Origin of the sequence: Cellulosimicrobium sp. Marseille-Q4280, assembly GCF_943181405.1 — a bacterium.
In the GTDB taxonomy this organism is placed as follows: domain Bacteria; phylum Actinomycetota; class Actinomycetes; order Actinomycetales; family Cellulomonadaceae; genus Cellulosimicrobium.
In genome coordinates this window covers 104692-214262 of sequence record NZ_CALPBY010000009.1, presented here as the reverse complement: position 1 = coordinate 214262, position 109571 = coordinate 104692, and the positions used below count along the sequence as shown (strand labels likewise).

Here is a 109571-nt window from a genome sequence, read left to right as displayed (position 1 = left end):
CGACGAGCTCGCGGCCGAGGACACCGAGATCGCCGAGTACGTCCAGCAGCTCGAGGAGGCCAAGGACACGGCCGAGCTCCCCGAGGCGAGCGGCGAGGCGATCGCGCGCGAGTTCGAGCGCTACCTGCGGCGGCGCGACCCGGGCAGCTCCGGCGAGCGGGGCAAGGGCCCCACCGTCTAGGACCGCCGCCGGCTACCGAGCGGTCAGAGCCGCACGCCCAGCAGGGCGTTGACCGCCCGGGCGACGACGCCGGGCGCGCCCTCGTCGTCCGCCGTCGTGTCGCGGCCGGGTCGCAGCGACTCCGCGGCCCACGCGTCGACCGCGGCGAGCGCGGCGGGGGCGTCGAGGTCGGTGGCGAGCGCGGCCCGCACGGCGTCGAGCATGGCCGTCGCGTCGGGGCCGCCGTTCCCGGAGACGGCGTCGCGCCAGGTCTCGAGCCGCGCGGCGGCGGCCGGCAGGTCGTCGTCGGTCCACTCCCACTCGGTGCGGTAGTGGTGGGCCAGGAGCGCGAGGCGGATCGCCATCGGGTCGACGCCGGTCGCGCGCAGGTTCGACACGAGCACGAGGTTGCCGAGCGACTTGCTCATCTTCTGGCCCTCGTACGCGACCAGCCCGGCGTGCACGTGCACGCGCGGCGCGGCGCCGTCGGAGAGCACGCGGTCGTGCGACGACGACATCTCGTGGTGCGGGAACAGGAGGTCCGCCCCGCCGCCCTGGACGTCGAACGGCAGCCCCAGCCCGTCGCGTCCGATGACCGAGCACTCGATGTGCCAGCCCGGGCGGCCGGTGCCGAGCACGCCACCGTCCCACGCCGGCTCGCCCGGTCGCTCGCGCCGCCACAGCAGCGGGTCGAGCGGGTCCTTCTTGCCGTCCCGGTCGGGGTCTCCCCCGCGCTCGGCGAAGAGCCGCTCCATCATGTCGCGCCCGAGGCGCGAGACGGAGCCGAACGCCGTGTCGGCCGACAGGTCGGCGTAGACGTCCCCGAGGCCGGCGTCGGTCCCTCCCGCGCCGGGCTCGACCGGGACGCGGTACGCCGTCCCCTCCGCGAGCATCGCGGAGACCGCCTCGACGACGGCGGGGATCTTCTCGACCGCGCCGTCCCAGACGTCGGGCGGCACGACGCCGAGCGCGGTCATGTCCTCGGCGAAGAGCGCGATCTGCTGCGTCGCGAGCGCGCGCCAGTCGACGCCCGTGGCCGCGGCGCGCTCGAGCAGCGGGTCGTCCACGTCCGTGACGTTCGACGCGTACGTGACCTGGTACCCGGCGTCGCGCCAGGCGCGCACGAGGAGGTCGAACGCGACGTAGGTGTTCGCGTGGCCGATGTGCGTCGCGTCGTACGGCGTGATGCCGCACGCGTAGAGCGTCGCGGTGTCGCCCTGGGCGGCGACGACGAGCTCGCCGGTGGTCGAGTCGTGCACCCGGACGGGGCGGCCACGGCCGGGGAGCTCGGGGATCTGCGGGGCGGGCCAGCTGTGCACGCGACCACCATAACGGCCCGGTCGCACGCCACGCGCCGGTGTCCCGCACGGGCGCGGGCCCAGGTGGCGCGCGACAATGCGGACGTGACGAACCCCACGCCCCCCGGCCCGCACGCGACGGGTGGAGAGGGGGCCGCGCCGCGGCCGATCGCCGCATGGCACGTCGACGCGGGCGGCGGCGAGGCCCGCCCGCTCGACCCCGCCTCCGTCGACCCGGTCGCGGACCTGCTGCGCGGGCACGCCGCCGCGGGGGCGGAGGACCGGGCGACGTGGGTGCGCCTGGCGGATGTCGAGACCCTGCACGACGCCGCGGCGGGGCTCGCCCCCGACGCGGGCGCGGTCGCGGGCAGCCCGAGGCCGGACGACCTGCGCGCGCGGCACCCGCTCGCCCTGGTCAAGCGCGTCGCGGACGACTGGCTCCTCATCATGACTCCGACGGCCTGGTACACGCCCCACGACCGCCAGGTGCACACGGGCGCGTTCGCGACGCTCGTGGGGCCCGGCGTCGTGCTCACGGCCGAGGACGGTGGAGCCGGGACGCACGACGCGATGCTCGAGCGCCTGCGCGGTCCGGGCGCGCCCCGCGGCGGGGCGGTCCGGCGCGTCACGGCGGCGGCCGTCACGGCCGTCGTCTCCGCGGCGTCGGCCGTCGAGCTCGAGCTCGGCGACGCGGTGGCGAGCACCGAACGCCTCGTCTTCGAGCAGCGGCGCGCCGACCCGGTCCAGCGCATCTACGACCTCAAGCGCGAGATCACCGAGGCGCGGCGTGCGCTGCTGCCCGTCACCGCCGAGCTGCCCGAGCTCCTCGACCCGGACGTGCCGGACCACCTCGGGGTGGACCGGCGCGTGCTCGAACGTCTGGTGTCCACCGTCGAGCGCATCGACCGGCACCTCGACGCCCACGACGACCTGCTCTCGGACATGCTGCAGGTCCACATGTCGCAGGTCTCGGTCCGGCAGAACGAGGACATGCGCAAGATCTCCGCGTGGGCGGCGATCCTCGTCTACCCGACGATCGTCGCGGGCGTGTACGGGATGAACTTCGCCCACATGCCCGAGCTGGCGTGGACGCTCGGCTACCCGATGGCCCTCGCGCTCATGGCGGTCGGGTGCGTCGTGCTCTACCGGGTCTTCCGGCGCGCGGGCTGGCTCTGAACCGCCGTCCCGCGGACGGTGGTCAGGGCGTCGGGGCCGTGGTGCCGCCGGGCTCGAGCACGCCCGTGAGCAGGAGCAGCACGAGGAGCGCGGCGAGCACGAGGCGGTAGACGACGAACGGCGTGTAGCTGAACGTCGACACGATCTTGAGGAACGCGATGATGACGAAGTAGCCCACGACGAACGCGACGAGCGTGGCGATGAGCGTCGCCCCGGCGCCCGGGGCGCCCGGCACGGGCTCCCCCGCGGACTTGACGAGCTGGTAGAAGCCGGAGCCGAGCACCGCGGGGATCGCCAGGAGGAACGAGTAGCGGGCCGCCGCCTCGCGCGTGAAGCCCATGAGGAGCCCGGCCGTGATCGTCCCGCCCGAGCGCGAGACGCCCGGCACGAGCGCGAGCGCCTGCGCGAACCCGAACGCGACCGCCTGCCCCGGCGTCAGCTCGCGCAGCGCGCGACGCTTGGCGCCGACGCGGTCCGCCCAGCCGAGCAGGAGCGCGAACACGGCGAGCATGAGGGCCGTCAGGTAGAGGTTGCGGAACGTGTTCTCGATGGCGTCCTGGAACAGCAGGCCGAGCACCACGATGGGGACCGAGCCCAGGGCGATGTACCAGGCCATGAGGGCGTCGTGGTCCCCGCGGCCCATGCGGGAACGCCAGTCCGTGCCGTGGTCGCCGCGCAGCGACCGCCACCAGGCGACGCAGATGCGCGCGATGTCCCGGCGGAAGTAGAGCAGGACGGCGGTCTCGGTCCCGATCTGGGTGATGGCCGTGAAGGCCGCACCCGGGTCCTGGGACCCGATGAGCTCCCCGACGATGCGCAGGTGGGCGCTCGAGGAGATCGGGAGGAACTCGGTCAGGCCCTGGACGAGGCCGAGGAGGACGGCTTCCCACGCGTTCACGAGCGGCCACGATACCGGCCGCAGGGTGCCGCGCGGACCACCGGGTGAACCTGTCCGTGTCCGCGTCCGACGGCGCGCGCCCGACCCGCGCGAGCGTGTGCGCGCCGGTACCCTCGGCTCCCATGGAACTCCGCCAGCTCGGCCGCACCGGCCTGCGCGTGTCCGTCCTCGGCCTCGGGACGATGACGTGGGCCCGCGACACCGACGAGCTCGACGCCGGCGAGCAGCTGCGCGACTTCGTGGACGCCGGCGGGACGCTCGTCGACACCGCGGCGTCGTACGCGGACGGCGACGCCGAGACCCTGCTCGGGTCCCTGCTGGGGAACAAGGTGTCCCGCCGGGACGTCCTGCTGTGCACCAAGGCGGGCGTGCGGCACACCCCGACGGGACCGGTCGTGGACGCGTCGCGCGGCGCGCTCCTCGACTCGCTCGACGACTCGCTCGGCAGGCTGGGCACCGACCACGTCGACCTGTTCCTCGTCCACGCCCCCGACGCCGGCACGCCGTTCACGGAGACGCTCTCCGCGCTGCGCCACGCGGTGACGTCGGGCCGCGCGCGGTACGTGGGGCTCTCCAACCATCCCGGGTGGGCGACGGCGCAGGCCGCGGCGCTCCTCGGTGGGACCGACGACGTGGGGCTCGCGGCGGTCGAGGTCGAGTACTCGCTCCTGCAGCGCGGTGCCGAGCGCGAGGTCGTGCCCGCCGCCGACGCCCTGGGACTCGGCCTGCTCGCGTGGTCACCGCTCGGCCGCGGGGTGCTCACGGGCAAGTACCGCCGGTCGTTGCCCGCCGACTCCCGCGGCGCGTCGCCGCACCTCTCGGCCTTCGTCGAGCCCTACCTCGACAACGGGTCCTCGGGCGTGGTCGAGGCCGTCGTGACCGCTGCCGAGGGCCTCGGGCGAGCGCCGCTCGACGTCGCCCTGTCCTGGCTGCTGGGTCGGCCCACCGTGGCGAGCGCCGTCGTCGGGGCCCGCACGCCCGCACAGCTGCGCGCGTCGCTCGACGCGACGGACCTCGTCCTGCCGCGCGCCGTGTGCGCGGCGCTCGACGACGTGAGCGAGATCGAGGTCGGCTACCCCGAGCGGTGGTGACCGCGGGTCAGCGCGCCCCGTCCGTCTCGAGCTCGCCCGCGAGCTCGTCGTCGTCGATCGTGTCGAGCGCGTCGTCCTCGTCGTCGTCCGCGTCCTCGTCGTCGTCCGCGTCCTCGTCGTCGTCCGCGTCCTCGTCGTCGTCCTCGTCGTCCTCCTCGGCGAGGTAGAACGGCGTCGCCTCCCCGTGCACCTGCCCGAGCGCCTCGTCGTAGACCTCGAAGGCGTCCGCGAGCACGTAGTAGGCGTCGTCCACGGACGGGTCGTCGTCTCCCCGACGGGCGGCGACGGCGTTGAAGTGGGCCTCGAGCGCGGCGATGAACCGGTCGAGCGCGGCACGCGGGTCAGCGGTCATACCCTGACGGTAGCCCTGAGCGGGGCACAATGGCACTCGAAAGACGCCGGTGGCCGACCACGTCCGGCCGCCGACGGACCAGCGGAACGAGGACGGTGACACGTGGAGAGCAGGTCGACGTCACGCCGGCGGCCCGAGAGGGTCGCGCAGGGTGGGCAGTACGAGTACCGCGTCCTGACGATCGACCGCTCGACGAGCCGGTCCGACGCGACCAGGCTGCTGACGGACGAGGCCGAGTACGGCCGGTGGGAGCTGGCCCGCACGCGCCTGTACGTCGGGGGCGAGCGCCGCGTGTGGCTGCGGCGCAAGATCATCCGGGTGCGCTCGACGCTGTGACACGGGTCCCGTGGGACGCGTGAGCGACCTGTTCACCAAGTCCCGGGCCGACGCGCCGGAGGGCTTCTTCGCGTGCGAGGCCGCCGGGCTCGCGTGGCTGCGCGTGCCGGGCGGCCCGCGCGTCGTCGAGGTCCGCGGCGTCGGCCGCACGCACCTCGACCTCGAGCGGTTGCAGCCCGCCCGCCCGACGCCGTCGGCCGCCCGCGCCCTCGGGCGACGCCTCGCCGTCGTGCACGACGCCGGCGCGCCCGCCTGGGGCGCACCGCCCGCCGGGTGGGACGGGGACGGGTTCTTCGGTCCGCTCGACGACTCGCTGCCCCTGCCGACGGGCGCCTGGGCGGACTGGCCGTCGTTCTACGCCGAGGCCCGCCTCGCGCCCGTCGCGGAGCAGGGTCGTGAGCGCGGTGCCCTGGAGCCCGACGACGCGGCGCTCCTAGGGCGCCTGGCCGAACGTCTCCCGGACCTCGCCCGGCCCGCGCTCGACGACTCCCCCGCGCGCCTGCACGGCGACCTGTGGTCGGGCAACGTCCTGTGGGCCGCGCCGGTGACGTCCGGGTCCGGCGAGGCCGCCCCCGCCGTGGAGGCGGTGCTCATCGACCCCGCGGCCTACGGCGGGCACCGCGAGGCCGACCTCGCGATGCTCGCGCTGTTCGGCGCACCGCACCTCGACGAGATCGTCGCGGGCTACCAGGAGGTGCACCCGTTGGCCCGGGGCTGGCGGCACCGGGTCGCGCTGCACCAGGTGTACCCGGTCGCGGTGCACGCGGTGCTGTTCGGCGGGGGCTACCGCACGCAGCTGCGCTCGACGGTCGCGGCGCTCCTCGACGACCGCTGACGGCCGGCCGGGAGCACGTCGTCGGTCTCAGCAGGTGCGCAGGAGACGGTCGAGCACGCGGACCCCGAACCGCAGCGAGTCGACGGGCACGCGCTCGTCGACGCCGTGGAACATCCCCGAGAAGTCGAGGTCGCCGGGCAGGCGCAGCGGGGCGAACCCGTACCCCGTGATGCCGAGCCGCGCGAGCGACTTGTTGTCCGTCCCGCCCGAGAGCGTGTACGGCAGGACGGTCGCCTCGGGGTCCTCGGCGACGAGCGCGTCGACCATCGAGTCGACGAGGTCTCCCGTGAACGGCACCTCGAGCGCGATGTCCCGGTGGATCGCCTCGATCCGCACGTGCTCGCCCGCGAGCTCGCGGAGACGCTCGAAGCCGTCCTCCTCGTGCCCGGGGAGCAGTCGCGCGTCGATCGTGGCCTCGGCCCGCCCCGGGATGACGTTGGCCTTGTACCCGGCGGCGAGCTGGGTGGGGTTCGACGTGTGGCGCACGGTCGCCCCGACGAAGCGCGAGGCCGGCCCGAGCGCCGCGACCAGCGCGTCGATGCTGCGCGGGTCCTCGGCGTCGTAGCGCAGGCCGGTGAGGTCGGCGACTCCCCGCAGGAGCGCGTCGACCGTCGGCGTGAGCGTGTACGGCCAGTGGTGGGTACCGATGCGCGCGACGGCCTCGGCAAGACGCGTCACCGCGTTGTCGTGGTTGACCTGCGAGCCGTGACCGGCGCGGCCGTCGGCGACGAGCCGCAGCCACGCGATGCCCTTCTCCGCGGTCTGGAGCAGGTAGGCGCGCCGGCCGCCGACCTCGACGGAGAAGCCGCCCACCTCGCTGATCGCCTCGGTCGCCCCCTCGAAGAGCTCGGGGCGGTGGTCGACGGCGTAGCGCGCCCCGTAGGTCCCGCCCGCCTCCTCGTCGGCGAAGAAGGCGACGACCACGTCGCGCGCGGGCTTGCGCCCCTCACGCACCATCTGGCGCACGACCGCGAGGATCATCGCGTCCATGTCCTTCATGTCGACGGCGCCGCGTCCCCACAGCAGCCCGTCGCGCTCCTCCCCGGCGAAGGGGTCGACGGACCAGTCGGACGCCTGCGCGGGCACGACGTCGAGGTGCCCGTGCAGCACGAGCGCGGGACGGGTCGGGTCCGCGCCCTCGAGCCGCACGACGACGCTCGCGCGCCCCGGCGCGGACTCGAACAGCTCGGGCTCGAGGCCCACCTCGTGCAGCAGGGCCATGACGTGCTCGGCCGCGGCGCGCTCACCGGGTCCCGACCCGTCGCCGAAGTTGGACGTGTCGATGCGCAGCAGGTCCTGGCAGATGCCCACCACCTCGTCCTGCGCGGTCGGGACGGGCACGGCGGAGGACTCGGGGCGAACGCTCGTCATGCGCCCCACGCTACCCGGGCACGACGGCGGCACGTCGCACCGCCGTCGGCCGCTCGCCGGGCGGACCCGGCCGGAGCGAGGCCGCGAGGTAGTACCCCGGTGGGACGACGTCGTACCCCGGTCGCGCGAGGTAGTACCGCTGTCGTGACAGCGGTACTACCTCGCGGAACCGGGGTACTACCTCGCGGTTCCTGGTCTTCGGGCGTGCGGGCGGCGCGTCAGGCGTCGAGGCCGCGGCGGGCGAGCAGCGGCGCGATGTCCGCGTCGCGACCGCGCAGCTCGCGGAAGGACTGCAGCGGGTCCTGCGAGCCACCGCGCGCGAGGAGCGCGCGACGGAACCGCTCGCCGTTCTCGCGCGTCAGGCCGCCGTTCTCGCGGTACCACTCGACCGTGTCGGCGTCGAGCACCTCCGACCAGATGTACGAGTAGTACCCGGCCGAGTACCCGCCGCCGAACACGTGGTTGTAGTACGTGGTGCGGTACCGCGACGGGACCGGCGCGAACGCCACGCCCGCGCCGTCGAGCGCGGCGGCCTCGAAGGGCAGCACGTCCTCCACCGACGTCGGCACGGCGTCGGCCGAGAGCTGGTGCCAGGCCTGGTCGAGCAGCGCCGCCGCAAGGTACTCGGTCGTGCCGAAGCCCTCGTTGAACTGGCGCGACGCGAGCATCGTGTCGACCCACTCCGCCGGCATGGGCTCCCCGGTCTCGTGGTGCACGGCGTAGGCGCGCAGGATCTCCGGCTCCCAGGCCCACATCTCGTTGACCTGCGAGGGGTACTCGACGAAGTCGCGCGGCACGTCGGTGCCCGACTGCGACGGGAACCGCACGTCGGAGAAGAGCCCGTGCAGCGCGTGCCCGAACTCGTGGAACAGCGTGATGACCTCGTCCCACACGAGCAGCGTCGGCTGTCCGGCCGGCGGCTTGACGATGTTGAGGTTGTTCACGACGACCGGCTTCTGGTCGAGCAGGTGGTTCTGGTCGACGAGGTTGTTCATCCAGGCGCCGCCGCGCTTCGACTCGCGCGTGTACCAGTCGGCGAGGAACAGGCCCATCCCCTCGCCCGGCTGGCCCGGGGTCTCGGCGTCGAACACCTCGAACACGCGCACGTCCGGGTGGTACCCGACGAGGTCCGCGCGCTCGGTGAACGAGATCCCGAACAGCCGGTTCGCGGCACGGAAGACGCCGTCGTGCACGACGCGCTCGAGCTCGAGGTACGGGCGCAGGAGCGCGTCGTCGAGCGCGTAGCGGTCCTTGCGCACGCGCTCGGCGTAGAAGGACCAGTCCGAGGCCCGCAGGCTCGCGCCGGCGTGGTCCGCCTGCAGGGCCGCCTCCAGGTCCGCGGCCTCGCGGCGCGCGTTCGCGACGGCGGCCGGCGCGAGCCGGGACAGCATCGCGTTCACGGCGTCGGTCGTCTTCGCCGTCGCGTCCTCGGCGACGTACGCGGCGTGGTGCTCGTAACCGAGGAGGCGCGCGCGCTCGGCGCGCAGGCGCACGGTCTCGAGGACGATCTCGCGCGTGTCGTGGTCGTCGCCCGTCGCGCCGCGGCCCTCGGACGCGCGCTGCACGCGCTCGCGCACGTCGCGGTCCGTGAGGGACGCGAGCACGCCCTGCTGGGTCGGGAGCTGCATCTCGAGCAGCCACGCGCCCTCGTGACCGCGCGCCGCGGCGGCCTCGGCCGCACCGGCGACCGCGTCGTCCGCGAGGCCGACGAGCTCGGCACGGTCCGTCACGAGCACGCTCGCCGCGTTGGCCCCGGCGAGGAGCTTGCGCCCGAACGCCGCCTCGAGGCTCGTCAGACGGCCGTTGATCTCGCGCAGGCGCTCCTGCTCCGCCGCGTCGAGCTCGACGCCCGAACGGCGGAAGTCGGTGAGCAGCGTGTGCAGCAGCCACGCGGCGTCGGGCTCCAGCGTCTCGTCGCCGGCGTCGACGGCATCCTGGAGCGCCCGCGCCCGCGCGTACAGGCGCGCGTCCATGTAGATCGCGTCGTGGTGGGCCGCGTACTCGGGTGCGAGCTCCTCCTCGATGTCCTCCAGCCCCGGCGTCGCGTCGGCGCTGAGCTGGTTGTAGAACGCGTGCGCGACCCGTGACAGGCTGCGGCCGGAGCGCTCGAGAGCCTCGAGCGTGTTGGCCACCGAGGGAGCCTCCGGGTCGGTGGCGATCGCCTCGACGGCGGCACGCTGCGCAGCCATCGCCGCGCGCAGCGCGGGCACGTAGTGCTCCTCGCGCACCGCGGTGTAGTCGGGCAGCTCGTACGGCAGCCGCGACGGGGCGGCGAACGGGTTGGCGGGATCGAGGTCGAGGTCTGCGCCGGTGGGCGCGAGCGGATGGGACGTCATGGCCCCCATCCTCGCCCCGCGGCGCCGCCCGGGTGAAACGGAATCCACCCGGGCGGCGCGACGGACCTCAGGAGGTCGTCGCGAGGCGGGGTGCGGCGTCGGGCCACGGCTCGACCGGCTCGCGCGGGTCGTCCGGCAGGAGCGTCGCCACCCACGCGTCGCGGCGGACGCCCCGCTGCAGGGAGTGACCGCGCACGGTCCCCTCGACACGGAAGCCGAGCCGCCACGCGAGGCGACGCGACGGCCAGTTCCCGACGTACGCCTCCCAGGACAGGCGCGCGAGGCCGAGCCCCTCCGGGTCGAACGCCCAGTCGACGACGAGGCGACCGGCGGCCGTCGCGAGACCGCGGCCGCGGCCGGCGGGCGACATCCAGTAGCCGAGCTCGGCGGAGCGCTGCCCGTCCGGGCCGTCGTCGAGGCCCAGCCCGAACATCCCGAGCAACGGTCCGGCGCCCTCCGGCCCGGGCACGCCCGACGGCCCGACCGACTCGCGCACCGCCCAGGTGAAGACGCTCCCGCGCTCCCAGCCCGGTGCCACGTAGCCCTGCACGAAGCCCAGCGCGTCGTCGCGCGTGTACGGCGACGGGACGACGGTCCAGGCGGCGACGTCGGGGTCCTGGCACGCGACGGTGATCGCGTCGACGTCGTCGAGGGTCGGGGAGGCGAGGTGGACGACGCCGTCGTCCAGGGCGAAGGGCTGCACGGGACCCAACCTGTCACGACCCGCCGCGAGGGCGCACGTCCTTTCGGACGGGTTCGGCGACGCGCCGGACCGGCGAGACCCGCGCTCAGCCCGCGAGCACCTCGACGAGGGGCGACCACCCGAGACCGTGCGCCGCCGCGACGGCCTCGTTGAGCAGCACGCCGCGGTGCGTCGACGCGCCGGACGCCAGGAGCGGGTCGTCGCGGAGGGCGTCGAGCCCTCCGTCCGCGAGCGCCGCGAGGTACGGCAGCGTCGCGCTCGTCAGCGCCTGCGTGCTCGTGACCGGGACGGCGCCGGGCATGTTGGCGACGCAGTAGAAGGTCGTGCCGTGGACGGCGAACGTCGGGTCGTCGTGGGTCGTGGGGTGCGAGCCCTCGAAGCACCCGCCCTGGTCGACGGCGATGTCGACGAGCACCGCTCCGGGGCGCATGCGGGCGACGAGGTCGTCGCTCACGAGCCGCGGAGCGCGGGCTCCGGCGACGAGGACGGCCCCGACCACGAGGTCGGCCTCGAGCACCGCCCGCTCGACGGCGTACAGGCTCGACGCGACCGTCCGCACGTGACCGGAGAACTCGACGTCGAGGCCGCGCAGCACGGGCAGCGACAGGTCGAGGACGGTCACCTCGGCGCGCAACCCGACCGCGACCTGCGCCGCGTTGCGCCCCGCCGTTCCACCCCCCAGGACGACGACCCGCCCCGGCGGCGTCCCGGGCACGCCGCCCAGCAGGACGCCGCGGCCGCCGGCCGGGCGCTGCAGGAGCCATGCGCCCACCTGGGTCGCCATGCGCCCCGCGACCTCGCTCATCGGTGCGAGCAGGGGCAGGCTCCCGTCCGGGGCCTGCGCGGTCTCGTACGCGACGGACGTCGTCCCGGCGTCGAGCAGCGCACGCGTGCCCGCGGCGTCGGCGGCGAGGTGCAGGTAGGCGAACAGCAGCAGGTCCTCGCGCAGGTGGCCGTACTCGCTCGCGACCGGCTCCTTGACCTTGCACACGAGCTCGGCCTCGCCCCACACCTCCTCGGCGGTGGCGACGACGCGCGCGCCCGCGCGCTCGAACTCCTCGTCGGGCAGGTGGGAGCCGGCGCCGGCCCCGGACTGGACGAGCACGTCGTGCCCGGCCCGCACGAGGTGGTGGGCGCCGGCGGGGGTGAGCGCGACGCGGTCCTCGTGGTTCTTGACCTCGGTGGGTATCCCGATCCTCATGGTCCAGTGTCGTCGCGCGTCGCCCCGGCGCGCACGACGACCGCTCTGCGCCGCAGCGCGCGGCGAGGGTTCCGCAGGTCCGGCCCGTCGGCTACGGTCGGGCCATGCCCACGTGGACGGACCCCGGCGAGGTGGAGTTCGACGCCGTCCTCGTCGACTCCGGCACCGCGTCGGGCGTGTTCGTCGAGGTGCCCGTCGACACCACGGACCTGTTCGGCACGCGCGGGCGCGTGCCCGTGCGGGTCGAGGTCGACGACGTCGCCTACCACGCGTCCCTCGTCGCCTACGGCGGTCCTCACCTGCTCGCCGTCCTCCGGGCGATCCGGGACCGGCTCGGCAAGGGCGTGGGCGACCAGGTCCACGTCACCCTCCGCCTCGCGGCGGGGGTCTCCGCCGTCCCGCGCTGACGATGGGCCCGGGCCACAGCACGGGGAGCGGCGGGGCACGGCCCCTCCGGGGACTCAGCCGGCGTCGCGTGTCGGCGACGTCGGCGACGGCCCCTCCGAGAGGGCGATCTCCTTGGCCGTGGGGATCTCGTCCTCCATCGGCGGGTCCTTGTGCCGCAGCTTCGAGAACACCGCCCAGGCGACGGCGACGAGCGGCACGGACACCACGGCACCGAGGATCCCGGCCAGCAACGTCCCGCCGGTGACGGCGAGCGCGACGACCACGGGGTGCAGCGAGACCTGGGCGCCCATGATGAGCGGCTGCAGGATGTGGCCCTCGAACTGCCCGATGAGGGCGATCCCGACCGTGACGATGAGCGCCGTGACGAAGCCGTCCGCGGCGAGCGCCACGACCGCGGCGATGATCATGGCGAGCGGCGCCCCGATGATCGGGATGAAGGCACCGATGAACACGAGCACCGCGAGCGGCGCGGCGAGCGGGACGCCGAGGATCGCGAGGAGGATGAAGGCGAGGGCGCCGTCGGCGAGCGCGATGAGCACGGTGCCGCGCGCGTAGCCCGAGAACGTGTACCAGCCCGCTCCCCCGGCGATCTTCCAGCTCTCGCGCGAGCGCGCCGGGAGCTGGTTGAGGAACCACGTCCACAGGTCCTTGCCCCGTGCGAGGAAGAACACGGTGCAGAAGATGGCGAGGGCGATCGCGGCGAACGCCTCGAACACCGACCCGGCACTCGCGGCCGCCTGGCTCGCGATGTCGCCGCCGTGCTCGGTGAGCCACTGCCGCCCGTTCTCGATCCACTCGTTGACGTCGTCGCCCGTGATCGAGACCGGGAGCGGACCGTTCTCCAGGAAGTCGAGGATCTGGTCGATGCCGTCGCTGAACTCGCCCGCGAGCTCCTCCCACTGCCCCGCGACCGACGTGATGATGTACGTCAGCAGACCCGCGAAGAAGAGCAGCGCGGAGAGGATCGCGAGAGCGGTCGCGAGCCCGCGCGGCATGATCCGCGCGTAGAAGTCCGTCACGGGCCGCAGCACCGACGTGATGACGAGCGCCAGGAAGACCGCGACGAACACGAGCTGGACCTGTGCCGTCGCGTAGAAGATCAGGGCGACCGCGGCCACGACCATGAGCAGCCGCCAGGACCAGCCCGCCGTCGTCCGCAGCCACGCGGGCACCGTCTCGTCGTACCCGACGACCGACGGGTTCCGGCGTGCACCCGCCACCTTGCGCGCCTCGCGCGACGCCCCGGCGAGGTGCTTGACCGACGCCGCCGAGCGCTCCGAGCCGGAACCGGGACGTGGCGTGGGCGTGGGCCCGCTCACGGGCCGCTGCTCGTCCGTCACGCCTGGTCCTGTCCGGAGGTCGCCGTCATCCGCCCAGTGTGCCCCAGGTCGTCCCCCGACGCCGGGTACGGCACACCGGTCCGGAGCAGGCGCCCGCGCACCGCCGTCGCGCTCTCCCGGTGCAGGTCGGCGGGCGGACGCGATGCGGGTCGGCGGGCGGACGCGATGCGGGATCCACCCGCCAGCCGTGCTATGTTTTTCCCCGCACCGGAACGGCGGGAACGCCGGGAAGGTCCACTCGTCCGGGTGGCGGAATGGCAGACGCGCTAGCTTGAGGTGCTAGTGCCCTTTATCGGGCGTGGGGGTTCAAGTCCCCCTCCGGACACTTCTGGGCATGCCCTCTGACCTGGGAAAACACCCTGGTCGGAGGGGAAGCCCCCTCCCAATGGGCGCACCAGGGGCGCACCGCCGGGGGTTTCCGGCGGGGGCCCGACCCCGAGGAACCAGCACATGGCATACATCTCCGAGCGCTCGCGCTCGTCCGACGGATCCACCGCCTTTCGAGTTCGCTGGCGGCTGGGCGGATCGCGCGACGGCGCGATGCAGTCCGAGACCTTCACGTCCCGCGCACGAGCCGAGTCCTTCATGGAGGACGTCGAGCGCGCAGGCGAATACTGGCCGCGCGGCTGGGTCAAGGGCGAGGGCTACATCGACTCGATCATCGACGGCCGCACCTTCGCGTCGGTTGCCGAGGAGTTCTTCGCCGAGCAGCAGCGGCGGATCAACCTCGGCCGCGTCAAGGCGTACTCCGTGCACCGGTACCAGCGCAACTACGCGCTGCACCTGGAGCCCGCGTTCGGGAAGTTGCCCTTCGCAGACATCGTGCCCGAGGACATCTCCGACTGGATCGACGCCGAGCTCGATGTCCCGTGGACGCCGAAGTCGATCAAGAACTGGCACGGCCTGCTGTCGTCGATCATGAAGTTCGGGCAGATCAAGCTAGGCCTTCGCCACGACAACCCGTGCCAGCTGACGGAGCTCCCCAGCACGGACGCTCGCGAGGCGCGCCAGATCCGGTTCTTCCAGCACGGGGAGTGGGCCCTGCTGCGATCGTGCCTCAAGACCGACGTTCTCCCTCTAGCGGACCTGCTGCTCGCGACGGGCATGCGCTGGGGCGAGGTCTCGGCGCTGCGAGTTGGCGACCTCTCGGTGCGCGAGGACGACGGGCAGGAGTCTGTGGTCATCCACATCGTGCGCGCCTGGTCGACGCGGGCGCCGGACGACCGGACGCCGATCCGCCATCGCGAGGGCGAGAGCGCACGCTGGGTCCTCGGGCCGCCGAAGTCGCGGCGCTCGAGGTACGTCGTCGTCACCGGCGACCAGGCATCCCGACTGCTGTCCATCGTCGAGGGGCGAGGCGCCTCGGAGTATGTGTTCGTCACCGCGCGAGGGAACCCTTGGCGCTACACCGAGTTCCACAGCGACCGGTGGCTACCCGCCCGCCGGGAGGCCGAGCGCCGCGGCCTAACCAAGAAGGCGACGCCGCACATGCTGCGGCACACCGCGGTTGTGTGGACGCTCGCCGCCGGCGTCCGCATCGAGGTCGTCTCCGAGATGCTCGGCCATGCCAGCATCCAGATCACCTACGACATCTACGGCGGCCTGATCGACCTGCACGACCCCGTCATGGCTCAGGCGATGGCTACGGCGATGACGTCGGTACGGCAGGCGATTGTGCCCGCGCCAACTCGCGCCGAGGTCGACGCGCGGCCGGTCCGCCCCGGTCCGCGGGGAGCGCGGCGCCTCCGCACCGCCTGAGCACGACGAACGGCGTCCGCCCCGGGGCTCGGGTGCGGACGCCGTTCGTCGTCGGTGAGGATCTACAGCTTCGAGCGGGGGCGCCCGCCCGTGTGCCGCCGCCCGCTCGAAGGAGGGCGCACGATCGGCTCGGACGCGCCCAGCTCGTCCTGCCGCTCCTGCGGCGAGAGGACCTCCTGCTCCCCCGCCGCGACAATCGCAGCAAGGTGGTGAGCGGCGAAGCGCACGTGCTTGCCCAGGCGGGTGAACGGAACCTTTCGGCCGGACACCTGCTTGCGCAGGGAACCCTCGGGGATGTTCAGCGCCTCGGCCGCCTCGGGGATCGTGAGCAGAGGGCCGGACGCGAATGCGCCGGCGCCGACCGGCGCGGGCGATGACGTCGGGTGCGACGTCTTCGACGATCGGGAAGGGCGAGCCGATCCGCGGCGCGTAGAGGTGGTGGTGCTCATGAACTGTATATGTGCGGCATTGCGACTCGCCCGAGTGCGGGTGCACAAGCCGGACATCTCACCACAGTGGCACGTCGCGTGGCCGCGACGGCACCGCGGCGCCGTTCGCCGCCCGCTGCACCCCCGGAGTCGACAACGGCACCGGGGGTGCAGTCGTCTGCGGCAGCGCCGACTCGGGCTCGTCGCCCCAGCCGGCCGGCAGCACGAACTCGGCCGGCGCCTGGGCGGCCGAGGCCAGGCCCATCTCCCCCACGCGCGTCGTCGCGGGGTCGTAGAGCTCGCCGACACGCACCTCGGCGCCCGGCGGGAAGTACCGGCGCCGGCGCCGCTCGAGGGAGCGGATCTTGGACTTGGGCAGCAGCTTGGCGCCCTTGGACGTGTTGTGGTGCGCGCACGAGGCGACGCCGTTGAGCAGGCTGGTCGCCCCGCCCTTGGCGTGCGGGTGCAGGTGGTCGGCGTGCTCGGACGCGCTGCGGCAGCGCTGCCAGCCCCACCCGGTGTACTCGCACTGCCCGCCGGCGCGGGCGTGGATCACCCGGCGCTGCTCCACGGAGTACATGCGCTGCGGGTCCTTCTCCCCCGTCCAGCGGCCCGTGCCCCCGCCCAGGCGCTGCGCGAGCGCCCCGAGTGCGATCAGCGCCGCAACGGCGACCATCCACTGCCGCAGCGCGCCGACCGGACCGACCGGGTCCTGCAGGCCGCCACCGGCGGCGATCACACCTACCAGAGCCAGCCCCAGGCCGACCCCTACACCAACGAATCGCATCGAACCCCTCCTCGGTGTACGAACATGCGCCGGAACGGCGACAGGCCCCCACCCCCGAAGGGGTGAGGGCCTGCCTCAGGAGGGAGCCGGGCTCAGAACTCCTCGCCACCGCCCGCGGACTCCGCGGCCGGGGCCGCAGCCGGGGCCGACGCGGCGGGCGCCGACGCCGCCGGGGCGGACGCGGCCGCCTGGCCGCCACCGTTGCCGCCGCCGTTGCCGCCACCCTGCTTGCGGGTGACCTTCGCCGACGCGTAGCGCAGCGACGGGCCGATCTCGTCGACCTGCATCTCGACGACGGTGCGGTTCTCACCGTCCTTCTCGTACGAGCGCTGGACCAGGCGGCCCTGGACGATGACGCGCATGCCCTTCGTGAGCGACTCGGCGACGTTCTCCGCGGCCTCGCGCCAGATCGAGCCGCGCAGGAACAGCGTGTCGCCGTCCTTCCACTCGTTCGTCTGCCGGTCGAAGGTGCGCGGGGTGGAGGCGACCGTGAAGTTCGCGACCGCCGCGCCGGAGGGCGTGAACCGCAGCTCCGGGTCGCCGGTCAGGTTCCCGATCACCGTGATCTGGGTGTCACCAGCCATGTGTACTTCCTCCTACTGCTCGTCCGGTTCAGATCCGGCTCTACCTGTGACCTGTGCGGCAGGTCGACCGGCGGGGAAGCCCCCGCAACCTTCATATGTGCGGCACTTCGCGATTACGCGAGCCCGACCACCGACAGGTACCAGTTCGCGATCACGGGGCCCGCCAGCACGCCCACGAGCGCGCCCGCGACCATCCACGGACCGAACGGCACCTCCGTCTTGCGCCTCAGGCGCCCGCGCAGCGCGAGCACCGCCGAGCCGATCGCGCCCAGCAGGAACGCGCAGAACGCGCCCACCGCCAGCGCCGGCCAGCCGACGAACGCCATCACCGCGCCGAGCGGGGCGGCGAGCTTGACGTCGCCGAACCCCATCCCGGCCGGGTAGGCCATCGCGGCGGCGAAGTAGAACGCGAACAGCGCGACCGCGCCGATCCCCGCCCGAGCAAGCGCCCACCAGTCCCCCGTGACCGCCGTGCCGGCTACCATCGCCACCGCCAGCACGATCGACCACGGCAGCATCACGCGGTCGGGCAGCAGGTGAGTCTGCAGGTCGATCAGCGACAGGACCAGCCCGCCGACAACCATCACCAGCACGACGGCCAGCGCAGCCCACCCGGCGGTCGGGAGCAGCACGGCGCCCGCCACGACGAACGCGGCGGCACCGACGAGCTCGACGACCAGGTGCCGCACCCCGAACCGCGCGCCGCAGTCGCGGCAGCGTCCGCGCAGCACCAGCCACGACAGCACCGGGACGTTGTCCCACGGACGGACCTTGTGCCCGCACGCCTCGCACGCGGACGCCCCGGTCACCGAGGACTGCCCGCGCGGGATCCGCACGGCGGCCAGGTTGGCGTACGAGGCGAGGATCGCCCCGGCGCCGGCCAGCCAGACCAGCACGAGCCAGGTGGGCAGGGCGATCACTGCTGGCCCGCGCTCCGGGCGAGGAACTCCGCGGCGACCTCGGCCGTGACGGCGGCCGTGACGGTGTCGTCCAGGCGGCCGGTGACGGACGGGTGGTCGGGGTCCAGCCAGATCTCCTGGTCGACCAGCAGTCGCTGGACGGGCAGGCCGATCGCGACGGCGAACGTCGCGGTGAGCGAGAGCATCTGCGGGATGTCGTCGTCGAAGGCGACCATCGCGATCCGCTCGGCGCCGGCGGCCTTGACGGCCTCGATCGCGTGGCGGACCGAGTCGGCCGGCGGGGTGCTGCCGTTGGTCGGGTTCATCTCGACGACGGCGAGCGGGTGCTTGTCGGCGACGTCCTCCTCGCCGGTGTAGCTGACCACGACGACGCAGCCGTCGGGGCGTCCGCTGCAGCGCAGCAGGATGTGGTTGAGCAGGTCGGTTGCCGCGGTGCGTGCGGTGGCCAGCTCGGAGCTGACGGTCATGGTGGTTCTCCAGCAGGTTCGTGGTGGTTCGGGGGCTTCCTGCTTGGCTTGCAGGTTCTGATCTACCTATGTGCGGCACACGGCTAGGGCCGTTCGTGTGAATCTGATGCCCCGGACGGGGTCAGGACCGCGTCGAAGCGGGCACGCATCACGTCCAGGTCCGGACCGGCGCCGTAGCGCTCCGGGCAGGGTGACCCGTCGGCGTGCGTCCGGTCCCAGTGCGAGCGTCGCTTGGGGGTGCGCAGCTCGGCCCCGCAGGTGCACGGGATCGCCCCGGACGCCAGCACGAGGTTCTCGAACGTGACCATGCGGGCCCGCTCGGTCGCGGCGGCCTGGCGGGCACGGTCGGCGGCGGCGTTCGCGGACGCCAGCTGCTTGCGCAGCGCCACGATCGTCGCGGCCGGGTCGCCGTCGTCCTCGGCGCGGATGCGGGCCTCGGCCCGGGCGGCGCGGCGGAACGTCTCGACGAACATCTCCGGCGGGACCGGCTGCGGGTCGCGGCGCGCGGCCTTGCGGACCTCGCGCACGCGCCCGTGCTCGCCGACCTCGAGCAGGCCGACGCCCGCGCCCAGGTCGTCCTCGGGCCGGACCAGGGCGGCGGGCGCAGCGAAGTAGAGCCGGTGGGCGTACCGCCCGATCTGGTCCATCTTCTCGGGGCGGGCGAGCTCGGCCCGCAGGTCGGCGCGCGAGACCTTCACCTCGACCAGGATCCGCTCGTGGCCGCGCCGGCCGTTCCAGGCGCGCACCAGGAACAGGTCTGCGCGGCGGCTGGCGGCGTACCCGGGGGCGTCGGTCAGTTCGTCCAGCGCTGCCCACTCCGGCGACACGGTGTCGTGCTCGGCGCCGAAGTGGGCCCGCACCGCGGTGAGGACCTGCCCGGAGGTGACCTTCTCGCTCATGCGTCACCGACCAGGACCCAGCAGTCCTGCTCGTTGGCGTGCGCCAGGTCGCGGGCGGCGTTGGTCGCCGCGGCGGTGACCTTGCCGACCGAGACGATCACGGCGTCCGACCCGCGCCCGTACAGCCACGTGCTGCCCGGCCCGGCGACGTCGGCCCACGGGGTGTCGTGGACGGCGTCGCCGAGGGTGTTCAGCACCATCTCGGGCAGCCGCTCGGTGTACGTCGCCAGCGCCAGGTCCGGCGCGGGCAGCGCGAGCAGCGCCATCGGGGCGTGCTCGACCCGCTCGTCCGGGACCGCGAGGTCGTCGGCCTGGACCGAGAACCTGTTCACGACCGGGTCGACGACCGGCACCTGCCACATGTCGCGGAAGGTGAGCTCGCGGCGGTAGACGATCTCGACCTCGCCGGACTCGTCCTCGACCTCGATCTCGCGCAGGCGCACCGACCCGGAGATCGCCACGACCTGCCCGACGGCCGGCTCGAACGTCAGCCGCTGGCGGTCGTCGTCCCACATGACGCCGTCGATCGAGCCCTGCGTGCCCTCCAGCGTGATGCGCCCCATGCGGCCCTTGGAGTACGCCTTCTCGGAGTACCCGGCCAGGACGCCCAGCAGCAGCACCTGGGCGCGCTCGGGCGCCTCGTGGACCGTGGACACCGGGCGGGCGTACTTGCCGTTCGGCGTGGTGTACGCGCGCAGCTGGTCGCCCAGCAGGGACAGCGGGTGCTGGCCGGTGATGACGCCGATCGCCTGGCGCTGGCGGCCCGAACGCTCCAGCAGGCCCCACTCGACGTCGGGCACCGCGGTGTCGGGGTGCTCGCGCACCGCGCGGGTGATCATCATCTGCCCGCGCCGGGGCCCGAAGGCGTCCAGCGCGCCGGAGGCGATGAGGGACTCCACGACGTTCACCGGCAGCATCGCGCCGGTCTCCGTGGGCTCCTCGACCTCGGTCTCGGCGTCCGGCTCGAGGTCGTCCGGTGCGTCCTCGTCGGTCTCGCCTGCCGCGCCCTTGGGGACGGCGCGCACGCGCCCGAGCAGGTCGGCCAGGGACGTGAACGGGCCGTTCGCGTCGCGCTCGGCGACGATCGCGGCGGCGTTGGCGCCCACGCCGCGCACCTCGGACAGGCCCAGGCGCACGTTGGTCTCCTCCGGCTGGGTGTCCACGCCCGAGAGGTTGACGTCCGGGGGCAGCAGCTCGATGCCCTCGCCGCGCATCGACAGGATCGCCGCGCCGCGCTTGTCCGCGTCCTTCTTGGTGGTCGCGAGGATCGCCGCGGCGAACTCCGCCCCCCAGTTCGCCTTGAGCCAGGACGTCTCGAACGCGATCTGCCCGTACGCGGTGGAGTGAGCCTTGTTGAACTGGTACTTGCCCGCCTCCTTGATCGCGTCCCACAGCAGGGTCGCGGTCCGCTCGGCGAACGCGATCTTGGTGACGTTCCCGGCCTCGTCGCGGATCTCCTTGCCGGCGCCGACGAACCAGAGCTTGCCGATCCGCTCGATCTCGTCGGCCTTCTTCTTGGAGATGGCCTTGCGCAGGCGGTTCTTCTCCGCGGGTCCGAACCCGGCCACGACCTCGCCCAGACGCATCGACTGCTCCTGGAACACCGGCACGGCCATCGACTCGTCGAGCACCGTGGCGATCGCGGCCTGCTCAGCCGGGTCGTTGGTGAAGATCGAGTAGTCGACCGGCTCGGTGCCGCGCTTGCGGGCGGCCCAGCGCCTGTCCATGTGCTGCCCGAGCGGGCCCGGGCGGTACAGCGCGACGATGGAGGACAGGTCGTCCAGGCAGTCGGGGCCGGCGTCCATCGCCAGGGCGGTCATCCCCTCGGACTCCATCTGGAACACGCCCGGCGTCTTGCCGGCGCGCAGCAGCGCCCAGGCGGCCTGCGCGCGCAGGTCGCCGTTGTCCGGGTCGACGTCGTCGGGCTCGACGAGCTCGCCGGTGCGCCGCTGGATGAAATCGACCGTGTAGGAGATGACGTCGAGGTTGCGCAGCCCGAGCACGTCGAGCTTGAGCAGACCGTAGTCGCCCACGTCCTCGCCGTCCCACTCGGTGATCATGGGGGCGTTGGCGGGTGCGTTCGCGGAGCGGTTCACGCGCAGCGGCACCAGGTCGAACATCGGCTCGTCGGCGATCAGCACGCCGCACGGGTGCACGCCGGGCGTCTTGATGACGTCCTCGAACACCCGGGCCAGGTCCAGGATCGCCGCAGCCTTGTCACCCTCGCGGGTCACCAGGGTGCGGAAGTCGGCGCCCGCGGCCAGGTCGGGGCTCTCCACCTGGGCGATGGAGAACGGCTTGCCGCCCTCGACGGGCACGAGCTTGGACAGCTTCTCGCCCAGCGGGGTCATCTCGAGCACGCGCGCGGCGTCCTTGATCGCGGCGCGGGTGCGCGCGACGCCGAACGTGCCGATCTGGGCGACGCGCTCGGAGCCCCAGCGGCGGGCCAGGTAGACCAGCACCTCGGGGCGCCGGCCCTGCTCGAAGTCCACGTCGATGTCGGGCATGCCGGAACGCTCGGGGTCCAGGAACCGCTCGAACAGCAGGCCGTTCTTGATGGGGTCCGGGCCGACGATACGCAGCGCCCACGAGCACAGCGAGCCTGCCGCAGAGCCACGCCCCGGGCCGACACGGATGGGCTTCTTCTGCCCCTCGCGGCCGCGCGGGTTCGCCTTGGTCGGCAGGCCGCGGGTGGAGCGGCACCACTCGATGACGTCGCGCACGATGAGGAAGTAGTCGGCGAAGCCCAGGTCGCGGATGACCGTGTACTCCCAGCCGGTGCGCTTGTTCACCTCGGCGGAGAGCTTCTCGCCCGGCGCGATGCCGTACCGCTCGCGCAGCCCCTGGGAGACCAGGTGGCGGAAGTAGGCGTTGGACATGGCGCGCTTGTCGGAGTGGTCGACGCCGGCGGGCCGGAAGTCCGGGTGCAGCGAGGCGACGTCGTAGACGGGCAGGCGCATGCCGGTGGCCCCGAACACGTCCTCGCTCACGCGCTCGGCGATGTCGACCGTCGTGTCGCAGGCGGCCTGCCACCAGTCGGCGCCGTCGAACAGCGCGCGCATCTCGGCCTCGGTGCGCAGGTGGTGCCCGTGCCCGTGGAACTTGAAGCGCTTCTCCGAGGACAGGACCTTCTTGGTGCCGACGGCCAGCCACGCCTCGTGCGCCTTGTCGTGGTCGCAGGAGGTGTAGTGCGAGTCGTTGGTCGCCACCAGCGGCAGGTCGAACTCGGCGGCCAGGTCGCGCAGGCCGCCGATGATCTTGCGCTGGTCGGGGATGGCGTGGTCCATCACCTCGACGTAGACGTTCTCGGGGCCGAAGATCCGCACCAGGTTCGTCAGGTAGGACCGGGCGGCCTCGACGTCCTCGCGCACGAGCGCGCCGGCCACCCCGCCGCCGAGGCAGCCGGTCAGCACGACGATGCCCTCGTGGTACTTCTCGAGCAGGTCGAAGTCCATGAGCGGCTGCGGCTTGGCGAGCCCGCCACCGCCCGGGGAGTAGGTCTGCTGGGCGGAGTTGTGCAGCCGCACGAGGTTCTTCCAGCCCTGCTCGGAGACCGCGAGCAGAGTCAGGTGCTCGTAGATCTTCTTCTTCTTGCGCTTCTCCCCCAGCGCGCCGACGGTGCCCTTGTCCTCGTCGATCGCGTCGCCGGACTCGTCGTCGGCGTCGACCCACATGATCTGGGGGTCGAACCGCGAGCCGATGGCCATGTAGACCTCGCACCCGGGGATCGGGGTGATACCGGCGGCCTTGGCGAACTTGCGCAGCTTCCACAGGCCACCGAGGGTGCCGTGGTCGGTCGCGGCGAAGGCGATGTTGCCGTCGGCTGCTGCCGCCTTGACGAGGTCGGCCATGCGGCCCATGCCGTCGAGGGGGCTGTACTCGGTGTGGGTGTGCAGGTGCACGAACCCGCGCGTGGAGGTCTGGACCATGTCGTGGATATGTGCGGCAGGCACCGGTCAGTGGCCGGCGGTGGCGAACAGGGCCTCGGGAGCCTTGAATCCGATGGGCCAGCGGGTGGTGACGTCCCAGTCGATGCCGGACATCTGCGTGTCGTCGTCGAACCGGGCACCGAGCAGGTCCGCCCCGCGAAAGTTCGCGCCGGTCAGGTCCGCGCCCTCGAAGTTGGCCAGGCGCAGGTCGGCGTCGGCGAAGTTGGCGCCGGTGAGCTCGGCCTTCTCGAATGAGGAGCCGTACAGGTCGGCGTGGGCGAAGTCGGCGCCGGGGATGTCGAGCTCGGACAGGTCGGCGTGGGGCAGCTGGATGCACAGCAGGGACCGGCCGTGGCGGGCGCGTCCGCGCACGTAGGCGCGCACGTGGGCGTTCGTGGTGGGAACGGGGTAGCCGGTGATGTCGACGGCGGCTCGCACGTCCTGCGGGTCGGGCAGCAGCGCCTGGGCGTGGGCGGGGCCGACGACGGTCAGGTGGGGAACGGCGGTGTGCATGGCGTGGTCCTTGCTGTGATGGGAGGGGTGGGTGGTGCGGGGAAGGTCAGGCGGCGGCCGCGGTCAGCGGCGTGAGCCCGGCGGGCAGGGTGAGCTTGGCCAGGGCGCGCAGGTGGGTCTGCGGCAGGGAGTCCTCGATCGGACGTCCGAACAGGCGGGCGGCGGACGCGGCGATCGCCAGGGCGTCGGCCTCGTCGTTGCCGGCGACCGTCACGCCCCAGTAGCGGCGGATGACGCTGGCGAGCACCTCGTCCTTGCCGGCGTTGCCCTTGCCGGTGGCGTAGATCATGCGCTGGGACGGGGTGACCTCCAGGACGGGCAGGCCGTGCCCGTGCAGGCTGTCGACGACCAGCCACCACAGGCCGGAGCGGTCGTGGGTCCCGGCGCCGGAGGAGGCGAACGAGGGCCCCTCGACAGCGACCAGGTCCGCGCCGACGGCGTGGGCCACGATCCGGTCGGCCAGGTCGCGCAGCCGGGCACGGCGGGCGGCCAGGCTGTCGTCGCGCGAGCCCTTGGACTTCTCGCGCGTGACGGTGGCGACCAAGTCGTGGTCGATGCGGCACACGCCGGTGGACGTCATGGACAGGTCCAGGCCGACGACGAAGGGGGTGGTGGTCACGGGGTGGGGTCTCCTCAGGCGCGGGCGTAGAGCGCGGCGCGCTCGGCGTCGATCAGCTCGACGAAGCAGTGGTAGGTGCCGTGGTAGTAGTCCGTCTGGGACTCGCTCTCGGTCTGGTCGTAGGCCTTGGCGATCGCCTCGATGCGGTCGCGGACCTCGCGGGCGTACGCGGTGTTGCGGCGCCCGTAGGACAGGTCGAGGTCCGACTTGGGCTGGTACAGGTCCTCGTCGCTGAGGCCGGACACAGCCAGTCGCATGGCCTGGCCCATCGAATACTTGTCGGAGCGGACCGAGATCCTCATGTCGGGCGGCAGGTACCCGGCCTTCTGCGCGGCCTTGAGGTCGGCGCGCACGTCCTTGGCGATCTGCGCCACGTCGCGGAAGCCGTCGTACTTCGACCCGGTGCGGTGCTGGTAGACGACCGGACCGCCGGTCGGGGACTCGGCGAACTCGGCGCCCGGGGGCTGGTACCCGGCCGCGCGCCAGGCGCGCTCACGCTCGCCGATCGCGTCGAGCTGGCCCGCCAGGCGCTCCAGTTCGGCGTCGTCTCCGCAGTGCACCGCCTGCAGCATCGGGTGGTAGAAGTCGTCGCGGAACACCTCCTCGGGCACCTCGGGGGCGGACGCCAGCACCTCGGCCTCGCGGGCGTAGTACGCCTCGGCGTTGCCGGTGCCGGACCACAGGGCCATGAGCTCGCGGGCCGCGTCGGCTGTCGCCGCGCCGGTACCCTGGGGTGCCTGCGGTGCGCTCGCGCCCAGGTCGACGTCAGCCTCCTGACGCGCCTTGGTCACGAACTGCCCGCCGGTGGTCACCCCTGCTGCCTGCCGCGGGTGTGCGCTGTCGAAGGTCGCCATGCCCGGTAGATGTGCGGCGACTTCCCGGCTTCGAACTTCGGCGCATGTTGATCAGTTGCACAGGGGTCACCGCCATCGAGGAGCCGCCACCCATGACCACCCAGTACCCGCGCTACAAGTTCCTGCTCAACCCGGGCGAGCAGCTGCAGACCGCAGCGCCGGCGTTCAGCATCGCCGAGGCGGTCGACGGTGACCTGCAGGTCATGTCGGGGGCGCTGGACACCTACGCCGTCCTCGAGGGCCGCCGCCTGGCGTTCCTGACCGCCACCGGTCTCGTCGAGGACGAGGTGATCGCCTCGCCGCTGCTGACCATGCCGTTCCCGATCTGCGGCGACCTCGGCCCGGCGCCGCTGGCCGGGCAGTACGACACCCGGCGCCGGTTCCCGCACGTGTCCGCCGAGGCGCTGCGCAACCCGCTGTTCTGGCTGCCGCCGTCGCTGTACGAGCGTCAGGTGCGCCCGGAGCCGACGGGGGCGGACAACGACCCCTGGGCCGCCCCGGACCCGCGCAGCACCGACCCGCTCGCCCCGGCGCAGTTCGAGCTGGACGAGGACAGCGGCCTGTGGGTCGAGACCGACGACGCCTGGGCTCTGCGTGTGGCGCTCGTGCTGACCGAGTCCGGCCTGTACCACCCGGGTGCCGCCGTCCGCGACGAGCAGGGCAACCTGGTGCTCGACTCCGCCGGCATGCCGATCCTGGACCCGGGCGACGAGAACGCCGGGACCTGGCTCGACGTGCTCGCGATGGTCGACCTGGACCCGGCCGACGTCGCGGACGCCGAGCGGATCGCCGCGTGGCTGGACGGGGCGTTCGACCCCGACCTGGACACCATCGACCTCGAGCCGCTGCTGGCCACCTCCGACCCGAGCTGGGCGCTGGACGTCGTGCACGCCATGTGGGAGCTGAACTGGCGCACCGCGTGGGGCCGCATCGGGTCGGACATGACCGACGAGTGGTCCTGGCTCGCGCTGCTGGGCGACCTGGTCGCCGGGCAGGGCGACCTGTCCGACCCCGACAAGGCGAACGACCTGGCGCGGCTCGCGGCGATGACGGTGGCCGACATGGCCGACGAGCTGCCCGACGACGGCGAGATGGACTACCTCACCGGCGTGATGGCCAAGGTGCTCACCGGCACCCAGCCGGACGCCGAGGAGTCCGCGCGGATGAGCGCGGCGCTGACCCCGGCGTGGGGCGGTGACCTGCCGCGCGCCCTGGCGGCGCTGGCGACCACCGAGACGAGCCGGCTGCTGCGCCACGCCCGCGCGGCGTTCGAGGCGGGGTACGACACGATCGAGGCTGAGCTGGCCGAGACGACGCTGGACCCGGCCGAGGACATGGCCTACGTCCTGCAGGTCGAGCAGATCGCCCGCGTGAAGTCCCGCCAGGCCGACGAGCAGGTGACCCAGCTCGCGCAGGCGCTGCCGGCCGGCGCCTCGCACGAGGCGGTGTACGCGATGATCGGCGACCTGCTGGTCGGTCCGTTCTCGGACGCCCGCACGCTGGTGATGGTGGCCGCGACGACCTACCGGCCGGCGGTCGACTTCTACGACGAGCAGATCCCCGCGGCCTGATCGCCCAGCACGAAGCCCCCGTCACGCTCTGCGCGTGGCGGGGGCTTCGTCGTGGCGCGGTGCAGGACCTGCCTCGCGGCTCAGGCAGCCGCGGTGGCGAGCTCCTCGGCGCCTGCGTCCGCGGCGGACGTCTCCTTGGCCTCCTGCGGGTGCTCGGCGCGCCAGACCTCGACGAACGCCTTGATGCTGTCGGGCGAGTACCCGCCCCAGTGCGTGATCGAGCCGTCCGGGGCGGTCACCACGACGACCGGGGCGGCCAGGTGCCCGAGCGACATCGCGTAGTCGCGGGCGCTGGGGTCGGTGGTGATGTCGACGACGTCGTACTGGACGCCGAACTTCGCCTTCGCCTTGTCCAGGGCGCGGTACGTCGCGTTGCACTGGACGCAGTTCGGCTTGGTGTAGACGGTCAAGGTGGTCGTGCTGGCAGTCATCGGTGTTCCTTCTCGGCGGCTCGGGTGATGGTGAAGGGGTAGATGTGCGGGGGCCCGGGTCCGCCGTGAAGGTGCTGGTCGTGGCAGGTCAGGCGCTCACCTCCGCGCCGGCGAGCTCGTCGGCCAGGGCGGCCGCGGCGCGCTTCTCGTGCTCGGGCCCGGTGATGTCGAACTCGGCGTCGCGGCGCGTGAGCTGGGCCAGGCGTGTCGCGCCGGAGCGCAGCGCGTCGGGTGCGGTGCGCGACACCACGCGCACGTCGCCGGCGATCTCCAGGTAGCTCAGGGCTCGCTGGGCGGACGCGCGGGCCGGGTGGCCGGTGGTGGGCTTGCGCTCCAGGGCGGCGCGGGCGAGCTCGACGGCGGCCCGGGACTCGCAGGAGATCACCACGGTGCCCAGGTGGCGCCGGTGGGCGCGCACGGCCATCGCGATGGCGCGCACCAGCGCGGCGGTCTGGTCGGAGGTGTCGGCGATCTGGGTCTCGTACAGGCCGTCGGCGCGGGTCCAGGCGATGCCGGCGCCGCGGTGGTGGGCGCGCAGGGAGGCGGCCACGGCCAGCTGGACGGTGCCGGTCTCGTCCGGGGAGATGACCTCGCGGTGCAGGCGCTCGGCGATGTCGGAGGCGGCGGCCACGACGGGGTCGGTGCCGGACACCTCGGAGGCGGGCAGGATCATGACGCCCTCGATCGGCTCGCCCTCGCGCAGCCGGGCGCGCAGGGACGGGTTCGGCACGGCCAGCTCGGTGACCTTGTGCGTCGACGGGGCGGCCAGGCGTGCCAGCCACGGGCGGACCTGGTCCATGATCGCCGGCAGCGCGGCGACGAAGGCGGACGCCGGCGCGTCTGACCCGCCGGTCTCGGCGAGCTCGACGTGCCCGTGCATGGGCTCGGGGTCGGCGTCGCACACCGCGGCCCACACCACGATCCGCTTGGACAGGGTGCGCAGGGACAGCGCAGCTCTGGGCGGGGCGATGATGGTCGGCGGCGGCTGTGCGTGGGTGCGCCGGCTCATGGCCAGCGGGGTGATGGTTGCGGTCATGAGGAACCTATGTGCGGCGTCGGCGATGCCTCGTCGAGGTGCAGGTCAGGGCCGTGGCCTCAGGCGGCCGTCGCGGGCTGGGCGCGCACCCAGGTCGCCTCGGCGCCGGGCACGAGCTCGTGCGGCTCGGGCAGGACGAGGTTGTCGGACACGACGGCGTGCTCGGTGGCGATCCGGGCCCGGTTGGCGGTGTTGGCGATGCGGTAGGCCAGCACGCGCCGGCGGGGGTACAGGTCGGCGGCGACGGTGGGCTCGTCGTCGTAGGTGAGCATCCACCGGGCCGGGCTGGCGTTGAGCGCGTCGGCCAGGCGCTGGTGGTCGGCGGCGGTCATGCCGTTGGCGTACAGCCGGTTGCCCTCGCGCAGGTAGGGCGGGTCGACGAACACCAGGACCTCGTCCTCGATGCCGGAGTCGGCCAGGTCGGCGATGGCGATGACGGCGTCGCCCTGGGTGAAGCGGATGCGGTTGCTGAGGTAGCCGACGTGGCGGATCCGCATCGCGAGGGCGGGGGCGTTCCAGCGGGACGCGAGCGTCCAGGGGCCGTCCTGGTTCTTGCCGCCGATGGGCCCGACGCGGTCGTTGACCATGCCCGAGCGCGAGCACCGGTTGAGCACGAGGGCGGCGAAGGCGGTGTCGGCGTCGGCCGTCCCGGGGACCCCTGCGCGCCCGACCCGCTCGCGGGCCCAGGCCCACAGGTCCAGGTCGGGGGCGGTCTGCTCGACGCGGGTCGCGAGCGTCTCGGGGTCGCTCAGCATGGTCCGCCACAGGGCGGCCAGGGCGGGGTTCTTCTCGGTCAGCCAGATCTCCCCGACGGCGTCGTCGTTGAGCATGCTCAGGCCCGCGCCGGCGCCGCCGGCGAACGGCTCCAGCCACACCTCGACCTCCATGTCCGAGATCTGCTGGGCGAACATGTGCTCGAGGTAGGGCGCCATGCGGGCCTTGCCGCCCGGGTAGCGCAGCGGGGAGACGTACCGGCGCGCGCTCACAGGTGCGCCTCGCGGACCGGGTCGAGGTAGAGGCCAGTCGCGCGACGCGGCGAGGGCACCTGCGGGCTCTGGGCGGGCGGCTCGACGAGGAACTGGACGCGCTCGGGGGTCGGCTCGATGAGGAGCAGGTCCAACACGATGGACGCTTCCTGCTCGGCCTCCTCGGGCGTCTGGCCCCGCTCTGCGCGGATGATCGCGGCGAGCAGCCCCGGGCCGCCCGCCGCCGGGAAGCGCTGGGCTGCGGACGGCCCGCTCATCGGCGGGTCGGGGTCGCCAGCACGGCGGCTGCGTCGGTCACGCTCATGGCGCGCGAGAAGGCTGTGGTCAGCCAGACGAGCAGGCGCGGCACCTGGTCGGGCTGCAGGACGATGTTCGAGCGGTGGCGGCCGTTGACGTCGCTGGTCGCGGAGACGACCAGACGTTCGCCGTTGGGGCGCGTGAAGCGCACCGCACTGCCGGAGTCCTGGTGGCGCACCGTGAACTCGAAGTGCGGCTCGATCGCCATGTAGCCGACGGCGTCGAGCAGGCTGTTCGCGGGCAGGACGGCGAGCACGCTCTGCTCGCCGACGTCGTCGACGGTCAGGACGGTGATGTCCTCGCCCATCGCGTACAGGTGCAGGCCGGCGAGGTTGGTGCCGTCGGTGGCGTCGAGCTCGAGGCGGGCTGTTCCGGGGTTAGGCGTCAGGGCGAAGATCGTCATGCCGTGCTGATGTGCGGCAGACGCACAGGATCGAGCCGGTCGGCTGCGCGCCTGCCGCGAGGTCACACGATGGGGTCGGCCACGGCGCGGCCGGCGTCGCTCAGGCGCCAGCGGCGGCGCCCGGAGGCGTCGTCGTAGGTCTCGGCCAGGCCCTTGAGCACGAGGTTGTCGAGCGTGCGGGCGGCGTTGGTCGCCGAGTCGTGCCCGAGCATGGAGGCCACCTTGCCGGCGCGCGGGCCGCCCATCGTCCAGTGGTTCAGGACGTGCAGGGTGCGGCGCTGCGCGGGAGTGATGGGGATGGCGGGTGCGGTGGCGTCGGTGGTCATGCCCTGCTGATGTGCGGCAGCGCGGCCCGGTGTGCGGGGTCCTAGGGCACGGGGAGGTCGGGTCGCCCGTTCATCGCCCTCAGGATCGCGGCGAGGGCCTCGTCCGTCTCCAGTGCGGCGTCAACGCGCACATGCGCACCCACGGGCGGTCCCATCTGCGCGAGCGCGACGAACCTGTCCCAGCTGGCGAGGGTGGCGGCGTCGCGGGCGGCTCCCCGCTCGGTGATCCGGTCGTGCAGCAGGCGGAACGGGCCGTCCAGCCACACGACGTGCACCTGCGCGTCGAGGCGGTCCAGGCGATCGCGCCACCCGGGTCTGGCGCGGCCCGAGTACGGGGCGACCAGCACGACCGGACAGCCCGCGGAGACGATCTCCCCAGCGAGGTCCTCCCCTGCCTGGTACGCCGCCGCCGACAGCGCCTTGCCCACGTCGCTGTCGAGGTCTGCCGGATCGTGGCCGGTCTGCTCGAGAGCGACCGCCGCCAGCGGTGCGTAGAAGGTGTCCCGGTCGACCAGCGCTGCCCCGAGCTGGCGCGCCAGAGCGCGGCCGAGGGTGGACTTTCCCGTGCCGGGTGCCCCGACGATCACGACCAGCTCCGGTGAGGCGGCTGCTGTCGCGGGCGCCGCGGCCGGCGTTGCCCGGGAGGCCGTGGTGGGCTCGCTGATGGGGTGCCTCGGTTTCTGGGTCTCGGGTGGGGTTCGCCGCTGATGTGCGCGGCGGTCGTTCAGGCAGGCCCCAGCCCCCGGGTCAGGGCGATCTCGGCGATGGCACCCGAGCGCGGCGCCGGGTCGGCGATGTGGCTCGTCGAGGCCACGAGGCGGGCGACCTGGGCGTCGGTGGCGGTGATGTCCAGGCTCGCCAGGGTGCGGCGCACGAGGTCGGTGGGCGTGGACTGCGGCGCGACGACGCCGGGTGCCGACAGGGGCAGCTGCGGCGAGGTGAGGGTGCCGTTCCACGACTCGATGAGGGACGTGGCGAAGTCGAGCAGCGTGTACTGCTCCTCGTTCGCGCCGAAGCAGAACGTGAGCATGTGCCCGGGCCGGTTCAGGTGCGGCGGGGCGGCGTGGTTCCACGCCGTCAGCGCGGGGCGCTTGGAGGTCATGAGCTGGCCTCGGGCGACGTCGCGGGCGAACCAGACGACGAACTCGATCGCGAGCCAGGCGTCGCGGGTGGGGCGCCGGTCCTCGTCGACGTCGAGCTTGAACGCGACCGTCCAGTCGCCGTCGTAGTCGACGGACGCGTCGGCGCTCAGGCCGGCGAAGGTCAGGGCGTGGGAGATCTCGGCCGGGCCGATGCCGGGCTGGGCGGTGTCGGTGCTCATGGCCTACCGATGTGCGGCATCGCCGTCGCCGTAGCGCGCCCGGATCTGCTCGCGGGCCCAGTCCGGCAGCTCGTGCTCGTGGCCGTAGGAGTGGGCGACGGGCTCGACGCCGGCCATGCGCACGAGGGTGGCGATGTCGGCGTGGAACTGGGCGGACTCGGGGTCGACGAGCCAGTCGCCGTCCTCGCTCGTCAGCAGCGCGAGCCGCTGCGCTGAGGCGACCTGCTCGGGCGTCGGGTCGCTCACGCGATCGCCTCGGCGACGGCGGAGACGACCTCGCGTCCGACCGGCGGGCACACGGCGTTGCCCAGCCCCTTGGTGACGTCGGCGACGCTGAGCGCCGGGTCCCAGGTGTAGGTGTCGGGGAACCCCATCCCGCGGGCGAGCTCGCGCGAGGTCAGCGCCCGGTAGCGGTCACCGTCGACGAGGTTCCAGTGCTGGGAGGCCGTCGTGATGGTGCGGATCGGCTCGTGCAGCCCGACCCCGGGGTGCCCGGTGACGTGCTGGGTCAAGAACCGTGCGCCGTGCCGCGCCCGGCCGCGCTCGATGCGGGCACGCACGGACGGCGTCGCGGCCGCGACCGGACGCCACAGCGCGTCGCTGGTGCGGCGGTGCAGGTGCTGACCGAAGGCGGGCTCGACGGCGTCGTGGCGCAGCGGACGGACCTTGACGCCGGGGCGGGTGGCGATGACGAACAGGCGCTTGCGGCGCTGGGCGACCCCGACCCGCGAGGCGTGCACGATGCGCGGGTCGACCTGGTAGCCGAGGCGCTCCAGACCCTCCTTCCACCACGGGTACAGCCGCCAGCTCAAGAACGACGGGACGTTCTCGACGATGATCGCGTCCGGCTCGGTGACGTCGGCGCAGTCGATGACGGCGAACGCGGTCCCTCGCATCGCGTCGTGGAAGGCACGCCGCTTGGGCTGGGAGGCCGAGCTGTGGCCCTGGCATGCCGGGGCGCTCAGCTGGATCCGGAACGGCGGCAGCGTCGACCAGTCGACCTGGCGCAGGTCCTGGCAGGCGTGCACGGTGGCGGGGTGGTTGCGGGCGTGGGTGTCCACGGCGGTGCGCCAGTGGTTGCCCGCCCACACCACGGGCACCCCGGCCTGCTCGGAGCCGAGGGTCAGGCCGCCGAACCCGGCGAACAAGTCGATCGCGGCCAGCGTCATGATGCGGCCCGCGCGGGGGTCGGCAGGTCGAGGTTCATGCATGACCGATGTGCGGCACGCGCCGGGCGTGGGTGCCGCTATGCGCTGGGCGGGTCCTGCTCTGCCTCGCGACGGAACACGGCCTCGCCGGCGTCTGCGTCGTGCCGGTCGAACCGCCAGTGCCGCCCGTAGTCGTTGCGGACGCACAGCTCGAAGAACCCGGCGTCGCGGTCGGGGTCGAACGGCTCGCCGGTGAGCGCGCTGCGCCCGCTGACGTTGACGCGCAGCTCGTCGGGGTTGGTGGTCTGCCTGGCGGTCAGGGCCATCGGTCGCTCCTCGGGTGTGGCCGCGTGCTGGTCGGGTCGTGCTCGGGCGCGGGAACGCTCACGCCACGCCGTAGTCGGCGAAGCGGATGCCGGTGGCGGCCTCGAGCGCGGCGCGCAGGTCTGCGGGCAGGTCCGACACGTGCCCGACCCGGGCGTTGTACGCGTCGTTGGGGTCGGTGTCGGTGCCGCGCGGGGCGGTGAAGGTGCCGGTCTGCTGGACGTTCCAGTGGTTCGTCCCGACCACGTGGACGCGGCACGAGGCGTGGCCGTCGTGCTCGGTGGCGGTGACCGTGGCGTGGGTCAGGATCAGCGGAGAGTCGCCCCGCAGCAGGCTCAGGTCGGGGAAGCCGCCCAGCTCGACCCGCGCGGCGACCTCGATGGTCTCGGTGCGGCGGACGAGGTTCGCGGTCGGGCCGCTCACGGCGTCTCCTGCAGCACGGGTGTCAGGTCGACATCGGCCGCCGCGGCGATGGCGGAGAGCAGGTCGGCCGGCAGGTCACGCAGGTGCCCCCGCAGCGGGCTGTGGTCGCGCTCGTCGCGGTGGGCCTGCGGCGCGTTCCAGGTGCCGGTCTGGATGATCTGGCCGGGGCCGGTGACCTCGAGCGTGAGGGTGGCGTCGGTGAGGGTGAGCCCCTCGGCCTGCGTGCGCAGGGTGGCGGCGAAGGGCACGAGGTCGTGGATCACCCCGGGCAGCGGCAGCGGGTCGCAGCTGTCGAGGTCGATGCTGGTCGTGGTGACCTTGACGACGCGCGAGTCGGTGCGGGTCGCGGCCGGTGCGGTGAAGTCCATGCCTGCTGATGTGCGGCACCCGGCGGGGCTGGCGGCCGGGTGCCGCACTGGGCGATCAGCAGTAGGCGCGCACGAGCTCCAGCGGCCCGTCGGGCGCCGTTCGGGCCAGCCCGGCGCCGTCGACCGGCAGGAGGCGCTTGCGGGTCGCCTGGCGGCCGTACAGCGATCGGATGGCGCCGTAGCGGAACCCCAGCGCCCCGGCCCAGCCGCGCGCGGCGTGCTGGGACCCGTGGATCCCGGTGTCGTCGACGAGCCAGGTGCCGCCGGCCGTGGCTGCCGACGCGATGGCGGTGAGCGCCTCGACGTCGCCGTTCAGCCCGTGCCAGGTGTCCGCCACCGGCACGTCGGCGACCACGAGCACGCCGAGGTCGCTGCGCGACGCCTGCTCCAGCAGGTCGGGCAGCTCGTCCGGGGTGTGCAGGGTCGCGCCGCGGAAGGTGCGGGACAGCGGCTCGTCAGCGCGGGCGGTGACCAGGTGCACGGTGCGCCCGGCGGCCGCGGCCTGGTCAGCGAGCAGGCGCATGACGCTCGCGGGCCGGTTGTACGTGCCGCCGGTGAGCAGCCCTCGGGTCAGGTCGAAGCGCGCGGGCTGGCCGCCGGCGTTCGCGGCGAGCACGACCCCTGCCTCGTGGTCGCCCGGGACGGCGTCCGGATCGGCCGCGGGCGGCGGGCCGGTGACCGTGGCCCAGCTGCCGAGTCCTTCGCGCCAGAACGTCACGCCCTCGTCGGTCTGCAGCTGGGAGACGTCGGTGCGCCACGACATGTCGCCGCCGGTGCGCTCGGCGATCGCGACCAGGTGGACGCCGACGGCGCGCCCGGTGCGGGCGATGCGGTTCAGGCTCACCTCCAGGGCGGGCACGGCCGCGGCGTGGTCGACGTCGATCATCAGGAACCGGTCGGGCACGCGGACCGGCGCGGGCAGGTCGGCGTGCCCGGTGACGTCGTGCTGGCGCAGCAGCGCGTACCGGCGATCGAGCTCGGCCAGGGCGTCGGCGACCACGATCTGCGTCTCGTCGTGGGTGCTCGCGGTCGCCAGCGCCGCCTCGGACCCGGACTCGGGGTCCAGGGACGCTTCGCCGTGCCATCCGGCGTCCTGCAGCCGGTCGATCAGGTCCTGCGCGGCCGCGTACCGGTTCGGGCCGGTCACCAGGACGTGCGAGGTCTGGTGCCCGCCGAGCGTCGCGGTGCCGGCGTCGGTGGTCGCGATGGGCACGACGGTGCGCTGCAGCCCGGCCGGCGCGGCCAGGCGCGCGGGCGGGGACGGCTTGCGCGCCGGGTCCGGGTCGCGGACGGCGGCGATGTCGGCGCCCGCGCGGTTGCGCACCGACAGGCGCAGGTCGCCGGACTCGATGCGGCGCAGGTTGGTGGTGAAGTCCTCGTCGGTGCGCCACCCGGCGCCGAGCACGCGGTCGTCCGCGGCGCGGATCGCGCGGGCGCGGTCGATGACGGTGTAGAAGTCGTCGCCGGTGAGGTTGTGCGGGGAGGACAGGGCGACGTAGCGGCCCGAGGAGGACACGGCCCGCACGAGCCACCAGCGCCCGGAGTCGGTGAACTGGACCCGCTCCCCCGCCGCCAGGGCGCGCACCTGCATCTGCAGGGGCTGCAGCGCGAACCTCGTGCGGACGGAGCCGTCGTGCAGCACGCCGACGCGCTCGTGCCACGGCTGACCGAAGCGCGCGTCGATCGTGCGCGAGGCCCACCCCAGCCACGGGTGCAGTCGCGGGTCGTCGCGCTCCAGGTCGACGACGCCGGCCAGCACGACGGTGCGCCCCGAGCTGTCGTAGGTGTCCACGACCCGGGCCAGGGCGGCGCGGGCGCGCCAGGTGTCGGTGCGCCGGGCGCCGGAGGCCACCTGGGCGCGCTCGCGCTCGTCGAGTGCGTGCAGCACCGATGCGATGTCGTCGACCACGACCAGCGGGCCGGTGGCGTCGGCGAAGGCGCGCTCCAGGAGGTCGGCCATCTCGGCCGGGAACCGGTGGGTCAGGGTGCTCCAGGTGCACAGCTCACCGGCCAGGCCGCCGACCTCGGTGTCGCCGCAGATGCGGTAGACGGTCCGCCCCTGCTCGAGGGCGGCGTCGATGACCCGGCGCACGAGCGTCGTCTTGCCGACGCCGGCGATGCCGGTCACGGCCCAGGTGCGCCCGCCGGTCAGGTGGACCGCCTTGAGGTCGCCGGTGTGCCCGAGCAGGACGTCCAGCGGCCCGGGCGCGGTCGCCTGGTGGGCGGCGACCGCCGCGGAGATGCCCTCGTCCTGCTCGCTCAGCCACCAGGTGCCGTCGGCGAGCTGGCCGAACCCGGCCGCCCGGCCGGTGCGCCGCAGGTCGAGCAGCGACATGCCGGTCGCGGCGACGAGGTCGCTCGTGCTGGCGCCGGGGTGCAGGGCCAGGTGCACGACCGCGGGGTGGTGCTCGTGCTCGCGCAGCGCGGCGGTGTAGGTGGTGCCGCGGGAGGCGGCGAGGGCGCGGACGGCGGCCTTGCGGCGGGCGTTGCGGGTCATGACGTGTTCTTCCCGGCGCTCCTCCCGCACTGGCGCGCCTGGGTCGCGGCACGAAGGATCTGCTGGGCGTGATCCGAAGGGACCTTGGCTCGTGGTGCTCGCGGGCCGTGCGGGGGCCGTGCGAACGAGCGGGTGGCGACGCCTGCTGCCACCGATCACGCTACGTGCGGGGCCGGTGGCAGCAGGTCAGGAGTGCGCCGACGCGCCGGTCAGCCACCCATCCGGGCGGTGCGGAACTCGTGGACGGAGGCCGCCTCGACGCGGCGCTGGCCGCCCGCGCTGACGCTCGCCACGCGCAGGTGCCCCGCGCGCAGCATCCGGTCGACGGTGGCGCGCGAGACGTCGAGCTCGGCCGCGGCCTGGGCGATGGTCATGGGCTTGGGGCCCATGCCGATCGCGTCGCGCAGGTAGCGCATCTCGGCGATGGACTCGCGGATGTCGCCGGTCGCGGTGTGCGCGAGCTTCTTGGTCATCGGCTTGATGTCGCACCACCACTGCGCCGGCCCGGCCCAGGACGAGACGTCGAGCATCCGGTAGTGCGCGTGCTGGTACAGGCTCGGCACGTTCGCCTCGAGGTAGTTCAGGTCCAGGCGAACGGAGTTGCCGGCCACACGCGCCGTGCGCGCCTCGGGCGCGAACCGCTGCAGGTGCTCGGTGAGCAGCTTGTCGACCTGGTCCAGCGGCGTGCTCTGCTTCGGGTCGGCGATCCGGTCCCACAGGCCGGTGTTGGCGTGCATCTGCTGCACGAACCCCGAGGCGCGCTGGCGCAGATCGGCTGCCTCCTCGGGGCTGTACGCCACGACGAAGCTCAGGCCCTCACCGTCGAGGACGTTCAGGTCGAGGTCGGTCACGTGCATGGCGATCTCGAGCAGGCGTCCGCGCTCGGCGTGGGCCTCCACGATCGGCTTGCCGGGGAAGTCGGGGCCGACCCAGGGGTTCAGGTCGGTGGTCTCCACGTCGACCCAGGCGAGGGCGACTTCGGGATAGTCGGTGGTGGTCATGGTCTACCTATGTGCGGCAAGATGGCGCGCCATTGTGGCAGGTCAAGGCCCGGGCGCGACAGACGCCCGCCGGATGAAATTCCGGCGGGCGTCGTGCGAGTTGGTGCGGCCACACCGGAGGGATCAGGTCCAGCTCCACGCGCGACCGCGTGCTGAGTAGATGTGCGGCAGGCCACCGTCGTACCCCCTTGATTCACTTTACTCCCGAACGTCTCAGATTGGCGCGTTGCCGCACATCTCTCCTCCGAGCCAGCCGATGGGGCTGGCACCCGAACAGGAGAACCACCGTGTCGCAGCGCAAGACCACCACCCGCCGCCTCGTCGCCATCACCCTGACCACGACCATCACCGTCGGCGCAGCGGCCACCGGCGCCATCGCGCTCGACCGGCACAACATCGCCCAGGTCGCCCTGCAGGCCGAGGCCACGTCCATCCGCGCCGAGGCCTACAACGGGTGGCTCGGCCGCGAGATCGCCCGCCGCGACGCCATCGAGATCACCGAGGCGCGCAAGGCCGCCACTGCCGGTGCCGCCGCGGCCCAGGCTGTGCTCGATGCCTCCCCCAACGCCGACGAGACGCTGCGCACCGCCCTGGCCACCGCGATCACCGCCGCCACCCAGGCCGCCACCCAGGACGGCGAGGACCTCGACGTCGTCGCCATCCGCGCCGCCGGCACCGCCGCGACAGACGCCGCCCCGGCCGTCACCGAGTCTCAGGCCGCGTGGCAGGCCGCCGAGGACGCCCGCATCGAGGCCGAGCGGATCGCCGCCGAGAAGGCAGCCGCCGAGGCCGCGGCACGCAAGGCCGCCCAGCGCGCCAACCAGTCCGAGCGCACCGCCGCGGTCGTCGAGCAGGTCGCCCCGTCCGGCGTCGCCTGGTCCACCCGGATCGTGAACTCCGGCGGCCAGGGCGCGGTCGACGCCTGCGCCGGCGGCGTGACCCGCTGGTCGTCGAACATCGAGGGCAAGGCGTACCTGCCGATCCACGAGCACTGCGGCGGCTCGCCGATCCTGTCGCTCGGCATGGGCCAGATGGTCGCGATCTCCGGCGGCGGCCTCGACGGCGTCTACCAGGTCGTCGACTCGCGCAACGTCGCCAAGGGCGACTCCGTCACCGCGGCCTACGGCATCGGCGGGTCGGTCCTGCTGCAGACCTGCTACGTGAACTCCAACCTCATGCGGATCGTCGGCGTGGTCAAGGTCGGCTGACCCCACCCCGCGAACGACGAAGCCCCCGGCCCTGGTGAGGGTCCGGGGGCTTCGTCGTTGCTCAGCCGGTCAGGCTCAGCCGATCAGCATGCTCAGACGCTGCGCCTGGTAGGCCGCCTCGCCGTTGCGGTTCATGCGCTTGCGCGCGAGCACCAGCCCGCCGCCGAGCGCCACCGCCGCCAGCGCGGCCGCGCCGACGTACTTCGTGGTCTCGTCGACACCGGTCATCTCGAGCTCGGTGCGGCCGTTGGTCGCCTGGACCTCGGTCGCGTCCTGCCCGGCGCCCGGCGTCGCGGCCGGGTCCTCGCCGTCGACCGGGGCGGCCGGCGCCTCGGAGACGTTCAGGTCCACGTACTGCGTGACGCCCGACGTCAGGCCGGTCAGCCGCAGCGAGTGCAGGCCCACCTCGGCGTCGGTCGGCACGCTCACCTGGACGCGGACCGTGCCGTCAGCCTCGGCCGTCACCGTGTCGAGGATGACGTCCTCGGGCAGGAAGCGGACCTCGACCTGCTCGCCGGCGTCGAAGCCGAAGCCGTTGACGACCAGCGCCTGGCCCTGGGCGACGTCGAACCGCTGGACCTCGCCGTCCTCACCGGTGCCCTGGCCGGGGGCCGGGTCCGTGCCCTCGCCCTCGCCCGGCGACGGGGAGGGGTTCGGCGTGGGCGTGGTGCCCTCGGCGAGGACCTCCCAGTTGACGACGATCTCGTTGGAGACCAGGCCGTCGAGCGCCGCGGTGGCACGCAGCTCGTGCGCACCCACGCTCAGGTCGGCCAGCGACACCGTGCGCCCGAGGGTGCCGGTGCTCGGGCCGCCGTCCAGCGACCAGTTCAGCGTCGCCTCGGGGCTGTCGACCACGAACACGAACTCCGCGGTCGTGGACTGCGTCTGGTCCCCCGGACCCGAGCTCAGCGAGACCACCGGGGCGGCCGGGGCCGGCGGGGTGACGACGTCACCGGGCTGGCCGAGCGGGATCCGCAGCACGCCGTTCGGCGCGACCGTCACGGTGCCCGTTCCGGTCTGCGGGTCGATGCCGGCCAGCGGGACCAGGCCGTCGGAGCCGAAGTAGTCGTACTCGACGTCGTAGGTGCCGGTCGCCACGTGGTACGTGCGCTCGTAGTCGTACAGGTACTCGTTGAACGCGTTGATCGGCGTCATGCCGTCGCGCGCGGAGTCCTGGTTGCGGATGTCGATCGACACCGAGGACGACGGGCCGGTCTCGCCGGCGTCGCGGATGCCGTTGAGGTTCGTGTCGACCCACACGTCGATCCCCAGCTGGCCGAGCTCCAGGTCCGCCGGGGCCATGCGCATCTGCAGGGACCGCGACGTCAGCACGCCGCCGGACGGGGCGAAGGTCACCTCGGTGCGGGTCGTGGTGCCCGGGACGACGCCCGTGGCGAAGTCGCCGACCTGCTGGAAGCCGTCGGGGCTGACGACCTCGACGGTGTAGGTGCCCGCGCGCAGCCCGAAGAAGTACAGGTCCGCGATGCCGAACTCGGCCGCCGGGCTGCCGGACGCCACCAGGGTCTCGCCCTGGTAGAGGTTCACGACCGTCGCCTCGAGCTGGGCGGGCGTGAGCTCCGCCGAGGTCAGGTACGACGACGGGGAGACGCGCAGCCAGGTGCAGGTGCCGTCGCTGGTGTCGCCGACGTCGGTCGGGCAGTCCGGGTCGAGGCTGATCACGCCGGGCTCGACCAGGACGGGCGCCGCGAAGGCGGGCGCCGCGCCGGCGACGAGGCCCACGGCGCCGATGGCGCTCACGGCCAGCAGGGCTACGGCCCGGTTGGGGCGGCCGCGGCCGCGGGTGGTGGACGTCGTCATCTGCGAGGGTCTCCTGCCGTACGTACGAAACGCCCCGGGGTCGGGGCGGTGATCACCCCTCGACTGTATGTCACCTGTGGACGTCGCCGAGGGGAGGATTGGTGGTGTGTCGCCGCGCCCACACGTCCGGGTGTCATACATCGGAGGGGCCACGTCGGCGGGTCAGTCGAAGGTGAGCTCGCCGCCGGGCCAGATCACGCGACGGACGCCGGAACCGGCCAGCACGCGCCGGCAGTTCGGGCACGGCTCGTCGGTGACGCCGATGGTGCAGTTCGCCCGCTCCTCGCGGGTCAGCTCCAGCATCAGGTTCTCCTCGGCGTGCAGCGCGTCGCACGAGCCGGTCGCCGAGCCGACGTACGTCGTCGACGCAGAGACCTCCTCGTAGGACCGCTGGCCCCGCGGGCAGGCGCCGGCGCTCAGGCAGCCGGGCTTGCCCGCGGGGTAGCCGTTGTACCCGGTCCCCAGGATGCGGTGGGTGTCGTTGTGCATCGCGACGGCGCCGACCTGGCGGCGGCGGCAGTCGGCGCGCCGGGACACGGCCAGCGCGATGCCCAGCAGCCACTCGTCCCAGTCGGGTCGCGTCTGCGGCTCGCCGACGACGACCGGGCTCACGCCGCGCGCCGCAGGGTCGGGTCGTACGGGGTGATGAGCAGGGTCATGCCAGCCTCCTCAGGCGTGCGGTCGGCCTTGAACTGGTTGCACGGCACGCACGCGCCGACGAGGTTGAGCCACGAGCTCGCCCCACCGCGGGACTTGGGCTGGACGTGGTCGACGGTGTCGGGCGGGCCGCCGCAGTACGCGCAGGCGCCGTCACGGCGGCGCACCGCCTGCTTGGAGACGGGGCCGTACCCGGTGCGGGCGTAGGCCCACCCCATCGCGACGTAGCGGACCAGGCGCAGCACGCGCGGGCGCTCGTAGGGGCCGATCTTGCCGGTGGCGGCCTCGTGGACGACGGCGACCTTGCGAACCAGCATGCGCACCGCGTGCTGCAGCGTGACGCGGTGCAGCGGCTCCATGCCCGCGTTCAGCACGAGCACGCCGGGCTGGGCGGCCATCGTCGTCTCCTCTGGTCGGCTCCCGGCAGGGTGTCGGGGCTCGCTAAGTACATGTGCGGCAGTGGGCTGCACAGAGACGAGAAGGAGCGGCCAGGCGCCGGCGCGTTGGGTGCGCGCGGGCGACGGGCCTCGGGTTGTGGAGCTGGCGGGAGTCGAACCCGCGTCTCGGACCGGACGGCAGAAAGGGATCCTCACGAGCGTCACCGGCCCCGGGGTTCCGAGCGCTGCCGAGGGGGCCGGATGCAGCGCCTGGTCGTCACGTGGAGGTGTCCCCCGCACGGCCCGCACGTGACGCGGCCGAAGGGGTGAGTCCTGCTTCTCGGCGCCCGTACGGCTCGGGGCAGGACTTCCCGGCCGCGGACGTCACCGCTACGCGGTGAGGGCGAAGTCGCGCTTGGCGCTTCTTGGTGCGACACCTGATTTGCGAGGGTGCGTCGCCTGCCTCGGCTCGACCTGAACAACCGCCCTGGGCCCGATCGAAACCGGTCAGCCCCGAGCTGCCGCCCGCGGTCACGGACGGCTGCGTGGCGCCCACCGGGGTCGAACCGGTGACCTCTCGATTTTCAGTCGAGCGCTCTACCAACTGAGCTAGGGAGCCAGGTGCCGGCGCGGTGGCCGGCGGTGCGCCGGGCGAGCCGGCGACGAGTCGGGATGACAGGGTTCGAACCTGCGACCTCGCGGCCCCCAGCCGCGCGCGCTACCAAGCTGCGCCACATCCCGTCGCGTCCCAGGTGTTGCGCGACGCCCGCCCCGAGCGCACCCGGTGCCGCGACGTCGTTGCCCACCACCGGCTCGCACCGGCAAGGGCCCCCTGGGACTGGGGCCTGGTAGGACTGGCCGTGCCCGCCCGGGCGCCGCGGTGCGTGCGGCGGATCCGGGTGGCGTTCGACCTCGAGCTGGGCACCCAGGATTCGAACCTGGAACCTCCCGGTCCAGAGCCGGGCGCAACTGCCAGTTGTGCTAGTGCCCATCGCCCGCGGTTTGCTCGACGACCTCGTCGTCACCGGCTCGGTGGCCGGAGGGCCCGCGGAGGCCCTACGTGCACGCTCAGGCCTGGTCGACCTGGACGTAGATCCCTGCCGCCGTCGCGACGCCGACGTACCCAGGCGCGATGACCCGGTACACCGGCTGGCGCTCGGCGACCTTGGCGACCGACCGCACCTGCTGGCGGTTCGGGGTGACGCAGCCGCGGAAGCCGCGGGGGCGGGTGCTCGCGACGGCGGTGCCGGCGGCGAGCTCGTGGGCCCACCGGACGTCGCCGCTCGGCGCGATGACGCCCTGCGTGGCGGCCAGCACCACGGCGTCGCCGTGCTCCAGCCCCACCTGGACCAGCGTCGCGGCGCCCTCGACTGGCACGATGCGGGCCTTGGCGTGCCCGATGCCGCCCTTGCGGCCACGGGCCAGCAGGTGCACCGGTCGGCCGGTCGCGGCCAGGTCGGCCACACTCGCGAGCCCGCTGGTGGTGTGCAGCACGGTCTCGGCGGGCAGGCCCGCGGGCTCGGCGGTGGTGTCGGTGCTCATGTCGCTCCTCAGGCTCGGGTGGTCCCCGTGCTGATGTGCGGCAGAGATGTCAGCCGTCACTGCGCTCCGTGCGGGCCATGAGGGCCTCGACGGCGCGGCCGATGCTCTCGGACGTCGTCAGGTTGTCCTCGCTCGGCGGGGCCAGGCGGGCGTGCAGGTCGGCGAACACCTCTGCGGCCTTCGCCCCGCCGAGGTACCCCGCGTACGGGTCGCCGGTCACGCGCGAGCGGGACGCGACGAGCACGGCGCGCACCGAGCGGTGGGCGCGGATGTTGCGCTCGTCCAGGCCCTGCCCGCCGGGGTACACCTCGAGGGAGGCGTAGTCGCTGCGGAAGCGGAAGTAGAACGGCGCGTCGTCGAGCATGCCCCAGGCCTGCATCGGGATGGAGCCCCAGGAGGCGACGTCGCCGCGGCGGCGCTCGAACCGCAGGCCCGGGATCTGCGCCTCCAGGATGGTGGCGGCCTCGCGCGCGTTCTGCGCCCAGTCGATGTCCTCGTCGGTCGCCACGTGTCTCCTCGGTGTCGTCGCGTCGTCGGTGTGCCCCTGCCGGGACTCGAACCCGGGACCTGCCGGGTAGGAGCCGGCCGCTCTGGATCCGCTGAGCTACAGGGGCGCGGGGTGGAGGTGCTGGCGGGATTCGAACCCGCGTGGACGGCTTTGCAGGCCGCTGCCTCGCCTCTCGGCCACAGCACCAGGTGCGCGCCCGGGGGCGCGCGGGTCGGTCGGTCAGTCCTGCTCCCAGACGGCGAACCCGGCCGCCAGCGCCCACAGACGCAGGTGGTCGATGCCGCCGGTCAGCAGCTCGCGGTAGACGGCCGCCCAGACCTGGGAGGACCAGGCCAGCGCGGCGTCCAGCGCGGGCGTCGTGCGGCCGGTGACGATGCGGCCGTCGCCGCCGATCAGCAGCGCGAACAGCTGCCCGGAGTCCTCGTCGAAGGAGACGTGGCCGGGCTCACCCTCGAACTCGATCTTGAGCACGAACGGGGCGTACGGCGACGTGCCGTACGTCGACCCGTCACGCAGCGGCTGCAGCAGCAGCTTGAACCGGGACGGGGCAGGGCAGCCCTGCGGCACAGCAGGCAGGGACGGGCGGTTCACGGTCGTGGTGGCCATGCCCTACCGATGTGCGGCAGCGCTGGTGCCGCTCCACAACGCCACGCCACCGCTCGTGGCGGTGCTACATTCTCAGGCACCGGTGATGGCATGGACCGGTCTCCGAGCGACCAGCCCCGCGGCGGCCGCCACGAGGACAAGGCGGGACCGCCGATGCTGCAGGGCCCTCATCACCGTCAGACCAGCAGCAGACTGGGATGCGCGGCGCGGGACGAGCACCCAGCAGAGAGCTGATCATGACGACCTACCCTGTGGATCCCCGTGACGCGCGCCGACTGGCCGCTGCGAAGGGCATCTCCTACGCCGCCGCGCAGCGTGAGCTCGCGGCTCTCGACCCGAACCGGCACCTGGGCGTCGTGCGCGCCGCACGAGCCCGTTCGCTCGGCTGGCCGCGCTGGGCCGACCGCGCGGCCGACGACTTCGCCTCCGAGCTGCCCCGGCGGCACCCCGCGGGGGCGCTCGCGGCAGCGAAGTCGACGACGGCGGTGCTCCACGACGCCTGGTACGCCAGTGCCCTCGTGGTCGACGTCAACGACGTCCAGCACGTCGACGACTACGACGGCGACGAGCTGTGGAACCTGACCTTCACGCTGGAGGTCGAGGTCACGGGGCTGCTGGACACCTACCGTGCCCCTGAGAGCCTGAGCGCCGAAGGGCTCAAGGCCGACGACGACTACGGCCCCGACGACACGACGGTGCACGTGGCCGGCCGTCGCGTCGAGGTCACCGTCGCAGGGCTGCGCGCGCTCGACGGTGAGGACGCCTGGCAGGAGCAGGAGATCCTGTCCGCCGTCTGGCTGTAGCCGCACCCGAGCTCACCGCCGCGCGCCCAGGGAGGGGCGCGGCGGTGAGCTCGGTACGTGGGGTGTCCGACGGGACTCGAACCCGCGACCTCCTGGGCCACATCCAGGCGCTCTAGCCGTCTGAGCTACGGACACAGTGCGCGACCAGGGACTCGAACCCCGGACATCCGGCATGTCGTGCCGGCGCTCTACCAACTGAGCTAGCCGCGCGTGCGGCCCACACAGGGCCGACGTGGTGATGCTGCGTGCGCTCGGCAGGACTCGAACCTGCGACCCCCTGCGCCGGAGGCAGGTGCTCTATCCGCTGAGCTACGAGCGCGAGTCCGGCCCGATGATGGGCCGGCGCCTGTGGAGACGGCGGGGTTCGAACCCGCGACCCCCTGCATGCCATGCAGGTGCGCTACCAGCTGCGCCACGTCCCCAAGATCGCCCCGCGACGTCGCACCCCGCCTCCCCATACCCCCTACTGAGGGGCGGTGAAGGTGCCCGGCTGTCAAGGCCGGGCGTCGGGCGCCGCGGGACGCTCCTGCCACTCGTGCCTCGCCGTCCCGGTGCGGGCGGGGCGACGCGACGGCAGGTGGCCTGCCTCGAGCGGATGACGGGACTCGAACCCGCTGCCTCGACCGTGGGAGGGTCGCGCTCAACCTGTTGAGCTTCATCCGCGAGATCCCCGGAGGTCCGCGCCGGGGCGCGTGCGGCTGGGCGATGGCCGCAACCCGCCCGGCCGGAGCCGAGCGCGTGACTGGAGTGGGAGACGGGGTTCGAACCCGCGGCCTCGAGGATGGCGACCTCGCGCTCTACCAGCTGAGCTACACCCACATGAGCCCGTGTCGTGGGCCAGACGCACCGCAAAGGCGGCGAGGCGGAAGGAGGAGGACGTGATCCCCAGCCGGCCCGAGGCCGACCGACGCGCTTTCCAGGCGGTCCCGGCACGCCTGTCCGGTTCACCTTCCATGTCGCTCTGCACGCCGCGCACCGCCGCGCGACGTCCCCGAGCCGGGTCGCCACCCACCTCCGCCGGACTCAGGCTTCGTGGTGGCTCTCCTCGCGCTGTCCGCCAGGAGCATCTGTCGTACCCGCCTTCGCTCGACCGCTCCGGGGAGGTCCGGGGTGGCGTCTGAACGGTGGGTTCGGACAGCGTCGTGGGGCCGCGGTGCGGCCGCCAGAGACCGGCACGCGCGCCACTAGAGTGCGCGTGTGACCTGGACACCGGAGAACGTGATCGCGACCGCCGCGGTGGGCGTCGCGCTCGTCGCAGCTCTCCTCAGCGGCGTCGTGGCCCTGACCGCAGTGCGGCTGCAGCAGCGCGGGGATGCCGCGAACCGCCGCCGCGACGTGCACCTGCGGTTCTGGCGGGCGGCGAACACCTCGCTGCGCCTGCTGCAGGAGCGCGAGGCGTCGATGCAGCAGTCCAACCAGGGCAAGGATCTGCCCGAGCCCGCCGAGCTCGACCCGGCGATGCAGGAGACCCGCGCCACGCTCATCGAGATGGAGATCGTCTCCCCGCGCCTGGTGACCGGTGGGTCGCGCGTGCTCACGGCGCTGGACCTGGCACGCGCCGACGTCCAGGAGCTTGCTGTGGTGCGAGCGCGGATGGCGAGCCGCAGCGGACGGCCGGCCGGCGGCGACTTCAAGCGCGCGATGGACGCGGCTCGGTCAGACCTGGACGCCGCCAGGCACGGGCTGAACGACCTGCAGGTGCTCATGAGCAAGTACGACGCGGTCGGCCGGCTGCCGATCTGGCGGAACCTGGCGCGCCGCTGACGCGGTAGCCGGAGGGCTCGAACCTCAGCCGCCGAAGCGACCCACCCGGTTAGCAACCGGGGCCCCGCGCCACCGCGGAGTTCACCTACCAGGGTGGCCTTGTCGACGGCCAACGCCAGCTTCGGCCGCAGCCTGGGCATCGCTGGTGGACCCACGCACAGGGCGGAGGATTCGAACCTCCGGGGACCCACCGCGCGCCCACCCGAGGGCAGGCGACGCGGTGCATCCCACCGCCCACGAGGGGGCGGTTCCGTTCGGCCGCTCCGGCAGCCCTGCACCGCCCGTGACGTGGGCGACCCGTGCACGCCGTGGTGCTGCGCGCCACGACTGCTGCGCTCCCCGACCTGGATTCGAACCAGGAACCTGCCGATTAACAATCGGACGCTCTGCCGTTGAGCTACCGGGGAAGGGACGCGATCACGGCTCGCGCGGGCCGTCGTGCTGGTCGTGCGACGGGCGGATTCCTGGTCTCCGAGTCCACCCTGCTGGAGAGTCCTGCCGCCTGCCCGGGCCGGGCCCGGGTGTGGACGCGTCGCGCGACCATGAGCCCACCGTGGGAGTCGAACCCACGACCCTCCGCTTACAAGGCGGACGCTCTGACCTCTGAGCTAGGCGGGCGCACGCCGGCCCACCCGTGCAGGTGGTCCGGCGGCTGTGGCGAGTCGAGTTCGGGTCGACCCGCGAGAGCACCCATCGCCGGTCCACTCGGCCCGCGGCCGGACCGGCAAGGTGGTCCGCGGGCAGGTGCCGCGCGAGGCGGCTACGTCCGGATGGCGGGACTCGAACCCACGGCCTCCCCGTCCCGAACGGGGCGCGCTACCAACTGCGCTACATCCAGAGGCGGCGACCCCCGGGCGCTACTCGAGCATCCGGGGGCCACCAGGGACCCGCCTACGTCGGGCGGCGCGGCGACGAAGGGGTCGCGGCACCGGCACGGTCGGACGGATCTGTGGAGAGCACGGGGATCGAACCCGCCGCACCGATCTTGCAAGGATCAGTCGCCACCAAGGAACATGGCTCCCCAGTCGAGGGCTGCCGCGGCACGGCTGGCGTCCACCTCCTCAGCGACGGGAGTCGAACCCGCTTCCTCCCGCCCTGACGGGCGGGTGCACGTCCCTCGTGCTTCTGCCAGGCGTGGAGCCGCGACGCGCGCAGCACCTCTGGTGTCGGCCGGCGGGCTGCAGTCCCACCGACTTCGGACCGTTCGAGCGACACGGGTCCGCGTCGTGGCCGGGTTCATGTGCCCGGCTCGCCCCGCTACCACTGCGGCGGGGTCTCTCGCTCGAGGTACCTATGTGCGGCACGTGGCGTGGCCGCTGTGCGGAGGGTGAGGGATTCGAACCCCCGAGCGGCTCGCGCCGCCGCACCGCTTTCGAGGCGGGCCCTATCGTCCTATCTCTGGCAACCCTCCATGCGCGGCAGGTCTGGCGGCGGGAGATCAGGGAGGAACCCGCCTCTGTGCCGACCTTCGCTCCACCCCGGCGATGAACGACCGGGAGCGGCTGACGTTGACCGCGACGTGTCTCCACCCGGACTTGAACCGGGACGCCCCTTCCGGGGCACGGCCACCTCAAGGCCGCGCGTCTGCCATTTCGCCACGGAGACATGGCCGGCGGCCGGTGCTGGCCGCGGACCTGGAGCCCAACGCGGGGTTCGAACCCGCGACCTCACCCTTACCAAGGGTGCGCTCTACCACTGAGCTAGCCGGGCAGGCGGGCCGCTGGGGCCCGGGCGTGTAGGTGTGCGGTCGACGCACGGGGCCCCGCGAAGGGGTGTCCCGCCGTCGTGCCGCGACGGCACGCCAGTCCGTCGTCGTGCGGCGCTTCCGCGCCAGAGCCCAAGGCGGGGGTCGAACCCGCGACCTGCCGCTTACGAGGCGGCTGCTCTACCACTGAGCTACCTGGGCTGGTCCTGGCGGCCGCCCCCTCCCAGAAGGGCCGCCAGGCTGCCGGTGCTCGCCGTCCGGCTCGGTCCCCGAGGTCTACGTCCCGCCCGGGAGGGCGCACACCGCGGCTGGCCGGCTGCTGGGAGGCAGCGGGTCAGTGGCCGCAGGCGTGCTCTCAAGTAGTGCGCTCGCGCTGGGCGAGCTGGTGCCCCGACCGGGAGTCGAACCCGGACGCCCGAAGGCACACGGACCTGAACCGTGCGCGTCTGCCAGTTCCGCCATCGGGGCAGTGCGCGGGATGACCGGCCGCGCGCCGGGCCTCGTTGCGCCCCGCAAGGGGGCAGGGCGGGTCCACCCGGGTCTAGGTGCGGTACACCGCGTCCTCACGTCCGCGCTGGGCGGTCAGCAGGAACGTCCGCTCGGGGCGTGCCTGGCGGTCCAGCGCGTCGCGCAGGTGGCTCTCGACGCGCTCGTTCGCCTCGACCAGGACGACCCGGTCGACGCCGACGTCGAGCAGCACCTTGACGAGCTCCGCTGCGGCGCTGGCCGCGACCGTGACGGTGTGCGCCGCCGAGACGGCGACTTCGGTGGTGCCGGCGGGAACCGACCGGCGGATGAGGGCCGCGGCCGATCCTCGCGAGCCCAGCAGCTCGGGCAGCACGACGGCTGCGGCGTTGATGGCCATGTCGGTCCTCCTGTCCTGGTCGGTGTGTGACGTGTGCCCGCGAAGGGATTCGAACCCCTGACCTTCGCATCCGTAGTGCGACGCGCTATCCGCTGCGCCACGCGGGCAAGTCGGGGGTCCGCGCCTGGCTGCGGCTACCCCCGGGTCCGCCCAGGTGGAGGCTGGGGCCAGGACCGTGGTTGCGGAGGCCGGATTCGAACCGGCGACCTCCGGGTTATGAGCCCAGCGAGCTACCGAACTGCTCCACTCCGCGTCGTTCCGTGTCGGCCGGCGCGCACCCTTGGCGCTGGCCCCGCACGGGCGGGTTCCCACCGGTCCTGATGGTGGTCGACCGATCCGCCGGGTCACACCCGGTCATCGCGGTCCTCGAGCGTGCTGCTCAGGCTGGTGCAGCGACCGCCGTCAGCGGCCGGGTGCTGCTGTCCCCGGGCCTTCACGGGCTGCACCGGGGTGGCTGGCGGCCCTGACGGGGCCGTCCCGTTCGCACGTTCGCACCGCGTCAGCCGAAGCCCGGTAGTGCGCGCCGCGCGCTGGCGCTACGTACCCCGCACGGGGATCGAACCCGTGTTACCGGCTTGAGGGGCCGGCGTGCTACCGCTACACCAGCGGGGCAGGTTCCCACCACTCCAACCTGGTGGGCCAGTTGCGACGTCTGTCCCGTCGCCAGTCAGGTCTGTCCACCGTGCGGACACCCGCCGGCGGGGTTGCGCTCCCGTGCCGATGGGCTGGACTCTCGCGTGACCTTCGCGCTCCCCGGGCCGCGCACGGCTCGGGTCGTGTTCTCGCATTCGAGCACCCCCAGCCGGATTCGAACCGGCGTCCTTCGCCGTGAGAGGGCGACGTCCAAGGCCTCTAGACCGTGGGGGCGTGTGTTCCCGTCTGGGCAGGTCCGGGGGTACCTGCCGTGCTCGCACGAGGCAACGGGTGACCGGTCCCGGGCCACCCACGGATGGAAGGCTCGGCCCGTCGTGCTGCAGCTAGCTCCCGCGCTGGCGCTGCGTTCCGGGTTGCCGCGTCCCGCTACCTGTGTGGGCGGTACTGCGGTGCGCACTGTGGACGGCGAGGGACTTGAACCCCCGGCCTCTCCCGTGTGAAGGGAATGCTCTGCCAGCTGAGCTAGCCGTCCGTGTTGACCTGCGTGCGGTGGAGGAATCGAACCTCCGCTCCGACCTGGAACGGCCGGCGACACACCACAGCGAACCCGCATGCTTCCCGGTGCCCCGGCGGACTGGTCGTGCCCGTCGCCCGGTCGCTGCCTCAGCCCGGGCGGTGCTGCCGCTCCTCTCAGCGGTCTCGGCACCTGCCCGCCCTCGGCGCTGCGCAGCGCCTCGAGCAGGTGGTTCCAGTTGGCAGGGGCGGGATCGAACCGCCGACCTCGGTCTTATCAGGACCGCGCTCTAACCGACTGAGCTACCCGCCATCACGACACCTGGGTCATCCGGACCCGCTCCCCACGCCAACCACTGGCTGCGCGGAGTCGAACCGCTGGGGTTTGCCTGCCCGACTTGAACGGGCGAGGTGCCTACGCGACCCTGACCGGTTTCGATCCGGCTACCTCCGCCGTGACAGGGCGGTGCTCTCCCGAGTGAGCTACAGGGCCTTGCTGGCCGCGGTCAGGCGGCCTGGTAGTGACGAGGGGTCTCGATCCCCTGACCTGCGCGTTATGAGCGCGCTGCTCTGCCAGCTGAGCTACGTCACCGTGTGCGGTCGGCGCAGGTTCACGGGCCGCGACCCGCCGACGGCACGTCTCGCGGGACGCCCGCCGTCCACGCCTCCGCGGCGTGGGCCCTACGTCGACCTGGTGCGCCCCCTGGGACTCGAACCCAGAACCCTCTGATTAAGAGTCAGATGCTCTGACCGATTGAGCTAGAGGCGCCCGATGAGGGACTTGCCCTGGCGGGGCTCACCCTCGACACCATCCCGGCCGTATCCGGGGTGTCCCCCGGCCGCCACCTTCGTCCGCCAGGTGCCTGGCGCCCCTGTTCACCGGAGAGGACCGGCCGTCGCTTGGTTCCTGGCCCGACGGGGCCTGCCGCATGCCGTGCGGCGGGGACTCGGTGCTGCCAACGGCGGGAGGTCCGCACGAGGCGGGCCCGCCGGCCGGGATCGAACCGGCCTTCTCTCCGTCCCCGGAGGTCTGATCGTCACGGACCGCCGGGGCTCGAACCCGGGCCAGCTCGTCGGCCGCCCGCCTGCCGTAGGGGGATCGTTCCGTGACGTGAGTGCGCCGAGGAGGATTCGAACCTCCGATGTCTCTGACGTGCCCGGTTTACAGCCGGGGCCCTTCGTCCGCTCGGGTCATCGACGCCTGATGAACCCAGGTGGCGCCGTCCGCCATGCCCTCGCGGGACACCCGGCACGCTGTACGCGGAGGCCGGGCGCGCGGGGTCGGCGCCACCTGGGGTTCTCGACGATGCGCCGCGCTCAGATCCGGGTCGCCCGTGACTCCCCCGCGCTCGGCGGGTTCCACGTCGTGGGCGCGCCCCGGGGGACGCGGTGCTCATCGAGGGCCGACCGGATGGTGCCGGTCGGCTACTTCTCGTCTCTGTGCAGTTGACAATCCGCCCGAGGGCGGCACGTTCGCTTCGCGGTGTATGACACGCGAGGTGCCACAGTGACCGAGAGCCGAGCAGGGATGGAGGGGTTCGAACCCCCGACTTCCGGTTTTGGAGACCGGCGTTCTTCCAGCTGAACTACATCCCTAGGTGGTGCTGTCGGTGCCGGCGTTCTGGTCCGGCTCCAGTTCTATGTGCGGCACGTGGCCGATACGACGAAGGCCGCCTCCTGCGTTGCAGGGGCGGCCTTCCGAGGCGATCTGGATGTGATCGTCCTACGTCTGGGCCGCCTCCCGCGGGAGCTGGGACCACGCCATCGAGACGTGGTTGCGCTCACCGGGGACACGCGTGATCGACAGCGTGGGGTACGCGGTGCTCAGGGCCTGCTTGCGTCCGAAGCGATCCATCTCCGCCACCTCCTTGCGTCTCGTGTCCGTGTTGGCGTTCGTGGATGAGTGTATGTCACGAGTGCCCGAGTTGGAAGGGTATTTCCTCAGCGCGGCGTGTCGCCGCAGATCGGGCACGTCCAGATGGGCGTCGGGCGGTCCTTCTCGTCGTCGAGCTCCTGCACCATGTCGACCTGGCAGTCGCCGCACTTGGGCACCAGGACCGGGTGCGCGCGAGCGACCGTGGACGCCACGCGCTGCACCAGCGGGTAGGTGACCGCCGCCCACTCCAGCGCCGCCTCGGGCGTGGGGTGCGCGCCGCGCCTGCCGCGCTCGGCGCCGTGCAGGGCCGGGCGGCCGGTGGCGGCGTCGACGAGCATGTAGGTGCCGCGGCGGTTCTCGCGGGCGACGAGTCCGTTGACCGGCTCCTCGCCGTCGGCGAGCCTGAACGGCTCGGGCACCAGCCGCAGCGGGGACTCCACCCGGGCGGTGCGCGCGAACTGGCCGCCGGTCGAGACGCCGGCGGGGACTCGGGCGGGGTTCGGTTCGTTCATGGCCGGTAGATGTGCGGGCTCCGCGTTGCGCTCTAGGTGCGGGTCTGGCCGCGCCGGCGCCGCGGCGTGGTAGGTCGCCGGACGCATGAGCGCCGCGCTGCGTGCAGGGCTGTCGGGTCGACCGGTTATCCCCGCCGAAGGTCTGGTGCCCAGTCAGGGAACGACGCATCCAGCAACGCGCGCTGGTCAGCGGTGAGGCGTGGGTCACCGCTCCGGGCCCTGCTGCGCTGTGTGGTCAGCCAGAACCCGAGCGACCTTTCTGCCGGCGAGCTGCTCGCGGTCGACGGGTACTTGCCTGTGGCTGCACGGAACTGGCGAAGTTCCTCGACACGCTCGCCCCATGCCCCGATCCGCTTGATGGCTGCGTTCCATCCCGGGAAGGCGGCGTCGAGTCGCTCGCGGCGTTCGGCCGAGAGGTTGCGCTTCCTCGCGCTGGCGACCTGCTTTCTCAGCCACTCGGCGACGCTTCGCTCGATCTCGGACGGAGAACTGATCGACGGAAGGCGGCCACTGCTGGCACGGAAGTTCGCGAGTTCGGCCAGACGGTCGTCCCAGCTGGGGCGCCCGCTTGACCATCCGGGGCAGTTCTCGTTGAGGTACCGCTGCCGCTCTGCGGGCATAGGAGCCCTCCCACGCGTGCCCCGGATCGCTCCGCGTTGCACGTTCAGCCACTGGCCAAGCGCCCGTTCTTCTGGGTTCGACGAGTGCGAGCTCGGCGTGCGATCGTGGGCGCGCATGAAGGCAGCGAGGCGGTCCGCGGCATCAAGCCAGCCAGCCTCGCGACTCTCGCTCCAGTCGGGGTACGTCCGGTCTAGGTGGGCGCGGCGAGATGCACTGAGCCGCCTGGCACGCTCAGCCTGGCGCTGGTCGTTGAGCCATGCGGCCAACCGTCGCTCCTGCTCGTCCGCGGATGCCCGGTTGGGGTGGCGCCCATGCGCGGCGCGGAACGCCGCGGCCCGATCTGCCAGCAGCTCCCAGGGCTCAAGGACGAGGTCGACGACGGCGGTGCCGACGGCGCGGGCGAGGCTCGCGAGGCCGGCCAGGCGGCCGGTGGCTCTGGGTGCCGGGGTCGCCGGCTCCGCGGCAGATGCTCCGTCGAGGTCGTCGAGCGCGTCGGGGGTCTCGATGACGAGCATGGGAAGCGGGCCGCGCGGCGCCTCGACGGGCGCGGTGGCGCCGTCGATCGGGCCGGAGGTGACGCGGACGGGCGAGCCGTCGCCGCCGACGTCGTGGTAGCTGCCGCCGTCCGGGTCGGTGCACCACGCGGATGCCTTGTCGTACTCGTCGTCGCCCGCGGCGAGCCCCTCGTCCGTCGCCTCGCCGTCCGTGGGGCCCGATGTGGGATCCTCGGTGGACAGGTCCTCGAGGTGGGCGGCGGTGAAGCGCTCCACGATCCGGGCGTCCACGGTGCGCATCGCCTTGATGACCTGCACCGCGCCGGAGAACTCCGAGGACGCGAGCACGGCGTCGGGGTCCTGGCCCTCGCGCACGAGCACCGGCACGAGGATCGCGGCGGGCCGGTTGCGGGCGGACTTGCGCAGGGCGCGCCCGACAATCTGGGCGACGTCGACCTCGCTGTCGCGGGGGTCGGCAAACACGACGCAGTCCAGGGTGGGCACGTCGATGCCCTCGGTGAACACCGAGACGTTGGAGACCACGGCCCACTGGCCGGCGGACTCGTCCAAGTCGCGCAGGGTGGCGATGGCGTGGTCGCGGTCGGCCGGCGGGGTCGCCCCGTCGACGTGGAAGGTGAGCAGGTCGGTGTTCACCTTGTGCCGGGCCCGGGTCAGCAGGTCGTGGGCGGTGCCCATCGCGGCGACGAACGCGGTGGAGTGCGCGACGCGGTTGTGGAACGCCATGACGCGGTGCAGGCGGTGCTTGCGGGCCATCTTCGCGGTGGCGATCGCCGCGGTGATCGTGTGGGCCGTGGTGCCGGAGCGCAGCGCGTCGAGCTCGTCCAGGGGCGCCCCGGCGACGGTCTCGACGTCGGCCTGGCGTACGAGCACGACGTGCACCTGGTAGTCCGACAGGTGCCCGGCCTCGATCGCCTCCTTGAACGTGTACTGGCCCGTGACGGGGCCGTACAGGGTCTCGTCGTCCATCGAGCGGACCGAGGAGACCTTGCGGCCGCGGCGACGCTCGACGACGCGCTGGGTGGCGGTCATGAACAGGCGCCGGGTCGCGGGGACGTTGACGTCGAACAGCACGGTGCCGAAGGCTGCGGCGAGGTCGTTGCCCGCGGTGCGGTGGGCCTCGTCGGCGAGCACCAGGTCGATCTGCCAGGTCGGGTCGAGCGCGCGCATGAGCGTGGCGGCCGAGGCGACGACGTCCATCGACTGGTACGTGGTGAACAGCACGCGCGGGGCGGAGGTGTTCGCGCGCAGGAACGCGGCGACCTTGGCCGGGTCGGTGGTGGCCGGCAGCGCCTGCCCGGCCAGCGCGTCGGCGACGGACGCGGTCACCGGGTCAGGCTCGACGGCGCCGGCCTTGAGGGCCTTGCGGCGGGTGGCGGCCAGCTGCGTCGGGGAGATGGTCTCGTCCGAGCACACGGCCAGGTCGGCGTACCGGGGCACCCCGAGCGGCGTGCGCCAGGCCGACTGGGCGCGCCACTCGCGCACGGTCTGCCCGAGCAGGGCGAGGTTCGGGAACGCCAGCACGACGACGGGTGCGTCGAGCCCGGCGGCGGCCAGGGTGGCCTCGACGGTGCGCATGCCCGTCAGGGTCTTGCCGGTGCCGCAGGCCATGACGATCTGGGCGCGGCCGCCGTGGGTGAGGGCGGCGACGGTCGCGTCGCTGATGGGCTGCTGGTACGGGCGCAGCTGGTGCACGGGTGGGGCTCCGTCCTGTTCGGTCACCAGGTGGATGTGCGGCACGCCCGCGTCGTCACGCACCGTGCGCGCTGCGTCCGGGCACGTCAGCGCGCTGCTGCACCTCGGTGCATCGCGGTGCAGCAGCGTGCATCGACGGCGTGACGCGCCTCACGAAGCCGCGGGCGCGTGCCTTCGGCGCGGGCGCACGTCGCCAGCGCCCTTGGGCCGCCCGGGCGCGCGGTGGTGCGGGATCTGCTCGAGCATCCGGTCGACCTGGTCGACGTGCCAGACCTCCAGGCCCAGCACGCGGGCCGCGGGCGTCGCGATCTGCCCCGGCAGGGCCCGGTCCGGGTCGGGCAGGTCGGCGCGACGCTGCGCCTCGCGAGCTCGACGTGAGCGGAACCCGGACTCGCTCAGTCCGAGCGCGTCGGCCAGCTGGGCCGCCGTGCGGTAGTCGCCGAGGACGGTGTCGATGCGCGCCTGGTGAGCTCCAGGCACCCTCAGCCCTCCCACGGTGCGATGCGGGCGATGGCCCAGCCGGAGGGCGTGTCCGCAAGGCCGAGGTCGACCATCATGTCAGCGTCGTGGTCGGCGAAGATCACGGCGGCGCGCGCGGTGGAGAACCCGCTGGACAGCACCCGGACCTCCTGCAGGGACGAGACCATCACGTTCTCGCGGACCCCGGGGATCGAGTACGCCTCGACGAGCCGGGAGTCGAGGTACGGGGCGACGCCGGCCAGCCACGTCGCGTCGTCCACGCCGGTGTTCTGGAACGCCGCGACGAACTCCTCCACGACGGGGGTCCACTGCGAGGCGTCACCCTCGGCGTGCTCGTGGGCGTCGTGCTCGTCGGCGTCCTCGGCGAAGGTCCACTGCGAGTTCAGGAGCTCGGGGTCGACCACGACCTCGTCGTGCTCTGCGTGCTCGTAGTCGTCCTGCCCGTCCTCGTCGTCGGCGGGGGCCTCGGTCGGTACCGGGGAGGTGATCGTCACGCCCGGTCCGCTGCCCGCCGTCGGCTCCGGCTCCGGCTCGCTGCCGCCGCGGCCCAGGAGCACGGCGATCACGGCGGCGACCACGAGCACCACGCCCGCGCCGATGCCGATCCACTTCGGGTTGAGGTTCATCAGTAGACGCCCTTCTGCTGCAGGAACGGGACAGGGTCGGTGTAGAGGCCGTTGACCTTCACCTCGAAGTGCAGGTGCGGGCCGCTCACGCCGCCGGTGGCGCCAGCGGCACCGATGAGCTGGCCGGCCTGGACGACCTGACCCTCTGCGACGTCGATGCGGCTCATGTGCATGTACCCGGTCTCCACGCCGCCGCCGTGGGAGATCACGACCCAGTTCCCGGCCGAGAAGTGCATGCGCGTGACGGACTTGACCGTGCCGCCAGCCGCGGCGTAGATCGGGTCACCGACCGCCGAGGCGAAGTCGGTCCCGTTGTGCGGCCGCCAGATCCCCAGGGTCGGGTGGAAGCGCGAGGGGCTGTAGCTGGACGTGACGACCGCTCCTGCCTTCGCGGGGAATGCCCAGCCGCCGACGACGTCGCCACCCGGCGCGAACCCGGTGCCGGCGTTGCCGTGGACCGACACGTGCACGTGATCCTTGTGCGCGTTGGTGTCGTCGGTCGCGCCGGACGGGTGCGTGTAGGGCTGCCACCCGGCATCAGCGCTCGACGCGACCCAGATCTTGACGTTCCAGATCACGTAGTTGATGCCGAGCTCGGTGTGGTGCTCGATCAGCCACGCGGCCCACGTGTCGCCGGTCGCGACGCCGGCGGAGGACTTGTAGTCCGGGACCATGAAGTCCACGGCCTTGCCCGTGGCGTGGTCGGACTTGGGGTTCGCGGGCCGCAGGCCGACGCCCCCGATGTCACGGGCCGGGATGGAGAACTGGGCGGCGGTGCAGCGCGCCACGTTCAGGGCGTCGGGGGTCAGCCCGTTCTCGAGGCTCGCCGGCAGGGCGACGCAGTCCGCGACCGCACCGGCGCAACCGCCGCCTGCGCTCGGGACGGTGCTGCCGGTGATCTCGGTGACCGCGGCGCGGGCCGTGGCCTCCCACTGGGCGTACAGGTCGGGGTAGAGCGATCGCTGCACGGTCTGCGCGGCGACCGTGACCTCCATCTGCTCCCAGCCGGGCACAGCGACCAGCGCGTCGTAGAACTTCCCGGCCGAGTACCAGGGGTCCATGATCTGGTCGATGGTGCCCCACCCCTGGGAAGGGCGCTGCTGGAACAGCCCGATGGAGTCCAGGTCGCCGTAGTCGAGGTTGCGCAGCCGGGACTCCTGCATCGCCGTAGCGATCGCCACGACGAACCCCTGGGGCGCGATGCCGCGCTCCTGGCCGACCTCGACGATGATGCGGGCGTTGCCGGTCTGCTCCTCGGTCAGGTCGGAGACCGTGCCGCCGTCCGCGCCTCCGGTCGGCAGGCAGACGTCGCCGCCGCCAGCTTCGCGCTCCTCCTCCTCGGCGATGCCGATCAGCAGCGCGCCGACCTGGTTCATCATCGTGACCGACGCGATCACGAGCCCGCCGACCGACAGGAACGGCAGCAGGATGAGACCGACGATGAGCATCTGCACCTTGCGCGACCGGATCGCCTTGCCGGTGACCTGGCCGGCGACCTTCCCGGCGAGCGGGGTGGCCGCGACGGAGACCGCAGCGGTGACAGCAGCCTCGGCGCCGGTGAACGCAGCCTCCTTGGCCTTCTCCCCCGCGGTGGCGTTCGGGTCGGCGACCGTGGCGGCCGCGTTGGCGACCCGCCCGACGGTGGTCTTGCCCGCGACCCCGGCGGCGCTGCCGACGGCCGCCGACGCGCGCGCGGCACGAGCTCGCCCGGACGGCCGCTCGCGGGGGCCCTCGCCCTCACCGGCCGGCGGCGCGGCCGGGTTCGGGGAGGACTCACGGTTCGCGCGGGCGGCACGCCGGCCACCTGCTCCCGGGCCCTGCGCTTCCCCGGCGCCACCAGCTGCGGCGCCGCTCGCGCCGGACGTGGTCGCCTCAGGCTTCGGCGACGGCTTCGCGGCCGGGTTCGGCGAGGAGTCGCGACGGCGGCGAGGAGGGGGTGTGGCGCTCACATGGTTCCAACATGCGCCGAAACGCCTCAGACGGTGCGCGCGGCCAGCCGGTCCAGGTACCTCGAGCGCAGCGCGGAGGCGACCGCGACCGCGCTGAACAGGTACGCCAGGTACGGGGCGTCCAGCAGCAGCCGGTCCCAGGTCAGCAGCCCGGCCGGGGCATCGAGCCCGACGTACAGGGCCGTGACGAGCGCCGCGACGATGGCCGCCGGTGCCCGCAGGCCCGCGAACCCGGCCACCGCCCCGCCGGCGCCCAGCGCCCACAGCACGACGCCGAACACGCCGATCTCGGCGCGCAGCACGGGCACGGCCAGCTGGACGGCCACGGCGGCGGCCATCACGGCCGCCGGGACGATCGCGCGCCAGTACGGGCGGCGCACGACGGGCGCACCGGCCAGCTGCGGCAGGGCCTCTGCGGGCGCGTCCCCGCCGAGGGTCTGGTCGTAGGTGGCTCGCCGCTCGGCGTCCGAGAGGACCTCGTGGGCCTTGTGCAGCGCGTCGGCGGCCGCGGGATCGGCGGCCTCCCCAGCGGTGTCGGGGTGCACGGCGCGCATCTGCGTCCGGTAAGCCCGCACCACCTGGGCGCGCGAGGCGTCGGGGGTGACGCCGAGGAGGTCGTAGAAGGTCGTCACGTCGCTCAGCGCCCCGTGTCGATGCCGAGGTTCAGGCTCGACCACAGCGCCTCGATGTCGCCGGGCATCGGCTCGTCGCTGGCGCCCGCGGTCAGCGCTGCAAGCTCGCTGGCGGTGGCGACCGGGGCGATGCGGCGCTCGATCAGGCCGGTGTGCACGCTCACCTCGACGGGCCACGCCTGCACGGCGGGCAGGCCAGCCGGGGTGAGCAGGCGGCCGGCCGCGTTCGCGCCCGCGACGGCGGCAGGCAGGACGGCGGCCCAGTGCTGGTTCACCTCGACGACGACGGCGACGGCGAGCTCGGTGCCCTCGACGCCGAGCAGGACCAGGTCGCCCGGCGCGACGTCCTGCGTCTCGGCGAGCAGCCAGGTGGCGTTCGCGTCACCGGTGGCGGCCTGCAGGTCGTCGGTGGGGGTCGTGGCCGGCGCCAGGTACGGCAGGCCGGGCAGGGTGGTGGTCATCGGGCGCTCCCGTCGGTGTAGCCGTCCTCGTACCCGCCCGCGTAGTAGGCGCCCGCACGGGCCTGGGCGGCGCGCCGGCGCGAGCGGTACCGCAGGGCGCTGGCCAGGGCCACGCCGATCAGCCAGGCCCACAGCAGGGCGTCGATGACGCCGAGGTCGTCGGCGCTCGCGGCGTCGTTGCGCGCGCCCTGGAACAGCAGCCAGCCCAGGCCCCAGAACAGGGTCGTGGCGGTGAGGAAGATGCGTCCGATCCAGCCCCAGCACAGCCAGATGGCGACCAGGACGACGAGGAAGGCGAGACCGAGCATGGAGGGGCTCCAGGAGGGGTGAAAGAGGGTCGGGTGAAGCGCACGCGGGCGCACGAAATCGGGCGTGCGCCGCACATATGGGGAAGGTGAGAATCACTCCCCGCGCCGCTGCTGCAGCGGCTGGCAGCCGAAGCCACCGCCCCGCGACGATGAGGCCGCGAGGCGGTGGGGATCAGCCGATGACCGGGACGCCCGGGTAGGCAGCCAGCATCGGAGCGGCCGCCGCCAGCGCACCCTCACGGGTCGGGGCGATGGTCGAGCCGAACGAGCCGGCGTCGTCCAGACCCAGCGCGAACACCATCCAGTCCAGCCGGACGACGCTCGTGCCCTCGATGTACGGGGCGCGGGTCACGTAGAACGCCTTGATGCCGGCGTCCTTCATCGCGGTGTGCTGGGCACCCTGCGCGACGGACATGTCCGAGAAGTCCTGCATCGTGCTCGGCTGCGAGGGCAGCGACGTGATGTCGACCTGCACCTGCTCCGGCAGGGCCGCGGCCGGGTCGACCACGACACCCGAGCCGTCACCGTTCGGCGAGACGTACACCTGTGCGCCCGCGTCGCGGGCAGCGTCGATGAGGTCTGCCGAGACGATCTCGCCTGCGGCTGCCGGGATGACCGGCTCCGGGGTGGCGGCCTCGGTCGGCTCCGGGGTCGACGGGGTGGTCGGCTCGGTCGTGGCGGCCGGCTCGGCGGTGGCGACCGGCTCGCGCACGGTCGGCTCGTCCTGCACGTTCGCCACGACGACGCCCGCGGTGACACCCAGGGCGACGACACCGGCGGCGATCGCGGCGGCGATCCGCTGGCGGCGGTTCATCTTGATGCTCATCGTCTGCTCCGTTCGGTCACTGTGAGGGCCGTTCCCTCGTCGTGGCGCCTATATGTGCGGCACCTCGCAGTCGGGCTGGCCCGGGGCATTCTTTCACCCGTTCGGGGTACAGATGCCCCGGGCACGCGGTGGCCGAGAGGTCAGACGGCACCGCCTGCGCCCAGGCTCCAGATGACCGACAGCTTGTACGTGCCGTTGACCTGGCCGGTGATGTTGTTGACGAGGTCGTGGTCGCGGTACATCACGCACTGCAGCGTCATGTCGCTCGCCTGGCCACCGAGGTAGGTGCCGTAGTCCGCGTTGAACGAGCCCGAGGCCGGGCTTGAGATGGTGAAGCCCGGGTAGGTGGCGCCGCTGGAGGCAGAGCGCAGCAGGTCCTTGACCTTGCCGTGCGCGACGTAGTTGGCGCAGACCGCCGACGGGGCGCCGCCGGACGCGCCCGCGTTGATCCACGGGCGCTGCTCGACGGTGACGCCGCACGAGTTCGACGAGCTCGCCGAGACCGAGTTGAAGCCGTCGGAGTTCGTGTTGGTCGCCGTCGTCGACGCCGAGTAGTAGCCCGGGCTGGAGGCGTTGGCGCTCGAGCGCGACAGGGCGCCGTTCGAGGCGAACCGCACCGTCGTCGGGGCGTACTGGGCGTCACGTGTGGCCGAGCACGACGGGCGCGCCGGCGTGGCCACGGTCAGGCGCTGGGTGGAGATCGCGCGCTGGGCGGCGACGTTGTTGACGCCGTCGCTGTTGCGGGCGGTGACGGTGAAACCGGTCGCGTGGCGCAGCGGGTCCCACCGGCCGCTGGTGCCGTTGACGGTCGCCACGCCCTCGAGCGTGATGTTGCGGCTGGTGCCGTTGGTGACCGCGGCGGAGGCGTTGACCGTGCGGGTCGTCGAGCTCACGCCGCTGATCGACACGGCGAGCACGGGCGTGGTGGTTGCGCACGCGCGGGTGTTCGACCAGCCGCCGTTGGCCTTGGAGCCGTTGGCGTTGCGGGTCGTGAAGGTCTGCCCCGTGGAGTGGCGCAGGTGGTCGATGCCCCAGGAGGTCTTGTTCGCCTTGCCGGTGCCGGCGACGCCGACCCCCGCTGCGGGCACGCCGCCGACGACCTCGGTGTTGGTGTACGTCGAGGCGATCGCCGGCCGGGTGACGTTCACCGTCGCGGCACGGGTCGAGTTCGCCACGGCGGTGCACGACGGCGTCGGCGGGCGCTGCAGCGAGGACCCCTGCGAGGACCACGCCGAGCATCCGACCGCATTGCACGTGCGGACCTGGTAGTAGCGGTACTGCCCGGCGATGGACGCCTCGGAGTAGCCCGCGGTCGCCGTGCGCGAGACAGCTGCGCCGACCTGCTCAGAGGCCCCGGCCCACAGGTTCGCCCACGCGGCCGACGTCGTCGCGCGCTGCTGGGTCTCCCAGCCGCGGTCACGGTGCACGCCGCCCTTGGTCGTCGGGCCCGAGCCGGTCCACCCGGCTGGGGTCCAGGTGACGGTGTTCTGCCAGGACGCCGAGGTCGTCTCCGTGGACGCGATGCGCGGGGTCGCGGCCGCGGTGAACGCGCCGGCGGCGGCGTTGGCGGCCGAGACCAGGCGCGTGGTGCGCAGGCCGGGCTCGCCGAGCTCGGCGGTCGGTGCGGTGCCCACCGGGACGACGTTGCGCTGGGCGCTGCCCGAGCTCGCGCCGGCGGGGTCGGTGGCGGCGCGCTCCCAGCGGTTGATCGCCACGACGCGGTAGTCGTGGGAGTGCCCGACGCCGGTCTGGTCCGACCAGGCGACGCTCGACGCCGAGACGGTGGCCGCACCCTGGATCTGGGCCCAGTTCCGGTACAGGGTCCCGTCGCGGTAGATGTCGAAGGCGTCGGCGCCGTCGGTGCGGTTCCAGGACAGGGCGACGAACGCCTGACGGCCTGTGGCGGTCAGGGTCGGGGCAGCCGGGCGCAGGCCGGTGCTCACCTGGTTCGACGTCGGGCCCTGGCGTCCGTCGCCCAGGGTCGCCTGCACCGTGTACTGCGCGGTGTACCCGGCCGGCAGCGTCGTGTCCGTCCACGTCAGCATGCCCGCGCCCAGGTGCATCACCGCGGTCCACGTCGTCGCGGTGCCCGACCCCGTGCCCTCGGGGTTGGCGATGCGGAACACGGTCCAGGACTCGGTGAGCTCCGGGGAGGTGTCCGTCCACTCCAGCACCGGCTTGTCGACGCCGACGCGCGCGGTGGTGACCTGCAGCACCGGGCGGGTGGCGTCCTGCACCTGGCCCGAGCCGTCCGACGAGGCGCCGCGCCCTGTGAACGCGGCGCCGGAGGTGATCTCGACCTCGCGGGCGTCGGGGTAGGACGGCAGCGCCGACAGGTCCCAGGTGACGCGGGTCACGTCGTTCAGGGACACCGGCGAGGGCATCTCGTTCGTCTGCGAAAGCGCCGAGAAAAAATGGAACGGGGCGTCGGCGGTGAACTCGTCCTGCACGACCTCCATCCGGGCGGTCTCGGACCCTCCGGTGCACCGCTCGGTGGAGAACGTGTCCGTGGTGACGACCAGGTCGCCGTCCTCGATCGTCCACGCCCGCTGCGTGCAGACCGAGTCCCGCGTCACCTGCACGGTCAGGGCGTCCGGCTCGGCGACGACGATCTTGCGGCCGTCGTTCACGTCGCGCAGCAGCAGGCCGGAGGCGTCCTCCAGCTGGGACAGCGTCGTGGTCGTGGCCATCGACTTGGTGACCAGCAGGCCGGTGGAGACCAGCACGCTCAGCGCGATGGTCGCGGTGACGGCGGCGATCACCATCGCGATGAGCAGGTCCGCCAGCTGGAAGCCGGACTGCTCGCGCCACCGGGCGCGCAGGCTCGTGCGCGGTGCCTTGCCGGTCGTGTCCACGTCTGGCCTCTCCTCGGACTGCTCGTCGGCGTATCAACATGCGCCGAAACTGCTCGCGGGCGACCCGCCGCGGTCAGGTCCCCGGCTGGTCGTCGCCGCGCATCAGGTCGATGAGCTCCTCGAGCTTGTCGGCCGCGACGGCGCCGTACTCGGCGCGCTGGTCGGACCAGGTCTGCTCGGGCAGGTCGAGCGTGGGGTACATGTCCAGCAGCGACCCGATGGTCGGGTTGCCCAGGATCGACAGGTCCATCGGCAGCGACCTGACCTCCTCGGTGATGCCGGGCTTGGCGTCCTCCAGCGTCTGGGCCTGGCGCACCAGCATCGACGCGCGCGCGAGCGGGCGGGCCAGCACCTGCGAGATCGCCGCGGGGTGCTGGCGCGTCATCTCGACCTCGAGCTCGTTGACCCGCGTGAACCAGGCGTCCCACTCGCGCGAGACCTGGCCGTGGCTGAACTTCTCCGGCTCGGGGATCTGCGCGATCTCGTCCGCGCGCGCCTGGTACTGCGCGGCGTGGTACTCCGCGCGCAGCTGGTGCAGCACCTGGTCGGGCACCGGGACCCGCATCCAGAAGTCGACGAGCTGCTCGGCGTCACGCGCGATTGGCGGGAACTCGAACGTGCCGTCGGCGTTGTAGTCGCGGGCCGGCAGCTGCAGGCTGACCGGCGACTCGCTGCGCTCGGCGTGCGAGTACCGCCCGTCGTTCGTGCGGGGCTGGGTCTGCGGCAGGGTATACATCCGGTGCTCTCCTCGTTACCACTGCGCGGAGCGCTTGGCTCCGGCGACCTGACGGACCACGGGTGCGCGGCGCTGGGCGACCGGCTGGCGGCGGCTGGCGCTGGCGGCCACCGCCGTGCGCCGCACCGGGCGACGGTCCGGGCGAGCGGCGCCCGGCGCCGGGGCGGGCGTGCCCTGGACGGCGGCCGTGGACGCACCGGCACGCTCCGGGGCCGGACCGGCCGGCGAGCCGCCGGAGGCCGGGCCGGGCCCGATCCCGGGGACGACCGAGCCCTGGTTGCCGGCGGCCGGGCCACCGGTGCTGCCCTGGGCGCGCTCCTGGCGGCGTGCGGCCTCCTCGGCCTTGGACGCCTCGAGGGCGGCCGCCTTGCGCTCGGCGTGGTTGTTCACCGCGCGCCGGCGAGCCTGCTCGGAGAGCTTGGTCTGCTTGTACGCCCCGTAGGCCACCGCGGCGGGCAGGGCCATGCCGCCGGTGGCGACCGTCAGCGCGGCGACCTTCGCGGTGGTGGCCGCGGACTTGCCGGTCAGGCGCATCGCCGTGCGCAGCGGTGCCTTGTCGAACTCAGCCCGGGTCTCGGCCATCCGCTGCCGGACGCCCTCGTACGCCGCGCCGGCCGCGCCGCCGTTGAACCCGCGCCGCTCGATCGCCGTCGCCCGGCGCTCCTTGGCGGAGTTGCGCAGCGCGTGCTCCTTCTCGGCCAGCGCTGCCTTGCTGCGGTTGATCCCGTTCTCCAGGCCGGTGATGCCCGCCGCACGGCGCGCCTCGGTGGCCTCGCGGCCAGCCACGCGGCGCTCGGCCGTCGCGCGGGTGCGCTCGGCGAGCGACGCCTGCGCGGCGCCGCCCTCGCCCGCACCGGTGGCGCCCAGGCGCTCGGCGTGACGGCTCGCGGTACCGCCGCGGGCCATGCGCCCGGACCGGCCGGGACCGCTGGCACCTCCGGCCAGTGCGGTGCCCGCAGCGCCGCCCGCGACACCACCGGCAGCGGCAGCAGCCATCGCCGGGACCTCGCCGCTGGAGCGGCCCGCACGCGACGGGCGCCCTGCACGGCCCGGACCGGTCGCCATGCCCGGACGCATCCGGTTGCCGACCGCAGCGGCGGCCGACCGGCCAGCCGAACGGACCATGTGCCCGCCGCGGCGCTGCATCATCTCCGCCGCACCGGCACCGACCGCGCCACCGACCGCGCCGCCCGCGGCGGCCTTGCCCCAGGCGTTCGCGCCGGTGATCGACAGCGGGCTGGGCATCTTGAGCACGTTCTTGAACACCCAGTGCAGGGCGACCAGGGAGACCAGCGGGGCGACGCCGGTGATGATCATCGTGGTGACCGACCCGCCGCCGAACGCCGTCGAGGCACCGGAGATCACCAGGCCGGTCAGGGTGGTGACCAGGGCCAGCACGAGCCCGAACCCGAACACCACGAACGCGATGCCGACGTAGGTCTTGGCGAGCTTGCCTGTCGCGGACGGGCCGTCGCTGGGCAGCAGGTCTCGCAGCAGCGTGAAGATGACCGAGAAGGTCATCACGACCATCATCAGCTTGAAGAACAGGATGGCCAGGGACAGCACCCCGAACACCAGCAGCATGATGAACGCGGACAGCAGGTAGGCCAGCACCATGACCTGGTTGCCGCCGGCCGAGGAGCCCGCGCCGTGCAGCGAGAGCACGTAGTTGCGCACCTCGGGTGCGGCGTTCGTGCGGTTGACCGTCTCGGACGGCTTGCCGCTCCAGTCGAAGTTGGAGTCGCCGGAGATGATGCCGTCGGTCTTGTCGCCGTCGCCGGTGAAGTAGTCGTCGCTCCACCACCGCGAGCACTCGTCGGCGGTCGGGGCCTTGTCGGGCAGGCCCGACCAGTCGGAGTTGACGGTCCAGGCGCCGTTGGCGTCCAGGCGGCACGCGGCCCACGCGATGAGGTTGCGGTCCTCGGCGTCGTTGTCGCCGCTGGTGCCCCACGGGGCGGCGTCGGAGTTCAGCTCGGGGATGGTGCCCGACGCCTGGGTGAAGGTGTGCTGGATCGCCGGGGAGATGCCGGCGCGGTGCTCGAGCAGGCGGCAGTACATCCAGTCGGCGTACTCGTTGTCGCCGCCGAACTGGGCGACCTTCCACGCCTGCAGGCCGGTCTGCTCCCACATGCGCGACAGCGTCATCGGGATGGCCGACTGCATGGTCTTGCCCAGCTGGGACTCGCCGCCGGCCGAGTCGATGTACGACTGGTTGAGCTTGGTGACGTACGCCGAGCACGACAGCGGCCCGCTGGCTCCGGTCTCGGCGGCCGACGGCACGGCGTTGACGTCGGCGCTCAGGGCCGCGGCCGGGGCGGAGGCGAGCGAGGAGATCACGCCGTTGGCGGTCTGGGCGAGCCAGCCCGGGGACAGGCGCCCTGCGGTGTACGTGCCGTTGTCGCTGATGGTCGAGGCGGACGCGCCGAACACCATCGCGGCCATGACGCTCAGGGTCAGGACCACGCGCCCGAGGTAGGCCATCGGGTTGGCCCGTCCGCGCATGCCGCGCCAGGCGACGACGATGATGCCGATGACGACGATAGCCACGACGATCGGGCTGGTGATCAGCGTCTTTCCGACGCCGGAGACGATGGAGTCCACGGCGCCGCCGAGGTCGGACATGAAGTCCATGCGCACCGCGAGGGACACCACGGTGGTCGTCGCCGACCACAGGGTGTTCGCGATGGAGGTCAGCACCGGGAAGGAAGCGTCGCGCTGCAGCGTGGTCGACAGGTCGGCCACGATGTTCGTGATGCCGCCGATCTTGCGCGAGTGCAGGGTGGTGGCCGAGTCGGCCCACCGCTCGGAGGGCAGGTAGATCTGGTTCGCCGTGCGGCCGCCGAAGCAGCCGGCGTCCTTGCGCTCGTCGTACGGGAACATGGTGTTGCGGCACCACTCGGCCGACGGCGCGGCGGGCATCAGCGCGGGCAGGGCGGCCGGGGCGGGCGCGGTGGCCACCTGCACGACGGCGGGGGTCGCGGGCGCGGCGAGCGTGGCGCTGGCAGCCGGAGCCGTGACGGTCAGCGCGGCGCCTGCGATCAGCAGCGCTCCGAGGGTGCGACGCAGCCAGTTCACCAGCTGCCCTCCGTCTCAGGGTTGGCGGGCTCGGCGATGCCGGCCGGCAGGGTGGTGGGCTCGCTGGGCTCGACGGTCATCTCCGGGTTGGGGACCGTGGCGCGCATCAGGCAGTAGACCTGGGTGAACGTCGGGTCGACCTGCTCCCCGCAGACGAAGAACAGCCCGGCGTCCGAACGCATCCGGTCACGGCGGGCCGAGACCCACAGGCGGTCGGGCTCAGCCTTGGACCGCATCGTCAGGGCGAAGTAGGTGCCGGCCGCGGCGGCGAAGCCAGGCAGCACGGCGATGGTGCTCAGGACCGGCCACAGGATGCCGGTGGCCATGATCATGACGAACAGCGCGACCAGCAGCACGATCCACGTGCGGCGCTTGGCCTCGAACCCCTGCACGACGGCGATCCGGTTCGCCTGGGCAGGCTTGCCGGTCATGTGCGTCAGCGAGTAGGTCGCCATCATGGGCGCAGGGGGCCTTCCTGGGGTGGTGCGGGGACGCGGAGCAGCTCCCCGCCCCCGCGCGGGTGATCACGGGGGCGGAGAGCTGGTCAGCCGGCGAGGGTCTTGGCGAACCCCGCGAGGATGTTCACGACCAGGTCCACGATCGTCAGCACGATCGGGATCAGGACGTTCGGGGCCGAGGCGAGCGCGCCGATGATCAGCGCCCACCACAGGCCCTTGGTGTTGCCGCCCCCGCCCTTGCGCTTCTGCCAGGCGAACCCGATCAGAGCGGCGAGGAACACGAGGACGCCGATCACCGTGATGATGGTCATCAGCTTGGAGAACTCGCCGCGGTTGATGGCACCCCAGAAGGTGGTCCACGCTGCGGTGAAGTCGACGCTGTTGTTCACTGTCGTCTCCTGGTCTGGGCTGGGGGGCCCGGGGGTTGTGGGACGGGGTGAGCCGTGTCGGGCTCACCCCGTCCCGTGGTCGATCCTGTAGATGTGCGGGGCGGTTCTCAGGCCGCGGCGGCGGGCTTGCCGGCGGCCCGGCAGGCCGCCTCCCACAGGTCCTCGGCGTAGGCGCGGTGGCGGCCGAGCAGCTCGGTGACCTCGTCGCGCTCGGTCATCGAGATGCGACCGAACGGGGCGAACAGCGCCTTGACCGCGGGGGTCTCCTCGCCGTGGTCCCACGCCCGGCACGCGGCGAGCACGCCGCCACCGGAGGCCATCTCCGTCGAGGCGTCGCGACGGGCCTTGGCGGTCATCGAGCCGTGGGCGACCGGCGGGACGCCGGAGGTCTCGGCGAACGCGTCCCACAGGCGGTCCTTGGCGGCGGCCTTCTTCTTGGCCTCCTGCACGACCGCGGCGTTGCCGTCCTCGTCGCGCCGGTAGTGCTGCCCCTCGGCGGAAGCGAGGACCTGGCCGGCGATCGACGCGGGGTCGATGACGTCGGCCTCGTCGTGGGCGTGGCGGATGTCCTCGGCGATGTCGTCGCCGAAGGTCTTGTCGCCGTTCTCGCCGGTGGGGGCGTCCAGGGACAGCACGCGCATCTCGGCGAGCTCGACGAACTTGGCCGACGGCTTGTGCCGCTGGTCCTCCCAGGTGTCGCGGATCTCGGCGGCGATCGCGCGCCGCTCGGCCGAGGACGTCTTGCGCCCGGTGGCCTCCTCGAGCTCCTTGATCTTCTTGTCGTAGATCGCCTTGGCCTTGCGGTCCTCCACGCGCAGGTTGCCGCGCAGCTGGATGGCGACGTGGCCGGAGGCGATCCGGTGCACGTAGGCCGGCGTGACGACCTGGTCGGGGTTCTTGCGCCGGGCCTCGAGGATCGTGACGACCGTGGACTGGGCGATGTCGGCCGGGTCGGAGAACCGCAGGCCGCGGGTGCGGGCGTGGTGGCGGGCGGCCATGAGGGCCTGCACCGCGAGCTGCTCCGGCGGCATGTCGACCATGTCCGGGTGGGCGCCCTCGGCGGTCTCCTGGGTCGGGTCGAGCAGGTCGACGTCGGCCTCGCCGCGGGCGTCCACGGCGAACTGACCGCCCGTGCGAACCCCAGCCGGGACCCGGCGTGCTGTGGCGATGTCTCGTGTCATGCCGAGTAGATGTGCGGGGGCGTTTCGGCTGGTCAGGACGCCTCCGTCGGGGTGGTCAGCAGGCTCAGCAGCGACACGGCCAGGTCGCGCTGACCTGCTGTTTCGCACCGACCCCACAGGGCGTCCCAGGGCTGCCAGTCCCCGCCGGTGGTGGCGGTGTCGGCTGCACAGATCAGCGCGGGCACCAGACGCCCGGCGGGGTGGCCGTCGAAGGTCAGGGCACCCCCGGTGACGCGCCAGGTGACCTGCTCGGCGCGGCACGGGGCGAACCGGCGCAGGCGGGCGGCGATGAGCACGCTGGCGGCGCGTGCAGCCTCTGCGAGCACCTCGGGCCCGTCGCGCGAGACGAGGGCGGCCGGGTCGAGCCCGTGCTGGGCGGCGAGCACCAGGCCCATCGCGTCGCGCTGGTCGGCGGTGGGGGCGCTCACGCGGCGCACCCGGTCAGGGTGGACACGGCGTAGTCCTTGTCGGCCTGGTACATGCCCAGCCCGTACTTCACGACGACGGACACGTACCGGGCGGCGTAGTCGCAGCGTCCCTGCTCGGCCAGCGCCGGGCCGCCGTCCTTGGCGGTCGCGTTCGCGAACTCCGCCAGGGTCTTGTCGGACTTCGCGCCGTTGGACGGGCCGTCGACGGCCAGCAGGTTCAGCGTGTCGTTGGAGAACGTCTCGCGCTGGTCGTCGGTCCAGGCGTTCGCGCCCGTGCGCCACGCGACGGCCCGCGGGACGACGTGGTCGATCTGCACGGCCGCGGACGTGGCCTGCCCGCGCGTGAAGTCGACGGTGAAGCCCCGGTAGGGGTCGACCAGGGTGCCGGTGGCGACCTGGCAGCGCGAGCCGTCGGAGTACGTGACGTCGGTCAGGTCGCGGTCGAGCACCTGGTCGCGGATCGTGCAGCCGCCGCCGATGGACGCCCACCCGTCGCCGAACGCGTCGACGTCGTAGTTGCCGGCGGGCTCGAGCACGACGGGCACGGAGGCGGCCTGGTTGGCCAGTGCCGCCATGTCCGCGCCCTGCAGATCCAGGCCGGGGCCGGGCTTGCCGGCGGCCTGGGAGTACCCGGTCGGGCGGTGGTTCCACGCGTCGGAGACCCAGTCGATGACCTTCTGCGGGGCTCCGCCGAACAGCCAGCCGTTGCCGGACCACACGAGGATCCCTGCCATCGCGGCGAAGAACAGGGAGCCGACGACGATTCGCTTACCGATGCTCATGGCCAGTGGATGTGCGGCACGTGCCCGATCCGGTGGCGTGCGGTGCTCAGGCGTCCGGGTCCTTGTCCTTGCCCAGGGCGATCTGCGGGCGCGTGGAGGCGACCGAGGCCTTGGTGGTGGGGCCGGGGCACTGCAGCGTCAGGTTGCACTTCTTGGTCGTGCCGCCGGACTTGCCCCTCGGCGTCGAGGCCAGCGACCACGACCCGCAGCCGAGGCAGACCTGCAGGAACACCGCGGGCGGGTCGTTGTCCTTGTCGACCGGCTGGTACAGCTGGTGCAGCACCTCGTCGTGCTCGGCCAGGGCCGCGGCCTGGTCGGGCTCGAGCATGACGTGGGCGGGCACGGCGGACAGGTCGCGGCCGAGCTCGTGCCACCGGTGGACCCGGGCCAGCTGCAGCAGGCGCGAGGCGATGGATGCGGCCGCGAGCAGACGACCGGCCGGGGTCGCCGCAGCCTGCTCGTCGAGCACGGGCTTGGGGACCAGGTGGTATCGCTTCGGAGGTGCCATGCCCTGTGGATGTGCGGCACACCCGCGAGCCGCGGAATCTGGCCGATCCTGGTCGATGCGCGACGTGCCGCACATCCACTGGGCGTGAACCCCGTACGAGACCACCTGCTCCCCCGCCTTGACCGGGCCGGGGAGCTCATGACGTCCGCCCGACCCTGGGCCGTGAGCTTCCTCGGCGCCCTGGTGTCGGTGTGCCTTCCTGTCGGCCTGTACCAGGCCGGCGGCGACCCGCTGCTGGTGCAGGTGGGCCTGCTGGTGCCCGCCGTGGTGACCCTGGTGCTGCTGCGCCAGGGCCGCACCTGGTACCGCTGGTTCGCGGTGATCGCGCTCGCCCAGGTCGTGTACTCCGAGATGCTCACGCTGGTGCTGCTGGTCTCGTTCACCTGGGCCATCCACCGGGCGTGGTTCGTCGAGGAGCGCACCTGGCGCTTCGCCCGGCCCAAGAACCTCGCCCGCCGCACATCTCCTCGGCGAGGAGGTGTCGCCAAGTGAGCGCAGAGGCCGTGTTCATGGGCCTGCCGTCGATGTTCGTGCCCGAGGGGCAGGAGTCGTGGCAGGACGAGGCGCTGTGCGCCCAGACCGACCCGGAGCTGTTCTTCCCGCAGAAGGGTGGTTCGACGGCCGAGGCCAAGAAGGTCTGCCGCCAGTGCCCGGTGGTCGATGAGTGCCTGGAGTGGGCGATCGACGCCGGCGAGGAGCACGGCGTGTGGGGCGGGATGTCCGAGCGTGAGCGCTCCGCCTACGCCCGCTCGCGCCGGCGCAAGGCGAAGATCAGCTTCGGCGCGCCGACGGACGCCGAGATCAACCGTCAGCGCGGGCAGTACGCCCCCGCACCGGTCGCCGACACGCTCGACGCACCGGCCGCCGACCAGGACGAGGAGTGAGCGCCGCGCCGGAGCAGGACGCGCCCTCGGTCAACGTCGTCGACGTGCTGACCGACGCGGTCCGCCGCTCCACCGGCATCCCCGACGCCTACCCGCGCCCGGGCCAGGGCCCGCTCGCCGAGCTCGTGTGGGGAGCACTGACCAGCGACGGGGGCCAGGTCGCCGCGACAGCTAAGACAGGTCTCGGCAAGTCGTTCGGCTACGGCGTTCCCGCGGGCCTGCTCGCGGCGACGACCGGGCGCCGGTCGGTCATCTCGACCGAGTCCCTGGCGCTGCAGGCCCAGATCATCGACAAGGACGCCCCCGTGATCGTCGAGGCCGTCAAGGCCGCGACCGGCGTCGAGGTGAAGTTCGAGGTCCTCAAGGGCTGGTCGAACTGGTCCTGCCTCAAGTCCGCGCTCGGCACCGCCCACCACCTGCTCGGCGAGCAGGTCGACACCGGCGAGTGGGTGCCGACCGACAACGACCTGGACGACCTGTGCGACCGGCTCTCGGGCGGGCTCGGCGACCAGACCGTGGTCCGGCTCGACGGCGGCGCCACGGCCCCGCGCGGGGACCTGATCGCCCTGACGCACTGGGTGCTGCGCCAGCACAAGACGTTCGCCGACGCGCCAGGCGACCGGCACTCCTACCCGGGCAACGCCACCGACGCGACGTGGTCGCAGGTGTCGGTCACCCCGAGCGAGTGCGTCGGGGTCAAGACCTGCCCGCTGGCGAAGCTGTGCAAGCCCGCCGCGGCCAAGGACCGCGCGGCGCAGGCCGACGTGCTGGTGACCAACCACTCGCTGCTGGCCGTGCAGGCCGCCAAGCGCGTCTCGGTGGTCGTCGGCTCCCAGGCGCTGGGCCGCTTCGACGCGGTCATCGTCGACGAGGCGCACGGCCTGCCGGGCAAGGTCCGCGACCAGGGCGCCGGTGAGGTGTCCTCGCGCCGCATCATGTCCGCGGTGCGCGCCGCGCGCGGCATCATGGACGGCGCCGACACGGCGGTCGCCTCGATCCTGGCCGGCGGCGAGCAGCTGGCCGCGATGGTCCAGTCCGAGCTCGAGGGCGTGCGCGCCCGCGGCAAGGGCGACGGCGAGGTCACGCGCCTGCCCCAGGACGTGAACCCGCTGTCCGAGACCGGCCCGATGATCGAGGACTGGGTCTCCAACCTGCAGCTCATGCTGAACCGGGCCGTGCGGAGCGCCGGCAACCGCGACGCGGTGCGGGTGCGGCGGATCAAGTCCCGCCTGGACGGGCTCAAGGCCGACGCGGCCGACGTCGCCGAGCACCACTCGGGCGTGGCCCGCTGGGTGCAGCAGAACACCAACGGCGAGCACACCTACCTGTCGGCGAACCTGTCGCCGGTGGACGTGTCCGGCGCGCTGCAGGCGAACCTGTGGACCCAGGCCGACCCGGACGCCGAGCCGGGCAGCACCCCGGCCCCGGACGCCGGGCACATCCCCGACCCGGGCTCGGCCGAGGAGGCCGAGATCGCCGCAGCCGCCGCGGACCCGGCCGCCGAGACGCCGATCCCGGAGAAGGCCGCGCGGATCCCGCTGTCGGTCGTGGCGGTCTCGGCGACCCTGCCGATGGGCTTCCCCCGCCAGGTGGGGCTCACGGCCGAGCAGATCGACTACCCCTCGCCGTTCGCCGAGGCCAACGCCGAGTCGATGCTGTACGTGCCGACCGGGGCCGGCGCGGCGGACGTGGAGGCGCTGTCCGCGCTCGGCAACTTCCGCAAGCCGCGCTTCGACACGGCCCGGCACCTGCCGTGGGCGCTGGCGAAGATGATCGAGCTCGTGAACGCCTCGGGCGGTTCGGCGCTGATCCTGGCGGCGACGTCCAGCGCCGGGAAGAAGTACGCGGCGGCGCTGACCGAGGCGTCCCAGGGCTGGGCGGTGCACTCGCAGTGGGACGGCCCGCCGGTGCGCTCGATCGTGGGCGCGTGGAAAGCGGACACGTCCTCGGTCCTGGTGGGCACCCGCTCGCTGATGACCGGCGTGGACGCCCCCGGGGACACCAACCAGCTGGTGATCGTCGACCGGGTGCCGCGCGCTGCGGCGAACCCGGTGGACGACGCCCGGGTGGAGGACCTGATGGAGCGCCTGGGCATGGACGAGTGGGCCGCGCGCAACCAGGTCTACGCCGTCGACGCCGCGCTGCTGCTGGAGCAGGCGGCCGGGCGGATGATTCGCTCCGGATCGGACCGTGGCCTGGTCGCGGTGCTCGACCCGCGGCTACTCAAGGGGTCGCCGTTCTCGTACAACGAGGCGACGCGGCGCATCTACATGAGCGCGCTGTCGCACTTCGGGCGCAAGACGATGGACCTGGGGCAGGCGACCGGGTTCCTGCGCGAGCGGCGGGCGGTGGCTGCGGCGTTCTGAGGTGCGCCAGGGTGTCGCCCGCCGGCCGCGGGCTCGCCCCGGTACGTTGACGCCCACGACGACTCGACGAAGGGGCGGGCCATGACCGAGCAGCCCGAGGGCCGCAGCACCACAGCAAGCGACCCCGAGGCTGATGGTCCCCCGCCCCCGGCAGCCGAGCCGGCCGAAGGTCAGGGCGGCCCCGTAGGTGATCCCGAGGCGGACGACCCACCTGCACCGACCGTCGAGCCGGCCGAGGGCCAGGGCGCCAGCCCAGGCGAACCCGAGGTTCATGATCCCCTCCCCCCAGCAGCCGAGCCGGTCGTCACCGCTGGCAAGGAGGCCGCCCCTGCTCCGGTGCGCGGCGTGCGCCGCCTGTGGCGCCGGTACCGGGCCGCGTCGAGGGAGTGGCAGGTCGCGATCTTCGCGGCCTTCATCGCCGCAGTCATTGGGCTCGTAGGGGCAGCCGCGGAGTGGTACGGCGCCACGCGGGACAACCGCGTCGAGGTGGTCGTCCAGCCTGCCCCGGTGGCGGCCGACCCTGACGCCGCGGGCACGGACGCGTGCGGCAGCATCGCGACGCTCGACCAGGACGCGCAGGCACCGGCGTCCGGCGTCTACGTCCGGGTGCTCGGCGGGTGCTGGAGCCAGCTGCTCGGGTACGTGCCGCCGGGCAGCGAGCTGGAGTACGCGATCACGTACCGCAACACGAGCGACGAGCAGCATGACGACGTCGTGCTGCGCGCCGAGCTTCCCCAGGGCGTGCGCCTGGTCTCCGGGTCGACGACGTGGTTCAGCGCCTCGAAGCCCGACGGCGTGCCAGCCACCTCCGACGCGCTGGAGGGGGCCGGCGTCAACATCGGGTCGTACGGCCCGGGAGCGAACGCGTGGGCCACGTTCCGGGTGACGATCCCCGGCGCGAACGAGGTCGACTGCGGCGTCAGCGAGTACCGGGTGGTGGGCTTCGCGAACCCGTGGGGCGCCACCGAGACGTCCAACGCCGCGGTCCTCAGCGCCTACCGCAGCTGCTGACCGCCCGCCGGGCAGACGACCACGTCAGCGGCGGGCGCTGTCGGCCAGCGGGGCGTCGCCGCGCTCAGGCGATCAGGTCGGCCGGCCCGACGGTGACGCGGACCCGGTCAGGGTCGAACGCGACGAGCGCGGCCGCGGCGCCGGTGGTCGTGGTGGCCGAGGCGATCACCGTGGTGTCGCCCAGCGGGACCTCGAGGCCGACGTACGCGGCGAACCGGGCACGCCCGACCAGGCCGGGGTCGCCGGCGAACCCCTCGACGGGCGACCAGGTCGCCACGCGCTCGCCCATCTCGACCCGCACGGGCAGGCCCTCGACGCCGTGGCTCATGCGGCCGCCCTCCAGGTGGTGAACGCTCCGCCGCCGTCGTAGCGCAGGCGGGTGCGCGAGGTGCTCGCCAGGGTCTGCAGGTGCTCGACGACGGCGGTCACGGACGCGGCGTCGGCGCCGTCGAACGCGCCGGTGCGCGCGAGCTGGGCGACCCACTGGGCGGCCAGACGCGACTGGCGCACGGACATGCCCGGCGGCAGCGACTGCGCAGCCTGCTCGGTCACCTCCAGGGACGCCCCGCGCGGGTCGCGGCCCGCGATCACGGCCTGCAGCCGGCGCAGCGTGAACCCCTCGAGCACGGCCGCGGACGCCTCGACGGTCAGCCAGCTGCGCCCGAGCTTGTGCGCGACGGCGGCGGTGGTGCCGGAGCCGGCGAACGGGTCGACGACGAGGTCGCCGGGGTCGGTGGTGGCGCGGATGATCCGGGCCACGAGCTCCTCGGGCTTGGGGGTGTCGAACCCGTCGCCGCCGAACAGCGCCTTGGAGTGCTCGCGGGCGGCCTCGTTGGTCGCCATGCCGGTCGCCGCGGTGAACAGGGTCGTCCAGGTGCGCCCGCCGGAGCCGGTGATGGCGTTGGGGCGCAGCGGGGTGCGCGCGCAGCGGATCACGGTGCCGGCGTCCAGCTCGGCGTCCAGGCGCTCCTGGGACCAGCGGAACGGGCCGCGCATGCGGAACTCGGCGACGTTGCGCCCGCCGACGACCTCGATCCCGTCGAGCAGCTCGGTGGTGACGTTGTCGCTGGACATGTCGCCGGCGGGGATGAACCGGTCGGAGCCGAGCTCGACGGAGCCGGCGGGGAAGGTCAGCACGCCGATGGTGTTGCCGGTGTTGTGCAGCGGCACGCGCCGCGGCTCGACCTTCTCCCCGGTGCTGAACGCCGCGAGGCGCGAGCGGTCGGCGCCGTAGACGAGGATGTGGTCGGTGACCTGGGCGATCTGGGCGTGGGTGAACGACGGCTTGTGCTTGCGCTCCCACACGACGTCGGCGACGAAGTTGTCCTCGCCGAAGATCTCGTCGGCGAGCATCCGCACGCGTCCGACCTCGCGGTCGTCCAGGTGGATCCACACGGACCCGTCGGGGCGCAGCAGGGTGCGGGTGGCGGTCAGGACCTGGCGCATCATCGACAGCCACAGCGAGCGGGGCTCGCGGTCGCGGTAGGCGTTGAAGGTCCGGCCGGTGTTGTAGGGCGGGTCCATGTAGACCAGGCGGGCGGTGCCGGGCTCGAGGTCGGCCAGGTGCGCCAGGACGTCGTGGCCGACACCGTGCACGACGCGGCCGGTGGCCGGCCCGTCGCCGTGGCGGCCCGTCTCGGCGAGCGTCACGGGTGCGCTGGGCCCCCACTGCAGGCGACCGTCGGCCCAGGTGACCGGGTCGTCCTGGCCCGCCCAGGTGAGGCGGACGTCGTCGGAGGCTGCGGAGGTGGGGTGCTGCACGTACCCGTAGATGTGCGGGGCGCTGCGACCCGCGTGATCACGCGCCCCAGCGCCACCCCGGGACGAGGTCGTCCAGGCGCTCGGCGCGCTGGGGCGTCATGGCGGGAAGGCCGCGGCGCGCCTCGTAGCGGCGCTTGGTCAGCCACCGGTGCAGCGTCCTGGTGGCGACGTCGCCGCGCTCGCTCGGCCATCCGCGCTCGGCGACGTGGGCGGCGAGCTCGGCGACGCGGGTCTCCCACAGCCGCTCGCGGGAGTTGGGCCGGTTCCAGCCCGGGTAGACCTCGTCGAGCACCGCGGTGTGCTCCGGGCTCCAGCCGCGCACCCCGAGCCGGGCGTCGGAGCGGAAGAACGCCAGGTGCAGGGCCGCGAGGCGCTCGCGCTTGGTCGCGCCTGTCTGGGACGGGTCGTGGCCGATCTCGGCGGCGACGGCGGCGATCTCGGTGCCCCAGCGGCGCACGGTGTCCAGGCCGGTGACAGAGGCGCGCGAGCGCTGCTGCTCGGCGGCCGCGGCGGGGGCCTTGGCCCTGGCCTTCTGCGACCGGTCCCAGCCGGGCAGGGTCTCGTCAAGCGCGACGAGCACGCTGTGGTGGGCGCGCCCGGCGGCGCGGTTGATGCGCTGGCGAGCCAGGAAGTAGCCCAGCAGGCGCTCGTCGTCGGGCGCCGTGGTGTAGGAGGACGGCAGCTTGCCGGGGTTGGCCTTGACCCAGGCGGCGAGGTCCTCGACGCGGGCGAGCAGCTTGGTCTCGGTGGTGTTCTGGTTGGTCGCCATGCCGGTGCTATGTGCGGCACGTGAGACGTTTGAGTCACTTGGCGGTGCCGGGTGCGGTGACGTCCAGGAACAGCTCCCACAGGCAGTGCTCGACGTCGGACTCCTCCGCCCCCAGCGGGCGCCCGGGCCAGGCCACGACCTGCGCGACCAGATCGGGCCACATCGCGGCGAGCCGGTCCGCCTCGGCAGCCATCGCCAGGCGCGACACCTCGTCGGAGTTCGCGTCGTAGGACGACACGTGCTCGGCCACCCGCGACACGAACGACCCCAGCAAGGTGGCCGACAGCGTCGACCAGGCGGCGCTCGGTCCGACCCGGTCCTTGAGGGCCTTGCGCATCTGGCGCATCGCCACGCGTGACGGCTTGGGCGCCAGCGTCAGCTGCCCGAGCGCGATCACGTACGCCGTCGTGTCCGGGTAGTCGGCCAGCGCCGCCATCTCCTCCAGGGAGAAGTCGTCCCACAGCGACAGCACCCGCTCGTCCAGCGCGCCGGGCGTGCCGAACCCCGCGGTCAGGTCCAGCATCGCGCGCAGGGACCGGGCGGCCAGGGTCGTGTCGGCCCGCAGCGCCTCGCGGGCCCAGGCGCGGTCGGCCGGCACCGGCGGGACGCACACCCGCGGCAGGCGCAGCAGGCGCCGCATCGCGGTCGCGGCCAGCCACGGCCGGTCGGCCATGTGGCGCTTGCGTTCCCCGGCGTCCAGCGCGGCGACCGACGCCTCGATGAGGTGCTCGTGGTCGACCACGCCGACTCCGGCGTCCGCGGCCGGGAACGACTGGGCGGCCGCCTCGAGCTCAGGGTCGACCTCGGGGCCGAACGAGACCGGGGTGACCACCGTCCCGCGCGGGCGCACGGTGGGGTCGCGGCGGGCGAACGTCTGGGCGGTCTGGCGGATCCAGCCCGACAGCGACGAGCTGGCGGCGGTGCGCAGGTCGAAGAACGCGCGGTCCTCGGACAGCACCAGGTCCACCAGCGCGGCGCGCAGCGAGTCGGCCAGGTCCTCGCGCTCCTGCTCGTTGCGGGCGAACCCGGAGGCGACCTCGACCAGCACGGGGCTGGAGGAGACGACCACGGCGATGAGCCGGCGCGCATCGCGCTCGCTCGTGGCGCCGGCGACCGCCTCGGACGCAGCCTGACGAGCCTGCTCGTCGAGCTGCGTCCGAGACAGCACTGCGGCTACCACAACGGCTTCCCCTTGGGCTGGATCTGGGTCCCCGGGGTCCCGGGGTCCTGCTGCCCGTACCCATGTGCGGCAGGTCCCGGGTTCGGTGCCTGGCCCGGTGCCGAGGTGAACGGCACGGCGCCCGTCGGCGGCGCCGTGAACGGCACCGCGGCGGGTGCGCCCGCCGCCGTCGCGTGGGCCGCCGGGGTGGGCGGGGCGGCCTGCTGCGGCACCGTGAACGGCATCGCCGCGACCGGGGCGGGCGCGGGCGGCTGCGCCGGGACCGGGGCGGTGAACATCCCGGGCGCCGGGCGCATCGGCTGCTGCAGGGGCGCACCGGCCGGCGGCTCGGACCCGAACAGCCCCGCCGAGCTCGGCATCGCCGGCTGGGCCGCGGCGACCTTCGCCGCCCGGGCCGCCTCCGTGGCCTTGCGCGCCAGGATGTCGCGCTCGGTCGTGGACGACATCTCCAGGAACGCCTTGGGCAGCACGATCTCCGTCGGCACCGCGCGCCCCGACAGGTCGCAGTACAGGCCGACCGCCCCGCGGTCCACGACGCCGGACTCCGGGTCACGCAGCGCGCGCATGGAGTTCCAGTTCCACGCCGTACCGCCCGCCTCACCCTTGGTGGCGCGCGAGGTGATGCGGGCCATGCGCTCCTCGGTCGCCTCGACCTTGAACAGCTCGAGCGCCGCGCGCGCCTCGTCGGGGTCCTCGATCGGCAGGATGATGCCGCGCGAGATGTACCCGGCCAGGCCGGCGTTGGTCGCGTCGGTGACCCGCTGGGTGAACAGCATCGGGAACACGCGCTGCGAGCGGGCCAGGCGGCCCAGGCGCTCGATCTCGGCCCGGCCCGCGCCCAGGAACACCCAGGCCTCGTCGAGCAGGATCATGCCGTTGCGCCCCGTCAGGGCCATCGCCGAGCCGAACACCATCATCCGCACCAGGGCGAGCGCCACGCGCTGCGGCAGCGGCGGGTTCGGCTGGCCCGGCTCGGGCAGGTTCAGGTTGGCCTCGCCGACCTTGATCAGGGTCAGGCCGTCGTGCATCGACAGCGCCTGCCCCTGGGGGTTGACGCCGAACATGGCCCGGAACATCGGCACCGCGTCGCCCAGCTTGTAGATCGGCGTGACCAGCTCGGCTGTCGCCGCGCCGTGCTGCATCGCCAGCTGCAGCGCCTGGCCGGTGCAGGTCGCCCCCATCTGCACCCCGACGTTCAGGGCGTGCAGCAGCGGCACCTCGAAGTTGGCGAGGTGCTCGCCCCACGGGTTGACCGACATGATCATCGACGCCGCGAGTTCCACGCCCTGCTCGGGCGACCTGGAGAACCGCAGCGGGTCGAACACGCCGTCGGCAGAGACCAGCTTGTCCAGGGAGTACACCTGGCCGCCGGCGCGCTCGACGACCGTCGAGTGGTCCGATCCGGTCTTGGGGTCGATCAGCACCGCGGGGATCTTCGCCTTCGGCGCCTGGGCGGCCAGCCACAGCATCAGCTGGGACTTGCCCGAGCCGGTCGCGCCGGCGCACACGCAGATCGGCAGCGAGTCCTGGTCGGAAGCGGCCAGCGGGTCCAGCCACGCGGGCTGCTTGTCGCGCTCGGTGAAGCCCAGCAGCAGGGCGCGCTTGGCGACCCGGTCCCCCACGACCGACAGGCCGGGGGCGCCGGAGTAGGCGATCACGTGCGTGGGCAGGTCCTGGCGCGAGGCGTTGGCCCGCACCGGCGAGCCGATCATCGTCTCGGCCATCGCCTGGCGCTGGCGGTTGGGCATCGCGCCGACCTTGGCGGTCAGCGCCTCGAACGTCCCGGTCAGGTCGTCCTCGTAGCCGTTGATGCCGATGGTGACGGTGGCGTCCACCAGGGTCGGCGGGGCGTAGCTCTTGGCGTAGAAGTCCTCGACCTGGGTCAGCAGGGCGAGCTGGTCGTCCTGCTCGGAGCGGTCCATCTTGCCGGCCTGCGCGCGTGCCTGGATGTCGTTCTCGTTGCGCTGGCGGTTGCGGCGCAGCTCGCCGCGCGTGATCTTCGCCGGCTCGATGCGCCCGCGCACCGAGACCACGGCGCAGTCGGCGTCCAGGAGCTGGGTCATCCACCACGAGCGGGACTCCTCGCCCGGGGTGAACGGCAGGTCCAGGTCGTTGACCGACGCCATCGTGACCGTCATCGACGGGGCGGTCTCCTGCCAGGAGGAGGCGCCCTCGTCGATGAGCCGCTTGGCCGCGGCGGCCTGCGCCGAGTTGGAGAAGATGTGCAGGCAGTCCTGCTGCGGCACGACGTAGGTGTCCGGGTGCGCGCCGCCGTTCCACCACGACTCGGCCAGGTGGAACTGCTCGGCCGTGGGCACGGTCATGCCGGCGCGCTCGAGCGCGGTGGCGACCTTGCGGGCGTCCGGCTCGTAGTCGTCCTCGGGGACGCCGCCGTACCAGAGCGTCTCGGCGACCGACTCCACCGCCCCCTTGAAGCCGCGGCCTCCACCGAGGGAGTCGGTCAGGCGCACGCCGAACAGCACGACGCGGCTGATGGTCTCCTGCGCACCGCGCCCGGGCGGGAACAGCCGGGCCAGGTAGTCCGAGACCGGCAGGTCGCGCGGCGGGGTCCACACGTGCGGGATGTTCACCGCGAGCAGGTGGGTCTCACGGTAGGACTGACGGTTGCTGGCCCGGCGCGAGCCGGCGGTCGAGGTGAGCGCCGCGAGCTCCTCGTAGGCGGTCAGGATCGGCTCGCAGGCGCGCTCCATGTCGGCGATCGACTTCGCGTCGGCGACCGGGCCGAGCGGGACGGCGCGGTACATCCACAGCGACCGCTCCTTGGAGGTGCGGCCGGCGCCGAGGACGATCCCGTCGCGCCAGCCTCCGGACCAGCGCCCGCGAACGAACGTGGGCCAGCGCGGCTCGGAGGACATCTCGGGGTCCCACGCCGGCTGCTTGGTGGTCTTGGTGCTCACGGGCTCAGCCCTCCTGGTTCTCGGTGGCGGGCGCGTCGGTGGCGGGCTCGGGCGCACCGGTCTCGACCGGGAGCGGCTGGTCGGTGACCTGGCCGACGATCGCGTTGTCGTAGGCGCTCAGGGTCGGGCCGGTGCCGGCGCCGCCCCAGGCGACCACCCGCGGCGCGGCGGTGTCGGCGCCGGAGACGAGCAGGTCGTAGGTGGCGACGGTCTGGTTCGTGGCGTCGGGGTCCTGCCCGTTCCACGGCAGCGTCATCGTCAGCGACACGACCATGTCGCCGGTGCGCACGGCCTCGTCACCGGTGCCCTCGGTGATCCACCCGCCGGACAGGACGGTGCCGCGGGCGCCGGTCAGGCCGGACAGCGGCAGGTAGGTGTGCGAGGCGTCGGGGTCGCCGACGACCTGGCGCAGCGCGACCGGGTCGCCGGAGGTGTAGGCGCCGACCCAGGTGGTCACGGCCTGCACGACGTCCGAGCTCGGGGAGTCGGTGGTCAGGCCGGACCAGGTGGGCGTGGAGGCCAGGTTCACGTCCTCGCCGGCGGTCGGGGCGAGCGACGGGGTGCCCACGACGGCCTGTCCGCCCTCCGGGGAGAGCGCGATCAGGACCTGCACGCGCATGAGGTTGCCGGTGGCGGCGCGCACGAGCAGGGTGTGCGACTGGCGCTCGGTGCGGTCCTGGTTGGTCGCGTTCGGCTCGGCGACCCACGGCAGGACCTCGTAGTCCTCCCAGGTCAGCAGCGACGCGCCGGGCAGCGGCTTGGGGGTGGAGGCCAGCCAGTTCTCGACCGCGGCCATCGCCAGCGGCTGGGTGGGCGGGGCGGTCTCCACGACGGCCGGCGGCGGGTCCTCGCTGGCGACCGTCGACATGATGGACAGCCCCGCCAGCACGATCAGCACGGGCAGCGCGAACGCGGCGAACGTGATGTAGCGCTTGATGCGCCGGTGGCCCTTGTTCCGGGCGGCCTCGTCCGGCAGACCGGAGCGCGGCACCTCGGGTGCGGACGACCAGACGTCCTGGGTGTCCTGCTGCTTCTTGGACGTGGGCTTCTTGTCCCGGGGCATGGTGCCCTTCCCGTTCGCGTGCGGTGGTGTTCAGGGGTCAGGCCGGGCCGCGCCTCCCGGTCAGGGGCGCGGCCCGGCCTGGCGGGTCAGACGGTGCGGCGGGCCAGGTCCAGCACGCGGCTGAGCGAGGACTTCGCCTCGTCGGCGAGGCCGACGACGTCCTGGGCCAGCGCGGCGCCGGCCTTCGCGTCGTTGCCGTTGAGCGAGGCTGCGGAGGCGGCGTCGAGCGCGACGAGCAGCGAGTGGACGCCCTTCATGCGCGCGCGGCCCTTCTCCTGGGCGACGACCATCGCCTGGAACGGGCCGTCGGCCTCGGCGATGTCGGTCAGGTCCTTGACGGCCGTCAGCGCCGAGCGGTCGGTCGTCATGACGGCGACGGTGACCTCGAGCGGGTCAGCCTCGACGCCGTACAGGGACGCGAGCACCGCGAGGTCGTCGGCGTCGGCGCCCTGCAGCTGCAGGAGCTTGGAGCCGATGCGGCGAACGCCGGCCTTGTTCGGGCCGGTGCGGCGGGCGGTGCCCGTGGTGCCGGCGGCGGTGGTCTCCTGCTCGCCGTCGTCGTCGCCCTCGTCACCCTCGTCGCCGTCACCGAGGTCCAGCGGGTCGAGGTCGCCGCCGTCGCCGTCGCTGAGGTCGAACGCCTGGCCGCCGTTCGCCGAGGCGAACGAGCGGACGCTGTCGCCGTCCTGGGGGTCGAGCGTCGTGACGTCGGGGGCGGTGTCGGTGGGGTAGGTCATGGCGGGGGCACCTCGTCTGGGTCGAACGGGTCTGTCATTGGTCGAACATGCGTCGAAAACCCGAGACGCCACCCGGAGCAGGTCAGTGGGTGGCGTCTCGGGCTTCGTGGGGCGGTCAGCCGCCGATGGGGCCGAGGTCGCGCAGGTGCTGCAGCACCCGGAACTTCTTGCCGCCGTTCTCCTCCATGAGCTTGTAGATCAGCACCCGGTGGTCCTTGCACTGCTTGACCAGGTCCCAGATCGTCTTGCCCTCGGTGGAGTTGAGGTGGTGGGTGCGGATCTCCTCCTCCTCGGCGTTCTCGCGGTCGGCGCGGAAGCGCACGATGCCGCGCCCGGTCTTTTCCTCGACCTTGCCGCCGAGGATGACCGCGACGAACGGCTTCTCGACCTGCTTGTACTGGCCGACGGCCTTGGACAGCGACGACTCGGGGTCCAGCGCCAGGGTGATCTCGCCGGCGAGCTCGCGCACGCGGGCGATCCACGCCCCCTTGTTGACCTCGCCGTTGGTGCGCGAGGGGATGGGGCCTGCGGCGTTGAACGCGGCCAGGAGGATCTCGTCGGTCCTGACGTCAGTAGCCATGTGGTTCTCGATTCGTTCGTCAGTGGTGGGTGGTGATGGGTGGTGCTGGTGGTGCTGGTGGTGCTGGTGGTGCTGCACCGGCCCCGCGGGGTGCGCCCGCGGGGCCGGTGGGTTCTCAGGCCGCCGGCGCGGCGGCGGGCGCGATGCCCTGGGGCAGCAGGGCGTCGACGCCCTGGTCGGCGAGGGCACCGTCGAACAGGTCGATGCCCGTGGTGACGATCGCGCGGGTCATCGTCGCCGCGCGCGTCTCCCACTTCGCCCAGGCGTCGGCGTCGCCACCGAAGGGCAGCGGGATCGCGACGATCACGGAGCGCAGCGCGCCGCGCACGCGGGTGTTGGCACCCTCGGCCCAGTCGGTCGAGCCGTTGGTGATCGCGGACTGGGCCGCCAGGACCACGCGGGACAGCACGGCGGTCAGCGCGCGAAGGGAGGCGGGGGTCATCTTGACGCCGATGACGTCGAGGTCCGCCTTGCGCTCGGAGAGCAGCTCGGCCGACAGCGCGGCCAGGCCGATCGTGCCCATCGCGGCGTAGGAGTTCAGGTTGAGCAGCCCACCGACGGTGGGGACCCAGGACTTGTCCTCCTCGCGGGCACCTCGGGTCGTCGCGGTCATGGGGTCCTCCTTGGTCTGGTGGGTCGCGCCCTGCTGCGCTCCCTCACCTGTCAGATGTGCGGCACGCGCCGGTTCTGCGACGGCCGCGGCCGGAGCCAGCGGGGCGGGCGCGGGAGCTGCCTGGGCGGGCGCGTCGGCGCCGGGCAGCAGCGGTGCGCCGACGGGGCGCAGCGTGGGGATGCCCAGGTCGATGGCGGACGCCTTGGAGTCGCGCGGGTCGGTGTCCTTGCGCTTCTCGCGGGCGACCGGGCAGGCGTTGACGATCGGGCACCAGCCGCACAGCGCGGAGGGCTTGGCCTTGAACGTCGCGGACGCCACGGAGGCGCGCAGGTCGGTCCAGGACTGGACGAACCCGGCCTTGGTGCGGTCCACGGCGCGCGGGGACAGGTCCACGGTGCGCTGGGTGCCGTGCTCGATGTAGTACAGGGCGCCCTCGACGGCCTTGACGCCGAGCTTGGCCAGCAGGGCGGCGTAGTAGAGCCGGATCTGGTCGCCGTGGTCGTCGGAGAACCGCGGGTTCGGGCGCGAGCCGTCCTTGCCCGTCTTGTAGTCCTTGACCTTCAACCCGGTCTCGGGGTCGCCGTCGACGCGGTCGATGAACCCCTTGAACGGCACGCCGGCGACCTCGAAGCCGTCCAGGCGCATCTCGCGCTCGTAGACCGCGACCGACGCCGGGTCCTCGATCGTGAAGATGCCGGAGTAGGCCGCCGAGACCATCGCGATCCACTCGGTGTGACGCACCGGGTCGGCGCCCAGCGCCGCTGCGTAGTCGACCTGGTCCGGCTCGGGGTCCAGCCGCAGCATGTCGGTGAGGATCTTCGCGGCGTGCTTCTTGTCGCGCCGCCCGGGTGCGAGCTCGTACAGCCGCTCGAGCACCAGGTGCGCCGCGGTGCCCTTCTCCGTGGCGGAGAAGATGTCCGTGGCCTGCGGGATCGCCTTCTCCCCCACCAGGCGCGCGGGGCAGGAGTGGACCGCCTTCGCGGTGGAGGCCGACAGGTGCGGCTTGTCCAGGCGCGCCAGCAACGCAGGGTCGGTCACGACCAGGTGCCCGGCATCCCAGGCGAGCCGGTCGCCCTGGTAGAGCAGTTCGGGAGTCGTCACCCCAGGCATATGTGCGGCAGAGCCGCGCCGCGAGGGCGCCTGGGCGGACCGGGCGAGCCGGTCGGGGTCAGAACCCGACCGGCATCGCCCAGCCCTCGTCGCCGAGGTCGCCCGGGTCCGGCTCGTCCCACACCGGCTCCTCGATCGGCCACTCGTCGATCGGCCAGTCCTCGACCGACGTCGGGGCGCCGACCGGGGCGCTGGCCGTGACGGCGGGCGCATCGGCCACCGGGTCGGGCTCGCCGAACCGGGCACCGGCGACCAGGGACCAGTCGTCCTCGGGCGGGGTGCCGGCCTCGGCGGCGCCGAGCGCGGCCAGCAGGCGGGCGCGGCGGTGGGCGGGCACGTGGAACGCGCCGATCACCTCGCCCATGTGCCCGATCGCCAGGACCCAGGCCCACGGGCCCACGGTCTGGCCCTGCAGCTCGCGCCAGCGACCGGCAGCCTGCTCCGCCAGCCCCACCTCGGCGCGCACGGCCCCCTCGGGAGCCGCCTTCGCCTTGGCGGGCAGCGGACCGGCGTCGGTCCACCAACCCGACGCCCAGCGCACGCCGAGTGGACGGGTGGCGCACCACTCGGGCAGCGGCCCGGCACCCACGCGCATGACGTGCGGGGTGCCGGGACGCAGCCCGGCCAGCGACAGCACGACGACGCCCTCGGTCTCGGGGACCTCGGGCACCTGACCGTCGTCCGGTGCCGGGACGGTCTGCACGGTGGGCGCAGGGGCCTGCTCGGGCTCGGGGTCGGGCTCAGGTGCGGTCGGGATGTCGTCGGGGTTCTCTGCGGCCACCGCGGCAGCCTGTGCCTCGCGCGCGGCGCGCTCGGCGGCGATCTGCTCGGGGCTGCGAAGGTCCGGCGCGTTCGACTGGCGACGCGCCGTGGGCAGGACCGGCTCGGGGGCGTTCGCCCGGACGTCCGGTGCGACGGCGGGCAGGTGCTCGGTGGGCGCGACAGCGGCCAGGACGGCAGCCTTGCCTCGCCGGGCGGCAGCACGACGTGCCGCGAACGATCCGTTCGTGCTCACCACACCTCCCCGCCGTCGACTGGTTCCAGATACCTGATGTGCGGCACGGGTCAGAAGTCGGTGGGGCTGGTGGTCTCGGTCTTGCCCCAGACCTCGTCGCTGATGACCATGCACTGCACGCGGGCGCCGTTGAGCGTCAGCGTGCGCGTGGTCTGGCCTGCGCTGTTGGGCACGGCGACGCCGGCCAGCGCTCGCTGCAGGGCCCGGGCCCCGCCCGGCCAGCGCATCGCCTTGGCCGCGGCGGCGTGGTTGATGATGATCGCCTTGCCCTCGACCTCGGTGATGCGCTGGTGGTGGTTGGCGGCGCGGACCTCGCCGATGAGCGGCTTGTTCGTGATCTCGTCGGCGTCCAGGGTGACCTCGCGCGAGGACACCGCGTTGCGCAGCGCGTTCAGGGCCTGCTCGGTCGGCGTGGCGTTGCCGCCCATGACCTCGCGGGTGTGGACCTTGATCGCGTTGACGATGCCCTCGACGAAGTGGTTCCACAGCTCCTCGGCCTGGGCGTCGGTCACCGCGCCGGCGTCGCTCGCCCACGCCAGCACGTGCTCGTACCCCAGGCACAGGGACGCCACGAGCATGCGGGCGCGGTTGGAGACCTTGAGGTCGTCGGGCAGCAGGGCCTTGAGCGACAGGTCGTCGGCGTCGTCGTTGGAGTTGATCGACTGGCGCTGGGCGTCCAGGTGGGCGCGCCAGGTGTCCAGGCGGCGCTCGGCGGCGACCTCGACGCCGTCGGCGCCGGAGGAGACCTCGTTGATCTGCCCGGCCAGCCACGCGATGTACGAGGTGGTGGCGTGGGTGAGCTCGCCGGAGGACGCCAGGCGGGTCAGGGCGGCCAGGGACTTCTCGTCCTTGAGCTGGGTCTTGGGCAGGACCGAGATGAACAGCGCGCGGTCCAGGCCGGACTCGGCGAAGCCCTCGCCGGTCGGGATCTCCTCGCCGGTGATGATCATCATCGGGCTGGCGCCGTCGACCTTGCGCACGCCGAGCCGGTCGGCCGCCTTGTCGACGGTGCCGCGCACCGCGCCGCCCGAGCCGTGGGCGCGGCGCAGCAGGGCGTCGAACGCGGCGAGGGCGTCGGCCATCTTGCGGGTGTCGGCCTCGGGCTTGAGGTCGTCCACGTGCAGGAAGCAGTTGCGCAGCCCGTCGGGCAGCAGGTCCATGCCCGCGGGGCGGGCGTTGAACGTCGACATGGCGGCGCCGTTGGGCGCCCAGGTCGGGTTCAGCGAGGACGCGAGGGTCTGGGCGACGGTCGACTTGCCGGATGCCGGCGGGCCGAAGTAGCACAGGGCGGCCAGCGGGGTGATGCCGAGGAACGCCAGGCCCCAGGCGGCCACGGCCACGTCCCAGTTGAACTTCTTGTCGTCGTTGAAGTAGTCCCGGGCCCAGATCATCGCGCGGACGGCGTCGAACGCCTTGGCCTTCTGCGTCGGGGTCTGGGCGGGGTCGGGCAGCTTGATGGCGCGGAAGTCGTTCGAGGCGGGCTCCCCGCGCAGGAAGGCGACCTTGTCGAGCGGGCCGATGGCGCCGGCGCCGTCGCACCAGCGCCAGGTGTCGGAGTCGATGTCGAAGGTCCAGCCGGTGTGGCCCACGACGGTGACCGACTCGATGGACGTCGAGTAGGCGCGGATGGCGTTGGCGACGTCGTCGTCCGGCTTGGACTTGCGCGGGATGGGCACGCCGATGCCGCGCGGGAGCCGGTCGAGCCAGTCGCCGACGTCGGCGAGCTTGGAGGACTTGACCTTGACCAGGAACTTGGACGGCTTGTCCTGCCCGGCGATCGGGACGTAGACCTGCAGGGTCAGCATCTGGTCGGCGGCCTCGCCGGTCTCCTCGTCGACGTGGGCCTCGGAGGCGACGATCTCGGCCGCGGCGTACAGGGCGACCTCCTGGCGGACCTCGGGGTCGCCGAAGCCGTTGTTGACCTTCGCGAGCTTCATGATGCGCCCGGCCTCGACGTCGACCTGCAGCGACTCGTCGACCTTGACGTTGGCGGTCTGCTTCTTGGCGGCGGGCTTGCGGCCGAGGTTCGGGGTGGCCTTGTCGATCAGGCGCTTGAGCATCTCGGGGCGCGAGGTCGGGTCGGGGTTGGAGCCGAGGAAGTCGTCCAGGCCGGTCTTGGCGCCGGAGACGAGCTCGATCAGGCGGACCTTGGAGGCGCCGGCGCCGGTCTCGAGGTGGCCCTTGAGGTACTTCGCGGCGGCCCACACGTCGGGGTTGGACTGCCAGTCGGCGTCGAAGCCCAGCACGACCTCGGCGCCGGGCGGGACGAGCTCGCACAGCACGGACAGCGGCACGCCCTCGGCGGACCAGTTGCGCGCGCCCTGGATGCCGAACACCAGGTAGTCCTCGGGGGCGTACAGGGACGCGGCGATGGTCTGCTTGGTGCCCTCGACCACGAGCACCTTGGTGGCCACGCCGACGCGCTCGGCCATCATCGCCGGGACGTTGATGATGGCGCCGACGCCACCGGCCTGGGCGTACTTGCGGATGCCCTTGTCGGGGTCGACGAGGTGGTCGTCGACGCGCATCTGGTACGTGATCGACCCGTCGATGCGACGCAGCGGGAACACCAGGCCGGTCTTGCCGTGGTTGCCCGGGTGGTCCAGGTCGGTGCCGGCGAGGCCGTCGTTGGTCGAGCAGGAGAAGATCCCCCACTGGTCGGCCTGCGCTCGCGAGATGCCGGCCTTGGTCAGGATCTGCTCGTGGTTCGGGTTCAGGCGGCGCGCGGGCGCGGTGGTGGTCACAGGGTCTCCCGGGTCGGTCGAGGGGTGATGCGCCCGGTAGATGTGCGGCACCTGCGGAGTCTCCGTCGCCTCCGTCGCTGCTCCGTCGGCTGCTCCGTTGCCCGGCTGGACCCGTTCTCCCTGGTCAGGGGTCCTTTTAGGGGTCCCCTCTAGGGGTACTACGGAGTAACGGAGACGTATTCGTAGTCGTATAAGGGGGTACACACACTCACTCCCCACCCTCCCCAGAGGCCCCCTTTCCATGAGGGCCCTAGAGAGTGAGAGTCTCCTTCCCCCATAGGGGGGACGGGGGAAAATCAGCTCCGTTGCTCCGCAGCACCGTTTTGGACGCCTGACCAGGACAAATACCTGCGGAGTGCCCTGCTGGCGCTGCGGACTTCATCATCCGCAGCAGCCACGCATCCGGGCGAACCCGTACATATCCGGACGAACCGGGGCTTGGCCAGGGCTTGCACCCCCTGTTACGCTCGTCGCGCCCGAGCGGGCACCGGAGCGAGGGACGGCGAGCGTAACAGCCACCCCATCGCACCTTCACGGCTCAGCCGAGGCGGTACCGCTCGTAGGACCCGGCAGGGATCGAGTAGTCGGCGATCGACTGGGCGACCAGCTCCTTCTCGGAGTCGGCCAGCTCCATCTCGCCGGACTCGGCCACCTGCTGCGCGCGCCAGGCCCACTGCATGCCCGAGAGCATCGTCATGGGGTCGTCCAGGCCGACGTACACCCGCCGGCGCCACAGCGCCCAGCGCAGCGCCTCGGCCCCGGTGTCGAACAGGTCGCGCCCACCGGTGGGTACCGATCGCAGCACCTCGCCCGCGTGCCTCCACCCGTCGGTGGCGAACGCGACCACCACTGCCGAGACCGGGTTGAGCCCCTCGGCCAGCGCGGCGGAGGCCACCGCGGAGGACGGGTCTCCGGGGGTGAGGTCGACGAGGTCCTTGCCTGCGTCCGGGGCGCCGAAGGCCTGACCGCGAAGCAGTGCTCCGGTGACCTCCGGCGGGCGTGGAATCTCGCCGCGCGTCAGCTCGATCTGGCCGACTCTGATCTTGGCGGACATGTGCCGCCACGGGTCCTCGCCTGGAAGCGTGCGCACCGCGTCGGCGATCATGCCGCCGAAGAACGTCGCCGCCCACAGGTGCGAGGCGTTGACGCGGTCGCGCATCTGCGCGTCGAGTTGAGCTCGCCGCGAGGTGCTGATCAGGGGCTCGCACAGAGCGGCTGTCCAGCTCACGGGAAGGGTCAATGGGTTACTCACAAGGTCACCCTAATGGCCTATGTATGACACTGGGTGTCGCCACTCCCGGTTGCGATGCGACATCAAACCTGCGACGGGGCCCATAGGAAGTGTGTGAGCAACTCCAGCGCAGCACCGGTCGTGGGCCTGCTGCACCTCCCCCTCCTCGCCGCTGCCCTTGAGGCCTGCGGCCTGCCCGTGGCCAGCGGCGCCGACTTCCGCGCTGCCGCGACCGCCATCACCACCGCCGGCCGGGAGAACCCCGACATGCCGCTGCTGGTCGCTGACTTCGCTGGCGCGGGTCAGACACCGTGGCTGGAGAAGTGGGTCACCAAGGCGCCGACCGTCGTCGTGCAGCTGGACGCCGCCGCGGCCGGTCTGGGCGAGCCGTCCCCGATCGCGGGCAACACCGCCCAGGTGCGCCGGATCGCCGCGCCGGTGCCGGTGCGGGAGCTGCGGGCACCTGAGCGCCCCGGTCGTTCCGGTCGCGGCCGAGCCCGCCACCTTCGTCGCTGCCGCCCCGGCCCCGGCCTACACCCAGCCGGTCGCCGCCACCCCGGTGCCCGCCGCGATGGCCTCGGTCCCGGTCCACGAGAGCGAGGGCGCGCACACGATCTTCTCGACCGCCGGCAAGGGCGGGGTGGGCAAGTCCTCGATCGCCCTGGCGCTCGGTGAGCGCGCGGCGCGCCTGGGCCAGCTGCGCGTGGTGGTCATCGACGGCAACCGTGGCCAGGGCGACCTGCGCGCCTACCTGCGCCTGGCGCGCGCTCCGCTGCCGACGGTCTACGACGTCGCCGCCGGCGCCGACCCCTCGACGGTGATCATCCGCCCCGACCAGATCGCGGCCAACCGCCTGTCGAGCCTCGAGCGGGTGCGCTTCGCCGTCGCGCTCGCCCCGCTGTCGGGCATGGCCGACCGCGGCGTGGTGACCTCCGAGGTGTACGGCCAGGTGCTGGACGCCGCGCGGTCCGTGGCCGACCTGGTGGTCGTGGACACCCAGATCGCGGAGAGCTCGGACACCTCGGGCCTGTTCGACGACCTGTGGGTCCCGGCGATGGCGCAGTACGCGCACATGGTCGGCATCACGAACCTCAACGGGCCGAGCATCGACAACCTCACCGAGCGGATCCTGGAGTTCCGCGGCGCCGGCGTCGACGTGGACCACATCAACGTGATCCTCAACGACGTGCCGGACGACGCGGCCTACGACCAGCAGCGCACCGCCGACCACCTGAGCAAGCTCGGGTGGCTGCGCGGGACCGTCATGCGCGACACGGCCATCATCGCCTCGAACAACGCCGGCGAGGTCCCGTGGGACAACCCGAGCCTCGCGCCGGTGCTGGACGCGGTGCTTTTCGCCGTGACCGGAATGGACGAGTTCGGCCCGAAGCCGGAGGTTTCGGCAGAGCCGGCAAAGCGCCGCGGCTTCCTCGGGATCCGCCGGTGAGCCCGCTCACAGGACCGGGTGAAATCCCCGGCAGGTCCGAGGACCTGTTCCCGGCCACGCGCCCGGCCTCCGAGGACGTCGACCCGAGCCCGTGGGACCGCGATTCCAACCGTGACCGACTCGTTACGACCGGTCATGTGTCCAGGTCGGGGGCTGAGAGCGACCTGGACGAGGGGTCGATTCGGGCCCTTCGTCACTCCGCGCAGGACCTTCTGCGAAAGGCCGCCCCCGACGGTGATGTAAATTTCAACCGTCCAAGTGACTCAAACGTCTCACTCGATGTCCAGAACAGTGGCATCGGTCGTACACAGATCACCGCTGGAGACGCCTCCCTCGCGTCCCCCCAGCGCCCGACTGCACGTCGAGCTGGCCTGACCGTTCTGGCAATGGCCCTCGCACTCGTCGCCGCGTTCGTTGCCGCGACCCTCATCTGGGGACACCTCGTGCTGCCTGCAGCGCCCCTGCTCCCCTGCATGCTCACCCTGCTCGCCCTCAAGATGAAGGCTCGCCGCTGACCATGAGCGCCGACACCGCCCGCCACGAGTGGATCGACACCTGGTGCACCCGACTCCAGGCGATCATGCACACCCCCGACACCGACCAGCCCGCCGACGGCTCGCGCCTGGTCGCCCTGCCCGCCTGGCTGTGGCTTGCCCCTGCCATCGACCTCGGCCGCAAGGCCGTGCGCGCCGACGGCCGCGCCATGCTCATGCCCGTGCGCCTGACCTGGACCGGCGACGACCAGCACCTGCTGTCCCTGCCCGCCGGCACCCACGAGCTGGCCTGGACCGCGCTCGGCATGGGCCACAGCGCCACCGGCACGCTGACCGTCACCGTCACCGCCACCGGCATCACCCACGACGCCGCCCACCCCGACCTGGCCCCCACCGACGCAGGCGCCGACACCACCGCGGCGCGCGCAGCTCTCGCCGCGGCCGCCGCCGAGGGCCGATGGGCCGCCCGCATGAGCCTGGAGGGCTACGTCGAGCGCGCCGTCAAGGCCGCCGTCGCCACCGTCACCCGCGACATCCACGGGCTGCGCGCCCCGGCCGCCGTGATCGACTGGCACAGCGAGGAGCAGATCCGCGACACGATGCTGCTCGGCACCGACAAGGCCGCCGGCGCCGTGGACCGCATCATCGACCGGTCCCTGGCGCGCACCGCGTTCGTCAAGGTCGACCCGCTGCGCTACCTGACCGTCGACCTGCAGCGCGCCGCCGAGGCGTACGTGCGCCGCGCGATCTCCGACCCGCCGATCGGGCGCAAGGTCCGCCGCGTCGCCCGCTCCATGCCGGGCGCCTCGATGGCCGAGATCATCGCCGCCTACCGCCAGGCCCACCCCGGGGACTTCCTGTCCGAGAAGCGCGCCGCCCGCGCGCTGACCGCCGGCTCCGACATCAACGCCTCCGCCTGGCACTTGTCCTGGTACCGCGGCGAGCACCACATCCGCGACGTCGACGCCATCGACGTCGAGGACGTCGCCGTGGCCAACGTCGACGCCCAGGCCCACCTGGCCACCGTCCGCACGCTGGCCACCCGCTCGCGCGACGCGCTGCGCGCCGAGCTCACCGACCTGCGGGAGGCATCGTGACCACGACGCTGACCGCCCCACCCGCCCAGCCGTCCGGAGGACGACTGGCAGATCCCGCCACCGCCGCCGCAGCGCGACGGTCGGCGAACCGGCGCCGGGCCGAGTACCTGTCCTCGGTCACGACCGGGCTGCTGAGCGTGCACGACGTCGTCGCCGCCGCTGCAGCACCCGACGGCGCACCTCTCCTGCGCATCTCCCTGCGACAGCTGCTGGGGGCGCAGCCAGATTGGGGGAAGTCCAGGACGGAGGCGGCGATGACGCGCCTGATCACGGTCCTTGGCGAGACCCGCACAGACCGCGATCAGACCATCGGCTGGCTGGTCGACCCACGGGTGCGAGGCGCACGTCTCCTCGCGTTCGCCGACGCAACCCAGACCGGGCACGGACCTCCGTGGCCGGGCTTCCCCTTCGCCCCCTCCCCCTTCGCGTAGACAGGACCCGCACTTCATGCCGAGCACCACCGTGCCCAGCACCATCACCGCCGCCCAGTTCCCCGAGCGCGAGGAGCTGGAGGCGATCATCGCCGCAGAGGGCCGCGCCCAGGCCCGCCTGATCGACGACTTCGCCCGCACCAAGATCCGCGACATGCGCTCGATCGCGCTGCAGCTGTGCCGCGTGTGCGGCCTGGACCCGATGGTCCACGGCGACGACGCGGTCGGCGTCGTGGAGACCCAGTTCACGATCATCGTCAACGCCCTGATCAAGGACCCGAGCCGGCTGGACAAGATCACCGCGTTCAACGGGTACCTGTACGCCCACTCCAAGGCCCCGATGCGCACGTACGGCGACGGCGCGCAGTCCGGGGAGAAGCCGTCCGGCACCACCGCCCTGGCCCGCCGCCAGCGCGAGCTCGCCCGCACGCAGGCCGCCCTGCGCGCCGAGCTGAACGCCGAGCCGACCCCCGAGCAGATCGTCGACGTCACCAACACCCGGATGCGCGCCAAGCGCAAGGACGCCGCCCGCCAGGGCATGATCTCCACGCTCGAGGACCTGCAGCAGCCGACCAACGTGCCGCTGCTGCCCGAGGAGAACGACGCGCCGGTGTGGATGCACTCCGACGCCCCGCTCGCCCCGCACGAGGCCCGCTCGTTCCTGCGCCGCGCGATCGCCTGCGCGATGGAGGCCGACGAGCGCCTGGCGCGCGTGCTCGCCGCCTGGCTCGGGTCGACGTTCGACGAGAACGTCGGCGGCCCCCGCCAGCTCAACGAGGTCGCCCAGATGATGGGTCTGCGCATCGCCGAGACGGCGGAGCTGATCGCTGCCGCTCAGGACCTGGCCGTCCAGGTGCTGGAGAAGGAGTTCGGTGTCCGCGACATGAGGGAGTCCGCATGATGACCGTCCAGCCCATGAGCGCTCGCGTGGCCAGCGACGTGATCGCCGTCCAGTGCGTGCTGGAGTCCGGTGTCCCGCACGCGGACGTCAGCGTCTGGGAGCGCGTGCGCGAGGAGCGGCTGATCGCTCTCGTGCACGAGCTCACCGGCGAGCAGGACCCCGTGGCCGTGCTGCGCGAGATCGACGAGATCGACCAGCGGCTCGACGCCGGTCAGGCGCGCACCGCCGACGACGTGGTGCGCATCGTGAACGAGGTCGTGAGCGCTCACCGCGCGCACTGAGCGGCGGGGTGTTGGAGGCGGTCCCTACGGTGTGATCGCAGGTCAGCGCGCGCTGACCGCGACCGAGAGGACCTCCGTGACCACTACCCCGCCGCTGCACGCTCGCCACGTGTGGGAGCGCGCAGCCAACGCGCTCAAGGTCGACCCGGACACCGTCGAGGGTGACCTGATGCTCGAGCGCGAGCTGATCCTGATCGTGACGATGCTGGGCGACAGCCTGCTCACCCCGCTCGCGGTGATCGCCGTGCAGCAGGAGCTTCATGCCGCCGTGCGCGCCGGCGTGATCGCCGCGCCCGAGCACCTGATCGACCAGGCGGCGATCTCGATCAGCCTGCGCGCGGCGATGCTCGAGGGATACGCAGCATGAGCAGGCCCGCGCGCAACGCCTCGTCCTCGACGCGCACACGCAGCGCCCAGCCGGTCGCGCGCACGGCGCTCACCGGCGCGCTGATCGGCACCGCGGCGATCGCCGCCGGCGCGTTCTGGCTGTCGTTCTACGCGCTCGCGGACCTGGCCGGGCGCGCAGGTGTCCCGCAGCAGCAGGTGTGGGTCTGGCCGCTCATCGTCGACGGCGTGATCATCGTGGCGACGGTCGCGGTGTTCGCGCTGCGCGGTCACGCCCGCGCGCTGAGCGCCTACCCGTGGGCGCTGCTGATCGGCGGGGTCGTGGTGTCGGTGGCCGCCAACGCCGTGCACGCGGTGCTCACCGAGACCGAGGTGCCCGACGTCGTGGCGATCGCCGTGGCCACCGTCCCGCCGATCGCGCTCGTGGCCTCCACGCACCTGAGCGCCCTGCTGCTGGACCGCACCAGCCCGGCCGCCGGCGCGCTCACCTTCCCGTGGCCGCGCCGCCGACCCGCTCAGCACGCGCAGCCCGCGCAGGCGTCTGCCCCGGCGCTCACTGAGGTGCCGGAGCCGGCGCCCGCCGCGACGACCAAGGCGCGCACCCGCAAGCCCGCCACCGCGCGCCCGGCCGGTGAGCGGACGACGTCGGCGAGCATGCAGGACATGCGCGCCTGGTACGACGAGCAGCTGGCCGCGGGCGTCAAGCCGACCGGAGCGGCGTTCGCTGCGCGGTTCGGCACCTCCGAGGCGACCGGCCGCAGGCGCCTGGCCGAGCTGCGCGAGGACCTCGTCGACGCGTAGGCGCACCCGCCGCACATCCACCGGGGGTGAGCGCCCCCACCTGGACCCCCGAGACCGCCGACGCGATGGTCGACGCGGCGCGTCGTGCGTACCACGGCGGCGCGCCCGTCGACCTCGAGGTCACCTGCCTCGACGGGTCGCGGTTCACGCGGACCTACGCCCCGGCGTACGGGACGTACACCGACTCCCCGCGCGTGCCTGCTGCCGCACATCTGCTCGCCATGAGCACCCTCATCGTCGGCGTGTCCGGCAAGAAGCGCGCCGGCAAGGACTCCATCGCCGAGCTGCTGACCTCCGAGCACGGATACACCCGCGTCGCGTTCGCCGACGCCGTGCGCGAAGTCCTGTACGAGACCAACCCCATGCTGTGGAGCCTGCGCTGGGCGTGGCGCACCCTGCGCGGAAACCCGATGCGCGTCGCCGAGCTCGTCGACACCCTCGGCTGGGAGCAGGCCAAGGCCCAGCCCGAGGTGCGCCGCCTGCTGCAGCGCCTGGCGACCGAGGCCGCCCGCAAGGTCCTGGGCCCGAGCATCTGGGTCACCACCGGCATGGCCAAGGCCGCCGAGGTCGACGGGCCCGTCGTCATCACCGACGTGCGCTTCCCCAACGAGGTCGCCGCGATCCGCGCCGCCGGCGGCATCCTGATCCGCGTCAACCGCCCCTCGATCGTCTCGACCGACACCCACGAGTCCGAGGTCGCGCTGGACGGCTACGACGGGTTCGACGCCGTGCTGACCAACGACTCCACGGTCGCCGACCTGCAGGGCGCGGCGCTGGAGGCGATCGCCACCGTGACGGCGGTGAGCCGATGAAGGGCCGCACCACCGCGTTCCTGCACAGCCGCCGCCACCCGGACGTGCCCGTGGCCCTGGTCGCCGAGGCGGTCCACGTCGACGTCGCCGCGGCCGAGGCCGCCTGGCGCGCCGGGGACACCCGCGACGACCAGCTGCACCTGGTGCAGGTCGACCCTGAGCAGGTTCCGGTGCGCGGGATGCGCTCGGACGCCGTCCTGGTCGCCGGGTCCTACTTCGGCCCGCTCGGCGCGACGACCGGGATGCTGCCGGCCACCACCGGAGCCGAGCGCTGGCCGGTCGCCCTGATCGACCAGGTCCGCGCCGCCCTGGCGGTCCACCCCGCGCTCGTCGTGCCCGACCCGCAACCGTCGCTGGCGTCCGTGCTTGCCTCGACCGAGCGCGCCCCGGGCGTGCTGTACCTGCTGTCCGAGCGGGCCACCGGCTACCGCGGCGCGGTGCGTGAACGGATCCTCGAGCCGCTGTCCGTGCACTCGAGCATCGACACTGCCCTGGCGATGGCCTCGCGGTACCGGGCCCTGGTCACCCGCACCGGCGACCGGCACGGCGAGCTCGTCGTGCACCAGGTGCTCGCCTCCACCTGGTGCCCGGGCCCCGACGTCCCGCCGGACTGGTCCGAGGGCGACCTGGACGCGACCGGCTGGGCGGACCTGGAGTCCGCGACCGCCCTGATGGGGCACCTGCGCGAGGGGACGAGCCCGTGGCGATGAAGGACCAGGCGACCTGGAGCTCGGCCTGCCGCAGCCAGACGTGCCTGTGCTCGATCCCGGAAGGTCAGCCGTGCGAGGTCTACCGCGACGGTGACGCCAAGCCGGGCACCGTCGCGCTGTGCGCGTGCTGCGGCTGGCCCGAGGTGTCCCACGTGCCCGAGCAGGCGCGTCTGGCGGTGCGCCACCCGTGGCACGTCGAGGCGGCCCTGCGCGCGGCGATCGCCGACACGGCCGTCGAGGTGCGCCGCCTGCAAGACAACCTGCGCGGCGAGGCGCGGTTCGTGATCGTCGCCCCGCCCGGGCGTGCGGTCCACCTGGCCCGCAAGGTGCCCGTCCACCTGGACCGCTACGTGAGCATCGAGCTCGCGTAGCCGATGCCGCACATCCGTAGACCATGAGCACCAAGACCTCGGACGCGCCCGCGCCCGCCGCGTCGGCCACCCGCACCACCTGCGGATGGTGCAGCGTGCGCGACTGCGACTCCTGCCGCCCGGCCGGTACCGGGTGGGTGTGCGTGTGCACCCACGACCGGCGCATCCCGCGCGCACGGTTCGAGGCCGTCCTTGCCGGCGCCCAGCCGGCCGATGCGACACCCACCCCGGAGACGTCATGACCCGCTCGTACAGCTCGCCGATCTTCGCCCAGGCAGCCGCCCAGTGGCAGGAGATGCGCGAGGAGTTCGACCTGGCGCTGCGCAGCCACATCGACGCCGCCGAGCAGGCGTGCCGAGGTTCGCTGCTCTCGCCCGAGGGCAAGGCCGCCGGCGTCAGCATCGACCGGCTGTTCGGCGCCAACCGCACGACTGCGGCCCGGTACGCCTCCCCCGAGCTCCTGGAGTTCTGGGCCGCCCGCCCACGCCCGACCCTCGCCGCCTTCGAGGAGGCGTGGTTCGAGGCCCAGTTCGCCAGCGTCGCCTGACCGCGACCCCGGCCACCCACCAGGAGCACCACCACCTCATGAGCGAACCGACCCTCGCCGCCGTCGACCTGGACCTCACCGACGACGGCCTGGTCCTGACCATCACCCCCGACGAGCCTGTCGCCGGAGCCCCGATGCAGGTGCGCGTCGGCGGTACCGCGCTGCGCGCCGCGCTCGCCCCGGTCATGGCGGCCGCCTTCGACGACGTGCGCATCGCCGAGGCCGAACGCCTCGCCGAGCTGATGCACACCAGCCGCCACGACGTCACCAACGGCGCCAGCGACCGGCCCGACACCTACTTCGCCGGCATGCTCGCCGCCTCGAAGCTGGCCTGCCCCGGCGGACACCGCGGATCGCTGCACCACGAGGCCCACCAGGCCGCGGTCGCCAGAGCGGTGCTGGCCGATCCGGGCGAGCCCGACCTGGTCCGCGTCCACCGTGACCTGCGGACCCTGCTGGCCCAGGTGGCCGCGCTGTCCGACCGTGACGGCGCACGCCCCGAGGGCTGGAACGAGGCGATCAGCGAGGTGTCGCTGCTGATCACCGAGACCGTCGCGCTGCTGCCGGGGGTCGACCGCACCTGACGTGCTCGGGCTCGCCGCACATACACCTGGTGCACCCCCCAGAACCGAAGGAGCCCCCATGCAGCAGATCGCTGTGACCCTGCTCGCCACGAGCAACCCGTACGTCGCGCCGACCCTGCCGGCCCGGGGCCTGCTGGAGCTGTTCGAGCTCGGCACCAACGGGACCCTGATCTCGGCGGTGTGGCGGGCGCTCAAGGCCGACGGCAGCTACGGCGCCCCGGTCGTGGTCGACGACCCCGCGTTCACGTACGTCCACCCGGGCGTCGAGGTGAACCACGAGGTCGCGGCGACCGCCGCCCTGAACGACCTGCTGGAGTCCTTCGACGACGTCGAGGACCTCAGCGCCCGCGCCCCGGACATGGTCCGCGCGGTGCTCGCCGCGACGGACGGGCGCACCGCCCGCATCGCGTCTACCTGACCTCGAGGAGCTCCATGCCTGCTGCCCGCACCACGCTGACCGGGAGGCTGCGCGCCGCCTTCGCACGCCGGGACCGCCGGCGCCCGGACACCGACCCTCAGGTCGAGCGGGTGCAGGCCGCGCTCGCCCGGGCCGACGCGCTGGGTGAGAACTGGGACGGGCGCGGTGCCCCGGCGCCGGACCCGCGCGCACTGGACGTGGCGCGCCGGCTGCTGGACGCCGCGCACTGGTCCTGGCACCTGGACCTGACCACGTTCGCGGTCACCGCGGCCGCCGACGGCGCGGGCGTGCTGATCGAGTCGATCGTGGACGACGTTCAGCTGAGCCTGCTGATCGACCCGGACGGCGAGCACGGGTACTTCGTCGCCGACGACTACGGTTCCGGTGAGCTGGCCGAGGGCGTCGCCACCGTGGACGGCGCCGTGCGCGACTTCTGGACGTACGGGCGCGTGCCGTGGCATGCCGTCGCGCCGGGCGACCTGGTCTGACGGGTCGGGCTGCTCCGCACATAGGTACGTCAGGGACCGGGCGCGCGCCCGGTGCGAGAAGGGATGAGCACCGACATGAGTGACACCGCCCGGCTGACCGCCGCGCTGCGAGCCGAGGGGCTTCTGAGCGTCGACGAGAGCCGCCTGAACATGACCGTCGACGTCGATGTGGCGCACCTGGCGCGCGTGCTTCGCCGCCACGGCCTGCTGACCGACGCCCCCACCCCCGCCCAGCAGGCCGCGGCGATGATGGCGGCCGGACCGGCCAACCGCATGGGCGACGCCGCCGGCCGGGCCCGCGCCGCGCTGGGTGTTCGGCGCCCCGAGCTGCACGTGACGTCGCGGTCCGGGTCGGGCCACGGCCTGTCGCTGCACTCGCGCGGCGGGCAGGTGCGCGCCCTGGTGAGCGTCGACCGGCCCCAGGACTACGAGCTCGAGGACGACGAGCTGGGCTTCTCCCTGGGCACCGCGCCGATGGCGACGCTGCGTCAGGGCCTGCTGCACGGGTTCGACACGATCACCGCTCCGGCGCGCGGCGAGGCCGACAAGTTCGTGCTGCAGCTGCGCCCCGACGGCGGCGCGACCGCCCAGGTGCACCTGAACAGCGGCAACGCCCTGTACCTGGAGCTGGACGGCAACGCGATCGCCCGGCTGCTGGTGTGGCTGGTGACCGGCGAGGTGTTCGCCACGAACGAGGTCGCCGCCCAGGTCGCACCGGCGCTCGACGGCGTGGACGTCCCCGCCGGCCGGGTCCGTGACCTGCTGCGCGCGGTGCGCACCGTGCCCGGCACCTTCCAGGTGTCCCACGCCGACGCGTACTTCGACCGGGTCGCCCGGCACGCCGCGGCGATCGGCACGTACGCGATCGGGAACCTCGCCGGCACGCTGGTGCTCGCCAACCCCGGCGAGACGCTCACGGACGTCACCGCCCGCTGGCGCCGCACCGTCGACCGCAAGGGCGGCGCGTCCTGATGGGCGAGCCGGTCGTCATCCGCGACGAGGCCGCGCACGACCAGGTGCTCACCGTGTCCACCCGCGGGGTCGGCCCGGGCGCCACCGGCGTGCTGCTCGTGGAGGTCGGCGGGTCGGTGGTCGAGGCCCACCTGTCCTCCGGCGGCCTGGACGCCCTGGCGCGTGCCGCGGCCGATGCGCGCGCCGTCGTCCGCGACGCCGAGCTGACCGACCCGGACCCGGGGTACTACGTCGCCGCGCGCGACGAGCAGGGCAACATCCGGCTGAACTGCGGGCGCGGCACCATGATCGCCGGCCCGAACGACAGCCTCGCCACGGTGTCCGGGTGGCTGGCGAACGCCCAGCCCTGGTCGCGGTTCGCCAAGGGGTACGCCGCGGCGGTCGACCTGCTGGTCGCCGAGGAGGCCGCGGGCGCCCCGGCACCGAAGCCCCCGCGGTGATGACCGCCGCGGACGCCCCGGCGCCGGGCCTTGACGACGAGGAGCGGATCGCTGTCGAGCTGCGCTACATCGCCCGGGTGCGCTCGATGCTGCCCTCGCGCCGGGCACTGGCCGCGCTGGACGCCGACGAGGCGAACCTGCGCGCGGAGCTCGCCCGGCTGCGAGGCAGCGCCACTCAGCTGGCGGACGGCTCCCCGGGCCGCCCCTGAGCGTCCGGCCAGGTGGGCGGTCCGAGCCTGCTGCGCTCCTTGAGGGCGACGTCCGCGGCCGCGCGAGCCGCCTTCACCCCGGCGGCCCGCATCCCGAACCAGACGTTGGGCTCGTCGCCGGGCCGCTGCTCGTGCACGTAGCCCGCGATCAGGGCCGCGGCGATGAGCTCGCCGTTGGAGACGTAGCCGCCCATCTGCTCGCGCAGCACCTCCTCGGCGATGTGCTTGAGCCCGTAGCTGCCGGCGCCGTCGTAGACGGTCTGGCGCGGCTCGAAGGTCTGCAGGAGCCAGTGGCGCAGCTCCTCGACGCGTCCGGCGGCGGATCGCAGCGACTGGCGTGAGGCCCTGAACTCCTGCATCCGCTGCTCGCGCGGGGTGTTCCCGAAGAACGCCATGCCCAGGCCGGAGAAGTTGAGCCGCGGGTGCTCGAGCATGGCCACGGCGAGGCGTCGTTCGTGCTCGTCGGCGGTGCGCAGGGCTGACCAGGAGGCGAAGCCGGCCCGCACGGCGACCTGGTGCTGGACCTGCTGCAGCGTCTGGTCGGAGCCGTCGTCCAGCAGTTCGCGCAGGGTCTGCTTCGAGTGGTCCTTGAAGTACCGGATGGTGTCCACGATGCGTTCCACGTTCTGGCTCGATGCCCGTGCTCGCATGACGGTCGAGCCGATGTCGTGACGCAACGGATCGTTCCGGGGTGGTGGTGCGTGGACTGGCGGAGCCTTCGCGCGAGCTGCTGGCACGTCCGGTGCCGAGCGACAGGCTAGCACCGCAGCGCGCCGGCCCCGCGAGTTCCGGGCGTGCCGCACATAGGCCTGTGGCCGCCGGACCCTCGCGCGGCCGCCCGCCGACCGCAGGAGCCCCATGCCGAACACCCGCACCTCGAAGCGCGCTGCCGCGGCGGCCGCGATCCTCGGCGGCGCCCTGCTGCTGGGCGGCTGCGACTTCTTCGACCAGGCCACCAACCCCGAGGACTACCCGCCCGACCCGGCGGTCGAGGCCGCCGAGCACGCCGAGTCGCTCGAGAACGAGCCGAACTCCCACGGCGTGTTCTGGCAGGAGCTGCCCGAGGGCGGGCAGGTCCAGTGCATCTGGGCGCAGGAGTACCGGGCCGGCTGCCTGTCGTGCGACTGGGCCAGCGCGGAGCGCCCCTCGTGATCGCCGCCCTGCGGCGCCGACTCGCTGAGAGCGCCCGCCGCCGCCACATGGAGGCGCTCTGCCTGTGCGGGCACACCCGCTACGAGCACGACTACAACGAGGGCCCCTGCATCGAGGGGTGGGTCTGCTCACTGACCGACGGCCAGTACGTCTGGCACCCGGTCGCTCGGTTCTGCCTGTGCCGCGGGTTCGCCGACGCCCGCACCAACGTGGGCCTGGACCGGCAGCGGCTGCACTGCGGTCCGCGCTGCGAGTGCCACCGCGCGCAGTCGCGCCTCGCCCGGGAGAAGTCGTGAGCGCCGGGACCGGCCCGGTCGCCTGGACCGGCGAGGACCTCGACGCGTTGGCGACGTCGACGGTCGTGAACTCCAAGATCGTGGCCGCACGCCGCCTGCCCGGCGCGGGTGACTGGGCCTGCACCGACGGTGAGGTCCGCACCAGCCGCGAGCTCGCGTCGATCTACAACCCGCTGGTCGTGCTGTGCGTCCCGGGCGCACGCGACGGCGACGAGCCGGACCGCATCGCCTGGACCGCCTGCGACCTGGACGCTCTGCAGGTCACCGCCGTCGTCGACGCCCGCCTGACGGCCCGCAAGGTCCGCCGCGACGGCGTCGAGTCCTGGGCGTGCTCCGACGGCGAGGTCCGCACCAGCGACGAGCTCGTCGCTCTCGACGGGCCCGTGCGCGTGCTGGCCGCGCGCACCCCGACCCCTGACCGGCTCGCGCGCGGCATCACCGGCGCACTGCCCGCCGCCCTCGACCCGAAGGACACCCCGTGAGCGAGACGTACGCCCCCATCTCCCCCGGCCCCGGCCACGACGCGTTCTGCGGCCTGCTCGACCCGCACCTGCGTCACCGCCACGGCGCCGCGGACTACCAGATCTGCGACGGCGTGGAGAAGCGCCGCCGCACCCCCGACGACCTGGACCGCGCCACCGAGGGCGAGCGCGCCACCGGCGACGACGGCGTGCTGCGCGTCAAGGGCCCGTACGACCTGTGGTTCCGGCTCGCCGAGAACGGCGCCCGCTCGGACGTCGGCGTGCCGTCCTACGTCGTGTGGGCCCCGGCCCCGCCCGCGCCGACCGCCCAGGACGTCGCCGCGCGCGCCGTGGCCGCGTTCGTGCGCACCAGCATGGGCGGCTCCGAGGACGCCGTGCCCGAGCCCAGCCCCGGGGACCAGGCCCTGGCCGCCGACGTCGTGATCGCCCTGACAGCCGCCGGCCTGCTGGCGCCCACGACCGGGCAGGGCTGAGCCGTGCCCACCCAGTCCGAGAAGGGCCGCCACAACATCCTCGTGCCGCCGGCCGAGTGGGACGCCATCGCCGCAGCCGCCGGGCGCATGGACGTGCCGGCCTCGTGGTTCTTGCGCAAGGCCGCCGCGTTCGCGCTGCGCAACCCCGCCGCCTTCGGCCGGTTCCTGACCGGCACCCCCGCCACCGCCGCACCGCAGGAGGACGACTCATGACCGCCATCGCCCGCTTCACCGCCTCCCGCGCCGCGGCCATCCGCGTCACGAACTTCTCCGGCCTGGGCGGTGCGGCCGCGTTCAGCCTGGACGGCGGCGCCGAGCTCGCGCGCACCGTGGCCGCCGTACTGGGGCACCTGGACGACCGGGTGCTCGGCGTGGAGGTCGTGCTGCACGACACGCGCCTGGACGTGCCCGCCGAGCCGGGCGAGCCGATCCCCAACGTGATCTCGCACCTGGCCGACGTCGTCGCCGGCGCCGCTGTGCCGCCCGAGGGCGTGGTCACCTGCGACGAGCCCGCATCGCGCGACGACGGCCCGCACCACACCGGCCCGGCCCCGCACCTGGCGGTCACCGACCTCGAGCAGCGCGACCGGATCGTGGCGCTCATGCACGCCGTCGACGGGGCCGTGACCGGGCGGGTCCGCGAGGCCCGCATGGACGGCCAGGAGTACACCGATGCGTACGTCTCGACCCTACGTCTGCTGGCCGAGGCCGGGATGCGCCACCTCGACGACAGCGTCGAGCTGGAGGTGGTCTACCGGTTCGGTGTCATCGTCGCCAGGATGGCCGCGGCCGCTCAGGTGGACCTGGGCACCACCCCGACCGGCTGGGCGCACGCCGCCCTTGAGTCGTCCGGGTGGACGATCGCACCCTCCTCGCCCGCGGCGCGCGCCGAGGCCCGGGTGGAGGCGTTCGCGCGCCACCTGGCCCGGCGCTACCGGGACAGCGACACCGTGCCCGAGGGGCAGATCCGCGTCATGTGGATCCCGGTGACCGAGCGCCTGCTGGCCACCGCCGGGGTGAGCGACCTGGCAGCGGCCCTGACGACCGAGCTCGTCGAGCAGGTCGCCCGCGGCGTCTACGCCAAGATGACCGAGAGCGACGGCGCGGGGTTCGACACCTCCTCCCAGCGCAGCCGGTGGGTCTCTTGGACGCACCGTGCGCTGGTCGCCTCCGGCTGGGAAGTCCAGGCCTGACCAGAGCACCCCACACCCGCACCGCCCGGGGCCGCAGCTCCGGGTGCCACGACAGGAAGCAGTCACCGTGATCGCCGTCGCCATGTTCATCTACCTGATCATCGCCGCCCTGTGGGCCCTGACCTGGGTCATCGTCGCCATCGCCACCCGGGTGCTGGCGGCCCGACGCGCCCGGGCCGGCGCCGACGCCAGTGAGGTCGCGCGCACCCGGCGGATGGCGTCCTACGCCTTCACGTTGACTCTCGTCTCGATCGGCTGGCCGGTGCTCGCCGTGGTGCTCGCGCGGATCGCGCTGGTCCAGGTGGCCGAGTCCAGCCTGCTCGACGAGGCCGAGGCGGCAGAGGCGGTGCGCGCGTGAGCGCCTGGACCGTCGCCGCCGCGGCGACCTTCACCCCGGGGCAGGTGTTCGCCCAGCGCGACCGCGGGCACGTGCACCTGTGGACCCGCGGGGAGGGCGGTGAGCGCCCCTGGTCCGCGCCGACCGACGGCGAGCCCCTGGCCGCGACCGACCAGGAGATCGCCGAGGCCATGCTGATCGCCCTGCACGGCGCCGGCCTGCCGGTCGCCGACGTCGACTGGGCGTGGGGACTGCAGACCCGCACGTTCACCGACGGGCCGCACGACTCCGCGGTCGAGACCCGCGACGTGCGCACCATGAAGCCGTACACCGAGCAGGGTGCGGCCGACATGGTCGAGCGGATGAACGGGGAGCGCGGCCAGTTCCGGCCCGACGGCGCCCGCCTCGTACGCCAGCTCGTCGGCGCGTGGGCCCCGGCCTCGCCCGAGCCCGAGGAGACGTTCGAGACGCCGCACGACTCGCTGCGCTACGCCCTGGACTGGGCGATGTGGGGCCACGGCATGGGCGACACCTTCCGCGGCCCCCTGATCGAACGGATGCTCGCCGGGGTCCCGGTGGCCGACCGCGCCCAGGCGCAGAACCTGATCACCGACTGGCTGGCCCGCCGCGGCGGGCCGGGCGACGCCGCGCTGTTCACGCAGCTGCGCGCCCGCATCGCCGAGCTCGAGGCGGAGGTCGAGCGGCTGCGCGAGGTCGGGATGGACAGCGTGCACCACCTCGCGCGCCAGATGGGCCTGGCCCTGCGCGAGGAGAACCGCGCCCGGCAGGTCTACCTGCGCCTGGCGTCCACCATGTCGTTCGCCCGGACGCTCGAGTACCTCGACATCACCGACGAGGAGCTGACCGACGACGTCGAGCGCGGCAACGTCATCATGCTGGAGGTCGGCGACGAGCAGGTGTTCCCCGCCGACCAGTTCCTCATGGACCGCGCCAGCCGGTGCGCCATCGTGTCCGTGCTGCGCAAGGACGGCGCACGGCGCCAGCGCGAGGACTGGTGCTGGGCGGCAGCGCTGTTCCTGGCCGCACCCCAGCCCGAGCTGCGCGGCGCGGCCCCGGCGTCGTGGCTGCTGGACGGTGGCCCGCTGCCCCCCGTGCTGGACGCCGCCCGCCGGGTCGCGGCCGCGGGCGGACCGATCGCAGCGGCCCGCCCCCGGGTCACCGGGAGCTGAGCCGCCGGTCGTACAACGTCAGGGCTCGGTAGCGCGCCGTACAAGGTCGCGCCGCCGGGCTCTGCCGCACATCTGCACGGGGACACCCTGTCGCACCTGAGCCTGGAGACCTTCGTGAGCGAGTTCGAGCTGACCGACGAGCAGCGCGCCATCGTCGACGCCGTCGCCTCCGGGCGCAACGTCGTCGTCAAGGCGCTGGCCGGCACCGGCAAGACCTCCACCCTGGCGGCGGTCGCCCGTCACCTGGGCGAGACCCAGCCCGACAAGCGGCTGCTGTACCTGGCGTTCAACAAGGTCACCGCCGACGAGGCCAAGGGCCGCATGCCGTCCAACGTCGAGGCCCTGACCTCCAACGCGATGGCGCGCCGCGGCGGGCTCGGCCACATCGGTCGCCGCGTGAACCCGAAGTCGATCCGCGGCCGCGAGCTCGTCGAGCGCCTCGCGGTGCGCGGCGACGTGACCGTCGGCTCGCACAAGGTCGCCTCCCCGTACGACCTGGTGCGCCTGGCGAGCCGGACGATGGAGCGCTGGTGCCAGTCGTCCGACGAGGTCGCATCGCGCCGTCACGTGCCGCGGGTCTCGCCCGGCGAGGGCGGCGACGTCCACCGCGCGCTGCAGGCGGTCATGTACGACGCCGCGCGCCGCGCCTCCTCCCCCGAGGCTGCCGACGCCGCCGAGGCCGAGGCCCTGGATGCCGCGTGGGCGAAGGTCGTCAAGCGGGTCCTGGCGATCGTCGGCGACTGGTGGTCGGAGGTCATGAACCCCGAGTCCGACATGCCGGTCTCGTTCGACCAGGAGGTCAAGGCCTGGGCGATGCTCGCCCCGCGCTTCGACCAGCCGGGCGCCGGGTCGCGCGGCCCGGTCGACATCGTGCTGTACGACGAGGCGCAGGACACCAACGACGTGACCGGCGCGCTGGTGCAGTCGCAGTCGATCCAGCAGGTGTACGTCGGTGACGCCAACCAGGCGATCTACGCCTGGCGCGGCGCGGTGGACTACCTGGACAAGGTCGAGGTCGACACCCACCTGGCCCTGACCGCCTCGTGGCGGTTCGGCCCGCAGGTCGCGCACTACGCGAACGCGTTCCTGACGCTGATCGGCACCGACGAGCGCGTGACCGGCAACGGCTCGCCCGCGGTGATCGGCCCCATCAAGACGCCGGACGCCGTGGTGTGCCGCACGAACGCCGGCCTGCTCGAGGCAGCGGTCACCCAGGACAAGGCCGGCAAGAAGGTCGGCGTGCCCAAGGGCATGAAGCGCGAGCTCAAGACGCTGGCCGAGACCGTGGCGTGGATGCGCGACGGGGCCCGCAAGCCGATGTTCGTGCACGAGGACCTGTCGGACTTCACCGACTGGGACGAGGTGCGCAAGGAGGCCAAGGAGAACCCCGGCGGGTCGGTCGCGCGGCTGGTCAAGCTCGTCTCGGCCATCCCGATCGCCGACCTGCTCGCGCTCGTGGAGCGCCTGACCGACGTCGACCAGGCGTTCAAGGGCCGCCCGACGTGGGACGTCATGGTGACCACGGCGCACAAGGCCAAGGGCCTGGAGTGGGACGCGGTCGTGGTCGGCGACGACTTCCCGCAGCCGCGGGTGGACGAGGACGGCACGACGACCCTGCCGGACCCGGAGAACCTGCGCCTGGCGTACGTGACGGTGACCCGGGCGAAGAAGGCCCTGGACGTCGGCTCGCTGGCGTACTGCCTCAAGGAGGCCGGGATGGGAGCCCCGCCCGCACTCGACGCACCGGCGCCGCGCACGGACGAGGAGCCGGTGGCCGAGACGGTGACCGAGGAGCAGCGCCCCGCCCCCGCACCGGCCCCGGCGCCGGCCGAGCCCGCGCCCTCGCCTGCCGC

Annotated in this window: 115 protein-coding genes, 32 tRNA genes and 1 other RNA gene (2 of these 148 only partly in view); 44 read left to right on the top strand and 104 right to left on the bottom strand. The window is 73.3% G+C overall.

Features of this window, described 5'->3' with window-relative positions; genetic code table 11:
- On the top strand, positions 1 to 181 hold the 3' portion of the coding sequence (locus NFS20_RS21705; protein WP_251153858.1) for a PAC2 family protein. It extends 695 nt beyond the left edge of the window; only the last 181 of its 876 coding nucleotides appear in the window; the start codon falls outside the window, past its left edge; its stop codon occupies positions 179 to 181.
- A gap of 23 nt (positions 182 to 204) precedes the next feature.
- Here the strand turns inward: NFS20_RS21705 and mshC are convergent, their stop codons facing one another.
- Positions 205 to 1479 (bottom strand): cysteine--1-D-myo-inosityl 2-amino-2-deoxy-alpha-D-glucopyranoside ligase, encoded by a 1275-nt coding sequence (mshC, locus tag NFS20_RS21700; protein ID WP_251153857.1) that lies wholly within the window; start codon positions 1477 to 1479, stop codon positions 205 to 207.
- A gap of 84 nt (positions 1480 to 1563) precedes the next feature.
- On the opposite strand from mshC, the gene NFS20_RS21695 reads away from it, so the two are divergent.
- The gene (locus NFS20_RS21695; RefSeq protein WP_251153856.1) at positions 1564 to 2634 is read left to right on the top strand and encodes a CorA family divalent cation transporter; all 1071 of its coding nucleotides are present in this window, start codon (positions 1564 to 1566) and stop codon (positions 2632 to 2634) included.
- Between the two features lie 22 nt (positions 2635 to 2656).
- Here the strand turns inward: NFS20_RS21695 and NFS20_RS21690 are convergent, their stop codons facing one another.
- A complete protein-coding gene (locus tag NFS20_RS21690) occupies positions 2657 to 3532 on the bottom strand; it encodes an undecaprenyl-diphosphate phosphatase (RefSeq protein ID WP_251153855.1) in 876 nt (291 codons plus the stop codon).
- A 122-nt stretch (positions 3533 to 3654) separates the two neighbouring features.
- Here NFS20_RS21690 and NFS20_RS21685 point away from each other — a divergent pair, with 122 nt between their 5' ends.
- Positions 3655 to 4623 (top strand): aldo/keto reductase, encoded by a 969-nt coding sequence (locus NFS20_RS21685; RefSeq protein WP_251153854.1) that lies wholly within the window; start codon positions 3655 to 3657, stop codon positions 4621 to 4623.
- A gap of 7 nt (positions 4624 to 4630) precedes the next feature.
- Here the strand turns inward: NFS20_RS21685 and NFS20_RS21680 are convergent, their stop codons facing one another.
- Complete coding sequence (locus NFS20_RS21680; RefSeq protein ID WP_251153853.1) at positions 4631 to 4975, bottom strand: primosomal protein; 345 nt, start codon at positions 4973 to 4975, stop codon at positions 4631 to 4633.
- A 102-nt stretch (positions 4976 to 5077) separates the two neighbouring features.
- On the opposite strand from NFS20_RS21680, the gene NFS20_RS21675 reads away from it, so the two are divergent.
- Both NFS20_RS21675 and NFS20_RS21670 read left to right on the top strand, forming a co-directional pair.
- Positions 5078 to 5311 carry a DUF5703 family protein gene (locus NFS20_RS21675; protein ID WP_251153852.1) on the top strand — a complete coding sequence of 78 codons (234 nt, stop codon included), beginning with the start codon at positions 5078 to 5080 and terminating at the stop codon, positions 5309 to 5311.
- A 19-nt stretch (positions 5312 to 5330) separates the two neighbouring features.
- On the top strand, positions 5331 to 6146 hold the full coding sequence (locus NFS20_RS21670) for a fructosamine kinase family protein (protein ID WP_251153851.1): 816 nt from the start codon (positions 5331 to 5333) through the stop codon (positions 6144 to 6146).
- A 27-nt stretch (positions 6147 to 6173) separates the two neighbouring features.
- Here the strand turns inward: NFS20_RS21670 and NFS20_RS21665 are convergent, their stop codons facing one another.
- The 4 genes from NFS20_RS21665 to ald form a co-directional block, all read right to left on the bottom strand.
- The gene (locus tag NFS20_RS21665; protein WP_251153850.1) at positions 6174 to 7517 is read right to left on the bottom strand and encodes a M20/M25/M40 family metallo-hydrolase; all 1344 of its coding nucleotides are present in this window, start codon (positions 7515 to 7517) and stop codon (positions 6174 to 6176) included.
- Positions 7518 to 7735: 218 nt separating this feature from the next.
- Positions 7736 to 9853 carry a M3 family metallopeptidase gene (locus tag NFS20_RS21660; RefSeq protein ID WP_502800846.1) on the bottom strand — a complete coding sequence of 706 codons (2118 nt, stop codon included), beginning with the start codon at positions 9851 to 9853 and terminating at the stop codon, positions 7736 to 7738.
- A 67-nt stretch (positions 9854 to 9920) separates the two neighbouring features.
- Positions 9921 to 10556, bottom strand: a complete 636-nt coding sequence (locus NFS20_RS21655) for a GNAT family N-acetyltransferase (protein ID WP_251153848.1) — start codon at positions 10554 to 10556, stop codon at positions 9921 to 9923.
- A gap of 85 nt (positions 10557 to 10641) precedes the next feature.
- Positions 10642 to 11757: an alanine dehydrogenase gene (gene ald / locus NFS20_RS21650; protein ID WP_251153847.1), complete on the bottom strand. Its 1116-nt coding sequence runs from the start codon at positions 11755 to 11757 to the stop codon at positions 10642 to 10644.
- Positions 11758 to 11861: 104 nt separating this feature from the next.
- Between ald and NFS20_RS21645 the strand changes: the two genes are divergently transcribed.
- Entirely contained in the window at positions 11862 to 12164 is a 303-nt protein-coding gene (locus tag NFS20_RS21645; RefSeq protein WP_251153846.1) for a DUF1905 domain-containing protein, read from the top strand.
- 54 nt (positions 12165 to 12218) lie between these two features.
- On the opposite strand, the gene NFS20_RS21640 is transcribed toward NFS20_RS21645, so the two are convergent.
- Positions 12219 to 13505 (bottom strand): AI-2E family transporter, encoded by a 1287-nt coding sequence (locus tag NFS20_RS21640; protein ID WP_251153845.1) that lies wholly within the window; start codon positions 13503 to 13505, stop codon positions 12219 to 12221.
- A gap of 240 nt (positions 13506 to 13745) precedes the next feature.
- Here NFS20_RS21640 and NFS20_RS21635 point away from each other — a divergent pair.
- Both NFS20_RS21635 and NFS20_RS21630 read left to right on the top strand, forming a co-directional pair.
- Positions 13746 to 13830, top strand: a tRNA-Leu gene (locus tag NFS20_RS21635).
- A 260-nt stretch (positions 13831 to 14090) separates the two neighbouring features.
- Positions 14091 to 15263: a tyrosine-type recombinase/integrase gene (locus NFS20_RS21630; protein WP_251153844.1), complete on the top strand. Its 1173-nt coding sequence runs from the start codon at positions 14091 to 14093 to the stop codon at positions 15261 to 15263.
- Between the two features lie 62 nt (positions 15264 to 15325).
- Here the strand turns inward: NFS20_RS21630 and NFS20_RS21625 are convergent, their stop codons facing one another.
- The 10 genes from NFS20_RS21625 to NFS20_RS21580 form a co-directional block, all read right to left on the bottom strand.
- Positions 15326 to 15712 carry a helix-turn-helix domain-containing protein gene (locus NFS20_RS21625; protein WP_251153843.1) on the bottom strand — a complete coding sequence of 129 codons (387 nt, stop codon included), beginning with the start codon at positions 15710 to 15712 and terminating at the stop codon, positions 15326 to 15328.
- 58 nt (positions 15713 to 15770) lie between these two features.
- Positions 15771 to 16478: an HNH endonuclease gene (locus NFS20_RS21620; RefSeq protein ID WP_251153842.1), complete on the bottom strand. Its 708-nt coding sequence runs from the start codon at positions 16476 to 16478 to the stop codon at positions 15771 to 15773.
- 92 nt (positions 16479 to 16570) lie between these two features.
- Positions 16571 to 17062, bottom strand: a complete 492-nt coding sequence (locus NFS20_RS21615) for a single-stranded DNA-binding protein (RefSeq protein ID WP_251153841.1) — start codon at positions 17060 to 17062, stop codon at positions 16571 to 16573.
- 113 nt (positions 17063 to 17175) lie between these two features.
- A complete protein-coding gene (locus NFS20_RS21610) occupies positions 17176 to 17982 on the bottom strand; it encodes a prepilin peptidase (protein WP_251153840.1) in 807 nt (268 codons plus the stop codon).
- Entirely contained in the window at positions 17979 to 18449 is a 471-nt protein-coding gene (locus tag NFS20_RS21605) for a hypothetical protein (RefSeq protein ID WP_251153839.1), read from the bottom strand. The genes NFS20_RS21610 and NFS20_RS21605 overlap by 4 nt, the downstream gene beginning before the upstream one ends.
- Before the next feature lie 83 nt (positions 18450 to 18532).
- Entirely contained in the window at positions 18533 to 19348 is an 816-nt protein-coding gene (locus NFS20_RS21600; RefSeq protein WP_251153838.1) for a hypothetical protein, read from the bottom strand.
- Positions 19345 to 23277: a DNA polymerase III subunit alpha gene (locus NFS20_RS21595; protein WP_251153837.1), complete on the bottom strand. Its 3933-nt coding sequence runs from the start codon at positions 23275 to 23277 to the stop codon at positions 19345 to 19347. Before NFS20_RS21595 ends, NFS20_RS21600 begins: the two co-directional genes overlap by 4 nt.
- Positions 23278 to 23304: 27 nt before the next feature.
- Complete coding sequence (locus NFS20_RS21590; RefSeq protein ID WP_251153836.1) at positions 23305 to 23790, bottom strand: pentapeptide repeat-containing protein; 486 nt, start codon at positions 23788 to 23790, stop codon at positions 23305 to 23307.
- A 46-nt stretch (positions 23791 to 23836) separates the two neighbouring features.
- Positions 23837 to 24409 carry a hypothetical protein gene (locus tag NFS20_RS21585; RefSeq protein WP_251153835.1) on the bottom strand — a complete coding sequence of 191 codons (573 nt, stop codon included), beginning with the start codon at positions 24407 to 24409 and terminating at the stop codon, positions 23837 to 23839.
- 14 nt (positions 24410 to 24423) lie between these two features.
- Positions 24424 to 25263, bottom strand: a complete 840-nt coding sequence (locus tag NFS20_RS21580; protein WP_251153834.1) for a hypothetical protein — start codon at positions 25261 to 25263, stop codon at positions 24424 to 24426.
- 92 nt (positions 25264 to 25355) lie between these two features.
- On the opposite strand from NFS20_RS21580, the gene NFS20_RS21575 reads away from it, so the two are divergent.
- Positions 25356 to 26834, top strand: coding sequence for a hypothetical protein (locus NFS20_RS21575; RefSeq protein ID WP_251153833.1), 1479 nt, complete (start codon positions 25356 to 25358; stop codon positions 26832 to 26834).
- A gap of 80 nt (positions 26835 to 26914) precedes the next feature.
- On the opposite strand, the gene NFS20_RS22395 is transcribed toward NFS20_RS21575, so the two are convergent.
- From NFS20_RS22395 to orn, 15 genes are all read right to left on the bottom strand, one after another.
- The gene (locus NFS20_RS22395; RefSeq protein ID WP_502800845.1) at positions 26915 to 27265 is read right to left on the bottom strand and encodes a glutaredoxin domain-containing protein; all 351 of its coding nucleotides are present in this window, start codon (positions 27263 to 27265) and stop codon (positions 26915 to 26917) included.
- Positions 27266 to 27353: 88 nt separating this feature from the next.
- On the bottom strand, positions 27354 to 28301 hold the full coding sequence (locus NFS20_RS21565) for a hypothetical protein (RefSeq protein ID WP_251153832.1): 948 nt from the start codon (positions 28299 to 28301) through the stop codon (positions 27354 to 27356).
- A gap of 59 nt (positions 28302 to 28360) precedes the next feature.
- Positions 28361 to 29287, bottom strand: a complete 927-nt coding sequence (locus NFS20_RS21560; RefSeq protein ID WP_251153831.1) for a DNA adenine methylase — start codon at positions 29285 to 29287, stop codon at positions 28361 to 28363.
- Positions 29284 to 29544, bottom strand: a complete 261-nt coding sequence (locus NFS20_RS21555) for a hypothetical protein (protein WP_251153830.1) — start codon at positions 29542 to 29544, stop codon at positions 29284 to 29286. The genes NFS20_RS21560 and NFS20_RS21555 overlap by 4 nt, the downstream gene beginning before the upstream one ends.
- Positions 29541 to 29987, bottom strand: coding sequence for a hypothetical protein (locus NFS20_RS21550; protein ID WP_251153829.1), 447 nt, complete (start codon positions 29985 to 29987; stop codon positions 29541 to 29543). The genes NFS20_RS21555 and NFS20_RS21550 overlap by 4 nt, the downstream gene beginning before the upstream one ends.
- Before the next feature lie 62 nt (positions 29988 to 30049).
- Entirely contained in the window at positions 30050 to 30313 is a 264-nt protein-coding gene (locus NFS20_RS21545) for a winged helix DNA-binding protein (protein ID WP_251153828.1), read from the bottom strand.
- Positions 30314 to 30354: 41 nt separating this feature from the next.
- Complete coding sequence (locus NFS20_RS21540) at positions 30355 to 30900, bottom strand: P-loop nucleotide/nucleoside kinase family protein (RefSeq protein ID WP_251153827.1); 546 nt, start codon at positions 30898 to 30900, stop codon at positions 30355 to 30357.
- Positions 30901 to 31037: 137 nt separating this feature from the next.
- A complete protein-coding gene (locus NFS20_RS21535) occupies positions 31038 to 31634 on the bottom strand; it encodes a hypothetical protein (RefSeq protein WP_251153826.1) in 597 nt (198 codons plus the stop codon).
- Between the two features lie 3 nt (positions 31635 to 31637).
- A complete protein-coding gene (locus tag NFS20_RS21530) occupies positions 31638 to 31880 on the bottom strand; it encodes a hypothetical protein (protein ID WP_251153825.1) in 243 nt (80 codons plus the stop codon).
- Positions 31877 to 32845, bottom strand: a complete 969-nt coding sequence (locus NFS20_RS21525) for a DNA cytosine methyltransferase (protein WP_251153824.1) — start codon at positions 32843 to 32845, stop codon at positions 31877 to 31879. The genes NFS20_RS21530 and NFS20_RS21525 overlap by 4 nt, the downstream gene beginning before the upstream one ends.
- Positions 32846 to 32880: 35 nt before the next feature.
- Positions 32881 to 33108 carry a hypothetical protein gene (locus NFS20_RS21520; RefSeq protein WP_251153823.1) on the bottom strand — a complete coding sequence of 76 codons (228 nt, stop codon included), beginning with the start codon at positions 33106 to 33108 and terminating at the stop codon, positions 32881 to 32883.
- Between the two features lie 58 nt (positions 33109 to 33166).
- Entirely contained in the window at positions 33167 to 33529 is a 363-nt protein-coding gene (locus tag NFS20_RS21515; RefSeq protein WP_251153822.1) for a hypothetical protein, read from the bottom strand.
- Positions 33526 to 33897 carry a hypothetical protein gene (locus NFS20_RS21510; protein ID WP_251153821.1) on the bottom strand — a complete coding sequence of 124 codons (372 nt, stop codon included), beginning with the start codon at positions 33895 to 33897 and terminating at the stop codon, positions 33526 to 33528. Before NFS20_RS21510 ends, NFS20_RS21515 begins: the two co-directional genes overlap by 4 nt.
- Before the next feature lie 55 nt (positions 33898 to 33952).
- Positions 33953 to 36394: a hypothetical protein gene (locus NFS20_RS21505; RefSeq protein ID WP_251153820.1), complete on the bottom strand. Its 2442-nt coding sequence runs from the start codon at positions 36392 to 36394 to the stop codon at positions 33953 to 33955.
- Positions 36395 to 36603: 209 nt separating this feature from the next.
- Positions 36604 to 37395, bottom strand: coding sequence for an oligoribonuclease (orn, locus tag NFS20_RS21500; protein ID WP_251153819.1), 792 nt, complete (start codon positions 37393 to 37395; stop codon positions 36604 to 36606).
- A gap of 287 nt (positions 37396 to 37682) precedes the next feature.
- On the opposite strand from orn, the gene NFS20_RS21495 reads away from it, so the two are divergent.
- On the top strand, positions 37683 to 38603 hold the full coding sequence (locus NFS20_RS21495; RefSeq protein ID WP_251153818.1) for a hypothetical protein: 921 nt from the start codon (positions 37683 to 37685) through the stop codon (positions 38601 to 38603).
- A gap of 75 nt (positions 38604 to 38678) precedes the next feature.
- On the opposite strand, the gene NFS20_RS21490 is transcribed toward NFS20_RS21495, so the two are convergent.
- From NFS20_RS21490 to NFS20_RS21435, 12 genes are all read right to left on the bottom strand, one after another.
- Complete coding sequence (locus tag NFS20_RS21490; protein WP_251153817.1) at positions 38679 to 40421, bottom strand: hypothetical protein; 1743 nt, start codon at positions 40419 to 40421, stop codon at positions 38679 to 38681.
- Positions 40422 to 40583: 162 nt separating this feature from the next.
- Positions 40584 to 41033 carry a deoxycytidylate deaminase gene (locus tag NFS20_RS21485; RefSeq protein WP_251153816.1) on the bottom strand — a complete coding sequence of 150 codons (450 nt, stop codon included), beginning with the start codon at positions 41031 to 41033 and terminating at the stop codon, positions 40584 to 40586.
- Positions 41030 to 41476, bottom strand: coding sequence for an HNH endonuclease (locus NFS20_RS21480; RefSeq protein ID WP_251153815.1), 447 nt, complete (start codon positions 41474 to 41476; stop codon positions 41030 to 41032). The genes NFS20_RS21485 and NFS20_RS21480 overlap by 4 nt, the downstream gene beginning before the upstream one ends.
- Positions 41477 to 41610: 134 nt before the next feature.
- Positions 41611 to 41970, bottom strand: a transfer-messenger RNA (tmRNA) gene (gene ssrA, locus NFS20_RS21475).
- 31 nt (positions 41971 to 42001) lie between these two features.
- Positions 42002 to 42074 (bottom strand) — tRNA-Phe (locus tag NFS20_RS21470).
- A gap of 48 nt (positions 42075 to 42122) precedes the next feature.
- A tRNA-Pro gene (locus tag NFS20_RS21465) sits at positions 42123 to 42196 on the bottom strand.
- Between the two features lie 176 nt (positions 42197 to 42372).
- Positions 42373 to 42446 (bottom strand) — tRNA-Gln (locus NFS20_RS21460).
- A gap of 77 nt (positions 42447 to 42523) precedes the next feature.
- Positions 42524 to 42997: a hypothetical protein gene (locus tag NFS20_RS21455; protein WP_251153814.1), complete on the bottom strand. Its 474-nt coding sequence runs from the start codon at positions 42995 to 42997 to the stop codon at positions 42524 to 42526.
- A 49-nt stretch (positions 42998 to 43046) separates the two neighbouring features.
- Complete coding sequence (locus NFS20_RS21450; protein ID WP_251153813.1) at positions 43047 to 43505, bottom strand: hypothetical protein; 459 nt, start codon at positions 43503 to 43505, stop codon at positions 43047 to 43049.
- Positions 43506 to 43536: 31 nt separating this feature from the next.
- Positions 43537 to 43611, bottom strand: a tRNA-Arg gene (locus NFS20_RS21445).
- 6 nt (positions 43612 to 43617) lie between these two features.
- A tRNA-Cys gene (locus NFS20_RS21440) sits at positions 43618 to 43691 on the bottom strand.
- Positions 43692 to 43724: 33 nt separating this feature from the next.
- Positions 43725 to 44111 (bottom strand): hypothetical protein, encoded by a 387-nt coding sequence (locus NFS20_RS21435; RefSeq protein ID WP_251153812.1) that lies wholly within the window; start codon positions 44109 to 44111, stop codon positions 43725 to 43727.
- A gap of 236 nt (positions 44112 to 44347) precedes the next feature.
- Between NFS20_RS21435 and NFS20_RS21430 the strand changes: the two genes are divergently transcribed.
- Positions 44348 to 44914: a hypothetical protein gene (locus NFS20_RS21430; RefSeq protein WP_251153811.1), complete on the top strand. Its 567-nt coding sequence runs from the start codon at positions 44348 to 44350 to the stop codon at positions 44912 to 44914.
- A gap of 58 nt (positions 44915 to 44972) precedes the next feature.
- Here the strand turns inward: NFS20_RS21430 and NFS20_RS21425 are convergent.
- From NFS20_RS21425 to NFS20_RS21400, 6 genes are all read right to left on the bottom strand, one after another.
- Positions 44973 to 45049 (bottom strand) — tRNA-His (locus NFS20_RS21425).
- A 2-nt stretch (positions 45050 to 45051) separates the two neighbouring features.
- Positions 45052 to 45124 (bottom strand) — tRNA-Val (locus NFS20_RS21420).
- Positions 45125 to 45160: 36 nt separating this feature from the next.
- Positions 45161 to 45233 (bottom strand) — tRNA-Arg (locus NFS20_RS21415).
- 30 nt (positions 45234 to 45263) lie between these two features.
- Positions 45264 to 45336, bottom strand: a tRNA-Ala gene (locus NFS20_RS21410).
- Between the two features lie 168 nt (positions 45337 to 45504).
- Positions 45505 to 45577: transfer RNA gene (locus NFS20_RS21405), tRNA-Gly, on the bottom strand.
- An 80-nt stretch (positions 45578 to 45657) separates the two neighbouring features.
- A tRNA-Gly gene (locus NFS20_RS21400) sits at positions 45658 to 45733 on the bottom strand.
- Positions 45734 to 46111: 378 nt separating this feature from the next.
- Here NFS20_RS21400 and NFS20_RS21395 point away from each other — a divergent pair.
- Entirely contained in the window at positions 46112 to 46678 is a 567-nt protein-coding gene (locus tag NFS20_RS21395; RefSeq protein WP_251153810.1) for a hypothetical protein, read from the top strand.
- Between the two features lie 335 nt (positions 46679 to 47013).
- Here the strand turns inward: NFS20_RS21395 and NFS20_RS21390 are convergent.
- The 40 genes from NFS20_RS21390 to NFS20_RS21195 all read right to left on the bottom strand — a co-directional run bounded on the left by NFS20_RS21390 (position 47014) and on the right by NFS20_RS21195 (position 71265).
- A tRNA-Asn gene (locus NFS20_RS21390) sits at positions 47014 to 47085 on the bottom strand.
- Between the two features lie 138 nt (positions 47086 to 47223).
- A tRNA-Thr gene (locus NFS20_RS21385) sits at positions 47224 to 47296 on the bottom strand.
- Positions 47297 to 47443: 147 nt separating this feature from the next.
- Positions 47444 to 47516, bottom strand: a tRNA-Pro gene (locus NFS20_RS21380).
- A gap of 112 nt (positions 47517 to 47628) precedes the next feature.
- Positions 47629 to 47701, bottom strand: a tRNA-Ala gene (locus NFS20_RS21375).
- Positions 47702 to 47999: 298 nt separating this feature from the next.
- Positions 48000 to 48089 (bottom strand) — tRNA-Ser (locus NFS20_RS21370).
- A 109-nt stretch (positions 48090 to 48198) separates the two neighbouring features.
- Positions 48199 to 48283, bottom strand: a tRNA-Leu gene (locus tag NFS20_RS21365).
- Between the two features lie 30 nt (positions 48284 to 48313).
- Positions 48314 to 48388 (bottom strand) — tRNA-Thr (locus NFS20_RS21360).
- A 124-nt stretch (positions 48389 to 48512) separates the two neighbouring features.
- Positions 48513 to 48584: transfer RNA gene (locus NFS20_RS21355), tRNA-Thr, on the bottom strand.
- Positions 48585 to 48766: 182 nt separating this feature from the next.
- Positions 48767 to 48851, bottom strand: a tRNA-Leu gene (locus tag NFS20_RS21350).
- Between the two features lie 73 nt (positions 48852 to 48924).
- Positions 48925 to 49248: a hypothetical protein gene (locus NFS20_RS21345; protein ID WP_251153809.1), complete on the bottom strand. Its 324-nt coding sequence runs from the start codon at positions 49246 to 49248 to the stop codon at positions 48925 to 48927.
- 34 nt (positions 49249 to 49282) lie between these two features.
- Positions 49283 to 49355 (bottom strand) — tRNA-Arg (locus NFS20_RS21340).
- A 69-nt stretch (positions 49356 to 49424) separates the two neighbouring features.
- Positions 49425 to 49501, bottom strand: a tRNA-Met gene (locus NFS20_RS21335).
- Between the two features lie 288 nt (positions 49502 to 49789).
- Positions 49790 to 49860 (bottom strand) — tRNA-Glu (locus NFS20_RS21330).
- Between the two features lie 181 nt (positions 49861 to 50041).
- Positions 50042 to 50115 (bottom strand) — tRNA-Glu (locus tag NFS20_RS21325).
- Between the two features lie 186 nt (positions 50116 to 50301).
- Positions 50302 to 50374, bottom strand: a tRNA-Val gene (locus NFS20_RS21320).
- 220 nt (positions 50375 to 50594) lie between these two features.
- A tRNA-Ile gene (locus tag NFS20_RS21315) sits at positions 50595 to 50668 on the bottom strand.
- 107 nt (positions 50669 to 50775) lie between these two features.
- Positions 50776 to 50848: transfer RNA gene (locus NFS20_RS21310), tRNA-Asp, on the bottom strand.
- Positions 50849 to 50871: 23 nt separating this feature from the next.
- Positions 50872 to 50947 (bottom strand) — tRNA-Met (locus NFS20_RS21305).
- 100 nt (positions 50948 to 51047) lie between these two features.
- A tRNA-Lys gene (locus tag NFS20_RS21300) sits at positions 51048 to 51124 on the bottom strand.
- Positions 51125 to 51471: 347 nt separating this feature from the next.
- Positions 51472 to 51556, bottom strand: a tRNA-Tyr gene (locus NFS20_RS21295).
- 322 nt (positions 51557 to 51878) lie between these two features.
- Positions 51879 to 51951: transfer RNA gene (locus tag NFS20_RS21290), tRNA-Trp, on the bottom strand.
- Between the two features lie 127 nt (positions 51952 to 52078).
- Positions 52079 to 52210 (bottom strand): hypothetical protein, encoded by a 132-nt coding sequence (locus tag NFS20_RS22210; RefSeq protein WP_285821165.1) that lies wholly within the window; start codon positions 52208 to 52210, stop codon positions 52079 to 52081.
- Between the two features lie 86 nt (positions 52211 to 52296).
- Positions 52297 to 52743, bottom strand: a complete 447-nt coding sequence (locus NFS20_RS21285) for a hypothetical protein (RefSeq protein WP_251153808.1) — start codon at positions 52741 to 52743, stop codon at positions 52297 to 52299.
- A gap of 125 nt (positions 52744 to 52868) precedes the next feature.
- Positions 52869 to 55571, bottom strand: coding sequence for a DEAD/DEAH box helicase (locus tag NFS20_RS21280; RefSeq protein ID WP_251153807.1), 2703 nt, complete (start codon positions 55569 to 55571; stop codon positions 52869 to 52871).
- Between the two features lie 150 nt (positions 55572 to 55721).
- Complete coding sequence (locus tag NFS20_RS21275) at positions 55722 to 56051, bottom strand: hypothetical protein (RefSeq protein WP_251153806.1); 330 nt, start codon at positions 56049 to 56051, stop codon at positions 55722 to 55724.
- A 2-nt stretch (positions 56052 to 56053) separates the two neighbouring features.
- Complete coding sequence (locus NFS20_RS21270; RefSeq protein ID WP_251153805.1) at positions 56054 to 56677, bottom strand: hypothetical protein; 624 nt, start codon at positions 56675 to 56677, stop codon at positions 56054 to 56056.
- Positions 56677 to 58626 (bottom strand): M23 family metallopeptidase, encoded by a 1950-nt coding sequence (locus NFS20_RS22340; RefSeq protein WP_353050495.1) that lies wholly within the window; start codon positions 58624 to 58626, stop codon positions 56677 to 56679. The genes NFS20_RS21270 and NFS20_RS22340 overlap by 1 nt, the downstream gene beginning before the upstream one ends.
- A gap of 26 nt (positions 58627 to 58652) precedes the next feature.
- Complete coding sequence (locus NFS20_RS21255; protein WP_251153804.1) at positions 58653 to 59258, bottom strand: J domain-containing protein; 606 nt, start codon at positions 59256 to 59258, stop codon at positions 58653 to 58655.
- 5 nt (positions 59259 to 59263) lie between these two features.
- Positions 59264 to 59719, bottom strand: a complete 456-nt coding sequence (locus tag NFS20_RS21250; protein WP_251153803.1) for a hypothetical protein — start codon at positions 59717 to 59719, stop codon at positions 59264 to 59266.
- Positions 59716 to 60027, bottom strand: a complete 312-nt coding sequence (locus tag NFS20_RS21245) for a hypothetical protein (RefSeq protein ID WP_251153802.1) — start codon at positions 60025 to 60027, stop codon at positions 59716 to 59718. The genes NFS20_RS21250 and NFS20_RS21245 overlap by 4 nt, the downstream gene beginning before the upstream one ends.
- Positions 60028 to 60199: 172 nt before the next feature.
- Entirely contained in the window at positions 60200 to 60853 is a 654-nt protein-coding gene (locus NFS20_RS21240) for a hypothetical protein (RefSeq protein WP_251153801.1), read from the bottom strand.
- 140 nt (positions 60854 to 60993) lie between these two features.
- Positions 60994 to 63708, bottom strand: a complete 2715-nt coding sequence (locus tag NFS20_RS21235; protein WP_251153800.1) for a hypothetical protein — start codon at positions 63706 to 63708, stop codon at positions 60994 to 60996.
- Between the two features lie 73 nt (positions 63709 to 63781).
- Positions 63782 to 64444 (bottom strand): hypothetical protein, encoded by a 663-nt coding sequence (locus NFS20_RS21230; RefSeq protein ID WP_251153799.1) that lies wholly within the window; start codon positions 64442 to 64444, stop codon positions 63782 to 63784.
- Between the two features lie 15 nt (positions 64445 to 64459).
- Positions 64460 to 67519, bottom strand: coding sequence for a hypothetical protein (locus tag NFS20_RS21225; protein WP_251153798.1), 3060 nt, complete (start codon positions 67517 to 67519; stop codon positions 64460 to 64462).
- Positions 67516 to 67977: a hypothetical protein gene (locus NFS20_RS21220; RefSeq protein WP_251153797.1), complete on the bottom strand. Its 462-nt coding sequence runs from the start codon at positions 67975 to 67977 to the stop codon at positions 67516 to 67518. Before NFS20_RS21220 ends, NFS20_RS21225 begins: the two co-directional genes overlap by 4 nt.
- An 86-nt stretch (positions 67978 to 68063) precedes the next feature.
- Positions 68064 to 68366, bottom strand: a complete 303-nt coding sequence (locus NFS20_RS21215; protein WP_251153796.1) for a hypothetical protein — start codon at positions 68364 to 68366, stop codon at positions 68064 to 68066.
- Positions 68367 to 68473: 107 nt separating this feature from the next.
- On the bottom strand, positions 68474 to 69547 hold the full coding sequence (locus NFS20_RS21210) for a hypothetical protein (RefSeq protein ID WP_251153795.1): 1074 nt from the start codon (positions 69545 to 69547) through the stop codon (positions 68474 to 68476).
- Between the two features lie 32 nt (positions 69548 to 69579).
- Positions 69580 to 69975, bottom strand: a complete 396-nt coding sequence (locus NFS20_RS21205; RefSeq protein ID WP_251153794.1) for a hypothetical protein — start codon at positions 69973 to 69975, stop codon at positions 69580 to 69582.
- Positions 69972 to 70757: an HNH endonuclease family protein gene (locus NFS20_RS21200; protein ID WP_251153793.1), complete on the bottom strand. Its 786-nt coding sequence runs from the start codon at positions 70755 to 70757 to the stop codon at positions 69972 to 69974. The genes NFS20_RS21205 and NFS20_RS21200 overlap by 4 nt, the downstream gene beginning before the upstream one ends.
- A gap of 46 nt (positions 70758 to 70803) precedes the next feature.
- Entirely contained in the window at positions 70804 to 71265 is a 462-nt protein-coding gene (locus tag NFS20_RS21195; protein WP_251153792.1) for a hypothetical protein, read from the bottom strand.
- 84 nt (positions 71266 to 71349) lie between these two features.
- Here NFS20_RS21195 and NFS20_RS21190 point away from each other — a divergent pair, with 84 nt between their 5' ends.
- From NFS20_RS21190 to NFS20_RS21175, 4 genes are all read left to right on the top strand, one after another.
- Positions 71350 to 71757 (top strand): hypothetical protein, encoded by a 408-nt coding sequence (locus tag NFS20_RS21190; RefSeq protein ID WP_251153791.1) that lies wholly within the window; start codon positions 71350 to 71352, stop codon positions 71755 to 71757.
- Positions 71754 to 72149 carry a WhiB family transcriptional regulator gene (locus NFS20_RS22335; protein WP_353050494.1) on the top strand — a complete coding sequence of 132 codons (396 nt, stop codon included), beginning with the start codon at positions 71754 to 71756 and terminating at the stop codon, positions 72147 to 72149. Before NFS20_RS21190 ends, NFS20_RS22335 begins: the two co-directional genes overlap by 4 nt.
- Positions 72146 to 74515, top strand: coding sequence for an ATP-dependent DNA helicase (locus NFS20_RS21180; protein ID WP_251153790.1), 2370 nt, complete (start codon positions 72146 to 72148; stop codon positions 74513 to 74515). The genes NFS20_RS22335 and NFS20_RS21180 overlap by 4 nt, the downstream gene beginning before the upstream one ends.
- A gap of 81 nt (positions 74516 to 74596) precedes the next feature.
- The gene (locus NFS20_RS21175) at positions 74597 to 75526 is read left to right on the top strand and encodes a hypothetical protein (RefSeq protein ID WP_251153789.1); all 930 of its coding nucleotides are present in this window, start codon (positions 74597 to 74599) and stop codon (positions 75524 to 75526) included.
- Positions 75527 to 75590: 64 nt separating this feature from the next.
- Here the strand turns inward: NFS20_RS21175 and NFS20_RS21170 are convergent, their stop codons facing one another.
- From NFS20_RS21170 to NFS20_RS21115, 12 genes are all read right to left on the bottom strand, one after another.
- Positions 75591 to 75854, bottom strand: a complete 264-nt coding sequence (locus tag NFS20_RS21170) for a hypothetical protein (protein ID WP_251153788.1) — start codon at positions 75852 to 75854, stop codon at positions 75591 to 75593.
- Positions 75851 to 77287, bottom strand: a complete 1437-nt coding sequence (locus NFS20_RS21165) for a site-specific DNA-methyltransferase (RefSeq protein ID WP_251153787.1) — start codon at positions 77285 to 77287, stop codon at positions 75851 to 75853. The genes NFS20_RS21170 and NFS20_RS21165 overlap by 4 nt, the downstream gene beginning before the upstream one ends.
- Before the next feature lie 37 nt (positions 77288 to 77324).
- Positions 77325 to 78056 (bottom strand): helicase associated domain-containing protein, encoded by a 732-nt coding sequence (locus tag NFS20_RS21160; protein WP_251153786.1) that lies wholly within the window; start codon positions 78054 to 78056, stop codon positions 77325 to 77327.
- A gap of 34 nt (positions 78057 to 78090) precedes the next feature.
- Positions 78091 to 79224, bottom strand: coding sequence for a hypothetical protein (locus tag NFS20_RS21155; RefSeq protein WP_251153785.1), 1134 nt, complete (start codon positions 79222 to 79224; stop codon positions 78091 to 78093).
- 5 nt (positions 79225 to 79229) lie between these two features.
- A complete protein-coding gene (locus NFS20_RS21150) occupies positions 79230 to 82154 on the bottom strand; it encodes an ATP-binding protein (RefSeq protein WP_251153784.1) in 2925 nt (974 codons plus the stop codon).
- A gap of 4 nt (positions 82155 to 82158) precedes the next feature.
- Positions 82159 to 83217, bottom strand: coding sequence for a hypothetical protein (locus NFS20_RS21145; RefSeq protein WP_251153783.1), 1059 nt, complete (start codon positions 83215 to 83217; stop codon positions 82159 to 82161).
- Between the two features lie 86 nt (positions 83218 to 83303).
- On the bottom strand, positions 83304 to 83954 hold the full coding sequence (locus NFS20_RS21140) for a hypothetical protein (protein ID WP_251153782.1): 651 nt from the start codon (positions 83952 to 83954) through the stop codon (positions 83304 to 83306).
- Between the two features lie 115 nt (positions 83955 to 84069).
- A complete protein-coding gene (locus tag NFS20_RS21135) occupies positions 84070 to 84534 on the bottom strand; it encodes a hypothetical protein (protein ID WP_251153781.1) in 465 nt (154 codons plus the stop codon).
- Between the two features lie 115 nt (positions 84535 to 84649).
- The gene (locus NFS20_RS21130) at positions 84650 to 86248 is read right to left on the bottom strand and encodes a RecB family exonuclease (RefSeq protein ID WP_251153780.1); all 1599 of its coding nucleotides are present in this window, start codon (positions 86246 to 86248) and stop codon (positions 84650 to 84652) included.
- Positions 86249 to 86315: 67 nt separating this feature from the next.
- Positions 86316 to 87272 carry a hypothetical protein gene (locus NFS20_RS21125; RefSeq protein ID WP_251153779.1) on the bottom strand — a complete coding sequence of 319 codons (957 nt, stop codon included), beginning with the start codon at positions 87270 to 87272 and terminating at the stop codon, positions 86316 to 86318.
- A gap of 50 nt (positions 87273 to 87322) precedes the next feature.
- A complete protein-coding gene (locus NFS20_RS21120) occupies positions 87323 to 90016 on the bottom strand; it encodes a DUF3854 domain-containing protein (RefSeq protein ID WP_251153778.1) in 2694 nt (897 codons plus the stop codon).
- Positions 90017 to 90554: 538 nt separating this feature from the next.
- Complete coding sequence (locus NFS20_RS21115) at positions 90555 to 91244, bottom strand: hypothetical protein (protein ID WP_251153777.1); 690 nt, start codon at positions 91242 to 91244, stop codon at positions 90555 to 90557.
- A gap of 574 nt (positions 91245 to 91818) precedes the next feature.
- Between NFS20_RS21115 and NFS20_RS21110 the strand changes: the two genes are divergently transcribed.
- The 19 genes from NFS20_RS21110 (at position 91819) to NFS20_RS21025 (ending at position 102595) form a co-directional block, all read left to right on the top strand.
- Positions 91819 to 92694, top strand: coding sequence for a nucleotide-binding protein (locus tag NFS20_RS21110; RefSeq protein ID WP_251153776.1), 876 nt, complete (start codon positions 91819 to 91821; stop codon positions 92692 to 92694).
- A gap of 386 nt (positions 92695 to 93080) precedes the next feature.
- Complete coding sequence (locus tag NFS20_RS22205) at positions 93081 to 93209, top strand: hypothetical protein (protein WP_285821164.1); 129 nt, start codon at positions 93081 to 93083, stop codon at positions 93207 to 93209.
- 2 nt (positions 93210 to 93211) lie between these two features.
- Positions 93212 to 94285 (top strand): hypothetical protein, encoded by a 1074-nt coding sequence (locus tag NFS20_RS21105; protein ID WP_251153775.1) that lies wholly within the window; start codon positions 93212 to 93214, stop codon positions 94283 to 94285.
- Positions 94282 to 94716 (top strand): hypothetical protein, encoded by a 435-nt coding sequence (locus tag NFS20_RS21100; protein ID WP_251153774.1) that lies wholly within the window; start codon positions 94282 to 94284, stop codon positions 94714 to 94716. Before NFS20_RS21105 ends, NFS20_RS21100 begins: the two co-directional genes overlap by 4 nt.
- Before the next feature lie 16 nt (positions 94717 to 94732).
- Positions 94733 to 95617 carry a hypothetical protein gene (locus tag NFS20_RS21095; protein WP_251153773.1) on the top strand — a complete coding sequence of 295 codons (885 nt, stop codon included), beginning with the start codon at positions 94733 to 94735 and terminating at the stop codon, positions 95615 to 95617.
- Positions 95614 to 95898 carry a hypothetical protein gene (locus tag NFS20_RS21090; protein WP_251153772.1) on the top strand — a complete coding sequence of 95 codons (285 nt, stop codon included), beginning with the start codon at positions 95614 to 95616 and terminating at the stop codon, positions 95896 to 95898. Before NFS20_RS21095 ends, NFS20_RS21090 begins: the two co-directional genes overlap by 4 nt.
- 76 nt (positions 95899 to 95974) lie before the next feature.
- A complete protein-coding gene (locus NFS20_RS21085) occupies positions 95975 to 96265 on the top strand; it encodes a hypothetical protein (protein ID WP_251153771.1) in 291 nt (96 codons plus the stop codon).
- Complete coding sequence (locus tag NFS20_RS21080) at positions 96262 to 97044, top strand: DUF2637 domain-containing protein (protein WP_251153770.1); 783 nt, start codon at positions 96262 to 96264, stop codon at positions 97042 to 97044. Before NFS20_RS21085 ends, NFS20_RS21080 begins: the two co-directional genes overlap by 4 nt.
- 26 nt (positions 97045 to 97070) lie before the next feature.
- Positions 97071 to 97856, top strand: a complete 786-nt coding sequence (locus NFS20_RS21075) for a deoxynucleotide monophosphate kinase family protein (protein WP_251153769.1) — start codon at positions 97071 to 97073, stop codon at positions 97854 to 97856.
- Complete coding sequence (locus NFS20_RS21070; RefSeq protein ID WP_251153768.1) at positions 97853 to 98566, top strand: hypothetical protein; 714 nt, start codon at positions 97853 to 97855, stop codon at positions 98564 to 98566. The genes NFS20_RS21075 and NFS20_RS21070 overlap by 4 nt, the downstream gene beginning before the upstream one ends.
- Positions 98557 to 98937 carry a hypothetical protein gene (locus NFS20_RS21065; protein ID WP_251153767.1) on the top strand — a complete coding sequence of 127 codons (381 nt, stop codon included), beginning with the start codon at positions 98557 to 98559 and terminating at the stop codon, positions 98935 to 98937. Before NFS20_RS21070 ends, NFS20_RS21065 begins: the two co-directional genes overlap by 10 nt.
- Before the next feature lie 23 nt (positions 98938 to 98960).
- Positions 98961 to 99179 (top strand): hypothetical protein, encoded by a 219-nt coding sequence (locus NFS20_RS21060; RefSeq protein ID WP_251153766.1) that lies wholly within the window; start codon positions 98961 to 98963, stop codon positions 99177 to 99179.
- Positions 99176 to 99484, top strand: coding sequence for a hypothetical protein (locus tag NFS20_RS21055; RefSeq protein ID WP_251153765.1), 309 nt, complete (start codon positions 99176 to 99178; stop codon positions 99482 to 99484). The genes NFS20_RS21060 and NFS20_RS21055 overlap by 4 nt, the downstream gene beginning before the upstream one ends.
- 38 nt (positions 99485 to 99522) lie before the next feature.
- Entirely contained in the window at positions 99523 to 100068 is a 546-nt protein-coding gene (locus NFS20_RS21050) for a hypothetical protein (RefSeq protein WP_251153764.1), read from the top strand.
- Positions 100069 to 100126: 58 nt separating this feature from the next.
- Entirely contained in the window at positions 100127 to 100486 is a 360-nt protein-coding gene (locus NFS20_RS21045; protein WP_251153763.1) for a hypothetical protein, read from the top strand.
- A 14-nt stretch (positions 100487 to 100500) separates the two neighbouring features.
- Positions 100501 to 100974 (top strand): hypothetical protein, encoded by a 474-nt coding sequence (locus NFS20_RS21040; RefSeq protein ID WP_251153762.1) that lies wholly within the window; start codon positions 100501 to 100503, stop codon positions 100972 to 100974.
- Positions 100975 to 101049: 75 nt separating this feature from the next.
- Positions 101050 to 101946 carry a hypothetical protein gene (locus NFS20_RS21035; RefSeq protein ID WP_251153761.1) on the top strand — a complete coding sequence of 299 codons (897 nt, stop codon included), beginning with the start codon at positions 101050 to 101052 and terminating at the stop codon, positions 101944 to 101946.
- The gene (locus NFS20_RS21030; protein ID WP_251153760.1) at positions 101946 to 102386 is read left to right on the top strand and encodes a hypothetical protein; all 441 of its coding nucleotides are present in this window, start codon (positions 101946 to 101948) and stop codon (positions 102384 to 102386) included. Before NFS20_RS21035 ends, NFS20_RS21030 begins: the two co-directional genes overlap by 1 nt.
- Complete coding sequence (locus NFS20_RS21025) at positions 102383 to 102595, top strand: hypothetical protein (protein ID WP_251153759.1); 213 nt, start codon at positions 102383 to 102385, stop codon at positions 102593 to 102595. Before NFS20_RS21030 ends, NFS20_RS21025 begins: the two co-directional genes overlap by 4 nt.
- Here the strand turns inward: NFS20_RS21025 and NFS20_RS21020 are convergent.
- Positions 102562 to 103218, bottom strand: coding sequence for a hypothetical protein (locus NFS20_RS21020; RefSeq protein WP_251153758.1), 657 nt, complete (start codon positions 103216 to 103218; stop codon positions 102562 to 102564). The two genes, NFS20_RS21025 and NFS20_RS21020, sit on opposite strands and share 34 nt — an antisense overlap.
- Positions 103219 to 103453: 235 nt before the next feature.
- Between NFS20_RS21020 and NFS20_RS21015 the strand changes: the two genes are divergently transcribed.
- The 9 genes from NFS20_RS21015 to NFS20_RS20975 all read left to right on the top strand — a co-directional run.
- Positions 103454 to 103747, top strand: coding sequence for a hypothetical protein (locus NFS20_RS21015; RefSeq protein ID WP_251153757.1), 294 nt, complete (start codon positions 103454 to 103456; stop codon positions 103745 to 103747).
- The gene (locus tag NFS20_RS21010) at positions 103744 to 104043 is read left to right on the top strand and encodes a hypothetical protein (RefSeq protein ID WP_251153756.1); all 300 of its coding nucleotides are present in this window, start codon (positions 103744 to 103746) and stop codon (positions 104041 to 104043) included. The genes NFS20_RS21015 and NFS20_RS21010 overlap by 4 nt, the downstream gene beginning before the upstream one ends.
- On the top strand, positions 104040 to 104525 hold the full coding sequence (locus NFS20_RS21005) for a hypothetical protein (RefSeq protein ID WP_251153755.1): 486 nt from the start codon (positions 104040 to 104042) through the stop codon (positions 104523 to 104525). The genes NFS20_RS21010 and NFS20_RS21005 overlap by 4 nt, the downstream gene beginning before the upstream one ends.
- Positions 104522 to 104998, top strand: coding sequence for a hypothetical protein (locus NFS20_RS21000; protein ID WP_251153754.1), 477 nt, complete (start codon positions 104522 to 104524; stop codon positions 104996 to 104998). Before NFS20_RS21005 ends, NFS20_RS21000 begins: the two co-directional genes overlap by 4 nt.
- Before the next feature lie 3 nt (positions 104999 to 105001).
- Positions 105002 to 105211 carry a hypothetical protein gene (locus NFS20_RS20995; RefSeq protein WP_251153753.1) on the top strand — a complete coding sequence of 70 codons (210 nt, stop codon included), beginning with the start codon at positions 105002 to 105004 and terminating at the stop codon, positions 105209 to 105211.
- Positions 105208 to 106191: a hypothetical protein gene (locus NFS20_RS20990; protein WP_251153752.1), complete on the top strand. Its 984-nt coding sequence runs from the start codon at positions 105208 to 105210 to the stop codon at positions 106189 to 106191. Before NFS20_RS20995 ends, NFS20_RS20990 begins: the two co-directional genes overlap by 4 nt.
- Positions 106192 to 106258: 67 nt before the next feature.
- Positions 106259 to 106549, top strand: coding sequence for a hypothetical protein (locus tag NFS20_RS20985; protein WP_251153751.1), 291 nt, complete (start codon positions 106259 to 106261; stop codon positions 106547 to 106549).
- Positions 106546 to 107718 carry a hypothetical protein gene (locus NFS20_RS20980; RefSeq protein WP_251153750.1) on the top strand — a complete coding sequence of 391 codons (1173 nt, stop codon included), beginning with the start codon at positions 106546 to 106548 and terminating at the stop codon, positions 107716 to 107718. The genes NFS20_RS20985 and NFS20_RS20980 overlap by 4 nt, the downstream gene beginning before the upstream one ends.
- Positions 107719 to 107832: 114 nt before the next feature.
- Positions 107833 to 109571 carry the 5' portion of a UvrD-helicase domain-containing protein gene (locus NFS20_RS20975; protein ID WP_251153749.1) on the top strand. It continues 280 nt past the right edge of the window, so only the first 1739 of its 2019 coding nucleotides appear in the window; its start codon is at positions 107833 to 107835; the stop codon falls past the right edge of the window.

Excerpts from the sequence above, each read along its gene's own strand:
- NFS20_RS21270 (WP_251153805.1), bottom strand. The coding sequence starts at position 56,677 with ATGAACCTCAACCCGAAGTGGATCGGCATCGGCGCGGGCGTGGTGCTC.
- NFS20_RS21665 (WP_251153850.1), bottom strand. The coding sequence starts at position 7,517 with ATGACGAGCGTTCGCCCCGAGTCCTCCGCCGTGCCCGTCCCGACCGCG.
- NFS20_RS21145 (WP_251153783.1), bottom strand. The coding sequence starts at position 83,217 with ATGCCCCGGGACAAGAAGCCCACGTCCAAGAAGCAGCAGGACACCCAG.
- NFS20_RS21680 (WP_251153853.1), bottom strand. The coding sequence starts at position 4,975 with ATGACCGCTGACCCGCGTGCCGCGCTCGACCGGTTCATCGCCGCGCTC.
- ald (WP_251153847.1), bottom strand. The coding sequence starts at position 11,757 with ATGAGGATCGGGATACCCACCGAGGTCAAGAACCACGAGGACCGCGTC.
- NFS20_RS21240 (WP_251153801.1), bottom strand. The coding sequence starts at position 60,853 with ATGAGCATCAAGATGAACCGCCGCCAGCGGATCGCCGCCGCGATCGCC.
- NFS20_RS21455 (WP_251153814.1), bottom strand. The coding sequence starts at position 42,997 with ATGAGCACCGACACCACCGCCGAGCCCGCGGGCCTGCCCGCCGAGACC.
- NFS20_RS21685 (WP_251153854.1), top strand. The coding sequence starts at position 3,655 with ATGGAACTCCGCCAGCTCGGCCGCACCGGCCTGCGCGTGTCCGTCCTC.
- NFS20_RS21660 (WP_502800846.1), bottom strand. The coding sequence starts at position 9,853 with ATGACGTCCCATCCGCTCGCGCCCACCGGCGCAGACCTCGACCTCGAT.
- NFS20_RS21595 (WP_251153837.1), bottom strand. The coding sequence starts at position 23,277 with ATGGTCCAGACCTCCACGCGCGGGTTCGTGCACCTGCACACCCACACC.
- NFS20_RS21140 (WP_251153782.1), bottom strand. The coding sequence starts at position 83,954 with ATGACCTACCCCACCGACACCGCCCCCGACGTCACGACGCTCGACCCC.
- NFS20_RS21175 (WP_251153789.1), top strand. The coding sequence starts at position 74,597 with ATGACCGAGCAGCCCGAGGGCCGCAGCACCACAGCAAGCGACCCCGAG.
- NFS20_RS21600 (WP_251153838.1), bottom strand. The coding sequence starts at position 19,348 with ATGAGCGAGAAGGTCACCTCCGGGCAGGTCCTCACCGCGGTGCGGGCC.
- NFS20_RS21590 (WP_251153836.1), bottom strand. The coding sequence starts at position 23,790 with ATGCACACCGCCGTTCCCCACCTGACCGTCGTCGGCCCCGCCCACGCC.
- NFS20_RS21105 (WP_251153775.1), top strand. The coding sequence starts at position 93,212 with ATGAGCGCCGACACCGCCCGCCACGAGTGGATCGACACCTGGTGCACC.
- NFS20_RS21160 (WP_251153786.1), bottom strand. The coding sequence starts at position 78,056 with ATGGCGACCAACCAGAACACCACCGAGACCAAGCTGCTCGCCCGCGTC.
- NFS20_RS21220 (WP_251153797.1), bottom strand. The coding sequence starts at position 67,977 with ATGATGGCGACCTACTCGCTGACGCACATGACCGGCAAGCCTGCCCAG.
- NFS20_RS21615 (WP_251153841.1), bottom strand. The coding sequence starts at position 17,062 with ATGGCTGGTGACACCCAGATCACGGTGATCGGGAACCTGACCGGCGAC.
- NFS20_RS22210 (WP_285821165.1), bottom strand. The coding sequence starts at position 52,210 with ATGGATCGCTTCGGACGCAAGCAGGCCCTGAGCACCGCGTACCCCACG.
- NFS20_RS21430 (WP_251153811.1), top strand. The coding sequence starts at position 44,348 with ATGACGACCTACCCTGTGGATCCCCGTGACGCGCGCCGACTGGCCGCT.
- NFS20_RS21230 (WP_251153799.1), bottom strand. The coding sequence starts at position 64,444 with ATGTATACCCTGCCGCAGACCCAGCCCCGCACGAACGACGGGCGGTAC.
- NFS20_RS21645 (WP_251153846.1), top strand. The coding sequence starts at position 11,862 with ATGCCCACGTGGACGGACCCCGGCGAGGTGGAGTTCGACGCCGTCCTC.
- NFS20_RS21565 (WP_251153832.1), bottom strand. The coding sequence starts at position 28,301 with ATGACCGCAACCATCACCCCGCTGGCCATGAGCCGGCGCACCCACGCA.
- NFS20_RS22205 (WP_285821164.1), top strand. The coding sequence starts at position 93,081 with ATGGCCCTCGCACTCGTCGCCGCGTTCGTTGCCGCGACCCTCATCTGG.
- NFS20_RS21245 (WP_251153802.1), bottom strand. The coding sequence starts at position 60,027 with ATGCTCGGTCTCGCCTTCCTCGTCGTCCTGGTCGCCATCTGGCTGTGC.
- NFS20_RS21090 (WP_251153772.1), top strand. The coding sequence starts at position 95,614 with ATGATGACCGTCCAGCCCATGAGCGCTCGCGTGGCCAGCGACGTGATC.
- NFS20_RS21550 (WP_251153829.1), bottom strand. The coding sequence starts at position 29,987 with ATGACGATCTTCGCCCTGACGCCTAACCCCGGAACAGCCCGCCTCGAG.
- NFS20_RS21055 (WP_251153765.1), top strand. The coding sequence starts at position 99,176 with ATGACCCGCTCGTACAGCTCGCCGATCTTCGCCCAGGCAGCCGCCCAG.
- NFS20_RS21135 (WP_251153781.1), bottom strand. The coding sequence starts at position 84,534 with ATGGCTACTGACGTCAGGACCGACGAGATCCTCCTGGCCGCGTTCAAC.
- NFS20_RS21630 (WP_251153844.1), top strand. The coding sequence starts at position 14,091 with ATGGAGGACGTCGAGCGCGCAGGCGAATACTGGCCGCGCGGCTGGGTC.
- NFS20_RS21050 (WP_251153764.1), top strand. The coding sequence starts at position 99,523 with ATGAGCGAACCGACCCTCGCCGCCGTCGACCTGGACCTCACCGACGAC.
- NFS20_RS21505 (WP_251153820.1), bottom strand. The coding sequence starts at position 36,394 with ATGACCCGCAACGCCCGCCGCAAGGCCGCCGTCCGCGCCCTCGCCGCC.
- NFS20_RS21035 (WP_251153761.1), top strand. The coding sequence starts at position 101,050 with ATGAGTGACACCGCCCGGCTGACCGCCGCGCTGCGAGCCGAGGGGCTT.
- NFS20_RS21510 (WP_251153821.1), bottom strand. The coding sequence starts at position 33,897 with ATGGACTTCACCGCACCGGCCGCGACCCGCACCGACTCGCGCGTCGTC.
- NFS20_RS21345 (WP_251153809.1), bottom strand. The coding sequence starts at position 49,248 with ATGGCCATCAACGCCGCAGCCGTCGTGCTGCCCGAGCTGCTGGGCTCG.
- NFS20_RS21625 (WP_251153843.1), bottom strand. The coding sequence starts at position 15,712 with ATGAGCACCACCACCTCTACGCGCCGCGGATCGGCTCGCCCTTCCCGA.
- NFS20_RS21580 (WP_251153834.1), bottom strand. The coding sequence starts at position 25,263 with ATGGCGACCTTCGACAGCGCACACCCGCGGCAGGCAGCAGGGGTGACC.
- NFS20_RS21435 (WP_251153812.1), bottom strand. The coding sequence starts at position 44,111 with ATGGCCACCACGACCGTGAACCGCCCGTCCCTGCCTGCTGTGCCGCAG.
- NFS20_RS21030 (WP_251153760.1), top strand. The coding sequence starts at position 101,946 with ATGGGCGAGCCGGTCGTCATCCGCGACGAGGCCGCGCACGACCAGGTG.
- NFS20_RS21170 (WP_251153788.1), bottom strand. The coding sequence starts at position 75,854 with ATGAGCCACGGCGTCGAGGGCCTGCCCGTGCGGGTCGAGATGGGCGAG.
- NFS20_RS21095 (WP_251153773.1), top strand. The coding sequence starts at position 94,733 with ATGCCGAGCACCACCGTGCCCAGCACCATCACCGCCGCCCAGTTCCCC.
- NFS20_RS21525 (WP_251153824.1), bottom strand. The coding sequence starts at position 32,845 with ATGCATGAACCTCGACCTGCCGACCCCCGCGCGGGCCGCATCATGACG.
- NFS20_RS21555 (WP_251153830.1), bottom strand. The coding sequence starts at position 29,544 with ATGAGCGGGCCGTCCGCAGCCCAGCGCTTCCCGGCGGCGGGCGGCCCG.
- NFS20_RS21575 (WP_251153833.1), top strand. The coding sequence starts at position 25,356 with ATGACCACCCAGTACCCGCGCTACAAGTTCCTGCTCAACCCGGGCGAG.
- NFS20_RS21545 (WP_251153828.1), bottom strand. The coding sequence starts at position 30,313 with ATGACCACCGACGCCACCGCACCCGCCATCCCCATCACTCCCGCGCAG.
- NFS20_RS21535 (WP_251153826.1), bottom strand. The coding sequence starts at position 31,634 with ATGAGCACCGACACCGCCCAGCCCGGCATCGGCCCGGCCGAGATCTCC.
- NFS20_RS21045 (WP_251153763.1), top strand. The coding sequence starts at position 100,127 with ATGCAGCAGATCGCTGTGACCCTGCTCGCCACGAGCAACCCGTACGTC.
- NFS20_RS21110 (WP_251153776.1), top strand. The coding sequence starts at position 91,819 with ATGGCCTCGGTCCCGGTCCACGAGAGCGAGGGCGCGCACACGATCTTC.
- NFS20_RS21480 (WP_251153815.1), bottom strand. The coding sequence starts at position 41,476 with ATGGCCGCCCAGCCCGGCGTGCTCGTGCTGAACGCGGGCATGGAGCCG.
- NFS20_RS20990 (WP_251153752.1), top strand. The coding sequence starts at position 105,208 with ATGACCGCCATCGCCCGCTTCACCGCCTCCCGCGCCGCGGCCATCCGC.
- NFS20_RS22395 (WP_502800845.1), bottom strand. The coding sequence starts at position 27,265 with ATGACTGCCAGCACGACCACCTTGACCGTCTACACCAAGCCGAACTGC.
- NFS20_RS21070 (WP_251153768.1), top strand. The coding sequence starts at position 97,853 with ATGAAGGGCCGCACCACCGCGTTCCTGCACAGCCGCCGCCACCCGGAC.
- NFS20_RS21210 (WP_251153795.1), bottom strand. The coding sequence starts at position 69,547 with ATGACACGAGACATCGCCACAGCACGCCGGGTCCCGGCTGGGGTTCGC.
- NFS20_RS21605 (WP_251153839.1), bottom strand. The coding sequence starts at position 18,449 with ATGACCGTCAGCTCCGAGCTGGCCACCGCACGCACCGCGGCAACCGAC.
- NFS20_RS21195 (WP_251153792.1), bottom strand. The coding sequence starts at position 71,265 with ATGGCACCTCCGAAGCGATACCACCTGGTCCCCAAGCCCGTGCTCGAC.
- NFS20_RS21015 (WP_251153757.1), top strand. The coding sequence starts at position 103,454 with ATGCCGAACACCCGCACCTCGAAGCGCGCTGCCGCGGCGGCCGCGATC.
- NFS20_RS21080 (WP_251153770.1), top strand. The coding sequence starts at position 96,262 with ATGAGCAGGCCCGCGCGCAACGCCTCGTCCTCGACGCGCACACGCAGC.
- NFS20_RS21285 (WP_251153808.1), bottom strand. The coding sequence starts at position 52,743 with ATGAACGAACCGAACCCCGCCCGAGTCCCCGCCGGCGTCTCGACCGGC.
- NFS20_RS21200 (WP_251153793.1), bottom strand. The coding sequence starts at position 70,757 with ATGAGCATCGGTAAGCGAATCGTCGTCGGCTCCCTGTTCTTCGCCGCG.
- NFS20_RS21040 (WP_251153762.1), top strand. The coding sequence starts at position 100,501 with ATGCCTGCTGCCCGCACCACGCTGACCGGGAGGCTGCGCGCCGCCTTC.
- orn (WP_251153819.1), bottom strand. The coding sequence starts at position 37,395 with ATGACCACCACCGACTATCCCGAAGTCGCCCTCGCCTGGGTCGACGTG.
- NFS20_RS21520 (WP_251153823.1), bottom strand. The coding sequence starts at position 33,108 with ATGGCCCTGACCGCCAGGCAGACCACCAACCCCGACGAGCTGCGCGTC.
- NFS20_RS21490 (WP_251153817.1), bottom strand. The coding sequence starts at position 40,421 with ATGACGACGTCCACCACCCGCGGCCGCGGCCGCCCCAACCGGGCCGTA.
- NFS20_RS21620 (WP_251153842.1), bottom strand. The coding sequence starts at position 16,478 with ATGCGATTCGTTGGTGTAGGGGTCGGCCTGGGGCTGGCTCTGGTAGGT.
- NFS20_RS21060 (WP_251153766.1), top strand. The coding sequence starts at position 98,961 with ATGAGCACCAAGACCTCGGACGCGCCCGCGCCCGCCGCGTCGGCCACC.
- NFS20_RS21250 (WP_251153803.1), bottom strand. The coding sequence starts at position 59,719 with ATGACCACCACCCTGCCCGGCCTGCCGTACCTGGCGCCGGCCACGACC.